Below are 84,537 nucleotides of genomic sequence, written 5' to 3'. Positions count from 1 at the left end.
GCCGTCGGCGCCCGGCTGCTGGGCGACGAGCTCGACAGCGTGCCGGTCGAGGTCAGGCGGACCTAGGGCGGACAACGCCGTGTGACGCACGGTCGGCGCGCGGACCAGGAGCCGCGCCCCGACATTAAAAACATTTCATGCGACGGACAGCCTTGCGCAGGCTGCGCGTGGGCAAGGTGGCGGGGAGCTGTCGTCAGCTCCCCATCGACTTCCACCCACGAGGACTTCCATGAAGACCATCCGCATCGCCGTAGCCCTTGCCCTGGCGCTGGGCGCCACCGTCGCGTTCGCCGCGACTCCGGCCACCACCACGACGGCCAAGCCGGCCGCGACCGCGACCACCAAGGCCGCCACCAAGGTGGCCGCCAAGACCGACGCCCATCCGATGGCGAAGGCCACGGTCAAGGCCAAGACCACCGCCAAGGCCAAGGCCAGCGACAGCAAGAAGCCCGGCGACACCGCCAAGAAGAGCTGATACCGGGTTTCCGGTTTCGGCCTGCCTCAGGCCGCTTGCCCCGTCGGCACCCGCCGGCGGGGTATTCTTTTTCCGGTCGAGGAGCACGCATGCGCATCCTGCTGGTCGAGGACGATCCCCATACCGCGGGCTTCATCGCCAAAGGCCTGCGCGAGGACGGGCATAGCGTCGACCATGCCGGCAATGGCCGCGACGGCCTGTTCCTGGCCACCACCGAAACCTACGACGCGATCGTGCTCGACCGCATGCTGCCGCAGGTCGACGGCATGACCGTATTGCGCACCCTGCGCGGCGCCAGCAACCGCACGCCGGCCTTGCTGCTCACCGCGCTGGGCGAAGTGGAGCATCGGGTGGAAGGCCTGCGCGCGGGCGCCGATGATTACCTGGTCAAACCCTTTGCGTATTCAGAACTCAGCGCGCGCCTGGACAGTCTCGCGCGTCGCGGCACCGGCGGCAGCGGCGAACCGACGCGGCTGCGCGTGGACGACCTGGAACTGGACCTGCTCAAGCGCGAAGCCGCGCGCGACGGCCGCAGCATCGAGCTGCAGCCGCGCGAGTTCCGCCTGCTCGAATACCTGATGCGCCAGGCCGGGCGCGTGGTCACCCGCACGATGCTGCTCGAAGCGGTGTGGGACTACCACTTCGACCCGCAGACCAACGTCATCGACGTGCACATCAGCCGCCTGCGGCAGAAGATCGACCACGGCCACGCCACCGCGCTGCTGCATACCGTGCGCGGCGCCGGCTACCGGCTCGGCGACTGAGCCGCGCCGCGGTGATGAACCTGCTCGCGCGCAACCGGTGGCGCTCGACCAGCGCGCGCCTGGCGCTGGCGGTGACCGGCTCGTTCCTGCTCGCGTTCGTGCTGCTCGGTGCCGGCGTGTACTTTGCCGTCTCCACCCTGCTGACCAACGATGCGCGCGAAGTCCTCCGCGCCGACGTCGGCGGCCTGCTGCAGCTGTACCGCACCGAAGGCCGACAGGCGCTGCGCGGGGAAATCGCCGCCCGCGCCGCCTCGCCCGACGACCCGGACGCGGAATACGCGCTTGTCTCCTCCGACGGCCGCATCCTCGCCGGCACGTTTTCGCGCCTGCCTGCGCAGCTGTCGCGCGCGCCGCGCTGGATCGAGCTGCGCGAGCGCGACCTCGGCGACGGAAGCGTCTCGCGCGTGATCGTCAACGTGCAGCAGCTGCGTGACGGCAGCACGCTCGTCACCGGGTTGCGCACCCGCAGCCAGGATCATTTCCTGACCTTGATGCTGCGCACCGCGCTGGCGGGGCTGCTGGTGGCCGCCACGCTGGGGGCCGTGATCGGCGCGCTCACCGCGCACTGGGTCGCCGGCCGCGTGCGCAGCCTGGACGACACCGCCGCGCAGGTCGGCGCCGGCGCACTGACGCTGCGGGCGCGCCTGGACGGCAGCGACGATGCCTTCGACCGCCTGGCGCGCCGCTTCAACGGCATGCTCGACCGCATCGGCGACCTGCTCGATGGCGTGCGCCATGCCACCGACCACATCGCCCACGACCTGCGCACGCCACTCACGCGCCTGCGCAACCGCCTCGACCGCATGCGCCAGCAGGCCGCGCATGAACATCCCGAGCGCACGCGCGCGCTGGACGCGGCGATCGCCGAAACCGACCAGCTGCTGCAATCCTTCGGCGCGCTGCTGCGGTTGGCGCGGATCGAAGCGCAATCGCCGCCGGATACCGACGCCGTGGTCGACCTGCAGCCGCTGGTCGCCGATGCGATCGAGCTGTACGCGCCGATCGCGGCCGAACGCGCGATCGCGCTGGACGCCGACACCATGCCGGCGCAGGTCCGCGGCGATGCCGACCAGCTGTTCCAGTTGCTGGTGAACCTGCTCGACAACGCGATCAAGTTCAGCCCCGCCGGCGGCAGCGTCGCGATCGCCTTGCACCGGCTGGCAGAGGTGGTCGATTTGGAGGTGGCCGACCACGGCGACGGCATTCCGGAGGCCGAGCGAGAGCGTGTCTTCGACCGTTTCGCGCGGCTGGAGGCGCATCGTGCCTCGCCCGGCACCGGCCTGGGCCTGAGCCTGGCGCGGGCGATCGTGCTGCGCCACGAAGGGCGCATCGCGCTGCTGGACAATGCGCCCGGCCTGCGCGTGCGGATCAGCCTGCGCGCTGCCTGAATCGCGTTCGAGCCCACCGGCACGGTTTGCCACCGGTCCGCGGCGCCGATAGATTGGCCGACTCCGCGCGCCCTCCCGGCCGCAATGGACTCTGCCGAGGCCTCTTCGTGCTGCTGATGATCGACAACTACGACAGCTTCACCTGGAACCTCGTCCAGTACCTGCAGACGCTGGGCGCCGAGGTCGAAGTCGTGCGCAACGACGCGCTGTCGGTGGCGCAGATCGCGGCGCTGGCGCCGGAGCGGATCGTGATTTCGCCCGGCCCCTGCACGCCGAGCGAGGCGGGGGTGTCGGTTGACGTGATCCGCGAGCTCGGTGCGCGCACGCCGATCCTGGGCGTGTGCCTGGGACACCAGAGCCTGGGCCAGGCCTACGGCGGCGACGTGGTCCGGGCGAAGACGATCATGCACGGCAAGACCTCGCGGATCCGCCACCGCGGCCAGGGCGTGTTCGCCGGACTGCCGGATGGTTACGAGGCGACGCGCTACCACTCGTTGGTGGTGTCACAGGACACCCTGCCCGATTGCCTGGAAGTCACCGCCTGGACCGATCACGAGGACGGCTCGATCGACGAGGGCAAGTTCGGTGAAATCATGGGCCTGCGCCATCGCGAGCATCCGGTGCAGGGCGTGCAGTTCCATCCCGAGTCGATCCTGACCGAGCATGGACATGCGTTGTTGAAGAATTTCCTGGAGAAATGACGCGCCGCGCGCACACGGTAGGCGCGGCTCCAGCCGCGAGCTCTTACCGCACCGCGATCGAACCGACGAAGCTCGCGGCTGAGGCCGCGCCTACGAAAGCACACAAGCGAGTCCCCATGCCCATCACACCGCAACAGGCGCTGCAGCGCACGATCGAGCATCGCGAGATCTTCCACGACGAGATGGTCGAGCTGATGCGCATGATCATGCGCGGCGAGGTCTCGCCGACGATGACCGCGGCGATCCTGACCGGCCTGCGGGTCAAGAAGGAAACCGTCGGCGAAATCGCCGGTGCCGCCACCGTCCTGCGCGAGTTCGCGCTGCCGGTCGAGGTGTCGGACGCCGATCGCCGCCACCTGGTCGACATCGTCGGCACCGGTGGCGACGGCGCGAACACCTTCAACATCTCCACCGCAGCGATGTTCGTGGCCGCGGCCGCGGGCGCCCGGGTCGCCAAGCACGGCAACCGTGGGGTGTCGTCGAAGTCGGGCAGCGCCGACGTGCTCGAGGCGCTGGGCGCGGCGATCGAACTCACGCCGGAACAGGTATCGCGTTCGATCGCCGAAACCGGCATCGGCTTCATGTACGCGCGCCTGCATCATCCGGCGATGCAGGTGGTGGCGCCGGTCCGCGGCGAGATGGGCGTGCGCACGCTGTTCAACATCCTTGGGCCGCTCACCAATCCGGCGCGCGCGCCGAACATCCTGATGGGCGTGTTCCATCCCGATCTCGTCGGCATCCAGGTCCGCGTGCTGCAGGAGCTCGGCGCCAGGCGCGCGATGGTCGTCTGGGGGCGCGACGGCATGGACGAGATCTCGCTCGGCGCCGCCACCTGCGTCGGCGAACTTCGCGACGGGGTCGTGCGCGAATACGAAATCCACCCCGAGGATTACGGCATCGCGATGGCGGCCAGCCGCAACCTGCGCGTGGCCGACGCCAATGAATCGCGCGCGATGCTGCTGTCGGCGCTGGACGATACGCCAGGGGTCGCGCGCGACGTGGTGGTGCTCAACGCGGGCGCCGCGTTGTATGTCGCCGGCGTCGTGGAATCGATCGATCGCGGCCTGGTGCTGGCACGCGAGACCATCGCCTCGGGTGCGGCGATCGGCAAGCTGGAGGAGTTCGTCGGGGTGACGAAACTGCTCGCGGGCGAGGGTCCGAGCGTATGAGCGCAGCGGCCATGACGGGGGCGTCCACGCCTGGATGCGCCAGCGATCTGAAACCGCGGCATTACACGGTGATCTTGGCTCACGTCGGGCCCGCCTACGCCCACCCACCGGCGGGACCTGCATGAGCGACATCCTCGACGCGATCCTCGCGCGCAAGCGCGAGGAGGTGACGGCGCGCAGTGTCGCCGTGCCGTTGCCGGAAGTACGCGCGCGCGCGCAGGCCGCCAGTGCGCCGCGTGGCTTCGCCAGCGCGATCGCCGATGCGATGGCCGCGGGCCGGCCCGCGGTGATCGCCGAGATCAAGAAGGCCAGTCCTTCGCGCGGCGTGATCCGCGCCGATTTCGATCCCCCGGCCATCGCGCGCAGCTACGCCGCCGCGGGCGCGACCTGCCTGTCGGTGCTGACCGACGTGGATTTCTTCCAGGGCGGCGATCGTTACCTGCAGCAGGCGCGCGCGGCCTGCGCGCTGCCGGTGCTGCGCAAGGACTTCGTCATCGATGCGTGGCAGGTCTACGAGGCGCGCGCGCTCGGTGCCGACTGCATCCTGCTGATCGTCGCCGCGCTGGACGATGCGCGGCTGGTGGACTTCGGCACGCTGGCGATGGACCTGGGCATGGACGTGCTGGTCGAGGTGCACGACATCGACGAGCTCGAGCGCGCGCTGCAGGTTCCCGCGCGGCTGCTGGGGGTCAACAACCGCAACCTGCGCAGCTTCGAGGTGTCGCTGGACACGACGCTGGCGCTGCGCGAGGCGGTGCCGCGCGACCGCATCGCGGTGGCCGAGAGCGGGATCGCCACGCCGGACGACGTGCGGCGCCTGCGCGACGCCGACGTGCACGCATTCCTGGTCGGGGAGACGTTCATGCGCGAAACCGACCCGGGCGTGGCCTTGCGTCGGTTGTTCTTCGCATGAACGCGGCCATCGCATCGCCGGCGGAGGCTCCGCTGGTGGTGTTCGACTTCGACCACACGCTATACGACGGCGATTCGGGCAGCCACCTGTTCGGCTGGCTGCTGCGACGCAGCGCATGGCGCATGGCGCTGGCGTTGCTGGTCGCGCCGTTGGCGGCGCCGCTGATCGCGTACCTGCCCACGCGGCGGCACGGGATTTCGGTGTTCGTGTGGATCGGCAGCGTCGGACTCGATGTCGCCGCCTTCGATGCCATGATCGATCGTTATGTCGACGCGCACCGCGACGCGATCCGCGCGCGGCTGCTGCCGTCCGCGCTGGCCGTGCTGCAACGCCATCGCGCCGCCGGCGACCGCGTGCTGGTGGCCACCGGCGCGCCGCCGGAACTGGCGCGCGCGATCCTCGCCTTCGTCGCCCACGACGACGTGCCCGTGATCGGCACCCGGATCGCGCCGCGCCTCGGCGGGATCGGGCCGGCGCTGCATTGCCACAGCCACGCCAAGATGCGGATGATCCGGGACGCCGGCTACGGCACGATCGACGTTGCCTATTCCGACAGCAGCGCCGACCTGCCGCTGCTGCAGGCGGCGCGCCATCCGGTGGTGGTGAACCCGAAGCACGGGCGCGTGGCGATGTTTCGCCGCGTCCTGCCGGCGGGGACGCCGATCCTCAACTGGGGCTGCGTCGACCGCGCCGGTGATCGGGTGGCCGACGGGCGCCAGTGAGCCGGTGGCGCCGGGTGAGCTTCGCGAATCCGGCGGAGCCGGTGCGCAGGCGGGGCGTGTCGGCGCGATCGGCCGGCGTTCGGTGAACCCCGAGTGCTGCGTGGCAACCCCGTAGCCCGGGTAAGCGAGCGCACCCGGGGCGCGGGAAGACCCACGCTGCGATGGGCGTGATGCCTAGCAGGCGGCGTCCGCAGGCACCGCCCGGTCAGTCCCCCAGCAGCTTGAAGAAATGTCGCGAGCCGTCGGCGTAGCCGCAGTCGTGGTAGAACGCGTGCGCTTCCCCGCGGCGCGGATTGCTGGTGACTTCGATGCGGGCGACCCGCATCCGACGCGCGATGCCTTCGACTTCCCGCAGCAGCCGCCGGCCGACGCCGCGGCGGCCGCAATCGGGCTTGACCACCAGTGCGGTGATCCGCGCCTGGTCGGCGCCGCGGGTCAGTGAATAGCGCAGGTCCATCGCCGCCAGGCCACAGGCGCGGCCGCCGATTTCGGCCAGCAGCAGGTGGTGGCGCGGGTCGCCGAGGATGACGGCGATGCGTTCGGCGGCTTCGTCGCGGCTGCACGGATAGCCAAGGGCATCGAGCAACAAGGCGACGTCGCTGGCGTCGCCGATCGCGGCCGCGCGGACGCGGATGTCAGGGGCAGGAATGCAGTCGGGCGCCTGCGCGCTCGCCATCAACGGGTGCCGTAGAGGACGACCGTCTTGCCGCGGGCATGGAGGACACCGTCGGCCTGCAATTTCTTCAGCACGCGCCCGGCCATCTCGCGCGAGCAGCCGACCAGGCGTGCCAGCTCCTGGCGCGAGACCCGCAATTGCGTGCCCTGGGGATGGCTCATCGCCTCGGGTTCGCGGGTCAGGTCGTGCAGGGTGCGGATGATGCGGTCGGTAACGTCCAGGAACGCCAGGCGGCCGGCCTTGCGGCTGGTATCGAGCAGGCGCCGCGAGAGCTGCGCCCCGATGGCGTAGACGATCTTGGTCGCGTCGCCCGCGAGGGGTCCTTCGAACAGCTGGTACAGCCGCTCGTAGCTGATCTCGCCCAGCTCGCACGCGACCCGGGTGCGAAGGATGACCTCGCGCTTGTCGGACTCGATGAACAGGCCCATCTCGCCGACGAATTCGCCAGAGCCGAAATAGCCCAGGACGAGCTCACGGTCGTCGTCCTCCTCGGTGATGATGCTGACCGAGCCGCTGACCACGTAATAGAGCGTGCCGGCGGGATCCCCCGGCCGGAAGACATCGGTGCGCGCCGGGTAGCGGCGGCGATGGCAGTAGCCGAGGAAACGATCGAGTGCGGCGGCGTCGGGTGCCAGTGGGCTGGCGGGCCGGCGCTGCACGTGCGCGATCACGGGGACGAAGCTGCGGGGAAGGATGGCTTGCATGTGCCGAAGATAGGCCGTTGTGACGCCGGCCGCAATTGCCGATGCCGCCCGGGAGCCCGGGGCCCGGTGGCGATACGCATGCCCCCTCTCCACGGGCGATGCCGCATAATCCCGCTCTTCGCCCGCCGACTGGACCCATCGCCGTGGTCAAACCGCTGCCGCGCCTGAAACTGCAGGGCTTCAACAACCTGACCAAGGCGTTGTCGTTCAACATCTACGACGTCTGCTACGCCGTCTCCGAGGAGCAGCGCCAGCGCTACATCGATTACATCGACGAGGCCTACAACGCCGACCGGCTGACCCAGATCCTGACCGATGTCGCCGAGATCATCGGCGCCAACATCCTCAACATCGCCCGCCAGGATTACGACCCGCAGGGCGCCTCGGTGACGATCCTGATTTCCGAGCAGCCGGTGATCGACCGCGCCGACGCGCGCGGGGTGATCTCCGACGCGGTGGTCGCGCACATGGACAAGTCGCACATCACCGTGCACACCTATCCGGAAACGCATCCCCAGCACGGCATCGCCACCTTCCGCGCCGACATCGACGTCGCCACCTGCGGGGTGATCTCGCCGCTGAAGGCGTTGAACTACCTGATCGAGACGCTGGAATCGGACATCGTGGTGATGGACTACCGGGTGCGCGGCTTCACCCGCGACATCAAGGGCAAGAAGCACTACATCGACCACAAGATCAATTCGATCCAGGAATTCCTGGCCAAGAACATCCGCTCGCGCTACGAGATGTTCGACGTGAACGTCTACCAGGAGAACATCTTCCACACGAAGATGCACCTGAAGGATTTCGACCTGGACAACTACCTGTTCGAGGAAAAGGCCAAGAACCTCTCGTTCAAGGACCGGATGAAGATCGAGGCGCTGCTCAAGCGCGAGATCGAGGAGCTGTTCCACGGCCGCAATTTGGTCGAATGACCAAGTTGCTGCCCGGAGTTCGCGGCGCAAACTTCGGGCCCCGAGTTTTGCTTCCAATTACCCCCGCTGCCGCGCGCCCCTCTTACCGAAAGGGGCTGGGCTCCATGAGCGCCCGTCAGATCCTGTAGGCAACGGTCTTCATCAACTTCGACGCCGCCGCCATCAACGACGGCACCGGCGGCGGCAAGGCCCGCGCACCGCGTGCCTGCGCCTGGTCCGCGTGCCGCGCCTCGTCGGCCTGCATGGTGGCCAGGATGGCGCGGCTGCGGCCGTCGGCTTCGGGCAGCGCCTGCAGGTGCTCGGCGATGTGGGCTTCGACCTGGCGCTCGGTCTCGACCACGAAACCGAGGTTCCAGCCATCGCCGCGCAGCCCGGCCAAGACGCCGATCGCGTAGCTGCCGGCGTACCACAGGGGGTTGAGCAGGCTGGGCCGGCTGTCCAGTTCGCGCAGGCGGTCCGCGCACCAGGCCAGGTGGTCGGTCTCCTCCTGCGCGGCCGCCAGCAGCTGGTCCCGCGTGCGGACGTCGCGGGCGACCGCCGCCTGGCCGACATAGAGCGCCTGCGCGCAGACCTCACCGACGTGGTTGACCCGCATCAGGCCGGCGGCATGGCGGCGCTCGTCCGCGTCCAGCACCACGTCCGGCCGGTCGACGGCGGGATTGGCGCGTTCGGCGCGGGCGCTGCCCAGGATCGTGCCCAGGGCGTTCTGGGCATCCATCAGAAGGCGGTCGACCAGGGTGAAGTCGCGTCCGGGCATGGCGGGGGTCCGGTGGAGGTGGCGGGATTCTGCACCCGTGGGCGTCGCCGCAGGGCGAGGGCGGCGTCCCCCGCGCTGGCAACCGGTCCTCAGGTTGCGGCTGCGCGCCTGCCCGGCTATCATTCCGCTTCTTTGTCCCCGCCGGTCCATGGCGTGGGCCGTCCGAGTTCCACAACGCGAGGCGAAATTCCCCGGGCCTTCCCGGCGGTATCAGCCCGACAAGGTACCCACCGCAGAGCCCCGCATGAAGACTTTCACTGCCAAGAACGAGACCGTCCAGCGCGACTGGTACGTCGTCGATGCCGAGGGCAAGACCCTGGGCCGCCTCGCCTCCGAGCTCGCCCGCCGCCTGCGCGGCAAGCACAAGCCCGTGTTCACCCCCCACGTCGATACCGGCGACTACCTCGTCGTGATCAACGCCGAGAAGATCGCGGTGACCGGCAACAAGCTGCAGGACAAGATGTACTACCGGTTCACCGGCTACGTCGGCAACCTGAAGTCCGAGAACCTGACCCAGGCGCTGCAGCGCCATCCCGAGCGCGTGCTCGAGATCGCGGTCAAGGGCATGCTGCCGAAGAACCCGCTGGGCCGCGCGATGTACCGCAAGCTCAAGGTCTACGCAGGCCCGAACCATCCGCACGCTTCCCAGCAGCCGCAGCCGCTCGAGATCTGAAGACCATGGCAATCACACAGAATTACGGCACCGGCCGCCGCAAGTCCTCCACTGCCCGCGTGTTCCTGCGCAAGGGCGACGGCAAGATCACCATCAACGAGCGCAGCATCGAAGACTTCTTCGGCCGCGAAACCGCGCGCATGATCGTGCGCCAGCCGCTGGAGCTGACCAAGTCGACCGACAAGTTCGACGTGCTGGTCACGGTCGAGGGCGGTGGCAACACTGGCCAGGCTGGCGCCATCCGCCTGGGCATCGCCCGCGCGCTGGTCGAATACGACGAGTCGCTCAAGGGCGAGCTGCGCAAGGCCGGGTTCATGACCCGCGATGCGCGCGAAGTCGAGCGCAAGAAGGTCGGCCTGCACAAGGCACGCCGCGCCACGCAGTTCTCCAAGCGTTAATCCAGTTGTTCGCCGGCGCCCGGCCGCCGGCGCTACAATCGAGTCCATAGCCCCGTCGCCAAGCGGTAAGGCACCTGACTCTGACTCAGGCATTCGGAGGTTCGAATCCTTCCGGGGCTGCCAATTCGCAACACCGCAGAAGCCCGCCTCGCGCGGGTTTCTGCTTTGCGGGGCGGATGAAGCCGCCGCCGCGCAGGAGCCTGCCATGGTCGCCCGCCTGGATGCGCCGTTGACGCCAGCCTCGGCACTGCTGCCGCGGATGCGCGAGCGCGGTTACGCGGTGCTGGGGCCCGATGCCGTGGCGCAGGCCTGTCGCGTCGACATCGGCGCGCTCGATGCGCTGGTGCCCAGCTGGGACGACCTCGCGCCCGACGCCTATCTCAAGGATGGCGGCAACTACCGCAAGCGCCGGCATGCCTGTTTCGTCCTCGAAGACGGCCGCGTGGCCCAGGCGCCGCATCGGGCGCACTGGCAGTCGCTGGACTACAACGCCCTGCATGGCGGCATGCAGCGCTGGTTCGAGCCGATCAGCGCGCAGGTGGTCGCGCAGCCGGCGTGGTCGCGGTTGTTGCAGGGCCTGGCCACGCAGTTCTCGCAGCTGCGCCCCGAGCGCACCTGGTATGTCGAGGCGCACCAGTTCCGGATCGATACCAGCGACGGCATCGGCCGCCCCACGCCGGAGGGCGCGCATCGCGACGGCGTGGATTTCGTCGCGGTGTTCCTGGTGCGCCGCGAGGGCATCAAGGGCGGCGAGACGCGCGTGTTCGAGGCCGAGGGTCCCAATGGCCAGCGCTTCACCTTGTCGCAGCCATGGTCGCTGCTGCTGCTCGACGACGCCCGCGTGATCCACGAATCCACGCCGATCCAGCCGCTTGCCGACGCCGGACATCGCGACACGCTGGTGCTGACCTATCGCGCCGGCGGTTTCCAGGGCGACGCCTAACGCCGGCGGCGCGGGGCGCACGCGTACAATCCGCGGCCTGTCACTGCACGGGCCATGCGCATGAAACTGGGGTCACTCAAGGAAGGCGGCCGCGATGGCACGCTCATCGTCGTCTCGCGCGACCTCGCGCGCGCGGTGCGCGCCACCGGCATCGCGCCCACGCTGCAGCGCGCGCTGGAAGACTGGTCGAATGTCGCCCCGCGCCTGAATGCCCTGTCCGACGCGCTCAATGGCGGCAGCGCCGACGGCGCCTTCGATGTCGACGTCGCCCAGCTGGCGGCGCCGTTGCCGCGCGCCTATGAGTTCGTCGACGGCAGCGCCTACCTGCCGCACGTGGCCCGCGTGCGTCGCGCCCGCGGCGCCGAGGTGCCGGAGAGCTTCTACACCGATCCCTTGATGTACCAGGCGACCAGCGCCGGCTTCAATGGTCCGCGCGATCCGGTGCGGGTGGTCGACGAGGCCTACGGCATCGACCTGGAAGCCGAGATCGTCGTCGTCACCGACGACGTGCCGATGGCGGTGACGCCGGAACAGGCGGCGGCGCACATCCAGCTGGTCGGCCTGGTCAACGACGTCTCGCTGCGCAACCTGATCCCGGGCGAACTGGCCAAGGGCTTCGGCTTCCTGCAGTCCAAGCCGCGTTCGACCCTGTCGCCGGTGTTCGTCACCCCCGACGAGCTTGGCCACGCCTGGCGCGGCAACAAGCTGCACCTGCCGCTGACCACGCACATCAACGGCGAATGGTTCGGCGCGCCGGAAGCGGGCGTGGACATGCAGTTCGACTTCGCGCAGCTGGTGGCGCACGCGGCGAAGACGCGGCCGCTGTCTGCCGGCACCATCGTCGGTTCCGGCACCATCGCCAACGAGGACACCAGCAAGGGCGCCTCTTGCTTTGCCGAAAAGCGCACGGTGGAAACGCTCGAGCATGGCAAGCCGCTGACGCCGTTCCTGTCCTTCGGCGACCTGGTGCGCATCGAAATGCTCGCCGCCAGCGGGGAAAGCCTGTTCGGGGCGATCGAGCAACGGATCGAGCGCCAGGTCGCGCCGTGATGCCCGGGCCCCGGCCGATGGCACCGGCGCGCGACTTGGCGCGACAGGCGGTCTGTTCCGGCCCGGCGGCAGCGGCTAAGGTGCAGGACACCGGCGCTGAATGCGCGCGCAGGCAGGGGAGCCGAGGGTGGCGGCATCGATGAGCGAGCGGCTTTGCCTGTTTTCCTATTGGCGCTCCAGCGCGGCCTACCGGGTGCGCATCGGGCTCAATCTCAAGGGCCTGTCCTACGAGATCGCGCCGGTGCACCTGCTGCGTGACGGCGGCGAGCAGCACAGCGAGCAGTTCCGCCAGCACAACCCGCAGCAGCTGGTGCCGGTGCTGCAACACGGCCACCGCATGCTGCGGCAGTCGCTGTCGATCCTCGAATACCTGGATGAAATGTGGCCCGAACCGGCGCTGCTGCCGGCCACGGCGCGCGATCGCCAGCGCGTCCGCGCACTGGCGCAGCTGGTGGCTTGCGACATCCACCCGCTGAACAACCTGCGCGTGCTGCAGTATTTCGAGCGCGACTGGGGGGTGCCGCAACCCGAACGCGATGTCTGGGTCCGGCACTGGATGGTCGAAGGCTTCGCGGCGTTCGAGGCGCTGTTGCAGGACCACCCATCCACCGGCGCGTTCTGCGATGGCCACATGCCGACGATCGCCGACTGCTGCCTGATCCCGCAGATATACAACGCGCGCCGGTTTTCCATCGACCTTTCGCCGTACCCGACCCTGTTGCGGATCGAGGAGTCCTGCCAGGCGCTGCCGGCGTTCGACGCCGCGCGGCCGGAGCGGCAGCCCGACGCCCCCGGGGCCTGAGTAGCGCGGTTGCCCGGGCGGTTATCGGGTAGGAGCGGCTTGAGCCGCGAGCTTTGCGGCGATGCCGTTCTGTGAAGATTCGGGCTGGCTCTGCGCGCGTTTGCGAAGGGCTCGCGGCTGGAGCCGGTCCAACGGAAAGCGTCAGTGCGCGCTGGACACGCCGCCGAACACGTCGGCGTAGGGATCGTGCTCGCCGCTGGAGCCTTCGGACAGGCGGAACTTCAACGCCAGCCCGTCGCGCGAGTCGGCCGCGCGCAGGGCTTCCTCGCGTTCGACCCGGCCTTCCTTGTACAGCCGGAACAGGCACTGGTCGAAGCTTTCCATGCCCGATTCCAGCGACTCCTCCATCGCCTGCTTGATCTCGTGGATCTGCCCGCGGCGCAGCAGGTCGCGGATCATCGGGGTGTTGATCAGCACCTCGGACGCCGGGATGCGGCGGCCGTCGACACCGACCACCAGGCGCTGGGAGATCACCGCCTTCAGGTTCAGCGCCAGGTTCATCAGGATGTTCTTGTGCGCCGACTCGTTGAAGAAATTGAGGATGCGCTCGATGGTCTGGTCGGCGTTGTTGGAGTGCAGCGTCGCCAGGCAGATGTGGCCGGTCTCGGCGAAGGCGATCGCCGCCTCCATGGTCTCGGCGTCCAGGATCTCGCCGATCAGGATCACGTCCGGCGCCTCGCGCATGGCGTTCTTCAGCGCATTATGGAAGGCGTGGGTATCGATGCCGACTTCACGCTGGTTGACGATCGACTGCTTGTGCTTGTGCAGGTATTCGATCGGATCCTCGATGGTGAGGATGTGGCCCGACGTGGTGCTGTTGCGGTAGTCGATCATCGACGCCAGCGTGGTCGACTTGCCCGAGCCGGTGGATCCCACCAGCAGCACCAGCCCGCGCGGGGCCATGATGATTTCCTTCAGCACCTGCGGCAGCTGCAGTTCCTCGATCGAGGGGATCACGCTGCGGATCGCACGGATCACCATGCCCACTTCGCCGCGCTGCTTGAAGATGTTGACGCGGAAGCGGCCGGCGTCCTGCAGCGCCAGCGCCATGTTCAGCTCCAGGTCGCGCTCGAACATCGGCACCTGGCCTTCGTCCATCAGCGAATAGGCGATTTTCTTCACCATCCCGGTCGGAAGCCCGGTGCTGCCCAGCGGGTGCAGCTTGCCTTCGACCTTGATGTACACCGGCGCACCGGTGGTGAGGAACATGTCGGAGGCATTCTTCTCCGTCATCAGCTTCAGGAAATAGCCGATATCCATCACACGCTCCCGGAAAATCGCGCCGCCATTGCGGTCGACGCACAAGCTGATGAAAATGACCGCGCGACGCCCCTCCGGCCACACGGCACCCCGATGAATCGAAGCTTCGCACAATTCTTCCGCAGCGGGCATGCGAACGCGCGACGGCTTGCGCGTTCGATGGCCTGCGTCACATGCGCGTCGGTGCTGGGCGCCTGCGCGACCCTGCCGCCGCCCACGGCCGAGCTGGCCCAGGCGCAGCAGGCCGTGAGCCAGGCCAACGATGCCGACGCCGACCAGTATGCCGCCGACGCCATCGCCCAGGCCCGCGCCGAACTGGCGCAGGCGCAGGCGGCCATGGCGCGCGGCCGCGACGCCGACGCCCGCGCGGCGGCCATTGCCGCCAGCGCCGATGGCGAGTTCGCGCTGGCCAGCAGCAATGCGGCAAAAACCCGCGCCAGCTACGCGCAGAAGCGCAATGAACTGGTCGAGCTCGGTCAGCGCCTGCAGATGCAGGACGACCTGCCAGCGGCATCGGCGCTGGATATTCCAGTTTCCGCGCCCCCACCGGCGGTCCCCGGCAAGCTCGTCGATGCCGGCGCTGCGCTGGCCGCACGCCTGCAGAAGCTGGACAGCGATCCGCGCCTGAACACTTTCGCCGCGTACGAGCGCCTGCGCGCGCACCAGGCGCTCGACGCCCTGGCCAGCGCACGCGCCCGCGACCAGGCCGGGCAGGCCCGCCTGGCCGAGCGCCGGGTGGCGATTGCCGAACTCGCCGCCCGCACCCAGGCCACCGGCCAGCAACTCGACCGCCTGGAGCGCGTGCGCAGCGAATGGCTGGTCGAAGCCAGCCGCCAGGAAGCCGAACGGGCTCGCCAGGAGGCCGAACGGCTGCGCGTCCAGGCCCAGGTCCAGGCTGAGGAAGCCCAGCGCCTGCGCGAGCAGGCCGACGCCGATGCGGCCGCGCGCGAACAGGCCGAGGCGGTGGTCGATTCGGTCGGCGCGCAGGCCGCGGCCAAGCTCAAGGCGGCCCGGGAAAAGGAGGCCGCCCTGGCCCGGCAGGAAGCCGCGTTGATGGCCGGCAGCCAGGCCGACAAGGCCAAGACGGCTGCCGGAAAAGCCAACCCCGCGAAGAAGAAAGGCAAGTAAAACAAAGGCTTGTCCGCCAGCGCCGGATGGCCCCCCGGTCCGGGCAGGATACCTCGACGATGTCGCGAAACCGGGCAGGAAGTCCCTTGCCGGCGGCAGGCGGCAGGAGTAGGGTCAAGGTCCAGGCGATGCGAATTCCTGCACCGCCTGGTCACTGGGCCCTGCCGATGACCGACCCGTTCGACCCCTCTCCGGAACACGCCGCCGCAAGCTCCATCCGCGCGCAGGCCTCCCGGGGATGCGCGCCCGCCGGCAGGCTGGCCCAGGTCCGCAACCCCGTGCTCCACCCCAACGCCCCATGGCCGACTCGACGAGTCATCCGCCCGGGGCGTTGCTTCATGTGCTGAAGGAGGATTCCATGTTCGAAGGGCAACCGCAGACGGAAGTCGAGGCATTGATCCAGGGCAATTCCGAGTTCAAGCAGCTCTACCAGCGCCACAAGCAGCTCGACAAGCAGGTGCTGGATGCCGAACTGGGCGTCCTGCCGGTCGACGACCTGAGGCTGACCCAGATGAAACGCGAGAAGCTCGCGGCCAAGGATCGGCTGACCCGCCTGTACGACGTCCTGCACCACTGACGCCCCTTCCCTAGTCGCGGGCGGCGGCGGCCTCCTCGTCGGTCGCCGCCGCCCGCGGTCTGTATGAAAGACACCACGGGACGCAGGTGACCGGGATCGGTCGATCACCTGCGTCCCTTTTTCGTTCCCGCATTCGCGCGCCCGCGGCTGACGTGCCACCACGTTCCAGCCGATAATTCCCGGATCGCCGCCCGCGGCCCACCGGATTTCCCATGCCGATCCATGCCTCCGTGCTCGCCCTGGTCGGCGACACGCCGATCGTCCAGGCCCAGCACCTCGATACCGGCCCCTGCACGCTGTTCCTCAAGCTCGAAAGCCAGAACCCCGGCGGCTCGATCAAGGACCGCATCGGCCTGTCGATGATCGAGGCGGCCGAGAAGCGCGGCGACATCCAGCCCGGCGACACCCTGGTCGAAGGCACCGCCGGCAACACCGGCATCGGACTGGCGCTGGTCGCGCAGCAGAAGGGCTACAAGCTCATCCTCGTCGTCCCCGACAAGATGAGCCGCGAGAAGATCTTCAACCTCAAGGCGATGGGCGCGCAGGTGGTGCTGACGCGCTCGGACGTCGCCAAGGGCCATCCGGACTACTACCAGGACCTGGCCGCGCGCATCGCGCAGGAAACGCCCGGCGCCTACTTCATCAACCAGTTCGGCAACCCCGACAATCCCGCGGCGCACGAATTCGGCACCGGTCCGGAAATCCTGCGGCAGATGGACGGCGACCTGGACGCGATCGTGTTCGGCTGCGGCAGCAGCGGCACCATGACCGGGCTGTCGCGTTGCTTCGCGACGCACTCGCCGAAGACCGAGTTGATCCTCGCCGATCCGGTCGGTTCGATCCTGGCCGAATACATCAACGACGGCACCCTGAGCGAAAAGTCCGCAAGCTGGATGGTCGAAGGCATCGGCGAGGATTTCCTGCCCCCGATCTCGGATTTCTCGCGGGTCAAGCAGGCTTACGCCATCACCGACAAGGAAAGCTTCCTCACCGCGCGCGAACTGCTGGAGAAGGAAGGCATCCTCGGCGGCTCGTCGACCGGAACCCTGCTGGCCGCCGCGCTGAAATACTGCCGCGCGCAGACCACGCCCAAGCGCGTGCTGGTGTTCGTCTGCGACACCGGCAACAAATACCTGTCGAAGATGTACAACGACTACTGGATGCTGGACAACGGCTTCCTCGAACGCGAGCAGCACGGCGACCTGCGCGACCTGATCCTGCGCCCGTTCTCGCAGCGCGACACCGTCGTCGTCGGCCCCAACGACCTGCTGGTGACCGCCTACCAGCGCATGAAGCTGTACGACGTCTCGCAGCTGCCGGTGATGGAAGGCGACGCACTGGTCGGCATCGTCGACGAGTCCGACGTGCTGCTGCATGTCTATGGCGACGAGGCGCGCTTCCGCGACCCGGTGTCCACCGCGATGGTCAGCAAGCTCGACCGGCTGGACGTGAAGTCGCCGATCGAGGCGCTGCTGCCGGTGTTCGATCGCGGCCACGTCGCGATCGTCACCGACGGGGCGCAATTCCTCGGCCTGATCACGCGCATCGACCTGCTGAATTACCTGCGCAGGCGCGTGCAGTAACCGGGCCCGCGGCGCGCCGATGGTAGAATTTCCCTCGTATTTTCAAGGTCCTGAACAGATGAACGACTCCAGCGGCGCCGGCTCGAAGACCCCGCGCCCGGGCCTGGGCACGCTCGCGATCCACGGCGGCCAGTCGGTCGATCCCTCGACCGGCGCGGTGATGGTGCCGATCTACGCCACCAGCACCTACGCCCAGTCCAGCCCCGGCGTGCACCAAGGCTTCGAGTATTCGCGCACCCACAATCCGACCCGCTTTGCCTACGAGCGCTGCGTCGCCGAACTCGAGGGCGGCCGCCGCGGCTTCGCCTTCGCCTCGGGACTGGCGGCCACCGCGACCCTGCTCGAGCTGCTCGACAGCGGCGACCACGTGGTCGCGATGGATGACGTCTACGGCGGCAGCTACCGCCTGTTCGAGCGCGTGCGCCGGCGCAGCGCGGGGCTGGATTTCAGCTTCGTCGACCTGACCGATCCGCAGGCATTCGAAGCCGCGATCAAGCCCAACACGAAGCTGGTCTGGATCGAGACCCCGACCAACCCGACCCTCAAGATCGTCGACATCCGCGCGATCAGCGACATCGCGCGCAAGCGCGGCCTGCGCGTGGTGGTCGACAACACCTTCGCCTCGCCGATCCTGCAGCGCCCGCTCGAACACGGCGCGGACCTGGTCGTGCATTCGGCGACCAAATACCTCAACGGCCACTCGGACATGGTCGGCGGCATGGTGGTGGTCGGCGACAACGCCGAACTGGCCGAGCAGCTTGCGTTCCTGCAGAACTCCGTCGGCGCGGTGCAGGGGCCGTTCGACAGCTTCCTCGCCCTGCGCGGCCTGAAGACGCTGCACCTGCGCATGCGCGCGCATTGCGACAACGCGCAGGCGCTGGCGGGATTCCTGCAAACCCATCCGGCGATCGAGAAGGTGGTGTATCCGGGCCTGGAATCGCATCCGCAACACGCCCTGGCGGCGCGGCAGATGGACGGATTCGGCGGCATCGTCTCGATCTGGATCAAGGGCGGCTTCGAGGGCGCCAGGCGCTTCTGCGAGCGCACCGAGCTGTTCACGCTCGCCGAGTCGCTGGGCGGCGTCGAGAGCCTGGTCAACCACCCGGCGGTGATGACCCACGCCTCGGTGCCGGTCGAGCGCCGCGCGGTGCTCGGCATCGACGACAACCTGGTGCGCCTGAGCGTCGGCGTGGAGTCGTTGCAGGACTTGCGCCAGGACCTGCAGTCGGCGCTGGCCTGATGGCGACCGCAGCGGGGGAAGGCTCCCCGTCCGATGCGGCGGGCGCAGCGGGCAACGGCCGCGGGGGGCGCGTGGTGCGGCCGATCTTCATCATCGGTGCGCCGCGGTCGGGGACATCGATCACCACCTGGGCGCTCGGCCAGCATCCGAACATCCAGTCCATGCCGGAGACCGCGTGGATCGCCAGCCTCGCGGTCGGCAGCGTGCTCTCGCACGCCAAGGGATCCGAGCGCGGGCGCTACTCGCACCTGTCGAACGTCGAATTTCCGCTCGATCGCTTCATGGCCAGGATCGGCGAAGCGGTGGATGCCGTCGTCCATGACGCCTACGCCGACCGGTGCCGACGCGTGTACGGCGAAGCGTCCACGCAGGCTGGCTGGCAGTTGTCGCCCGCGCAGCTGCGCGAACCGATGCACATCCGGCGCCGCGGCGACGATCCGAAGCAACGCTGGATCGATGGCACGCCGATGAACAGTTTTTTCATCGCCGCGCTTGCGAAGCTGTTTCCGCACGCCCGCTTCATCCATAACCTGCGCCGACCCGACGAGGTGGCGACCTCGCTGGAGGGCTTCGACCAGGTCGGTGCCGAGCCGCAATCGCTCAAGCAGGGCCTGGCGACCTGGGTGGCCCATACCGAGAATGCCTGGTATGCCGAGCGCGGGATGGGCCGGGAGCGCGTGTTCCGCCTCGATTTCCACCGCCTCGCGCAGGAACCGGAGGCGCTGTTCCGCGAACTCTGCGGCTTCCTCGACGAGCCCTTCTCGGCCGATTGCCTGTTGCCCCTGCAGCGCAAGGTCAATTCCTCGGAAGTCGACGACAAACGCGCGAAGAACCTCGCCCTGCTCAGGGAGAGCCGGGCTTTCAGCGATGCACAGGCCGTATACGACGCCGTGTCCCAGCGGCCACCCGGCGACGAAACCGAAGCACTCGCCATGCAGGTACTGGAGCAGCGCCTGGCGGATTACTGCCATGGACGTTCGATCGTCTGATCCCACGCGACGGAGACCGGCGTGACCCGCACTGCGATCGTGATCATCGGCATGCACCGTGCCGGCACTTCGGCATTGGCCCGCGTGTGCTCCCTGCGTGGCGCGCGCCTGCCCGAGCACCTGCTGCCGGCCAATGCCGGAAATGCCAGCGGCTACTGGGAGCCCGAGGCTGTGGTGGCGCTCAATACGCGGATCCTGGAGGCGTACGGGCTCACATGGGACGATCCCTGGGCGGCATGGCAGCTTCCGCAAGCGGCGTCCATCGCTGGGCGATTCCAGGACGAAGCGCGTGAACTGGTCGCGCGGGAGTTTGGCGACGCGCCCCTGCTGGTCCTGAAGGATCCCCGCTGCACGTTGCTGCTCGAGTTCTGGGACGGGGCGATGCGGGCAGCGGGAATCAGCCTGCGCCCGGTCGTCATCATGCGCCCCTGGCAGGACGTGGTCGCATCGCTGGCCACCCGTGACGTCACCAGCGCCGCCAGCGCCGGATTGCTGTATGTCGGGCATGCGCTCGCGGCGGCGCGGGCCAGCGCGCGCGGTGCCAGCTTCATCACCTACGCGCAGTTGCTGGCGGATTGGCGTGGGACGACCGACCGTATCGCCGGCGAGCAATCCTTCGCATGGCCAGGCACGGACGCCGGCTCGCAACAGGTCGAGGCATTCCTGCGGTCGCCTGCGCCGCATCGCGCACAGCCCACGTTGCTGGGACCACTGGCGCACTGGGCGGACGAGGTTTGGCAATGGTGCCAGGCCGCGGCCGAAGGGAAGGCGCCTCCGCTGGCGTCATTGGCGGCGGTCAATGATGAATTCGCGGCGGCCGGTGCCATGTTCGCGCCATTGCTGGGCGATCGCGCGCGCCGGCAGCGGGAGACCGAGTCCGAGCGCGACCAGGCGCTGGGCGAACGCAATGCCGCCCTGGAGATCTATTACGACACCGAGGCGCGGCTGGCGCAGACCCAGGCCGACCTCGGCGCGCAGCGCGACCGCGCGCTCGAGCTTTACCAGCAGGCCGATGCCCAGTTGCAACGCACCCAGGACGATTACGTCGCGCGCGACCGCGAGTTGAGCGCGCAGCTGGCGACCGTACTGAACAGCCGCAGTTGGGCATTGACACGGCCGCTGCGGGCGCTGATGCGCTTGTTGCGGCGAGGAGATCCGCTGATCGTCGACGGCATCCTGCGCAACGTCCGCCAGCCGCGCGCCCACGCCGGCCTGCGACGCTTCCTGTCCGCGGAGTTCGGCGAAGCCACCGCGATCGACGTAATCGCGCGCATCGAGCAATTCCACCTGCCGATTCCCGGCCAGCAGCCGGCGGCGATGAAGCAGGTCGATTGCAGCCAGGACGAGGCGGTGGCCTGGGCGCAGGCGATCGCGCTGCGTGCAGGCCAGCGCCCCCGGGCCGATGGCCCCCCCGACGTTTCGATCGTGGTGCCGGTCTACAACCAGGCGCCGTTCACGCTCGCCTGCCTGGACGCGCTGATGGCGCACGCCAGCCGTTACCGCTTCGAGGTGCTTGTCGGCGACGACGGCTCAAGCGATGCGACCGCGGCCGCGCTGTCGGTGCCGATCGCCGGCGTGCGCCACGTCCGCCATGCGCAGAACCTGGGCTTCGTGCGCAACTGCAATGCCACCGCGGCGCACGCGGCAGGTCGCCACGTGTTGTTCCTCAACAACGACACGCTGGTGCTGCCGGGCTGGCTGGACGAGTTGATCGGCACGCTGGACGCCGATCCCGGCATCGGCCTGGTCGGCTCCAAGCTGGTCTACCCCGATGGCCGGATGCAGGAGTGCGGGGCGATCGTCTGGCGCGACGGTTCGGCATGGAATTACGGTCGCCTGGACGACCCGCGACGGCCTGAATTCGGATACCTGCGCGATGTCGACTACATCTCCGGCGCCTCGATCGCGCTGCGCACCGGGTTGTGGACGCAACTTGGCGGCTTCGACGAACTGTTCGTGCCGGCGTATGCCGAGGATGCGGACCTCGCATTCCGCGTCCGTGCGCACGGCCTGCGCACGGTGGTGCAGCCGTTGTCGCAATTGCTGCATTTCGAGGGCGTCACTTCGGGCACGGACCTTGGCGCCGGCGCCAAGGCCTACCAGGTCGACAACCTGCGCAAGCTGCACGCGCGATGGGAAACCACGCTCGCCAGCCACCGCGACAACGCGGTCGAACCGGAGCTGGAAAAGGAGCGCCGCATCGCCCGACGCGCCTTGTTCATCGACCACTGCACGCCGACGCCGGACGAAGACGCCGGCTCGCTGGTCGCCTTCGAGGTGATGCGGGCGTTCCTGTCCAACGGCTACAAGGTCACCTTCATCCCCGAAGACAACTTCGCCCACGTCGGCCGGCATACGCGCGACCTGCAGCGCATGGGCATCGAGGCCATCCACCATCCGGCCTTCGCCAACATGCGGGCGTTCCTGTCCGCGCGCAAAGACCCGTTCGACGTGATCTTCCTGCACCGCTTCGGCGTCGCGGCCAGGCACCTGGATGCATTGCGCCGTGCCTATCCCCGGGCGCGGGTGGTCTTCCTCAATGCCGACCTGCACTACCTGCGCGAGATGCGCCAGGCCGAGCTCGATGCCGACTCCGCCGCAGCAGCGCGCGCGCGGCAGACGCGCGATCGCGAGCTGGCGGTGATCGGCAAGGTCGACGTCGCGCTGGTGCATTCGGACCATGAGCAGGCGCTGCTGCAGCGCGAGCTGCCGGCGTCGCGGATCGTGCTGTTCCCGCTGGTGCACGATCCGGCGGCGCAGGTGGCGCCGCTGTCGGTGCGCGAGGGCGTGTGTTTCGTCGGCGGTTTCCGCCATCCGCCGAATGCCGACGGGATCGCCTGGTTCGTCGCGGCGGTCTGGCCGCTGGTACTTGAACAGGTGCCCGATGCGCGGCTGTACATCGTCGGCAGCCACATGCCTCCGGACGTGCGCGCGCTGGCGCGGACGCGTGGCGTGGAGGCGGTCGGGTTCGTCGACGACCTCGACGGTTTCCTCGATCGCCGCCGCGTCAGCATCGCGCCGCTACGCTACGGCGCGGGTGCGAAGGGCAAGGTCGCCGGCAGCCTCGCGCGCGGCTTGCCGGTGGTATGCACGCCGGTCGCCGCCGAAGGCATGGGGCTGGCGCCGGATCGCGACGTGCTGGTCGGCGACAGCCCACAGGCGCTGGCGCGGCACGTGGTGACCCTGCTCACCGACGATGCGCGCTGGCGGGCGTTGTCCGAGGCAGGCCTGGCCTATGCGCACGAGGTGACCTCGCGTGCCAGCGCCCATCGCCGCATGCGCGAACTGCTCGGCCACGGCCAGCCGGCAGGCGCCCGGGAAACACCGTAGGGCGGGACCCATCGTGAAGTCGAATCCGGCGACGCGCGTGGGAAGGCGCGACCGACGCTAGGCCCGGGTCGCCTTCACCGCTTTTGGAATCGACAGTTGCCCCAGCGGTTCGGGCTGCTGGCGACTGGCGATCTCGAACCGCAATCCCGCGCGCACCCAGTCCGGCGCCTGCCATGCGCCCGCGCGCTCGATGCTGTTGCGCACCAGTTGCCGGGTGCCATCCGGACCTTCGACGAAGAGCTGCAGGTCGTTCGGTGCATCGGCGTAGTTCCACAGCAGGTGCCCGATCGACAACGAGCCAGGCGCCGCCGGCAACCACCACATCCCGCTGCGCGAGTGCACGAGGTTGCGGATCTCCGCCGAAGGTCCCTGTGGCGCGATGCTGGCCTCGTAGGCATCGATGACGTCGACATCGCCGGCCATGCGGATGCGGCCATGCTCCAGCCAGATCGCCTTGTTGGCGATCCGCCGCAACAGGCCGGTGCTGTGCGAGGCAAGCACGATGATCGTCGAGGCATGCAGGAAATCGGTCATGCGCGCGATGATCTTTTCCTGGAACCCGGCGTCGCCGGCCCCGATCCACTCGTCCATCACCAGGATGTCGTTGCTGAACGCGGTGGTCGCGGCGAAGGCCAGCCGCATCGCCATGCCCTGCGAATAGGTCTGCAACGGCATGTCCAGGTACGGCCCGAGGCCGGTGAACTCGGCGATTTCCGGCATCGCCGCTTCGATCTGCGCGCGCGTGCGGCCGGCCATCATCCCCTTGAGCACGAGGTTGCGGTAGCCGGAGGCTTCGTGGCGGAAGCCCAGCGACATGTTGAAGATGCCCGAGACGTGGCCGCTGCTGCGCACGATGCCCTGGGTGGGGTGGTAGATGCCTGCCAGCGCGCGCAGCAGGGTCGACTTGCCGCTGCCGTTGTGTCCGACCAGCGCCAGACGGTCGCCCTTGCCGAGCTCGAAACAGACATCGTCGATCGCGCGCACGAACGACCTGCCGCGGGCGTTGTGGATGGTGCCGCCCAGCGGCGACGCGCCGGGCGCCTGGGCGCGTGCCTGGCCCCTGCGTTGGACCGCGAGCGGGAAGTCGATCGACAGGTGCTCGGCGCTCAGGAACATGCTCAGACCCAGTGCGCGACGTGCTTGCGCGTGGTGGCGTAGACGACGGCACCGATGACCAGCCCGGCGGCGTTGATCGCCAGCACGACCAGCCAGCTTTCGTAGGGAATGCGGTTGTACATCAGCGGCTCGCGCACGATGGCGATGAAGTGCGCGATCGGGTTCAGGTGCGCCAGCAGTGCCAGACGCCCACTGGTCGAAGGCATCCACAGGATCGGCGTGGCGAAGAAAATCAGCCGCATCGAAGTCTGCACCGTGTGGTAGAGGTCGCGATAACGCGCGCACAGCGGCGCGAAGATCGCCCCCAGCCACAGCGAGGACAGGACGTACACCGCCAATGCCGGGATCGCCGTCAGGCTGCCCCAGGTCCAGGGCGTGGTCTTCCATGCCAGCGAGGCGATCATCACTAGCAGGATCAGCGCGAAGGCCACCCAGTTGCGGAACACCGTCTGCAGCAGGAACACCGGATACGGCGTCGAGGTGCCCAGGATCCAGGGTCGCGAATGCATGTACGCGGTACACGCATCCACGACCATGGCATTGACGTAGGACCACAGGCCGAAGCCCAGGGTGACGTAGATCCCGAATTCCGCCGCCGGGACCCTGGTCAGCTGGCCGAACACGAAGACCTTCACCCCGACGAACAGGGCGAAGGAGGTGAAGATCCATGTCAGCCCGAGCGCGGTCCGGCGATAGCGGTCCCGCAGGTCCTCCAACGCAAGGTTGGTCCACAGCGGCAGCAGCCGTAACGACTTCGACCAATCCTGGACGGCGGCGGCGAACTGGGTCATCAACACACGGCGCAAAACAAGGCGCGGGACTGTAACAGGCAGGGGCTATACTCGAAAGTGGCGCAGGGCTCAGGCCTGCCTGGCATGCCGCCGGCGGCGACCGCTGCGGGCCCGCGGCGCGTCCTCCCAGACTTGGAAACCTACCCCGGAGCGGGCGTGGCGACGACGCGCAAGTGGCTGCTGGTCTTCAACTGCACCAACATCGGCCTGGCCAACTGCATGCAGCTGCAGGCCCCGGAACTGGAGGTCGAATCGGTCGATTTCGGCCGCTTCCAGAAGGATTTCGGCGGCTACAAGCGGCGCCTGGCCGATTTCGACCTGATCCTGACCGCACCGCACTTCGTGCGCAACGCCAAGGTGGATTTCGCCAGCGTCGGCCGGGTCAGGACACTGCCGGTGCCGTATTTCGACGCCTACCATCCCGACCTGTGCTACCTCGACGGTTCCGCCGGGGAAGTGGTGAAGGGAGTGATGGGCGACTACCACTCCAAGCTGATCACCGCGGCGTGGAAAAAGGGCATCCCGCGCAGGCAGGTGCGCGGGCTGTTCGATCCGCGTCGCTACGAGGACTTCGGCTATTTCGAGCGCTGGGAGCCTGCCAAGCAGCGGCTGCTGGCGGGATTCGACGATGCCGGCCTGGACACCGGCCGGTATTTCCGCGGCTGGTCGCTGCGGCGGCCGTTCATGCATTCGGTCAACCATCCGGCAATCGATGTCGTCAGCGACATCGCCCGCAGCGTCCTGGATTGCGAAGGCGTACCGACGGTACCGGGCGCGCTGGTACCGCACGACAACCTGATGAACGGACCGATTTTCCCTGTCTACGACGAGATCGCCGAACCCCTGGGCGTGCCGGGCTCCTACCAGTTCAAGCTGCCGACGCAGTACCGCTGCATCGGGCTGCAGGCGTTCATCGATGCCAGCTACGACCTGCTCGAAAGCCGGTCCCGGAAGGAAGTGCAGCCACACAAGATGCATCGCGCGTCGCTCGAGCGCGTGCTCGAGGCGCTATGAGGGCCCCACGATGAGCCGCCCCCGCAATCCGTATGCCGACCTGTCGCCGGCGCACTTCTGGCGCCGCGCTGTCTCCACGGTCGAACGCCACCTGCTCGATCCGGTGGTCGCCGCGCGCTTCACGATCGGGCGCCAGGACAAGGTCGCGACCGCCGGCAGCTGTTTCGCCCAGCACATCGCACGCAAGCTGCAGGCCGCCGGGTTCAATTATTTCATCGCCGAACGGCTCCGGGGCGCCACCCCCGAGCAGGCGCGCGCCCGCGGCTACGGAGTGTTTTCCGCCCGCTTCGGCAATCTCTACACCGTGCGCCAACTGCTGCAGTTGTTCCAGCGCGCCCATGGCGACTGGATGCCGGCCGAGGATCACTGGATCCGGCCGGATGGGCACTACGCCGACCCTTACCGGCCCAACGTCGAGGAGGGCGGCTTCACAACGCTGGACGCGTTGCACGCCGACCGCGCCTCGCACTTGGCGGCCGTGCGGGAAATGTTCGGGCAGGCTAACGTGTTCGTGTTCACGCTGGGCCTGACCGAAGGCTGGCGCTCGCGCCAGGACGGCGCCGTCTTCCCGTTGGCCCCCGGCGTGACCGCGGGCGAATACGATCCGGGCCGGCATGAGTTCGTCAATTTCGACGTCGCCGAAACGGTCGCCGACCTGCGTGCGTTCCTGGGCCTGCTGCGCGCGGTCAATCCACGCGTGCGCGTGCTGCTCACGGTTTCCCCGGTGCCGCTGATCGCGACATTCGAGGATCGCCACGTCCTGACCGCGACGACCTACAGCAAGTCCGTGCTGCGCGTGGCCGCCGAGGGCGTCGTCCGCGAATTCGACTGGGTGGACTACTTTCCGTCGTTCGAGATCATCACCGGCAGCTTCAACGCCGGCATGTACTACCAGCCCGATGCGCGCGAGGTGACCGAGGCCGGCGTCGCCCACGTGATGCGCTGCTTCGCGCGCCACTACCTCGCCGGCAGCCAGCCGGCAGGCGCCGCAACCGGCATGCCCCTGCCGGCCGCGCTCGAGGACGCCGACGCCGGGGAGATCATCTGCGACGAGGAAGCCATCGACCAGATCCGGGAGTAAGCCGCGCGCCCGGGACAGGCCGCCGACCGCGATTCCAGCGTGCCAGCCGATGCGCGCGCACCGTTCGCCGCGCGCGTCGGGCCGCCTGTGGTCGGCGGGCACCCACGCACTTGCGATCAGCAGTGCTTGCCACCGACGACGAGCTTGCCCAGTTCGGTCTTCTTGTCCGCATCGCGCAGCAGCAGCGTCGTGCCCGGGCGTACCCACCGGCCAAGCCTCTGTCCACCAACGGCTCCGCCGCGCGTCACCCGGCGTTCGCCTGCGCGTTGGACCAGGTACAGGACAACGTTCCGGGCGCCGGACGGCTGCACGTTCCAGACCACGAAGAATGGCTTGCGCAACTTGCGACTGGTGCAGACTTCCGGCGTCTCCGACCACAAACCGGTCTTGCCCGAAGCGGCGACCTGTTCCAGTTGCGCGGCTGTCAGCTTGCCTGGACGCCTGGCCGGCGCGGCCGCGGCGTGCGTCTGGTCGGTGGCCGTCGTCGTGCCTGCCCCGGGTGCGGTCGCCGGGCGATTGCAGCCCGCCATCGAAACCACCAGCATTGCGCCGAGAAGCAGGAATCTAGGCATGTCATCGGGGCCAGTCGTGAGCCGCCGATGATAGCATGCGCGCGCCGGCGCCCTGTCGCCACGGTGCCCTACCGGCCATGTCCACTCCGTGACCCTCTTGAAGCACCCCCCTGTACAGGCCGTGGTCGACCTTGCCGCGGCGATCGCGTTGCTGGTGTTCCTGCTCGCCTGGTCGGCCTCCTTCATCAATTCAGATTCGGCGTCGACCATCCTGCTGGCCGACCAGCTCGCGCATGCCGGCCGCCTGGTCTCCCGGGACTGGGCGTATGTCAGCGACAGCCTCGGCTTCGACGGCCGCCTGCAGATCGCGATGCTGGGCGCGCTGGCTTTCGGCCCGACGACCACGACATCGGTGTTCTCGGCGTGCCTGGGCGCGGGTTTCGCATTCGCATCCAGTGCCCTGCTTGCGCGCCTGCTGGGCGCCGACTGGCTGCAGGCCTGCTCCGGCGCGCTGCTGCTGTTGCTGGGGCCGTCGCTGATCTACCTGGACGTCGTTGTCGGCCTTGGCATCTCGGTGCAGATGGGCCTGGTGTGCTGCTACCTGGCGCTGCTGGTGACGTTCGTATTCCGGCGCGGACACGTGGCCACCCTGCTCGGCGCGTTGGCGGTGGCCCTGCTGATGACCGCCTCGTCCCCCAAGAAGGCGCTTGTCTACACCCTGCTGCCGCTGCTGGCTTCCGGGTCGCTGCTGGCATTGGCCGGCTGGGCCGGTTCCGGGTTGGAGCGCGCCCGCCGCAGCCGCCTGCTGCTGGCGATGGGGCTGGCTTGTGCGACGGCGCTGCTGGGGTGGTGGCTGCATATCATGTTGCTGCGGGACGTGTTCGTCGACACGAGTTACGCAACACTCGCATTGGCGTTGACACCCGGGCGAATCGCGACGAATTCCGCCAAGCTGGTCGAGCTGGCGGCGCACTTTGCCGGCTCCCGCCACCTGCTGCTGCCCCAGGCGGCGGTCGCGATCACGACGATGGTGTGGCTGCTGCTGCTGGTGGCCCCCGTGCTGGATGTCCGGCGCAGGCAGTTGTTCTCGCAGGGGCAGGGATTCGTCTACCTCTTCGCGCTGGCTGGATTCGGCGGAATCGTCGTCTACCTGCTGACGTACGAGAACATCAAGCCGTTCTATGGCATCTACTACGCATTGATCCCGTTGTCGCCCCTGCTGCCGGTGGCGGCAACGGTGGCCAGCCGGGCCGAACCCGCGGCGCTGCGCCATGCGGTGCGCGTGGCGCTGATGCTGGGATTGCTGCCGGGCATCGCCAATGTGTGCGCGCTTCCATCGGCGGGACCGTCGGCGTATGCGGGGATGTCCATCAAGCAGCGGACCACGCACCGGGACCAGCTCGCGGCGACCCATTGGTTGCGGCAGCACGGATTCGACCGCGGGTTCGCAACCTATTGGGAAGCCAATACGATCACGCTGCTGTCCGGCGGTGCGATCCAGGTCACACCGATCCGTACGCCCGCAGGCGGGCGGCTGGTCCGTCGGATGGCCTGGCTGGCCGATCGGGACCGCGTCAACTACATGCCGGGCAACGAGCGCTGGTTCATCCTGCTGCCCGTGCGGCAGCATCGGGCTACGCTCCCGCCAAGCTGCCTTCCCGCCGCTTCGGAAGCGATCGTCGCCGGCAATCGCCTCTACACCTATGAGCGGCCGATGCCCGGCTGCCTGCAAAAGCCGGTCCGCTTCCAGCCAATGAAACCACGGAAAAACCGATGACCCCTGCAGTCAACCCGACCCTGGCACGCACGGCCATCGGTTTCGTGCTGGCCGCCGCACTCGTCTGCATCGGCGCAAACGCGCTGCTGTACACCATCAAGGCCGTCAACCCGATGGTCAGCGCGGACGATTGGGTCTTCGTCGACTGGGTCGTGCGCCGGGCGGCGGAAGGACATCTTGCCGTTTCGGACCTGTTCGTGACGCGCAGCCTGTTCGATCACTCCCAGCCGTTGCGGAAATTGATCCTGCTGTTCCACTACCGCTACTTCGACCTGGATTTCGGCATCGCCGCGCTCATCGGGGTCATGGCGTCGTTCTTCAACCTGGCGATGCTATGGCTGCTCGTCCGGCACGGCGGCGATGGGCCGTCACGACCGACGATGCTGGCCAAGGCGGCCTTCGTTGCCCTGGCGGCGGTGTACCTGTCGCTGAATGCCCCCGTGGTCTTCAACTGGTCGCTGCTGACGCTGGGCTACACCAGCCATGCCTTCGTCATCCTGTTCCTGGTCGCGGCATGGTGGGGCTATCGCCATGCGCGTGCGTGGCACCTGGTGGTCCTGTTCGCAGCGGCGATGGCAATGGATATCGTCGCCGATGACGTCGGCCTGATCACCAGCATCGCGGCAATGCTGGCGCTGGTGGTGTTCGGCCTGCGCGACCACCGCCGTGGTGCCGCCTTGAAGGCCTCCATGACGATGCTTGCGGCCTACGGCGTCTATTACCTGGTCCGGGCTTCGATGGCGGTGGGCTACATCAGCCGGGCCGAGCTTCCGGCCTATGCAAGCGGAGCCGGCGGGCCCGAGCCTGGCGTTGCCGAGCGACTGCAGCTGCTGGTGCACCACGCGGGGCAGGTCGTATCGCGGATCGGGATCCCTCTGATCGCGCCGGTCGCCCATCGCGCGCAGCTGCGCTGGATGTTGGGCGACGCCCAATTGGCAGGCGAAATCGCGATCCTGCTTGTCGTACTGGTGCTCCATGGCTGGTTCTGGTGGCGGGCATGGTGCGGTCGGCGCAATGCCATCAGTTTCATGGCCATCGCCCTGATGTGGATGTTCTATGGGCTGGTCGCGGCGACGCTCATCGTCAGGGTCAGCCTTTACGGCCCTGGCTACCTGTGGGTCTCGCGCTATGTATTGATCTACATCTGGAACGTGATGGCATTGCTGCTCATGGCCATCAGTCAGTTGCCCCGGCTCGGGGAAACGACCGCGGATGCGCGGGCGATCCAGCCAGCGGGCCGGATCGTCATGGGCCTGGTGCTCGTGGTGCTCCTGGGGCTGCAGGTCCCGATGAGCCTGCATACCTGGCAGGGAGTCACCTATCGCAGCGTCTATCTACAGCGACGTGCGGCGTGGCTGGATGCATTGGCGCAGCAGAAGCCCAGGAAGGCGACGCACTGTGCGATCGGAAGCGACGACTGTGGCAACTACGTCAGCGTCGCCCGCTTCCTGCGCAGCCATCAACTGAGCGTGTATTCCCGGAAGTTCCGCCTTCGCAACCGGCTTTATCCAAGTCAGGCCATGCTGCCTTCCGGGCCACCCGACGCCAGGGCGCGGCGGGCGCTTTCGAGCACTTCGTCCATGTGAGGCTCCAGGCCCACCCAGAGCGGCATCCGCACGAGCCGGTCGCTGATGTCGTCGGTGACCGACATCGATCCATGCGCGCGACCCAGCCGGATGCCCGCTGGCGAGGAATGGAGCGGGATGTAATGGAAGACGGCGCCAATGCCGCTGTCGCGCAAGGTCTCGATGAAGTGCGTCCGCGCCTGCAATGACGGCAACAGCAGGTAGTACATGTGCGCGTTGTGCTCGCAATCGGCGGGGATGACCGGCCGGCGCAGGAGTCCCTGCCGTTCAAGCGGCTCGGCCCACGCGTGGTAGCGCTCCCAGAGCGCCATGCGCCGCGCGGTGATGGCATCCGCGTCCTCCAGTTGCGCAGCCAGGAAGGCCGCGATGATCTCGCCCGGCAGGTAGGAGGAGCCGATGTCCACCCAGGTGTACTTGTCGACCTGGCCGCGGAAGAACTGGCTGCGGTTGGTGCCTTTCTCGCGGATGATCTCCGCACGCTCGGAAAGGGCGGGATCGTTGACCAGCAGCGCACCGCCTTCGCCGGAGATGACGTTCTTGGTTTCATGGAAGCTCAGCGCACCCAACGCGCCGAAGCTGCCCAGCGGCTTGCCGCGGTAGGTCGAGAAGATCCCTTGCGCCGCATCCTCCACGATCGCCAGGCCATGGCGGCGGGCGATGTCCATGATCGCTTCCATCTCGCACGCGACCCCCGCGTAATGGACCATGCAGATCGCTTTGGTCCGTGGGGTGATCGCCGCCTCGATCAGTGATTCGTCGATGTTCAGCGTATCGGCGCGCACGTCCACGAAAACCGGCACCGCTCCGCGCAGCACGAACCCGTTGGCGGTCGAAACGAAGGTGAACGAGGGCATGATGACTTCGTCGCCGGGCTGCAGGTCCAGCAACAGGGCCGCCATTTCCAGGGCAGCGGTGCACGAATGGGTCAGCAGGGCCTTGCGGCAACCCGTCTTGGCCTGGAGCCATTCGTGGCACTGGCGCGTGAAGCGACCATCACCCGACAGGTGTCCGGCCGCGTGCGCCTGGCTGATCAACCACAGTTCGCGCCCGGTCATGTAGGGCTTGTTGAACGGAATCTTCATTGCGGATGCAATCCTCGACGGGGCACGGCTAGAGTGTGTAGATCAGGCAGCCGAGGGTGATGAGGGCCAGGCCCTGCACCTGTCGGCGGGACACGGGTTCGCCGAAGCGCTTCCATCCCATGAAGGCGACCAGCGCGTAGCTCAGGCTCATGAGCACGTAGACCTTGCCGATGCCGAGTTCGCGTGCGGTGAGGATGGTCACCGGCGGGATGCAGACGAACAGCAGGATCGCGAGCGCAAGGGTGCCGTGGCGTCCGGACAGGTGCCAGGCCTTGAAGGCGATCTGTGCCGTCGCGGTGCACGACAGCACGAGCAGCAGCGATGCATAGGCCACCAGCGTCGTTCCCACGGTCAAGCCGCGCCCTGCCGCGTGGCGACCAGCAGGCAGCTGGCGCCGAAGGTGAGCTCGCGGCCGCGGGACAACGCGCGCACCTCACCGGACAGCAGCCGTTGCAGCAGCGAGCCCATTGGCCGATGTTCCCCGGCAACCTGCGCCCGCCCGCGGGACGGCGCCCGGCGCAGCCCCAGGCGTTCGGGCAGGCAACGCAGGAGCAGCATCGGAAGTGGCAGCGGCCGGAAGTAATAGCTGCATAGCTCGACCGTGTAATCGCAACGTTCGAACAGTCCACGCAGCTCTCCGGTGGTGTACCGCCGGAAATGGCCCGCCCGGTCGTCGGCGCTCGACCACAGCCATCGATGCGCTGGAACCGTCACGTACATCCGCCCTCCATCGGCAAGCATCGCGCGCATTGCGCGCAAGGCGCCGGCATCGTCCTGGATGTGTTCGAGCACGTCGAACAGGCCAATGGCGCCAAGGCTGCCCTTGGCGACGTCCAGGTCGACCACCGATGCCTGTACCAGTTCGTCGATCTCACGCTCGCGGGCATGGGCGATACCCGCGGTCCCGGGCTCGATCAGCAGTACGCGGTAGCCCAGGCTACGGACCATCGCCGCCACGAACCCGTTGCCTCCGCCGATGTCGGCAAACGGCAGCGTGCGATCGGGGGGCAGGTGGGCAATGGCGGCGGCAATGCACTGGTTGCGGTGCGCGAACCAGAACGAATTGCCTTCGACGTCGTGGACGGTCTCGTGCCCGGCGTCCGGGTAGGACACCGCCGAACTGGAGATCGCGCGCCAGATGCCGTCCCCGTCGCGTTCGACGTTGGTGATGATTTGCGGCAGCGGTCGTTGCATTTCAGTCGATGATTGGCGGGTCGGGCGCGTCGGCGGGGTGGGGTCTGGCAGTCACCATCAGCACCACGCCCGCCATGACCACGGTGGCTCCCGCGACCTGCATGGCCCCGATCGCTTCGCCCATCGTCCAGGCCAGCAGCACCACGGCGGGGAAGAAAATCGCCGACAAGGGGTACGCCAGGCTGATCGGATAACGCTTGTAGATGCCGCTCCAGATGAAGAATCGCGCGAACCCCAGTGCAAGCACGATGAGCAGCAGGCCCGCGCCGAGCAGCGGTGGCGGTGGCGGCGTTGCGGCCGCAAGCTTGACCAGCCAGGCGTTCACCAGTTGCAGTCCCACGCTCAGTGCCACCAGGGCAAGCAGGATCGCCAGCCTGGCGCGCGGGGTGCGCATCGATGCGCCCGCGCCTTCGCCAACGCGTTCAACCATGGGATTCGAACACCGGGAACTGCTCCGGCGCCGAGCTCTCCACCAGCAGGCGCCCGATGTATTCGCCGACGATGCCCAGCGACAGCAGGATCGCGCCGCCGACCAGGGTGATGAGCACCGCGAGCGACGTCCAGCCCTTGACCGCGGTGCCGTGCAGCAGCGCGCCGGAGACGAGGTAAACCGCGAACACCGCGCTGGCGATGCTCGTCACCAGCCCCAGCGCGGACGTCAGGCGCAGCGGGACGCTGGAATGGTTGATCAGGAGGTAGGACGTGAGCTTGAGCAGCTTGCGCAAAGTGTAGTGGCTGGCGCCGTGCCGGCGCGCATCGTGCGCGACGTCGACGTTGGCGATGCGCTCGGCCGGGATCAGGCCGAAGAACAGCGCCGGCAGGTAGGTCTGCACGCCGCGATAGCTGCCCAGCACCGTCGCCGCGCGCCGGGTCATCGCACGGTAGCTCGACAGCGACAGGTCGCGTGGCTTTCCAAGCACCACGCCCACCAGGCGCTGCACGAACGCGCTGGAGAAATTCCGCCACGCGCTGTGCTTCTTCTCGTCGCGGATGCGGCCGATGACCAGGTCGAAGCCTTCGTCCAGCCTGGCGAGGAAGGCCGGGATTTCTTCCGGCGGGTTCTGCAGGTCGTCGTCGAGGGTGATGACGACATCGCCGCGCGCGGCCTTGATCCCGCACAGGGTGGCATGGTGCTGGCCCATGTTGCGGCCGAAGCGGATCAGCCGCACGCGCGGATCGCAGGCACGCAGCGCCAGCATGTGGCCGAAGGTGCCGTCTCCGCTGGCATCGTCGACCAGGATCAGTTCCCACTCGCTGGCCACGCCCGACAGGGCCGCGGCCACGCGCGCATGCAGCGCCGGCAGGATCGGGCCGCTGCGGAAGACGGGCACGACAACGCTGAGCATTAGGCCCATGCGCACTCGCGGGGATTCGGGCGCAGGTCGAGGGCGGCAGGCGAGGGCGGGTTGGAGCCGGAAGTCACGGGGCGGGCTCGGTTCGGGTCCGGTTCTTGGGGGCAGCGTCGATACAGCGGATCGCCGCCACGCGGCCCCGCCGCAAGCGCGGGCCGAGGCGGCGGGCCATGGTAGCCGAATTGGCGCGCGGCTTGTCCCGCCGGAACGTGTCGCGGCGCGGCCGCTGCGCGCCCGCGTGGCGGCCGTCGCCCGGAAGGCGGCATGTATACTTCGGCCCCCGCGCCACCCCTTCATCCACGGGTCCGCACGGCGGATCGCGGTGCGCGCCCGCACGCCCACGTTACGCAGTGGGCCGAGAGGTCCCGATGCCCCGCACGCTCTCCAACCTGCCTGAGTTGCTCGCTGCGCACGGCGCGGCCCTGGGCGTCGTTGAAGTGCGCGAGGCCGGGTTGCTGGGCCGCGTGCGGCAGACCGGATTCGCATGGACGCGGCAGCCCGGCGTGGCCAGCCTGGCGGCCAACCGCGCCTGGTTCGCTGTCGCGCGCGACAACCCCGACGTCGTGGCGATCATCGCCCCCGCGGCGGTCGCCGCGCGTGAGTCCGCGCCGGGCAAGGCGGTCATCGTCTGCGATCCCGCCGACGCGCTATACCACTTCCTCCACGCCCGCCAGTCGCTCGACGGGCAGGCAGGCGAGCCGGACATCGACGCCAGCGCGATGGTCGATGCCTCGGCCGTCCTCCGCGGCACGGTCCGCATCGAGGCCGGCGCGCGGATCGGACCGCGCGTGGTCCTCGACGGCCCGCTGCTCGTCGGTCGCGATGCGCGCATCGACGCCGGCGCGGTGGTCGGTTGCGACGGCCTGTACGTCAAGCAGGTGCTCGGCGAGCGGCTGCACATGCCGCACCTGGGCGGCGTCGAGATCGGCGCCGGTGCCCACGTGCATGCCGGCGCGGTGGTGGTGCGCTCGGCGGTGCGTGGCGAATCCACCCGCATCGGCGCCGGCGCCCACGTTGGGGTGCTGAGCAACATCGGCCACGACGTCGACGTGGGCGCGGCGGCCACCATCTCCAGCAACTGCGTGGTCGCCGGCCGCGCGCGCATCGGTGCGCGGGCCTGGATCGGCGCCTCGGCGAGCATCTCCAACATGGTGCGGATCGGCGACGACGCCCAGGTGCGCATCGGGGCGGTCGTCATCCAGGACGTGGCCGACGGCGCCGAGGTCTCCGGCAACTTCGCACTGCCGCACGCGCGCAACATGAAACGCCACCTCAGGGACAGCCGCCATGACGCCTGACCGCCAGCTGTGCTTCAAGGGCGCGCGCCAGTACCTGCATAGCACCACGCTGTTCGACGACCTGCTCGCCGTGCGCGGCGAGGCTGCCGGACCGATCGACTTCCGCTTCGAGCACAAGACCGCGCACCAGGTGCGCTACCTCGAGGGCGACGCGCCCGATACCGGCGGCGACGCGGTACAGGTCGCGAGCTGGCGTGATGCACGCGGCCAGGTCCGCGTCGTCGAGCGTGAAGCGCTGATTGACTGCCGCACCGGCTACGACGAGGACGGGTTGGCACGTTCGTTCGCCTGCGACGGCAACGTCATGGCCATCCCCGCCGAGGTCGGCGAACATTCCGCAATCGAAGCGATCGTCGCCGGGTTCAAGGCGCTGCTGCTGCGCACGGTGGCCGGGCCGGGCGCCAAGCTGGCCTTCGTGCGCATCCGCCTGGCCGCCGCCCCGCGCTTGCCGCTTCAGGTGCGCTACAACCGCCGCATCGGCGAGTTCTACCAAGGAGACCTGGTCAGCGCCGATGGCATCATCGGCCAGATCTTCTTCGGCGAGTGGCGATGATCGGGATCAAGGCCATCGGCAGTTTCGTCGCGCCCCAGCGCGTGTCCAACCAGGCACGGCGCGAGGCGGCGGGGAAGGACGAGGCGTTCATCCGCGACAAGATCGGCTTCGAGTCGCTGGCCCGGCGCGCGCCAGGTCAGGAAACCTCGGACATGTGCGTGTCCGCGTTCGAGGCCTTGGCGGCGACGCCGGGTTTCGACCCGGCGCGGGTCGACTGCCTGGTCGTGTGCACGCAGAACCCCGATGCACACGGCCTGCCGCATACCGCAGCCGTGGTGCACGGCAAGCTCAAGCTCGGCCATGGCGTGGCCTGCTTCGACATCTCGCTGGGCTGCTCGGGTTATGTCTACGGCCTGGCCGTGGTGAGCGCGTTCATGGCCGCCAACGGCCTGCGCAACGGCCTGCTGTTTACCGCCGACCCCTATTCCAAGATCCTCGATCCGCTGGACTGGGATACCGAATTGCTGTTCGGTGACGCCGCCACCGTCACATGGCTGGGCGAGGATCCCGTCTATGCATGCCGGCCCGGCATGTTCGGCAGCGACGGTTCACTGGGGCATTCGATCCGCGTCGCCGAGCCCGGCGGTCGCCTGGCGATGCTCGGCAGCAACGTCTTCAAGTTCAGCATGACCGCGGTTCCGGCGCAGATCGAGGCCTACCTGGCGCGTGAAAGGATCGAACCGGCCGACATCGACGAATACCTGCTGCACCAGGGCAGCCGCTTCATCGTCGACAATCTGTCGCGCAGGCTCGGGCTGCCGGAGGGCAAGGCGCCATTCGAAGCCGCGCAGACCGGGAACACCGTGTCCTCGTCGCTGCCGCTGCTGCTGGAAAAGCGATTGGCGCGGCCGCCGGCGCGGCTGCTGCTCAGCGGTTTCGGCGTCGGCCTGTCCTGGGCGACCATGGTGATCGAAGCGCAACACCCCAAGGCAAGTACCTTCCAGGCAAGGAATCCGCAATGATCGACAAGAACACGTTCCGCGACGCCGTCGTCGAAGGTATCCGCCGGGTCAAGACCACCGGCACGGTGACGATCGCCGACGACGAGACTTTCACCCATGCCGGCCTGGATTCGCTGGACGCGATGAACCTGGTGCTGGAGGTCGAGGCCATCACCGGGCTGAATTTCGGCGAGTTCGACCTGTCCGACGCCAACACCATCAACGAGTTCTACCGCAAGGCCGAGCAGCTCGGCGGCGGCGCGTAGGACATGCAGGGAGCAGCTTCGATGAACCAGTCAACGCCTGCCGCGCCTGGGCGGTCGAAAATCTTCGCCGATGCGCGCATCGCGCTCGATGGTGTGGTCAACGACCACCAGACCCTCGCCGTCGGCGGCTTCGGCCTGTGCGGCATCCCCGAGGCCCTGATCGCCGCGCTGCGCGATAGCGGCGCCAACGGGCTGACGGTCATTTCCAACAATGCCGGCGTCGACGGCTTCGGCCTCGGCCTGCTGCTGGGCACGCGCCAGATCCGCAAGATGATTTCGTCCTACGTGGGCGAGAACAAGGAATTCGAGCGCCAGTTCCTGGCCGGCGAGCTGGAGCTGGAGTTCAACCCGCAGGGCACACTCGCCGAGCGCCTGCGCGCAGGCGGCGCCGGCATCCCGGCCTTCTACACCGCGACCGGTTACGGCACGGTCGTCGCCGAAGGCAAGGAGACGCGCGAATTCAACGGCCGCATGTACGTGATGGAAACCGCGCTGGTGGCCGACGTCTCGCTGGTCAAGGCGTGGAAGGCCGACGCCGCCGGCAACCTGGTGTTCCGCAAGACCGCGCGCAATTTCAATCCGGCTTGCGCCATGGCGGGCAAGCTGTGCATCGCCGAGGTGGAGGAAATCGTCGACGTCGGCGCGATCGATCCCGACCACGTGCACCTGCCCGGTATCTACGTCGACCGCATCGTGCTCAATGCGACGCCGGAAAAACGCATCGAGCAGCGCACCATCGCCCAGGGAGCGCACTGACATGGCCTGGACCCGCGACGAGATGGCGCAGCGCGCCGCACGCGAACTCACCGATGGTGCCTACGTCAACCTGGGCATCGGCCTGCCGACGCTGGTCGCCAACTACATTCCGCAGGGCGTGGACGTGTGGCTGCAATCCGAAAACGGTCTGCTCGGCATCGGCCCGTTCCCGACCGAGGACGAGATCGATGCCGACCTGATCAACGCCGGCAAGCAGACCGTCACCGCGCGCCCGGGCGCGAGTTATTTCGGCAGCCACGACTCGTTCGCGATGATCCGCGGCGGCCATGTCGACCTGGCGATCCTGGGAGCGATGGAAGTCACCGACAAGGGTGACCTGGCCAACTGGATGGTGCCGGGCAAGATGGTCAAGGGCATGGGCGGCGCGATGGACCTGGTCGCCGGCGTGCAGCGGGTGGTGGTGCTGATGGAACACACCACCAAGAACGGCGCGCCGAAGATCCTGCCCGAATGCACGTTGCCGCTGACCGGCGTGGGCGTGGTCGACCGGATCATCACCGACCTGGCGGTGTTCGACATCGCCGACGAGGGCCTGCGGCTGGTGGAAATGGCGCCCGGAGTCGATGCCGATATGCTGCGCACCCGGACCGGCGTCACGTTCCGCTAGCGGATGAATGCGACGCCATTCCCGGTTCGGGGCATCCGTCGTCCTGAACGGGGCCGGTTCACCGCCGGTTGGATGCACGCTCCAGATCATCCGTGCACTCTTTTAATGCCGCCGGCGCGTCCGGCCTGCAGGGGAAGTCGCCATGCTGTTCCAACACAACCCGTTGTCGTTTCCGTCCACGCGGTGCCTCCAGTTCGGTGCGCTCGCGCTGGCCGTCCTCTTCGCCGCCGGGTGCACCAAGGCGCCTGCAGGCCAGGCGAGCGCAGCGACGGCTTCGGCCGGCGCGGCGGAGAAGGCGCCCGGCGTCGCTGCCAAACCGGCATCGCGCCCGGCGTCGCGCCTGGCCGCCAGCCATGAGTTCGCCACCCTGCCTGATCGCGGCACGCTGCTCGATTACCACGTGCGCGATGTCGTCCACGATGGCGCCTACACCTGGTATCCCGCCGGGCTGAGCGAGAGCCACGCCCTCAATGCGATGGCCAAAGGCCACCTGCGGCTCACCACGCCGGCGGGCAAGCCGCTGGACATCCAGTATGACCGCCATGTGGAGCACGCGTCAGGCGATTGGACCTGGATCGGCCATATCGCGGGCCATCCGGACCAGCAGACCATCCTGACATTCGGCGCGCATGCCGCATTCGGCACCATCGGGCAGCCTGGTGGGTTGCCGCTGCGCCTGACCGTGCGCAATGGCGGCAGCTGGGTGGTGGAAACCGATCCGGCCAAGATCGCCCTGATCGACAACGCCGCCACCCGGCCGCAGCGGCCCGACTTCAAGCGGCCGCCGAAATCCACCGGCGCCGGCATCCAGGCCGCGGGCGCGAAGGCGATCGCATCCGCCGCGGGCACCAGTGCGGCCACCACCGCGTCCACCACGACCGTGGACCTGCTGATCGGCTATACGCCCGGCTTCGCCACCGCCAACAACGGCAACTCCGGCGCGGTGACGCGACTGAACCACCTCGTCGATGTCGCCAACGCCGCCTACGTCAACAGCGACGTGGCCGCCAAGGTGCGCCTGGTCGGGACGATGGCGGTGTCCTACACCGACACCACCGACAATGGCGATGCACTGGAAAAGCTTTCCGGCTATGACGCCGACACCAATTCCAACATCACACCCGACCCGGCATTCAACGCGCTGCGCGCCGCACGCGAAACCTACGGTGCCGACCTGGTGTCGCTGGTGCGCAAGTACGACGACCCCACCAACGGTGGCTGCGGCATCGCCTGGTTGATCGGCGGTAGCCAGAGCGGCGTGGCGACCAGCGATTCGCCGTTCGGCTACTCGGTGGTCAGCGACGGCACCGATGCCGGCTCCGATGGCAAGACGTACTACTGCCTGGACGAGACGCTGGCCCACGAGATGGGCCACAACATGGGCGCCGCCCACGACGTGGAGACCGCAAAGGGCGACGACGGCACGCTGAACTCGGACGACTACGGCGCCTATCCGTATTCGTTCGGCTACAAGACCACGTCGACCAACGGCAATTTCTACACGATCATGGCCTATGGCGACACCGGCCAGACGATCTACAGGATCTTTTCCGATCCCCGCAGCACCTTCTGTGGCGGCAAGGCGTGCGGTACGACGACCCAGGCCGACAACGCCCGCACGCTGACGCAGACGATCCCCGTGATCGCCAGCTTCCGCACTGCCGTATCCGCCGAGCCGGCACCGGACACCGACCGCTACCTGCTGCGCCGCGCCAATCCCAACGGCGACCGCTACGGCGACCTGCTGCTGTTCAACCACGCCACGAACCGGCTCGAGAACTGGTTCATGAACGGAACCAAGCGCCTGGCATACAACTCGCTGGGCCTCAGCGGCGCCCTGTCGCTGGTCGATACCGGCGACTTCAATGCCGATCGCCGGGTGGACCTGCTCTTCGTGGACAACGCCAAGCACCGCCTGGTGATGGGCCTGAGCACCGGCGCGCGCTACGCCTTCACGACCCTGGCCTATACGTACGGGTCGCGACAGGTGCCGATCGGCTTGGCGGACGTCAACGGAAACGGAACCGCCGACATCCTGATGCGCGACACCAGCACCGGGCGGGTGACCACGTGGTACATGTCGGGGACCAAGCGCACGGCCTACAACGCGCATGATTTTTCGATCGGCTACAACTTCGTCGGGGCGGCGGACTTCAATGGCGACCGCCGGCAGGACCTGCTATGGACCGACGAGAACGGCGGCCTGCTGCTCAGCCTGAGCACCGGGACGTCGTTCAACAGCGAGCAGCTGGCGCAGCGGTATTCGACCAGCTACCGTGTCGCGGGCGTCGAGGAGATCAACGGCAATGGCAAGGCCGACATCATCTTCACCAGGAAGGACAACAAGGTGGTGGCGATCTGGTACATGGATGGGTTCACGCGCACGGCGTCCAATGCACATACCACCGACCCGGCCTACCGGCTGGTGGGCAAGGGCGACTTGGATGGCAATCGCAAGGGCGACCTGATCTTCTCCAACCCGTCCACGCGCAAGATCAAGGTCATGTTCAGCAGCGGGACCGCCGTCACTTCCGCGGTGCTCGGCTACGTGCCCAAGTCCGGGTATCGGCTGATGGACGTGCAGTAAGGCGCGCCTGGCGCGGCCGGCCCCGGGGGCTGGCCGCGATCGATTACTCGTCCTTCTGCTTGAACGGGCAGCGCGACGATTCCAGCGTCCGGCGTGCCAGCTCCACGCCCTTGTCGTCGCGCAGCACGAAGGTCAATCCATCGCTGCCCCAGCGGCCGGTCTTGCGTTGCCCGGCCGGCTTGCCGCGGGTCCACAGATGCTCGTTGGCGCCCGGGCGGTTGATGAAGACCTTGACTATCCGTGTCGGGTGGCGGCCGGCGTCCCAGCGCACGAGGATCGGTTCGCCATGGCCGGCTGCACAGCCGGGCACGATGGCCGGATCCAGGTCGAGCTTCGCGCGCGAGCAGCTCGCCAGTGCGATGCCGGCGCATCCCAGCAGCAGTGCGAGGATGCCACTGGTGGCTGGTGTCCTGCGCAAATGGTTCATTTCGCCCCCTGGCGGTGCTGTGCGTGGGCGCCGATGTTGGCGAAGCTGCCATTGATGCGAGCCACCGCGGCGGCATCGAGGCCGCGGTAAAGTGCAGGCGGCAAGGTCCTGGTCTCAGGCGACATGCGCTGGGAAAGCGAACGTGTAAGTTCGAAATAGCGATCGTCGTCCACGCCCGCCAGGTGCAGCAGCATGCCTGGCAGCATCCACGCTTCGGCATGCGGGATCGTGGTCGCCTCGGGGCGGTCGGTGCGCAGCATCACCCACGGCACGTATTGCTTCGGTCCCGGGCGGCCGTCGTGGAAGCCCATGGTGTCGAACACGTCGCGCAGGCCCGGCAGGTGGTCGCCGAAGAACAGCAGCACCGTCGGCCGCTTGCGCGCCTGCAGCGCTTGCAGCAGGCGCTCGAACTGCGCGTCCGCGCGATGCGCGTGGTAGAGGTAGTTGCGCAGTTGCAGCGCCTGTTCGGCATTGAGCTTGGGTGGTACCTGCACGGCGTCGCGCGCGGCCCGGTCGGTGGTTTTCACGTCGTTGTAGGGGCCATGCGTCTCGATGCTCAATGCCAGGACCATCGTCGGCTTCCTGGCCTGCCGCAACTGGTCCAGGACGACATCGGTCATCACCGCATCCGAGATCCAGCGCCCGTTGTGGGCGGCATTGCGCGGAAACTGCTTCCGGGTGATGAAGCGGTCGAAGCCAATCGCCTGGTAGGCGTTCTGCCGGTTCCAGAAACTGCCCGAGTTGCCATGCACGGCGATCGCGGCGTAGCCGTGCCGCTTGAGCGCGCTTACCAGGCTGGGGATGCGATCGCGCACCAGCGTCACGTACGGGAACGTCGCGTTGGGAAAGGCATCCATCGGCATGCCCGTCAGCACTTCGAATTCGGTGCGGATGGTGCCGCCGCCGAAGGTCGGCACCTTCATGTAGCCACCGTGGCCGGCTGCGATCTGCGCGCGCACGTTGGGCACCGTGGGCGGCAGGTTCTCCATCCCGTTCATGATCGTCGGATCGAACAGCGATTCGCTGAGGACCACAACGACGTCGGGCTGGACGGCGTCGCTGGAGACCGGCGTGACCTGCACCGGCACCTGCTGCAGCAACTGCTTCACCGCGGTCGCATCGACCCGCTGGAAGGTGCGCATGTTCTTGTTGTGGGTGTAGACGAGGTTGGACATCAACCCGCCGTGCAGGATCGCCGGCCATGCCTCGAAACGCGAAGGCCGCATGGAGACGCGCTGGTACCAGCTGCTCCACGGCGGCAGCGACGCGACCATGGTGTAGACCAGCACGATGGCCACGCCGCCAAGCAGCAGTTGCGCGGTGCGCAGGGCGCGGAAGGCAGGCTTCTCCGCGCGCCACAGCAGCACGCCAAGTGCGACGGCCAGCAGCGCGCCGAGGCCGGCCAGCCATGGATGCTGGATGTACTGCCCGAGCAGTTCGAACGAGGATCGATCGATGCTGGTGATGAAGTACAGGTCCTGCAGGCCGACCGGATCGTTGAGCACCGCCATCTTGAGCGTGGAGGCGTGGTAGACCAGAGCCTGCAGGATCGCGACCAGCAGGAAGGAGCACCCGGGCCTGCGCGTCAACGCCGTCAGCAGGCAGGCGAAGACGATTCCGGGCAGCGCGTTGCCGAGCACGAACCAGCCGAAATACGCCTCGCGCGCGACGCCCAGCATGCGCCGGTCCAGCCACCAGGCCAGCGCGGCGAACAGCAGGCTGTACAGGGCCATCAACACGATCCAGCCCCAGGAGCGGCGGCTGCGGGCGGGTGCGGCGTCTTGCATTGGGGAGGGCACGGCGGTCATGGCCTGGAAGTTGGATGGTTGGCGCGGCGGCGACACGGGAACGGCCTCGGATCCGGCGCACAGGGCCGGAGCCGATGGCCCGGCCGACGGCCCGCGTCCTCGACCTCAGAGGGCCTGCTGCAGTTCCGGCAACAGCTTGAAAAGATCGCCGACCAGGCCGATGTCGGCGACCTCGAAGATCGGGCTCTCCGGATCCTTGTTGATCGCGACGATGGTGCCGGCGTCCTTGATCCCGGTCAGGTGCTGGATCGCGCCGCTGATGCCTACGGCGATGTAGAGGTCGGGCGCGATGATCTTGCCGGTCTGGCCGACCTGCAGTTCGCTGGACACATAACCGGCATCCACGGCGGCGCGCGAGGCGCCAACGGCGGCGCCAAGCTTGTCGGCCAGGTCATAGATGATCTTGAAGTTCTCCGCCGAGCCGACGCCGCGGCCACCGGACACCACCCGTCGCGCGCCCTGCAGGTCCGGGCGATCGGAATTGCCGGCGGCCAGGCCGATGTACCGGGTGTGGGTCGGCAGCGTGGCATCGACCTGCGCCGGTTCCACCGCGGCCGTGCCGCCGCCGGAAGCTTCGGGCCACGATGCGGTGCGGATGGTGGCCACCACGATGCGATCGGCCGGTGCCTGCACGGTCACGATCGCATTGCCGGCGTAGATTGGTCGCTTGAAGACGTGGCTGGATTCAACCGCCATCACGTCGGACACCTGCGCCACGCCGAGCAGCGCGGCCACGCAGGGCATGAGGTCCTTGCCGAAGGTTGTGCTGGGACCAAACACGTGGGTGTAGCCGGCGCCCAGTTGCGCGACCTGCGGAGCCTGCACCTGCGCGATCGCCTGCGCGTCGGCGACGTTGGCCACCGCCAGCACCCGCGTGACCCCGGCGATCTGCGCCGCCTGTGCGGCGACGGCGGCCGGATCGGCGGCGAGCACGGCGACATCGATCGCCTCGGGTTGCAGCGCCTGCGCGGCGGACACGCAGCGTGCGGTCGCGGCGTTGAGCTTGCCATCGAGGTGTTCGGCGACGATGAGTACCTTGGACATGACGATCCTTGCAACGTGGGGCGGGGTTCAACCCGCCGTCTGGAATCTGGAAGTGGCGACGCAGCGCACGCGCCTTCCCGGCAGTCGGCGGTGCGGGGCGGGTTCAACCCACCTGCATCGCCAGGCCGGGCGGAGCCGCGCTACACCAGCCCTTTCTGTCTCAACGCGGCGACGAGCTCGGCCACGTCCTTCACCATCACGCCCTTGCCGCGCCTGGTCGGCGGCGCGTAGTGCGTCGTCTGCAGTTGGTCGCCGTCCTCGACGCCGAGGTCGGCGAAGGCGATCGCCTCCAGCGGCTTGCTCTTGGCCTTCATGATGTCCGGCAGCTTGATGAACCGCGGCTCGTTCAGGCGCAGGTCGGTGGTGACGACCGCGGGCAGGTCGACTTCCAGCGTCTCCAGCCCGGCGTCGACCTCGCGCGTGACCGTGGCCTTGCCGGCGGCGATCTCCAGCTTCGACGCGAACGTCGCCTGCGGCCGGCCCCACAAGGTCGCCAGCATCTGCCCGGTCTGGTTGCAGTCGTCGTCGATCGCCTGCTTGCCGAGGATGACCAGGTCCGGCTGTTCGCGCTCGACCAGCTTGAGCAGCGCGCGCGCCGCGGTCAGTGGTTGTACCGCACGATCGGCGATCACGTGGATCGCGCGGTTGGCACCCATGGCCAGTCCGTTGCGCAGGTGCGCCTGGGCATCGGCCGGCGCGATGGTGGCGACGACGACCTCGGTCGCGATGCCCTTGTCGCGCAGGCGGAGTGCCTCTTCCAGCGCGATCTCGTCGAACGGGTTGGGCGACAGCTTGACGCCGTCGGTGACCACGCCCGAGCCATCGGGCTTGACCTGGATGCGGACGTTGTAGTCCACGACGCGCTTGTAGCCGACGAGGATCTTCATCGTCCGGGCTCCTGGAATGGCGGGGGCGGCAGGGCAGGACGCCGGTGCCGGAGAGAGCGAACCGGGGATTTTAGCGGGCCAACGGCGCCGGCGCGAGTCGGCCGGGGCGTGGATGGCGACACAGGAGGAAGCGGCGCCGAGGCCGATTCGTCCGGATTGCCGCGGTATCGCCGCGCTGCGCGGGGCATCGACGGCAGCGGCGGGCTAAAATGCGCGGCCTCCACGCCTTGCCGCCCGATGCCCGACGCCGCCCTCCTGTCCCACCTCGACCGCCTGGAAGCCGAAAGCATCCACATCCTGCGCGAGGTCGCGGCGGAATTCCGCAATCCGGTGATGATGTATTCGGTGGGCAAGGACAGCTCGGTGCTGCTGCACCTGCTGCTCAAGGCGTTTTATCCCTCGCGCCCGCCGATCCCGCTGCTGCACGTCGACACGACGTGGAAGTTCCGCGAGATGATCGCCTTCCGCGACCGGCGCGCGGCAGAGACCGGGGTCGAGCTGCGCACCTGGACCAATCCCGACGGCATCGCCCAAGGCATCGGCCCGATCAGCCACGGCGCCACCGTGCACACCGACGTGATGAAGACGCAGGCGCTGAAGCAGGCGCTGGACAAGTGGGGCTTCGATGCCGCGATCGGCGGCGCGCGCCGCGACGAGGAAAAATCCCGCGCCAAGGAGCGCATCTTCTCCTTCCGCAGCGCCCAGCACCGCTGGGACCCGAAGAACCAGCGCCCGGAGCTGTGGGATGTCTACAACACCCGGATCCACAAGGGCGAATCGGTGCGCGTGTTCCCGATCTCCAACTGGACCGAGCTCGACGTGTGGTTGTACATCTTCCGCGAGAAGATCCCGGTGCCGTCGCTCTATCTTGCGGCCGAGCGCCCGGTGGTCGAGCGCGACGGCGCGCTGATCATGGTCGACGACGGACGCCTGCCGCTGCATGACGGCGAGCAGCCGGTGATGAAGAAGATCCGCTTCCGCACCCTGGGCTGCTATCCGCTCACCGGCGCGATCGAATCCGAGGCCGACACGCTGGAGAAGATCATCGCCGAGATGCTGGTGGCGACGACCTCCGAGCGCCAGGGCCGCGTGATCGACCAGGACCCCTCGGCGTCGATGGAAAAGAAGAAGCAGGAGGGCTACTTCTGATGGAAGCGATCCTTCCCGCGAGCGACGCCGCCACCGCGGTCGCCGCCTACCTGCAGCAGCACGAGACCAAGGGCCTGCTGCGCTTCATTACCTGCGGCAGCGTCGACGACGGCAAGAGCACGCTGATCGGGCGCCTGCTGCACGACACGCGATTGCTGTTCGACGACCAGCTGGCCACGCTGGAGGCCGACAGCCGCCGCCACGGCACCCAGGGCCAGGACATCGATTTCGCGCTGCTGGTCGATGGCCTGGCCGCCGAGCGCGAGCAGGGCATCACCATCGATGTCGCCTACCGCTTCTTCAGCACCGAGAAGCGCAAGTTCATCGTCGCCGATTGCCCGGGACACGAGCAGTACACCCGCAACATGGCCACCGGCGCGTCCACCGCCGACCTGGCGGTGGTGCTGGTCGACGCGCGCAAGGGCCTGCTGACGCAGACCCGCCGCCACAGCTACATCGTGTCGCTGCTGGGCATCCGCCATGTGCTGCTGGCGGTGAACAAGATGGACCTGGTCGATTACGACGAAGGCGTCTTCGAGGCGATCGTCGACGGCTACCGCGAACTGGCCGCGCAGCTGGGCATCGAACACGTCACCTGCCTGCCGTTGTCCGCACTCAGGGGCGACAACATGCTGCAGCGTTCGGACGCAATGCCGTGGTATCGCGGACCGACGCTGCTCGAGCACCTGGAAACCGTCGATGTCTCGCGCAAGTCCAGCGAGCTTGGCCTGCGCATGCCGGTGCAATGGGTGTGCCGCCCCGATTCGAGCTTCCGCGGCTTTGCCGGCACGATCGTCGCCGGCGAGGTGCAAGCCGGCGACGAGATCGTGGCGCTGCCGTCCGGCCGGCGTTCGACCGTGGCGCGGATCGTCACCGCCGATGGCGATCTGGCGCGCGCGCGCGCGGGGCAGGCCGTCACGCTGACGCTCGGCGACGAACTCGACATCAGTCGCGGCGACGTCATCGCCGCCGCGCACAACCCGCCGCAGGTCGCCGACCAGTTTGCCGTGCACCTGCTGTGGCTGGGCGAGCATGCCTTGCTGCCGGGGCGGCCGTACTGGCTCAAGATCGGCGCGCGCACCGTCGGCGCGACCGTGACCGAAATCAAGCACAAGGTCGACGTCAACACCCAGGAACACCTGGCCGCCAAGCACCTGGAGCTCAACGAGGTCGCGTACTGCAACCTGCACCTGGACCAGGCGGTGGCGTTCGAGCCCTACGCCGACAATCGTGAACTGGGCGCGTTCATCCTCATCGACCGCCAGAGCTATGCCACCGTGGCCGCCGGCACGCTCGATTTCGCACTGCGCCGCGCCGGCAACATCCACTGGCAGCACGTCGACGTCGACAAGGCCGCGCGCGCGCGGATCAAGCACCAGCAGCCGCGCTGCCTGTGGTTCACCGGCCTGTCGGGGTCGGGCAAGTCGACCATCGCCAACCTGGTGGAGAAACGCCTGCTCGCCATGGGCCAGCACACCTACCTGCTCGACGGCGACAACGTGCGCCACGGCTTGAACAAGGATCTGGGCTTCACCGACGAGGATCGCGTGGAAAACATCCGTCGCGTGGCGGAAGTCGCGCGGCTGATGGTCGACGCCGGCCTGATCGTGCTGGTGAGTTTCATCTCGCCCTTCATCGCCGAACGTCGGATGGCGCGCGAGTTGTTCGGCGACGGCGAGTTCGTCGAGATCTTCGTCGACGCGCCACTGGAAGTCGCCGAGCAACGCGATGTGAAGGGGCTGTATGCGAAGGCGCGCGCCGGCGAGATCGCCAACTTCACCGGCATCGATTCGCCCTACGAACGCCCGGCGCATGCGGAGATCGTACTGGAAAGCGCAGCCGAGGCGACCGAAGAACTCGCCGCACGGGTGCTGCGCTATATGTCTAGGCATTGAATCCTTGACGCGGAATTGACACGAAGAAACATGTCGTGAATTGCGCGTGAGCCATCCGAAAGCCGCCAGGCGATCCCGGTCAGTCTTGCCATCGATGAGCCGGTGCAACGCTTGCAAAGAGCAGGCGCACGCATTCACACATCGATGACCCCTGCTGAATTATCACGAGCGCCCCGTCAGCTGAATTCGGTGTCCTGACATGCGCATCGCTCTTTTATGTGGAGCCCTTGCCGGCCTTCTGGCCGGTTGCCCTTCGAATTCCCAACAGGCGTCGACCACGCCGACTGCACAGGCAGCGTCTGCAACGCCCTCCTTCACCGATGCGCCTGCCCCGCACGCGTCATCGATTGCATCGATGGCCGATCATGGAAGCCTGCTCGCGTATTCACCGCACGCAACGCTGAACAGCGGGGCGACCACGTGGCACGCAGTCGACCTGAGTGAAGCCCATGCATTGCGCTCGGTCGCCGAGGGCGGGATGGTCCTCGATGCACCGGACGGCCATCCGATCCGGTTGCGTTACGAGCGTCAAATCGAACACGCCGACGGCAACTGGACGTGGATCGGCCAGCCCGAAGGCAGCCGAGGTGGACAGGAGGCGATCCTCACGTTCGGTGACAAGGCGGTATTCGGGTCGATTCCCAATGACAAAGGCCTGCCATTCGAGATCACCTCGAAGGGCGGTCGGACATGGCTGGTTGAAACCGACGTACGCAAGCTGGCTGGCTCGCCCACAACGGCCGTGGCTGGAGGCCCGGATGTCCTGAATGCGCCAGACCGGGCGTCGGGGACGTCGCCGACAGCCATGGGTTCCGCGCTGGTGTCGGCCTTGGCGGCGTCGGTCCCCAGCAGGCAGGCATCGGCGACCCAGACCTCGGACGGAGCCACTGTCGATCTGGTCCTCGGGTATTCCAGCGGGTTGAAGACCCGTCTCGGCGGATTTTCCCAGGTTAAGACCCGGTTGAACTTCCTGGTCGATGTCGCGAACCAGGCCTTTTCGAACAGCCATGTCGGCGGTCGGCTGCGCCTGGTGCGCACGGTCCAGGTCAACTATGCCGACACGACGACCAACCGCAGTGCGCTGTTCGACCTGTCGGGGCTGCAGTGCTCGACGGTTGCCAGCGGCCAGTTGCACTTGCCCGACGGCGATGTCAGCTGCAACGCGTCGTCGGTACCGGCCGGGCTCGCCCCGTTGATTGCCGCGCGCAACCAGTTCGGCGCCGACCTCGTGTCGTTGGTGCGCGATTACAAGACGGAAAACCAAACGTGCGGCGTAGCCTGGCTGATTGGTGGCGGGCAACAGCCGATCACCGCCAGCAGTGCCGCGTATGGGCTGTCGGTGATCAGCGACTCCGCCGGTGGCATCTGCCGGACGGAAACACTGGCGCATGAAATCGGTCATAACCTGGGGCTTGCCCATGACCGGACGGCGGCGGCCGGTGACGATGACACCAATACCGACAACGATCCCCTGGATCCAGGTGAGTATGGCCGGTACGGCTATTCCTTCGGCTACAGCACGGGCGCTGGCGGCGGAAACTTCTACACGATCATGGCGATTCCGACAGTGGGACAGACGGCATATCGCGTGTTTTCCAACCCGCGCCTCACCTCGTGTGGCGGCTTGGCCTGCGGCGAGACCAACGTGGCCGACAATGCCCAGACCCTGATCAGGACGATGCCGGCGGTCGCGGCCTTCCGCGCGGCAAAGACCCAGGTCATGGGTGTTGACAACCGCGGCGACTTCAATGGCGACGGCAAGTCGGACATCCTGTGGCGCAACACGGTCACCGGCGCCAACTCCATCTGGTTGTCGGGCAACTCTGCAACGACCTTGTACATCCATTCGGCGGGCACCGCATGGGTCGTCGGCGGAGTGGGGGACTTCAATGGCGATGGCCGCTCCGACGTCCTGTGGCGCAATGCCAACACCGGCAGTAATTCCATCTGGCTATCGGGCAATTATCGGACCGCGCAGGCGACGAGTGCCCGCGAAACCGCCTGGGAGGTGGCTGGCATCGCCGACTTCAACGGCGACGGCAAGTCGGACATCCTGTGGCGCAACGCCGAGAGTGGCTCCAACGTCATCTGGAAGTCCGGACGCTCCGGCAGCGCGCAGGCTGTCCATGCCGTCGCTGGCCGAGCCTGGATCGTGGTTGGCGTGGGCGACTTCAACGGTGATCACAAGGCCGACATCCTGTGGCGGAACGTCATCAGCGGATCCAACGCCATCTGGCGCTCCGCCAACTATTCGACCCAGCAGGCGATCAATGCGGCCACAGACTTGAACTGGGTGATCGCGGGCGTCGCCGACTTCAATGGCGACGGTCGTGCCGATGTGTTCTGGCGCAATGTGAACTCGGGAGCCAATTCCGTCTGGTTGAGTGCCTTCCGGTCCAACTACATGCCCGTGCACTCGGCCAGCACCACCTACAACGTGGCGGGCTTTGGCGACTTCAACGGCGACCACAAGGCCGATGTGCTGTGGCGCAACGCAAGCAGCGGAGCCAACATCATCTGGAGGTCGGCGAACATCAGTACGGCACAGTCGGTTTCAACCGTATCGAACCTGCAATGGGTTCCCGCGGGCTGAGCGGCGACGGCATGGAACAAGAGAGCCGCCTTGGGCGGCTCTCTTTTTTGTCATGGGATCAACGTTGCTTGCGCCGCAGCAGGTAGCGCCCTTCCACCGGCGGGAGCACGCCGCCTTGCAGTAGCGCCTTGTCCAGCAGCTTCACCAGGTCGAACAGCGCGCGTGTGTTGGCGTCGGCCAGGTATCCGCGCCGGGTTCCCATCGGCACGACCCGGTCCATGATCGTCGTGTGCTCGTGGCATTCCACGATGTCGAAGCGCTGCTTGAGCATGGCGCTGATTTCCCCCGAACGGATGGCTTCGAACGGCGAGACCAGCTTGCCGGGAACCGGCCGCCCGACCTGCTTGAGGACCTTGTTGCCGACCCGGTTCGTGCGCAATGGTTCTGGAAGTGCGGCGAGGACGGCATTGATCCACTCCAGGCGCTCGTCGCTGAACTGGAACTGGGTTTCGCCGATGTAGTCGTGCACGTAGAACACGCCCTCCGGCGACAGCACCCGTTCGATTTCATCCAGGACGTGCTCCAGCTCGAGCACGTGGTGGAGGATGGTCTGGCAGACGACGAGATCAAAGCGCTCGTCACCCAGGGCAATGGCGTTGAGGTCCTGGCAGACGTAGCGGATCGGAAGTCCATCCTTCTCGGCGAACTGGCGCGCTTCCTCGATCGCCTGCGGGGCGACATCGACGCCGACGAATCGTTCGCAGATGCGCCGCTCCAGCAGGGCACGTTCACCGCGACCGGAACCGCAGCCCAGCGAGAGGCCCGAGCGTGGCTTGAGGCCGGCCCGCTGCAACATCACCAACAGGCCGACGGTGTCCCGGTTGAGCCCGAGTTCCGCCGCTGCCGCCTGGTCGTCGTCGCGGATGGCGAGGAATGCCGGGTCCGAGAACATCCGCCCCCAAACCGACCCCTCCTTGCGTGATGCCTCGCGATAGGCTTCCGCCGAGGAACGCAGCGTCCGGATGATGTCGTCTGCGCTGGCTGCCGTATCGGCCATGGGTTTTGCTCCTGCCGGTCGAGCCGGCGTCACAGGTTCTGGTAATTCGGACCCGACCCGCCTTCCGGCGTCACCCAGGTGATGATTTCGTACGGATCCTTGATGTCGCAGGTCTTGCAGTGCACGCAGTTGGCGGCGTTGATCTGCAGGCGCTTGCCGGTGTCCGGATCACCGGTCACCACGTCGACGATCTCGTAGACGTTGGCCGGGCAGAAGCGCGTGCACGGATTGCCGTATTCGACCGTGCATCGCTCGATGCAGATGTTGGTGTCGTGCACCACCAGGTGCACCGGCTGGTCCTCGTCGTGCTCGGTGGCGGCGAAGTACACGCCCTGCAGGCGGTCGCGCGGCGGCAGCGTGCGCTGGACGTAGCCGCGCGCACGGTCGTCGGCGCGCCGGGCATCCGCGTCCAGTTTGTCCAGCGAGCACCAGTCGGGCTTGACCTTGAGCGTCCACGGCGAACGTCCGCCGGTGACCGTTTCCCACGCCGCGTTCAACAACCCGAACCACAGGCCGCGCTTGAAGCCGGGCTTGATGTTGCGCACCTGGCGCAGCTCGGCGACCGCCGGCGAGGCACGCAGCTTCGCATCGAACCCGCGCGGGTCCAGCGACTGCGCCAGGTGCTCGGCGGCGAGCATGCCGCTGCGGATCGCCTGGTGGGTGCCCTTGATCTTGGGCACGTTGAGCAGGCCGGCGCCGTCGCCGATCAGCAGCGCGCCGGGCATCTCGACCTTGGGCAGCGACTGCCAGCCGCCGGTGACGATCGCGCGCGCGCCGGCCGAGACGATGCTGCCGCCCTCGAGCAGCGGCGCGACCGTGGGGTGGTTCTTCCATTGCTGGAAGGCTTCCCAGGGCTTGTAGTCCGGGTCGCGGTAATCCAGTCCGCTGACGTAGCCCAGCGCGACGCGGTCGCCATCCAGGTGGTAGAGGAAGCTGCCGCCATAGATGTCGTTGCTCGCCGGCCAGCCGAGCGTGTGCACGATCTTCCCCGGCGTGGCGCGGCCGGCGGGCAGTTGCCACAGCTCCTTGATGCCGATCGAGTAGGCCTGCGGATCGCTGTCGGCATCGAGCCGGAAGCGCTTGACCAGCTGCTTGGTCAGGCTGCCGCGCGCGCCTTCGGCGAGCACCGAGACCTTGGCCCGGATGTCGATCCCGGCGGTGTAGCCGGGCTTGTGCGAGCCGTCCTTCGCCACGCCCATGTCGCCGATGCGCACGCCGGCGACGCGGCCGTCGGGGTCATGCAGGGCCTCGGCCGCGGCGAAGCCGGGATAGATTTCCACGCCCAGCGCTTCGGCCTGCGGCGCCAGCCACGCGCACAGCGCGCCGAGGCTGACGATGAAGTTGCCGCGGTTGTGCATGCCCGGCGGCACCGGCAGCTTGCGTGCGCCGGTTTTCGACAGCAGCCAGAATTCGTCTTCGGCGGCGGGCACGCAGATCGGTGGCGGGTTGTCGCGCCAGCCGGGCAACAGCGCGTCCAGCGGGCCGGGTTCGATCACCGCGCCGGACAGGATGTGCGCGCCGACGGTGGCGCCCTTCTCGATCACGCACACGCTCAGCTCGGGGTTGCACTGCTTGAGCCTGATCGCGAACGACAGCCCGGCCGGGCCGGCGCCGACGGTGACGACGTCGTACTCCATCACGTCGCGCTCGACTTCGCTCATGCCGCTTCTCCGCTCGCTTCGTTGCCGGGCTGCGATTCTCGGGGTTTGCAGCGGATGCGGCAAATCGGCAGCATCCGGCGATGGCGCTCGTCCCGCTCGCATTGCCCGCCGCCGCGGTGGCGCTGGATCCGGCCTGGCTGGAACCGCCCGCCGCGGATGCGCTGCTGGCGGCGCTGCTGGACGACGTGGAATGGGAGGTGCACCGCATCCGCTTGTTCGGCCGCGCCGTGGATTCCCCGCGGCGCAGCTGCTGGATTGGCGATCCGCATGCGAGCTACGCCTATTCGGGCACCCGCTTCACGCCGCACGAATGGCCGGGGGCGATGCTGCCGGTCCGCGCGCGCCTGCAGGACGAACTGGGGATCGATTTCAACAGCGTGCTCGCCAACCTCTATCGCGATGGCCGCGACCGCATGGGTTGGCACCGCGACAACGAGCGCGAACTGGGCTCGCGACCGGTGATCGCGTCGCTGAGCCTGGGGGCGCGGCGGCGCTTCGTCTTCAGGCGGCGCGACGAGCCGGCCCGGAAGCACGCCATCGTCCTTGGCCACGGCAGCCTGTTGCTGATGGCCGGCGATACCCAGGCCGCTTACCAGCACGCCTTGCCGGCAACGGCGAAACCGGTAGGGCCGCGCATCAACCTCACCTTCCGGCGCATCGGACCGGAGGCGCGTGGCTGAAGCGACATCGCCGATCGCGCGGGCGATCTTGTCCGGCGCCGGGGTGATCCAGACAGCCGCCGATCGCGTGGCGCGAACGCGAACGGCGGCGTCGGTCAAAGCCCGCCGGGGGAGCGGCCGCGAAGGGCAATCGCGGCTAGGGCCTGGCGGGGGTGGAATGGGCTTGCTGGCCGCTCAACAGCGTCCAGCCGGCGACATCGTGAGCAATCGTCGTGAGCGCCGTATCGAACGCCCGTGCCACCGACGCGGTGTCGGTCGCCGTGGCTGGAACCGCCTGCAGGAACGTGCGGGAGGCGATGATCGCCTGGTCGGGCGAGCGCAGCAGCTTGGCGTTGACTTCGATCGTGGCCGCGGGCACGGCGTGGCCGGCATAGTCGGCGTCGTAGCGGCGTAGTTCCATCAGCAGCGTGTAGTCGGCGGCCAGGCCGCTGCCCTTGCGCGCGACGGCAGCGATCTTGTTGGAGTCCTCCAGTGCGCGCAGCACCGCGGTCTGCACCTGGTTGCTCGGCGAGGTCGCCCAGCTCGCACCCTTGTAGACCTCCAGCTGGCCGGGCGTGGGGCGCACCGCGATGCGCTGGCTGTCGAGCATGCGCGCGGCGTCGGGACTGGCGATTTCCAGCTGCCAGTCCACGGCCGGCCACGCCGGATCCGGAGCCACGCGCGGATCGGGCGCGTAGATCGTCGCCGGCGTCCGCTGGCCGCCCAGCAGCGAACAGCCGCCAAGCAGCGGCAGTGCGATGAGCGCGATGAGCGCGACGCCAGTGCGCCGGTGCGCGCGCGGGCCGAAGTTCGATTCCCGCCGCATGCCTGTCGATGGCGCCGTCATTTGGGTTCGAACTCCTTGGGTGCGTCACGGCCGAGGATGTACCGCGCGGGGCTGCCTTCGAGGCGGTCGCTGATCCGGCGCAGGTCGCGCACCAGCGCGCGCAGCTCGCTCAATGTCGGCCCGAGCTGGCCGAGGCCGTCGTTGGCGAAGCTGCGGATCGCCGTGCGATTCTCGCCCAGGATGCCGTTGGCGTTGCCGGCGGCGGCATCGAGTTTCGTCAGGGTGTCGTCGAGCTTGCCCACCAGGCCCGGCAGCTTGTCGACCAGCTCGCGGTTGACGCCATCGACGGCGTGGTTGGTGGACGCCAGGGTTTTTTCCAGCTGCTCGCTGGAGCGCCGCGCACTGACGATCAGCGCCCGCAGGTCCTGCCGCTGCGCGGCGACCGAACCGGTGAGCGCGTCGATGTTCTGCAGCGTGCTGGCGATGTGCTTGACGTTCTCTTCGCTGAGCACCTCGTCCATGCGCGCGACCAGGCGGTTGGCGGTGTCGGCGATGTTCTGCAACGCCGAGGCTTCGGTCTTGATCACAGGTACGTCGCGATGGTCGACCGCGGTCAGCCACGGCGCCTTCGGGCTGCCGCCGGTGAGCTGGATGAAGGGACTGCCGGTCAGGCCGGTGATCGACATCTTGGCCTTGGTGTCGACCTTCACCGGGGTGTCGGCCTGCAGCTTCAATCGTGCCAGCACCTGGCGCGGATCATTGGGCGCCAGCCGCAGCGATTCGACGGTGCCTACGGAAATGCCGTTGTACTGCACCGAGCTGCCTTCGGTCAGGCCGGTGACCGGCTCGTTGAACACCACGGCATATTCGGTCCAGCTGCGCTCGGACGAATACTTCGCCGCCCACAGGCCGAACAGCAGCAGCAACACCGCGGTGAGGATGGTGAAGGCGCCGATCAGGACGTAGTTGGCCTTGGTTTCCATCAGCGGCTCGGGGTCCGGGTGTGGGAATGCCGGGCGCGCGCGCATGGAATTGCGCGGGTGGCAGGCAAGCGACGGCGGACCTGGCGGGACGAAGCGTGCATCTCAGCGGATCTCCACTCGCGATTCCCGCGTTGCGGTCGCCTGCGCCGCACGTCCGCGCGGGCCGTTGAAATAATCCTGCACCCAGGGGTGATCCAGGTGCTCGAGTTGCGCGACAGGTGCCACCGCGACCACCTTCCGGTCCGCGAGCACCGCCACGCGGTCGCAGATAGCGTACAGGGTGTCCAGATCGTGGGTGATGAGAAACACCGTCAGGCCCAGCGCCTGTTGCAGGGTACGGATCAGGTTGTCGAAGGCAGCCGCGCCGATCGGGTCCAGCCCCGCGGTCGGCTCGTCGAGGAACAGCAGCGGCGGATCCAGCGCCAGCGCACGCGCCAGTCCCGCCCGCTTGCGCATGCCGCCGGACAGTTGCGAGGGCAGCTTGTTGAGCGCATCGGCCGGAAGTCCCGCCAGTTTGACCTTCAGCAGCGCCAGTTCGTAAAGCAGCGAGTCGGGCAGGTCGCGGCAATGCTCCTTCAGCGGCACTTGCACGTTCTCCCCGACGGTGAGCGAGGAGAACAACGCGCCGTCCTGGAACAGCACGCCGGTGTTGCGTTCGATCTGCAGGCGGTCCGCGGGATCGTCCGAGCGCGCATCGACGCCCAGCACTTCGATCCGGCCTTCGTCGGGCGTGCGCAACCCCAGGATCGAACGCATCAGCACCGACTTGCCGGTGCCCGAGCCGCCGACCACGCCGAGGATTTCACCCGGAAGCACGTCCAGGTCGACGCCGTCGTGCACGACCTGCTCGCCGAACCGGTTGACCAGTCCGCGCACGCGGATGATCGGTTCGACGTCGCCTGGAATCGCCGCGTCGGTCGCCACGTCACCAGCCCATGTGCATGAACCAGATCGCCGCGATCGCGTCGAGCACGATCACCAGCGAAATGGTCTGCACGACGCTGGACGTCGTGCGTTCGCCCACCGACTGCGCGGTCCCCTGCACCTGCAGGCCCTCCAGGCAGCCGATCAGGCCGATGATCAGCGCGAAGACCGGCGCCTTCGACATGCCCACCAGGAAATGCCGCAGGTGCATCGTCGACTGCAGCCGCGCCAGGTAGGCCTGCGGCGGGATGTCCAGGCTGAAGGCGCCGACCGACATGCCGCCGAGCAGGCCGGCGACCATCGCGATGAAGGTCAGCAGCGGCAGCATCACCACCAGCGCGATGACGCGCGGATGCACCAGCAGGTCGATCGGATCCAGGCCGAGGGTGCGGATCGCATCGACTTCCTCGCGGCTGACCATCGCGCCGATCTGCGCGGTGAATGCGCTCGCGGTGCGCCCGGCGAGCACGATCGCGGTGAGCAGCACGCCGAACTCGCGCAGGAAGGCGATGCTCACCAGTTCCACCACGTAGATCGTCGCGCCGAAGTCGGCCAGGATGCTGGCGCCGAGGAACGCGATCACCGCGCCGACCAGATACGCGAGCAGCGCGATCAGCGGCACCGCGTCCAGCCCGACCTGTTCCATGTGGTACACGGTGGCGGTAAGCCGGAAGCGCCGCGGCTCGCGGATGGTGCGCAGCGCCTTGGCGATGTTCTCGCCCAGGAAGCTGACCAGCGCGACGATCTCCTTGCCGTTGTCGGCCACCGCGAAACCCAGCCGGCCGAGCGCGGCGGCGAATCCGTATTCGCGCTTGCGCCTGGGCCGCTCGTCGGCGACATCCTCGATCGCGGCGACCAGCGCATGGTGGTCGGTGCGGAATTCGAAGGCATCGAAATCCAGCCCGTTGCGGCGCGCGAAGCGCAGCAACTGGAGGACGCCGGCGGAGTCCAGGCGTTCGACCGCGCGGGCGTCGATCGCCGCCGCCTGCGCCGGCGCCGCCTGCAACACCTGGCTGATCGTGTTGGCGTGATGCAGCGTCCAGGCGCCGCGCAATCGCAGGCGCGCGCCCTGGCCGTCCGGAGTGCGGTCGGACCCGGGATCGGTGGACTGCGCGCGTGCGGGCGCGGAGCCGGGAGATTGGATCAGCTCGATGCTGGGTGCGGCGCTGGCAACGCCCATCAATGCATTCCGGTGCCGGATGGCGGCGTTTCGAGGATACAGACTCGGCCCGAAGGCGTCCCGCGGCGCGGCTGCAGGGCGATGCCGCGCATGCGATCCTGCGGCGATGCCCAGCATGAACGCGATCGCCGAAACGAAGTCCGCCGAGCAGCGCGATTACGCCCGGCGGCTGGCGTTCGTGGTCGAGCTGGCCGAACGCCTGCACATCTACGGCACCACCGCGCAGCGCCTGGAGGGCGCGCTGGACGCCGTCGCCAGCAGCCTGAAGCTGGATTGCGAGCCGTGGTCGAATCCGACCGGGCTGATCCTCACCTTCAGCGATCCGGCGCGGCCGCCGGGCGAGAGCGATACCACCCGCGTGATCCGGCTGCCGCCGGGCGACACCGACCTGGCGCGGCTGTGCGAAGTGGACCGCATCGCCGAGGAGGTGATGGCCGGGCGGCTGGACCTGGTCGCCGGGCATGCGGCGCTGCGCCGGATCGACCAGCCGCGCGGCTGGCGCTGGCAGGCGATGCAACTGCTGGGCCTGGGCCTGGCGGCAGGCGCGGTTGGCGGACTGCTGCGGCTGCCGTGGCTGGATATCGGGGTGGCGACGGTGACCGGGTTGCTGATCGGGTCGATCGAATTCGTCGCCCGCCGCCGGCCGCAGGTGCGCGAAGCCGGCGAGGCCCTGGCTGGGCTGCTGGCCGGTGCCGTGGCGATCCTGGTCGCCGCGTTCGTGGCGCCGCTCAACCTCAATACGGTGATCATCGCCTCGCTGATCGTGCTGCTGCCCGGGATGAGCCTGACCAATGCGGTCAACGAGCTGACCAGCCAGCACCTCGTCTCGGGCACCGCGCGCTTCGCCGGCGCACTGACCACGGTGATGAAGCTCGCCGTCGGCACCGCCATCGCCCTGGCGCTGGCGCGGCTGCTGGGCATCGAACCGCAGGTGCGCGCGCTGCGGCCGCAACCGGACTGGGTGGAATGGGCGTCGCTGGCGCTGGCGGCCTATGCCTTCGCCGTGCTGCTGCGCGCGATGCGGCGCGATTATCCGCTGGTGATGCTGGCGGCGATCGCCGGCTACCTCGTCTCGCGCCTGGCGGGGCAGGCCTGGGGCAGCCCCGCCGGGATCTTCCTTTCGGCCCTGCTGATGACCGCCGCGGGCAACGGGTATGCGCGCTGGATCAAGCGCCCGGGCGCGCTGGTGCGGGTGCCGGGGATCCTGATGCTGGTCCCCGGCAGCGCCAGCCTGCGCGGGGTGATGGACCTGGTCCAGCAGCAGGACGTCGCCGTCGGACAAAGCGGCGCGCTGACGGTGATGAACATCCTGCTGGCGCTGATCGCCGGCCTGCTGTTCGGCAACCTGCTGTTGCCCACGCGGCGCAACCTCTAGCCCGACACCCCCCGTAGCCCGGGTAAGCGCAGCGCACCCGGGATGACAGTGCGATTCGCGACCCCGCCGGAACGACCCCGGGTGCGCTTGCGCTTACCCGGGCTACGGCTCCTACGGATTCCGCTCGCGCCGGGCACCCGCCCTTGAAACCCCCGCCCGCCACCCCATCTCGGGCGCAGTCCCGTTGCACGGGCATTCCTGTTGCCGGGTTTTGGCACTCGCTCCTGTCGAGTGCTAGAATTGCCGGCCGTTTCCTAACCCAATCAACCACTTAAGAGGTTGTCGAATGAACATCAAGCCGCTTTACGACCGCGTCGTCATCAAGCGCATGGAAGAAGAAAAGATGTCCGCCGGCGGCATCGTCATCCCCGACTCCGCCACCGAGAAGCCGATCAAGGGCGAAGTGGTCGCGGTCGGCGAGGGCAAGGCGCTGGACAACGGCTCGCTGCGCGCGCCCAAGGTCAAGGCCGGTGACAAGGTCCTGTTCGGCAAGTACAGCGGCACCGAAGTGAAGCTCGACGGCACCGACTACCTGGTGGTGAAGGAAGACGACATCTTCGCCGTGCTCGGCTGATCGATCTCGCTTCCCGTCCCAACCCCATTCCTGAAATCCGACAGAGGTAAACGCAATGGCTGCCAAGGAAATCCGTTTCGGTGAGGACGCGCGCGCGAAGATGGTGCGCGGCGTGAACATTCTCGCCAATGCCGTCAAGGCAACGCTCGGCCCGAAGGGCCGCAATGTCGTGCTCGAGAAGAGCTACGGCGCCCCGACGATCACCAAGGACGGCGTGTCCGTCGCCAAGGAGATCGAGCTGGCCGACAAGTTCGAGAACATGGGCGCGCAGATGGTGAAGGAAGTCGCGTCCAAGACTTCCGACAACGCCGGTGACGGCACCACCACCGCGACCGTGCTGGCGCAGGCGCTGATCCGCGAAGGCATGAAGGCGGTCGCCGCCGGCATGAACCCGATGGACCTCAAGCGCGGCATCGACAAGGCCGTGACCGCCGCCGTCGCCGAGCTGAAGAACATCTCCAAGCCCACCGCCGACGACAACGCGATCGCGCAGGTCGGCACGATCTCGGCGAACTCCGACGAGTCGATCGGCAACATCATCGCCGACGCGATGAAGAAGGTCGGCAAGGAAGGCGTCATCACCGTCGAGGAAGGCTCGGGCCTGGACAACGAACTCGACGTCGTCGAGGGCATGCAGTTCGACCGCGGCTACCTCTCGCCGTACTTCATCAACAACCAGCAGTCGATGTCGGCCGAGCTGGATGATCCGTTCATCCTGCTGCACGACAAGAAGATCTCCAACGTGCGCGACCTGCTGCCGGTGCTGGAAGGCGTCGCCAAGTCGGGCAAGCCGCTGCTGATCGTCGCCGAGGAAGTCGAAGGCGAAGCCCTCGCCACGCTCGTCGTCAACACCATCCGCGGCATCGTCAAGGTGTGCGCGGTCAAGGCGCCGGGCTTTGGCGATCGTCGCAAGGCGATGCTGGAAGACATGGCGGTCCTCACCGGCGGCACCGTGATTTCCGAGGAAGTCGGCCTGTCGCTGGAGAAGGCCACGATCAAGGATCTCGGCCGCGCCAAGAAGATCCAGGTCACCAAGGAAAACACCACGATCATCGACGGCGCCGGCGAAACGTCGGGCATCGAAGGCCGCATCAAGCAGATCAAGGCGCAGATCGAAGAGACCTCTTCGGACTACGACCGCGAGAAGCTGCAGGAGCGCGTCGCCAAGCTCGCCGGTGGCGTGGCCGTGATCAAGGTCGGTGCCTCGACCGAGATCGAGATGAAGGAAAAGAAGGCGCGCGTCGAAGACGCCCTGCACGCAACCCGCGCGGCGGTGGAAGAAGGCGTGGTCCCGGGCGGCGGCGTTGCCCTGATCCGCGCGCTGACCGCGGTCGGCAAGATCAAGGGTGTCAACGAAGACCAGAACCACGGCATCCAGATCGCCCTGCGCGCGATGGAAGCGCCGCTGCGCGAAATCGTCACCAATGCCGGCGAGGAGCCGTCGGTCGTGCTCAACAAGGTCAAGGACGGTAGCGGCAATTTCGGCTACAACGCGCAGACCGGCGAGTACGGCGACATGGTCGCGATGGGCATCCTGGACCCCACCAAGGTCACGCGCACCGCGCTGCAGAATGCGGCGTCGATCGCCGGCCTGATGATCACCACCGAAGCGATGGTGGGCGAGCTGCCGAAGAAGGAAGAGCCGGCCATGGGTGGCGGCGGCGGTGGCATGGGCGGCATGGGCGGCATGGATTTCTGAGTCCACGCCTTCAACTGGTTGCACATCGAAAGCCCCGCTCGCGCGGGGCTTTCTCTTTTGGGCTGGCAAGGCAGCGGCCGGCGTCCGTCCTGGATCGCCGTGGCCGCCTCATGTCCCGTGACGCTCCGGGGGATCGCCGCGAGCGCGTATTCAGCATGGTGAATTAGCGCGGTCCACTGCGGCGGCAGGCGAAGCGGCGGTCCCCGACGCCCTGTCCTGGCCGCAGCGGACCGGAAGGGGCGTTCCCATACTCCGCGGCGCCATCGCCGCGCGCGGGAGATTCCAGCCATGGTCCGACTACAGCTCGATCCGAGATCGCGTGTCCATGTCCTCGTCGGGAGCCTGGCGCTGCTCGCGCCCACGGCGCCCGTCGCCGCCGCCGACACCTTCATCGACTACGGCAGCGACAAGCACCTCTTCAGCCAGAGCAGGGAAAACGAGCCGTTCGTCGCCGTCGACCCGGCGCATCCGAACATCCTCGCCGCTGGCGTGAACGACAACCCGGACGGCGAGGCCTGCAATGCCGGTGACCCGACAACCTGCCCCTACACGGATGGGGTCGGCGGGGCCGGGATCTCGTTCTCGACCGACGCAGGGACCACCTGGACCGCACCGACGTACAGCGGCATCTCGGCGCGGGACTGCCTCGGGCCGGAAGAGTGCGTCCCCGACCCGAGCGGACCGATCAGCACGCTGCCCTGGTACGACGCGCACGGGATGGTCTCCATCGGCGACCCCGTGCTGGCGTTCGGACCGAAGCCGGACGCGCAGGGCCACTTCTCCTGGAACAACGGCTCGCGGCTGTATTACGCCGCCATCGCGCTGTCCTTGCCGGGCGACCCGGGCTTCAAGGGCGTGAGTGCGATCACCGTATCGCGGACGGATGACGTCGGCGGCGCGATGGCCGGGGCCAAGTCGGCCTGGATGGCCCCGGTGATCGTGTCCAAGCAGAACGCCGCCGTCATCAACGACAAGAACCAGCTGTGGGTCGACAACGCCGCGTCGAGCCCCTTCTTCGGCAACGTCTATGAATGCAACGTCGGTTTCCGCGGCAACTTCAATGGCGGCTCCGTCCCCGAGCCGGTGCTGTTCGCCCGGTCGACCGATGGCGGCAGCACCTGGTCGACCCGGCAGCTTTCGGCCGCGACCAACAACCCCCAGACCGGCGGCCGCCAGGCCTGCAGCATCCGCACCACCAGCGACGGCGTCGTCGTCCTCATCTGGAGCGGGCGCAGCGACACCGTCACCACCAAGGGCAGCGTCATCTACCAGGCGCGGTCGTGGGACGGCGGCGTTCGTTTCGAGAAGCCGCGCGCGATCGCCACGACGACCGCGATCGGCCAGGTCGATCCCCTGCAAGGCACCTTCTCGATCGACGGCGTCGCCGGCGCGCGAACCTGGAATGCCCCCACGATCGACATCGCCAACGGCGCTCCGAGCGGCACCGGAGCGACGAACCGCGTCGTCGTGGCCTGGTCCGATGACCGCAACGGCACGAACCGCGAACAGGGCTGGCTGATCGCGTCGTCCAACAAGGGCGCGACCTACGGCTTGCCGCAGGCCTTCGGGCGCGCCGGAGACCGGGTCAACCAGCCGGCCGTCGCGATCTCGCCCGACGGTGCCAACGTCTACGTGGTCTACAACGCCTACCTCGATCCATGGCGCGACACGCTGGCTGGCGCGCGGCGAATGCTCGGCGTCGTCCGACAGGCCTCGTGGGGCATCCTCGAGACCTGGACCACGCTCCACACCGGCACGATCGCCGATGCACGGGGGTCGACGGCCCAAACCGAGCCTACCGAGTTCCTCGGCGACTACAACACCGCCTGGGCAACCAACGATGGCGTCTTCGCCGCCTGGAACGACGTGCGCGACACGTCCCTCTGCCCGGTGGTCAACGCCTACCGCCAGGCGACCTTGGACGGAACGCCGACGGCGCAGCCGGCGCTGCAGAACGACTGTCCGGACACTTTCGGCGCGAGCAGCATCTACGGGGGCTGGTTCAGGCCGTAGCCGGCGGGCGGGTCGCCCTGGCCCCGCGCAAGCGGGCCTTTGCTGCGCCAGTGGCGATGATGGATCGTCGTGGCGGCTGCGTGCGATCGGGCGATGGCGCCGCGTCACGGGGCCCGGGAATCCGGATCGCCTCGCACCATCGGCGATGCCGATCCGGCACGGCGGTGCGTCGGGGTTGCGTGCAGCGGCCTCGTCCACGATGCCCCGGGTCTGGCAATCGCGCCTGCGAAGGCGAGGCGGCGCGCGCTTCGTGGCGCCGCGCCCGCGTCGGATTGGTCCGCCAGTCACGGGCGCCATGCAGCCGTCCGCTACCATGTCGCGATGCGTCGAATCGTGTTCCACCGGATGCTGTCGCGACTGGCGCTGGCCGCCGCGCTGCTGCTCACCACGCTGCCCACGCTCGGGCGGTTGGCGCTGCCGGCGCATCCGCATCTCCACTCACCGCAGCCCGTGGCCATGGCCATGGCCCATCGGCATGCGCCGCCGGCATCGACGACCGGCACGCCCGTGCCCATGCCGCCGCCGCACGCGCACGGGCTGGACTGCGTCTACTGCGCGCTGCTGGTGGAGGCCGTGCCGACGGCATGCCTGGCGCTGGCGGTCGTTGCCGTAACTCCGGTCCGACCGGTACCCGCGGCCCTGGCCACCCCGCCGCCCGCCCGTGCAACCACCCCCGGTCTCGGCGCGCGCGGGCCACCGGCGGTGGCCTGAACCGGCAAGCACAGGCGCATCCGCCGCGCTTTCGACATCACGGGCTGTCTGTTTCCGCCACGGCGCGGAGGATGGATGGGCCCCTTCTGGAATTGCCCACATGCGACGACTTCTGAGCGGCGCCGTCTTCGGCGTCATTTTCCTGCCTTCGGCCGCCCAGGCCTGCTCCAGCTGCGGCTGCACGCTCAGCTCGGACTGGGACAGCCAGGGCTTCGCCACCGAATCGGGTTTCCGCATCGACCTGCGCCATGACTTCATCGACCAGTCGCAGCTGCGCAGTGGCACCGACGCCGTGGACCGCGATTCGATCACCCTGCCGCAGTCGCGCGAGATCGAGGACGACACGATCAACCGCTACACGACGCTCGGATTGGACTACAGCCCCAATGCCGACTGGGGCATCAACCTGCAACTGCCGTATGCCAACCGATCGCATACGACATACCCGCAGGGCGAGGCCACGCCGTCGTCGTCGCATTCGAGCAGCATCGGCGACGTGCGCGTGCTGGCGCGCTACCAGGGATTCACCGCGCAGCACGACGCCGGCATCCAGTTCGGCCTGAAGTTGCCGACCGGAAGCCACGACGTGCGCTTCGCCAGCGGCAGCGAGGCCGGCGAACGGCTCGATCGCGGCCTGCAGCCGGGCTCGGGCACCACCGACCTGCTGCTGGGCGGGTATCGGTTCGGCACGATCAACCAGGATTTCGACTGGTTCGGCCAGGGACAACTGCAGGTCGCGCTGGATTCGCGCGACGATTACCGCACCGGCGCGTCGATCAACCTCAACGCGGGAGTGCGCTACATGGCCCATCCGCGGGTGACGCCGCAATTGCAGCTCAACCTGCGCGCGCAACGGCGCGACAGCGGCGCGCAGGCCGATGTCGAAAACAGCGGCGGCACGCTGCTCGACCTCAGTCCCGGCATCAGCGTCGAGGTCAGCCGTCGCCTGCATGCCTACGGGTTCGTGCAGGTGCCGCTGTACCAGCGCGTCAACGGCTTCCAGCTGGCGCCGCACTGGACCGCGTCATTGGGGCTGCACTACGCGTTCTGAGTCGCCGACCGCGTGCATGTGGCTGGTGGATTCAAGTCGTGGCCCCGGGTGCGCTGCGCTTACGCGGGCTACGGCCACTGGGATGTAGACGCCCGCCCGTAGGAGCGGCTTCAGTCGCGAGCTTTTCGGCACCGCATGGTGTCGCGCGCCCGGGCCGATGCATCTTCCACGAACGGTCGCCCTTCGAGCCGTGCCGCACTCAGTGCGCGGCCGTCCCCGGCGAAGGCGTCGCCGCCGTAGGCGCGCCCGCCTGCAACCACGGCAGCACATCGCGTTCCAGTACCGCCGCGTCGATGGTCGGCGCGGCCTTGAAACCGTCGCGCCGCAACACGCCGTCGCGATCGACCACGAACGTCAACGGCACCCGCCACAGGCGCCCGTAGCCCGCGAACCTGGTCGCGTCCGCCATCGCCGCCGGATAACTGAAGTCGCGCATCACCGCGCGCACCTTGTCGATGTCATCCGGATCGTCGGCACTGATCGCAAGCACGACCAGGCCGTCGCCCGCATGCGCGGTGTAGAACGCCTGCAACGCCGGCATCTCCGCCCGGCACGGCCCGCACCACGTGGCCCAGACGTTGACCACGACCACCTTTCCGCGCGCATCGGCCAGCGAGAAATGGCGGCCGTCGAGCAGCGTGGCCTCGATCGCCGGCGCCGGCTGGCCGACCGCCAGGCCGCGCGCAGCGGCAGCGCCTGGCAGCGCGCAGGACAGCAGCAACAGCGCAAATGCCAACAGTCGCATGGCAGGCCTCGCGGAACGGACGCTCGATGATAGCGGGGCGACCGTCGGGCACCGTCAATTTGGCGCGCTCGCGGGCCGCTCGCTATCCTGCGTGTTCATCCAGGAGACGAGCGCCCATGGGCAGCGACACCAGCGACGTGCTGATCATCGGCGGCGGCCACAACGGCCTGGTCTGCGCGGCCTACCTGGCAGGCGCCGGGCTCAAGGTGCGCGTGCTCGAGCGTCGCGGCATCGTCGGCGGCGCAGCGGTCACCGAGGAATTCGTCCCGGGCTTCCGCAATTCCACCGCCAGCTACACCGTCAGCCTGCTCAACCCCAAAGTCATCGCCGACCTGCGCCTGCACCAGCATGGATTGCGCGTGGTCGAACGGCCCTACGCCAACTTCCTGCCGCTGCCCGACGGCCGTTGCTTCCGCCTGGGCGGGCCCGACACCCAGTCCGAAGTGGCGAAGTGGTCCACGCGCGACGCCGCGCGCCTGCCGGAGTATTACGCGATGCTCGATCGCGTGGTCGCGGTCCTGCGCGAGTTGATGGTGCGCACGCCGCCGAACGTGAGCGAGGGGTTCGTGCTCGCCGACTGGATCGGCGCGCTCGGCGTCGGCAAGCAGCTCAAGCACCTGGACATGCGCGGCCGGCGCGACCTGCTCGACCTGTTCACCAAGTCCGCGGGCGAACTGCTCGATGCGTGGTTCGAATCCGAACCGCTCAAGGCGGCGCTCGGCTGGGACTCGGTGGTCGGCAATTTCGCCAGTCCCTATACGCCGGGGTCGGCGTACGTGCTGCTGCACCACGTCTTCGGCGAGGTCAACGGCAAGTCCGGTGTCTGGGGCCATGCGATCGGCGGCATGGGCGCGATCACGCAGGCAATCGCCGCCGAATGCGCCGCGCGCGGGGTGGTCGTCGACACCGGCGCGGCGGTGGAGCGGGTGCTGGTCGAGCACGGCGCAGGCAAGGCCGGCAAGGCGGTCGGCGTGCGCCTGGCCGATGGCCGCGAGTTGCGGGCGAAAACCATCGTCTCCAACGTCAATCCCAAGCTGCTCTACCAGCGCCTGGTCGCACGCGGCGACCTCGAGGCCGATGTCGCGCAGCGCATGGATCGCTATCGCTGCGGCTCGGGCACCTTCCGGATGAACGTGGCGCTGTCGGAGTTGCCCGACTTCGCCGCCGCGCCCGGCACCCGGCTGCAGCCGCACCACCAGTCGGGGATCCTGGTCGGGCCGTCGCTGCAGTATTTCGAGCAGGCCTATTTCGATGCGAAGTCAAAGCAGTACAACGGCGGCTGGTCGCGCGCGCCGATCGTCGAGCTGGTGATTTCCTCGACGTTGGACGACACGCTGGTCGACAGCCGCCTCGCACCGGCCGGGCAGCACGTGGCGAGCCTGTTCTGCCAGCACGTGCATCCGGACGTCGACGGCGGCTGGGACGCGCATCGCGATACCGTGGCGCGGCTGATGATCGACACCGTCGATGCCTACGCGCCGAACTTCCGCCGCAGCGTGATCGGTTACAAGGCGCTGTCGCCGCTGGACCTGGAACGCGAATACGGCCTCGTGGGCGGCGACATCTTCCACGGCTCGCTCGGCCTGGACCAGCTGTTCAGCGCGCGCCCGCTGCTGGGCCAGGGCAACTATCGCGGCGCACTGCAGCAGTTGTACCTGTGCGGCGCGGGCACGCACCCCGGAGGGGGTGTCACTGGCTTGCCGGGCCGCAATGCCGCGCGCGAGATCCTGCGCGACCTGGGGCGCAAGCCGCGTCCCGACTGAGAACCAGCGGCGGCCTTTTATGAATCGATCAGGGCCGTGCTGCGGTGCAGCGTGCATCGGGAATAACGTTTCCTTCACGATGGAATCGCACCCGACGTGGGGGAGGGAGCAGAAGCCCGTCATCGGTCCGCCGATGCGGGCTTTTTTAATGCCTGGATGAATGGGGGCGACGGCGGCCTCCGCCCATGCTGGCTCTTCGATCTGGTGATCGCACCGGGTCGGTATTCGGCCAGCGGTGGATCGTCCTGCAGCTTTGCCGCGGGCACGAGCATGGCGGCCCCGCACGTGGCCGGCTCGCCGCGCTGATTGTCTGCAAGCATGGCGGGCACATCGCCCCGTCCGAAGTCGAGCGGATCCTGCGCGCCAGCGCGGATGACCTCGGCAAGCCGGGCAACGATGCGATGTATGGCGGCGGTCGGGTCAACGCCGCGCGCGCCGTGGCGCTCTGAGCCAGGCGCAATGCAATCGACGGCCGCCTTCGGGCGGCCGTTTTTTTGGTGCGCGCGGCGCCGTGCCAGAATCCGGCGATGAGCCCTGCGCGCGAACCGGTGGTTGAAGACGTCGTCGCTGCCGTCGTCGAACGCGCCTTGGCGCGACTGCGCGCATTGCCGGCGAGCGCGGGCGCTGTGCTCGACGATCCCGCGGCCGTCGCCTGCGTCGGTTCCATCGCGCTGGCCAGTGACTTCGCGATCGAAACCCTGCTGCGCCAGCCGGCGTTGCTGCCGACGTTGTTGCATGACAGCCACGCGGAGATCGCGCCGCCCGTGCTGGCCGCCGACAACCGCGAGCACTGGGGCGTGTTGCTGCGGCGCCATCGGCTCGCATCCTCGACCCGGCTGGTCTGGCGCGACGTGCTGGGCCTGGACGATGTCGATGCCACGCTTGCCGGCAGCACGGTGCTGGCCGAACGCTGCCTGCAGCTGGCGCTGGCCGCGCTCGAAGTCGACTTCGCGCAGCGCTTCGGGCAGGTGCGCGATGCCGATGGGCAGCCGCAACGGCTGGTGGTGTTCGGCCTGGGCAAGCTCGGCGGGGGCGAGCTGAATTTCTCCTCGGATGTCGACCTGGTCTATGCGTACGAAGCCGACGGGAGTTCCGATGGCGCGCGTGTGCTGGCGGCGGAGGACTATTTCGCGCGGCTCGGTCAGCAACTGGCGAAACTGCTGGACGAAGTCACGGCCGAAGGCTTCAGCCATCGCGTCGACCTGCGGTTGCGGCCGTTCGGCAATGCCGGGCGCATCGCGCTGTCGTTCGCCTCGATGGAGCAGTACTTCCAGCGCGAAGGCCGCGACTGGGAGCGGTACGCGTGGCAGAAGGCGCGGCCGGTCGCGGGCGACATCGCGGCGGGCGAGCGCTTCCTCGCCAGCCTGCGCCCCTTCGTCTACCGGCGTTACCTCGACTACGGCGCGCTCGATGGCCTGCGCGAGATGAAGGCGGCGATCGCGGCGGAAGTCGCGCGCAAGGAACTGGCCGACGACATCAAGCGCGGCCCCGGTGGCATCCGCGAAATCGAATTCCTGGTGCAGGCGCTGCAGCTGATCCGCGGCGGGCGCGAGCCGGAGCTGCGCGAGCGGCGACTGTTGCCAGCGTTGCAGGCGCTGGTGGTGGCCGGGCATGTCGAAGCCGGCACGGCGGACGCGCTGCGCACGGCCTACCGCTTCCTGCGCCGGCTCGAAAACCGCCTGCAGATGCTGCATGACGCGCAGACCCACGCGCTGCCGGCCAACATCGATGACAGGGCGCGCATCGCCGCCTCGCTGGGCTTCGACGGCTGGAATGCATTGCGCGACGCACTCGACGCGCAGCGGGCGCGGGTGTCGTCGGAATTCGAAGCGTTGCTGGCGCCGCGCGGGCGTCGCGTGCAGGCCGGCGCGCTTTCGGCCTACTGGCGCGCGCTGCCCGAAGCGGTGGACACGCGCGCCGAAGGACCGCCCGTCGCGCTGGTGGAGGCTGGCTTCGCCGATGCCGTTACCGCCGATGCGAGCCTGCGCGATTTCGCCCGCGCACCGGCCTTGCGTGCCTTGTCCGACGCGGCGCGCTCGCGACTGGATCGGGTGTTGCCGGCGCTGCTCGAAGCCGCCTCGGCATCGCCGCGGCCCGATGCCGTCCTGCGACGGCTGTTGCCGCTGCTGCACAACATCCTGCGCCGTGCGAGCTACCTGGCCCTGCTCGACGAGCAGCCGGCGGCGCTGCAGCGCCTGGTCGACGTGGTCGCGCGCAGCGCACTGCTCGGCGAGCGGCTGGCGACGTATCCGCTGCTGCTGGACGAGTTGCTCGACGTGCGCGTGGCCGGACCGCTGCCGACGCGGGCGGACATGGTTGCCGCCTGCGCGCTTGCGCTGGGCATCGACGACACCGAAGCCGCGTTGCAGGCCCTGGGCGAAACCCGGCAGGCGCTGAGCTTCCGGATCGCGCTGGCGACGCTCGATGCGCGCCAGCCGGCGGGGGACAGTGCGCGGCAACTGGCGTGGCTGGCCGACGCGGTGCTGGCGGTGGTGCTGGCGCTGGCGCAGCGCGAAGTCGCGTCCGCGCACGGCCGCATCGCCGGCGCGCGCTTCGCGATCCTCGGCTACGGCAGCCTCGGCGGCGAGGAGCTGGGATTCGGTTCGGACCTGGATGTCGTCTTCCTGTACGACGCGGTGGCCGAGGCGCAGTCCGACGGCACGCGCGCGCTGGATGCCTCGCGCTGGTTCGCGCGCCTGGCGCAGAAGATCGTCTCGCTGCTGGGCGCGGTCACGGGCGCCGGCCGGCTGTACGACGTCGACGTGCGCCTGCGTCCGGATGGCGCCAAGGGCCTGCTGGTGTCGTCACTGGCCGGTTATGCCGAGTACCAGCGTGAGCGGGCCTGGACCTGGGAACACCAGGCGATGGTGCGCGCGCGCTGCGTCGCCGGCGACCCCGCGCTGTGCGATGCGTTCGAGCAGGTCCGCCGCGACACCCTCGGGCGGGCGCGCGACGCCGCGACCCTGCGCGCCGACGTGGTGGCGATGCGCCGCAGGATGCGCACCGAACTCGATCGCAGCGGCCCGGCCGGCTTCGATCTCAAGCAGGGCGAAGGCGGACTGGTCGATCTAGAGTTCCTGCTGCAGTACCTGGTCCTGCGCGATGCGCAGGCATCGCCGGCCTTGCTGGAGCCGCGCGCGACGCCGGCGCTGCTGTCGGCGCTGGGCGATCGGCTGGGGAACAGGGAGGCGCTGTACGACGCGCATGCCGTGCTGCTCGATGCCGGACTGCGCTGCACGCTGGACCGGCGGCCGCGGATCGCACCGGAAACCGCTCCGGTGGCCCGTGCGCGTGCCGCGATCCGCGCCGCCTGCGCCGAAGCCGGCCTCGCCTTCGATTGAGTTGCCGGCGCCGCGCGCGCCATTGCGCGCGAGCTAGGCGCGGCGGGCGTCGTCGCTGTCCAGGCGCGCGCGCACTTCGGCGGCGATGCGCGCCGTCTCGCGCAGGGGCTGCACATCGAAGGGCGCCAGCATGCCGTCGAGCGCGCGTATCCGGCCCGAAGCGAGCAGCGCCTGCAGGAACGACGCCAGCCGCCCGTGCGCGCGCGCGGGTTCGAACACATGCACCGGCGCCTGCGTGGCGCAGGCTTCGGAAATCATGTTGACCGAATCCGGCGAGCAGACGATGCGGTCGGCCCAGGCCAGCAGGCCGGGATAGGGATTGGGGCCATCCTGCGCACCGAGCCACGACATGCCGGCGGCATCGACGGGTCGGGCACGCACGGCGGCGAGGACGTCGGCGGGCGTGCGCCGCGACACCGTCAGCAGCAGGCTGCCACCTTCGCGCGCGCGCACCGCATCCACCGTATCGGCGAGGGCTTCGAAGTCGGTGCGATCGAAGCGCACGTGCCGGCTGGAGCCACCGAGCAGCACCACCGTGCGTGGTCGCGGCAAGGCCGCGAACGCGGCGAACGCGACGCGCGCCTGCGCCAGCCAGGCGTCATCGACCGGATGCAGGCTGCCGAGTGTCGACAGCACGTTGCTGCCGCGCAAGCGATCGTGTTGTGGCGCAACCACCACGTCCCAGTGCGCCGGATCGATGCGTGGATCCAGGATCTGCACCGCGCGCGCACCGTGGCTTCGCAACAGGCGGGTCGCCAATGCCGCCTGGCGACCGCAACCCACGACCAGCGCGGGCGGTGATGCCAGCGCAGCGTGGAAGCCGATTCCGAAGGCGTGCCGGCTGCCGGGCAGGCAACGTGGAGCGAACGCGCGCCATGGCCAGCGCGGGTGCAACTGCAACGTGGCGCCGGCCTCGCCGCCGAGTGCCTGCGCCAGCGCCTGCGCCTGGCGCAGGTTGCCGGCGCGATCGTCGCTGACCGCCCACGCCTGCACGCCGGAGCCTGGGCTTGCCGGCATGGCGTCGCTGGCGGCTTGTTCCATGCGTGCAGCCATGCTGTTGCGCGGGCGCTGACGTAGGTTCGACGCGCGACACTCTACACTGCGCACCTCGCGCCGGCGTGGCGCGCCCCTGCTGCAAGGATGTCCGATGCCCGATTCCGCCTTCCGGCCGCCGTTGCCCGACGTCGCGCTGGACCAGCTCTATCGCCAGGCGCGTACCTACAATGCGTTTTCCGGCGACGTGAGCGACGCGCTGTTGCACCAGCTCTACGACCTGGTGAAGTTCGGGCCGACGACCGCGAATACCTGTCCGGCGCGCTTCGTCTTCCTGCGCTCGCGCGAGGCCAAGGCCCGGCTCGAGCCGGCACTGGATGCCGGCAACCACGACAAGACCATGGCCGCACCGGTCACGGTCATCGTCGCCTACGACCTGGCCTTCTATGAGAAGACGCCGGTGTTGTTCCCGCATACGGATGCCAAGTCGTGGTTCGACGGCAAGTCCGACGCGGAACTGACCACGATCGCGCTGCGCAACGGCAGCCTGCAGGGCGCCTACCTGCTGCTCGCGGCGCGGGCGCTGGGGCTGGACTGCGGCCCGATGTCGGGCTTCGACAATGCGAAGGTCGATGCCGAATTCTTCGCCGGCACGCGCATCCGCTCCAACTTCCTGGTCAACCTGGGGCATGGGGATCCTGCGAGCATCTTCCCGCGCTCGCCGCGGCTGGGCTTCGACGAAGCCTGCCGCATCGAGTGAGCGCGGCCCCGGCCTGCACGCCCGAATGAGCCTCCGACCGACAGCGAGTCCGACATGATCGTGGATCGTCCCTCCAGCGCCCGCGGCGCCGCACGACTGGGCTGGCTCGACAGCCGGCACGCGTTTTCCTTCGGCCATTTCCACGATCCGCAGTGGATGGGTTTCGGACCGCTGCGCGTGATCAACGAGGACCGCGTCGCGCCCGGTGCGGGCTTTCCGCCGCACCACCACGCCAACATGGAGATCCTCAGCTACGTGCTGTCGGGCAGCCTGGCGCACCGCGACAGTGCTTCGGGGGAAGCGGGGCTGCTCAAGCCCGGCGAGTTGCAGTGGATGAGCGCCGGGCACGGGATCGACCACAGCGAATACAACGCGTCGGACAGCGAGCCGGTGCACTTCCTGCAGATCTGGATCCAGCCCGATCGCGTCAACGCGCCGCCGGCGTACGCGCAACGCGCCTTCGATCCGGACGCGCGCCGCGGCCGTTGGGCGACCCTCGCATCCCCGGACGGCCGCGACGGCAGCATCGCGATCCGGCAGCAGGCGTTTTTGCAGGGAACGCTGCTGGCCGCGGGCGCGGCGGTGGACGTGCCGCTGGATCCCGCGCGTCGTTACTGGTTGCAGGTGGCGCAGGGCGCGGTGGAACTGGATGGACGCGGGCTCGCGGCGGGCGATGCCGTGGGGCTGGCCGGGGAAGCCGGGGTGCGCCGGCTCGTGGGGTCCGGTGGGGTGGACGCGGACGTGCTGTTGTTCGATTTGCCGGCGTAGGTTCCCTGCTCCTGCTTGATGGGTCGTCCAAGCACGCACGAGCCAAGGCGAGCGGGGCGAGCACGCACCAAGGCGACCGCGCACCATCGCGCGCGGCAGGAGCCGCGCTGGGGAAGGATGCCTAGCGGATCAGGAAATCCTCGAGCGTCTTGCCCGACTTCAGCTCGGCGGCCAGCCAGCGCGGGGCCTGGCCGCGGCCGGCCCAGGTTTCCGCCGGGTTGGCCGGGTTGCGGTATTTCGGCGCGACCTTGCCGGTCGGCTTGCCCTTGCCCTTGCGGGCTTTCGACGCGGGCTTGGCCTCGCCCGTGGAAGCCGGCGCCTTGCCGCCGAACAGCTCGTCGATGCGATAGCCCTCGGCCTTCGCCAACTGGGTCAGCTTGCGGCGCACCAGCGCGATCGGCTTGCGCTTGGCCAGGGTCGTCTTGCGCTTTTTCGCCTGGTTGATCAGCTGGTCGAGTTCGCGGACGGACAGCGTGTTGACGTCGATGGGCATTGGACACTCCGGGAAAAGACCACGCCACGATGTGGCAAGCCGGACATGCTATGCGCGCGAACCGCGTGCGTAAACCGCTCGACTTGGAGCGCGCCGCTTTGCGCCTTCGCAACGCCGGGGCGTGCGGGCGACGCGCTGCGATCGAACTGTTCGATCCAGCCGCGTCCAGCGCGCCGCTTACGCCTGCGCAATGCCGAAGCGCGCGAGCAGCGCGCCGCGATCGAGCTGCTCGGAGTCGGCAGCGCCGCGCGCGCGGTATTCGAACGTGCCCGCCGCCAGTCCGCGCTCGGACACCACGATGCGATGTGGAATGCCGATCAGCTCGATGTCGGCGAACATCGCCCCGGCACGCAGGCCGCGATCGTCGAGCGCGGTATCGATGCCGGCCGCGGACAGCTCGCGATAGAGCGCATCGGCGGCGTCGCTGACGGCCGGGTCGGATTTCGGATTGATGACGCACACGGCGACCTGCCACGGCGCCATCGCCTCGGGCCAGAGGATGCCGGCGTCGTCGTGGTTCTGCTCGATCGCGGCGGCGACGATGCGCGACACGCCGATGCCGTAGCAGCCCATCAGCGGCATCACCGCCTTGCCGCCGGCATCGAGCACCGTGCAGCCCATGGCTTCGGAATATTTGCGCCCGAGCGCGAAAACGTGCCCGACCTCGATCCCGCGCGCGATGCCCAGCGTGCCGCGACCGTCGGGCGACAGGTCGCCTTCGACGACGTTGCGGATGTCGGCCACCCGCGCGGGCTCGGGCAGGTCGCGGCCCCAGTTGACGCCCGCCAGGTGATAGCCGGCTTCGTTGGCGCCGACGACGAAGTCCGCCATCGCCGCGACGCTGCGATCGGCGATGACATGGATGGCCTTGCGCGGCGCGACCGGGCCCAGGAAGCCAGGCTCGCTGCCCAGGTGCTCGAGGATTTCCGCTTCGGTCGCCAGCCGGTATTCGGCCAGGCCCGGCAGCTTGGCCAGCTTGATCTCGTTGATGAGGTGGTCGCCGCGCACCAGCGCCAGCACGAAGCGCTCGACGGGCTTGCCTTCGACCGCTTCCCGGGACATCAGCGCCACCGACTTCACCGTGCGCTGCAGCGGCAGGCCGAGCAGTGCGGCAACGTCCTCGCAGGTCTTCTGCGTCGGCGTGTCGACCTTGCGCATCGCTTCGGCGGCGGCAGGACGCGCGCCGGGCGCCAAGGCTTCGGCCAGCTCGACGTTGGCCGCGTAGTCGGAGGCGTCGCTTCCGCTGGCATCCATCGCGTACGCGATCGCATCTTCGCCCGAGTCGGCCAGGACGTGGAACTCGTGCGACGCGCTGCCGCCGATCGCGCCGGTGTCAGCGAACACCGCTCGGAACTTCAGGCCCAGGCGGGTGAAGATGCGCGCGTAGGTGTCGTACATGTTGCGGTATTCGGCCTGCAGCGACGCTTCGTCCAGATGGAAGGAGTAGGCATCCTTCATCACGAACTCGCGCGCGCGCATCACGCCGAAACGCGGCCGGATCTCGTCGCGGAACTTGGTCTGGATCTGGTAGAAATTCACCGGCAGCTGCTTGTAGCTGGCCAGCTCGTTGCGCGCGAAATCGGTGATCACTTCCTCCGCTGTCGGCGCGTAGCAGTACTGCGCCTCCTTGCGGTCGCGGATCTTCAGCAGCTGCGGGCCGAACTTCTCCCAGCGCCCGGTTTCCTCCCACAGCTCGCGCGGCTGGATGGTCGGCATCAGCAGTTCGATCGCACCGCTTCGGTTCATTTCATCGCGCACCACGTGTTCGACCTTGCGCAGCACGCGCAGGCCCAGCGGCGACCAGGTGTAGAGGCCGGCGGCGAGCTTGCGCAGCATGCCGGCCTTGAGCATCAGCTGGTGGCTGACGATCTCGGCATCGGCGGGGGTTTCCTTGCTGGTGCGAAGGTGGAACTGCGACAGGCGCATCGGGATTCGGGATGACGAAGGGGAAATCCCATTCTGCCATGCGCGGCCGGAGCGCCGGGCGCGGGCGCATGGCCCGACGCGGGCGGGGACGGCAGCGGGAACCGGAGCAACGTGGCGCCTGGCGGCGCCTAGTCGCGGTCGCCGTGGACCTCGATCCCGGACGGCGCACGGGCATCGATGCGTTCGTATTTGCGACCTTTGGGTGGCTGGTCGCTCACATGCAGGACGCCGCTGGCATCACGCCAGCGGTAGAGGCTGGGGATGGCGTCGCGCGCGGTGGCGGCCGCGGCCTGTTCGGCGCGTCGTTGCCGCGCTTGGACCACGTCCGCAGGCTCGCGCGACAACCACCAGGCCAGGCCGGCACCGAGCAGAGCGCCGGCGACGATGGCCCAGCGTGCGTTCAAGGCGCGGGGGTGGCCGTCGCCTCGCCACACCAGCGCGTGATGTCCGATTCGGCCAGCTGTTTCTGCTGTGCCATCTGCTCGGCATTGAACGTGCTGTCGGGCTTGCCGTCACCGTCGTTGTCGGGCCCCACGGCGCCGCCGGCCTGCAGGCGATCGCGATTGGACTTGGCCAGGGTGCAGTTGGCACTGGCGATGGTCGGCTTCGGCGGGGTCGCGGCGGGCGTGGCGGCCTGCGCCGGCGCCGGCGTGCCCTCAGGCACCACCACGCTGCGCGACTGGAACTGGCCCTTGGGCGGCGGGGAATCGGTGTAATGGGTGACGCCCTTGGCGTCCTTCCACTGATACAGGTCTGTGGCGCCGGACATCGTGGCGGCAGCGAGCAGCGCGACGAACAGGAGGGTGGGGATCGTTCGGCTGGCCATGGCGGTTTTCCGCGGGACGGGCAGCGATTCCAGCACCGTGCCGACGGCGGTGCAAGCCCGCTAGACTGGCGCGATGGACAAGCGTGACGACGACCCCGCTGGCGGCCCCGGTCAGCAAACCCCGCGCCCGCGCCCGCGCAGCCGCGGCATCTACCTGTTGCCGAACCTGTTCACCACCGGCGGGCTGTTCGCCGGCTTCTTCGCGATCATCGCCGCCTCGCAGGGGCGCTTCGATGCGGCCTGCGTGGCCATTTTCATCGCCGCGGTGCTCGATGGCCTCGACGGCCGGGTGGCGCGGCTGACCAATACCCAGAGCGAGTTCGGCGTGCAGTACGACTCGCTGGCCGACCTGGTCAGCTTCGGCATGGCGCCGGCGCTGGTGATGTACTACTGGGCGCTGTCGTCTCTCAAGCTCGATGGCATGACCGCCGGCAGGATCGGCTGGCTGACCGCCTTCCTGTACGCCGCGTGCGCGGCGCTGCGGCTGGCGCGCTTCAACAGCCAGGTCGCGCAGGTCGACAAGCGCTGGTTCATCGGCCTGGCCAGTCCGGCGGCCGCGGGCCTGATGGCGAGTTTCGTGTGGACCTGCAACGGGCTGCATTACACCGGGGTGCAGCTGCGCCATCTCGCCATCGTGGTGACCGTGGTCGCCGCGCTGCTGATGGTCAGCCGCATCCGCTACAGCAGCTTCAAGGGCGCCGGCGGCGCGCGCGGCGACCGGGTGCCGTTCTTCGTGATCGTGGTCGTGCTGGCGGTGCTGATCGCGCTGGTGATCGATCCGCCGAAGATGCTGCTCGCGGCCGCCGCGTTGTACGCGCTGTCCGGGCCCGTGCTGTGGCTGCGCCGGCGCCACGGCGGCAACTGAGTCGACCGCGATGTGGGATGACGTCCAGCGCGAGATCCTCGCCGCCCTCGGCCATGCGCCGATGGTGCTGGCGCCGCCGGAGCTGCCCGACGATCCGCTGCTGCACGCGCTGCTGCGCGCGGCCGGTTGCGACGCGCAGGCGCCCTCGGTCGCCGACGTGCTGCGGGCGCTGCCGCCGACCGCGACCGTGCGCGGCAATCCCGGCGGCAAGCGTGCGCTGTGGCCGCGGCTGAGGAGCCTCAGGAGGCGGGCGTGATCGCGCCGGGTGCCGGGCGTTCCCGCATGCGCGGCCGGGCATGAGCGCGCGCGCGTCCGAGGCCGGCGCCACGCTGGCCGGCCTGCGCCCGATGCGCGACGAGGATCTGGACGCGGTGCTGGCGATCGAGCTGCGCGCGTATCCGTTTCCGTGGACGCGCGGGATCTTCCAGGATTGCCTGCGCGCCGATTATCCGGCGTGGGTGTTGCAGCGCGACGGCGCGATCATCGGCTACGGCATGCTCAGCATCGCCGCCGACGAGGCCCACGTGCTCAATGTCTGCACCGCGCCGGAGCAGCAGGGCCAGGGCCACGGGCGGCGCCTGCTGCGGGCGCTGCTGCGGCTGGCGCAAGGACGCGGCGCGCAGCGGGTGTTCCTCGAGGTGCGGCCGTCCAACACCGTCGCGATCGCGCTGTACCACGATGAAGGTTTCAACGAGATCGGCCGCCGCCCACGCTATTACCCGGCCCGCGGCGGCCGCGAGGATGCGATCGTAATGGCGAAGGAGTTGTTCGCCGACTAGGGCGCGCAGGCGATCGCCGGTAGGGGCGGCTTCAGCCGCGAGCGCTCTCCCGCTGTCCAGGACGGTTGCAGGAGCTCCCGGCTGAAGCCGCTCCTACGCAATGCGTTGCGAAAAGCGTCCGATCAACGGCGCATCAGAGCTTCTGGCGCTGCGCCTGCAAGGCCTGGTGCTGCGCGGTCCAGTCGGCCAGCCGCTGCCGCTCCTGCTCGACCACCGCCGCCGGCACCTTGTCGCTGAATTTCGCCAGCTTGGCTTCGCTCTTCCCGCGCTCGCCGGCGACGCGCGCGAGTTCCTTGTCCAGCCGTGCGCGCTCGGCGTCGAGGTCGACCAGCCCTTCCAGCGGCACCAGCAGCTTCAGTGCGCCCACCACCGCGGTGGCGGCGGGCGGCGCGCTGTCGGCGGCGTCGAGCCATTCGATCCGATCGAGCTTGTTGAGGAAGCGCAGCTCGGACGCGAAGCGGACGACGCGTGCGCGATCGCTGGCATCACCATCGGCAAGCAGCAAGGTCACCAGCTTCGCCGGAGGCACGTTGAGCTCGCTGCGCACGCGGCGCAGCGCGGTGACCATCGCCTTGAGCCATTCGATGCCGGCCTCGGCGTCCGCATCGGCGGCCGGCAGCTCCGCCGCCTGCGGATACGCCTGCAGCATGATCGTGTCGCCACCGATGCCGAGCTTGGGCGCGACCGACTGCCACAGCTCCTCGGTGACGAACGGGATCAGCGGATGCAGCAGTGCCAGCAGCCGCTCGAGCACGTACAGCAACGTATGCCTGGTGCTGTCGGCCGCGGCACGGCCTTCGGCGGAGGCGAGGTCGCCGTTGAGCGCCGGCTTGGCGAGCTCGACGAACCAGTCGCAGAAGCTGTTCCAGGCGAATTCGTACAGCGCCTGCGCCAGCAGGTCGAAGCGGTAGCTGGCGAAGTGCTGCTCGGCCTCGCTGGCGGTTTTCGCCAGCTGCGCGAGGATCCAGCGCTCGGCGTCGGTCTTCGGCTGCGGCGCCACTGCACCGTTGCCGTCGGGCGCTGTGTCCGGCAGGGCTGCCGTGGAGTCCAACCTGCTGCGCACCCTCATCCACCCCTGCGGGGCACCTTCTCCCGGAGGGAGAAGGGAGAAGGACTCGGTGTTCATCAGCACGAAACGGGTCGCGTTCCACAGCTTGTTGCAGAAGTTCTTGTAGCCCTCGGCGCGCTGCAGGTCGAACTTGATGTCGCGGCCGTGGCCGGCGAGCGCGGCCATGGTGAAGCGCAGCGCGTCGGCGCCGAAGGCGGGAATGCCGTCCGGGAATTCACGACGCGTGGCCTTCTCGATCTTCTCCGCCATCTTCGGCTGCATCAGCCCCGAGGTGCGCTTGGCCAGCAGCGCGTCGAGCGTGATGCCGTCGATGATGTCGATCGGATCCAGGATGTTGCCCTTGGACTTGGACATCTTCTGTCCGTCCTTGTCGCGCACCAGGCCGGTGATGTAGACGTCGTGGAAGGGCACCTGCCCGGTGAAGTGGTCGGTCATCATGATCATCCGGGCGACCCAGAAGAAAATGATGTCGAAGCCGGTGACCAGCACCGACGATGGCAGGAAGCGATCGAAGCCGCGGTCGCGCATGCGCCCGGCATCCGGCCAGCCCAGCGTGCTGAACGGCCACAGCGCCGACGAGAACCAGGTCTCGAGCACGTCGTTGTCCTGCGACAACGTCACATCCCCGCCGAGTGCGTTGGCGGCGCGGACCTCGGCTTCGTTGCGACCGACGTAGACGCGGCCCTGCGCGTCGTACCACGCCGGGATCCGATGCCCCCACCACAGCTGGCGGGAAATGCACCAGTCCTGGATGTTTTCCATCCAGTGGCGATAGGTGTTGATCCAGTTGCCGGGGACCAGCTGGATGGCATTGCTTTCGACCAGCTGCAACCCGCGCGCGCCGAGCGTGTCCATCTTCACGAACCACTGGTCGGTGAGATAGGGCTCGATCACCTGCCCGGTGCGATCGCCGCGCGGCACCTGCAGCTTGTGCGGCCTGGTGTCGACCAGCAGCCCGGCTTCATCGAGGTCCGCGAGCACGAGCTTGCGAGCTTCATAGCGGTCGATGCCCCGATAGCGCTCGGGCACGGTGGAGTTCGTGGCGGCATCGGGCGTGAAGATGTTGATCAGCGGCAAGCCATGCCGCTGCCCGACCGCATAGTCGTTGAAGTCGTGCGCGGGCGTGACCTTGACCACGCCGGTGCCGAATTCGCGATCGACGTAGGCATCGGCGATCACCGGGATCTGGCGGCCGGTGAGCGGCAGCGTGACCGACCGTCCGATCAGGTGCGCGTAGCGCTCGTCGTCCGGATGCACCATCACCGCGGTGTCGCCGAGCATGGTTTCCGGGCGCGTGGTGGCGACCACCAGCGAGCCGCTGCCGTCGCTGAGCGGATAGGCGATCGACCACAGGAAGCCGTCTTCCTCCTCGTTGACGACTTCCAGGTCCGAGATCGCGGTCTTGAGCACCGGATCCCAGTTGACCAGCCGTTGCCCGCGATAGACCAGGCCCTGCTCGTGCAGGCGCACGAAGGCCTCGACAACGGCGTCCGCCGCCATCGGGTCCATGGTGAACACGCTGCGCGACCAGTCGCCCGACGTACCCAGGCGGCGCATCTGCCGCTCGATGGTGTGGCCGGACTGCCCGCGCCACTGCCAGACCTTCTCGATGAAGCGTTCGCGGCCGAGCGAGTCGCGCGTCTCGTCCTTGCCTTCGAGCTTGAGGTTGCGCGAGACCACCATCTCGGTGGCGATGCCGGCGTGGTCGGTGCCCATCTGCCACAGCGTGTCGAAGCCGCGCATGCGGTGGTAGCGGACCAGCGCGTCCTGCAGCGTGTGCTGGAAGGCGTGGCCCATGTGCAGGGTGCCGGTCACGTTGGGCGGCGGCAGCAGGATCGCGTAGGGCTTGCCCTGGCCGCTGGGCTTGAACACGCCGCTGGCCTCCCATTGCGCATACAGGCGCGCTTCGAACTGGGTGGGGTCGTAGCCGGGGGCGAGGGTGGTCATGGGGTTGCTTCGATTGGTTTCTATCCCCTCTCCCGCTTGCGGAGAGGGTTTGGGGTGGGGGCGCTCTTCGCGCGTTGGCGAACTGGCGCAAGCGCCCTCATCCGCCCTTCGGGCACCTTCTCCCGCGCGCGGGAGAAGGGAATCACATGTCGTGCTTGAGCACCTGCAACCCGCGCGCCTTGTACTGCTTCCAGCGCTCGCGCAGCGGTTCGCGCGCGTCGTCGTCGGCGGGCACGACTTCCAGCACGCGCTCGAAGCCGCCTTCGACCGCCGCGTCGCGCAGGTTGATCACCAGCGCGCGCATCGGCGCATCGATGTCGGGCGTGGCGATCAATACGGGCGTCAGTTCGTCTTCCTCGTCGCCGGCGACCTGGTGCGGGATATAGGCGTCATCGCCCATGTCCCACAGCAGCTCATCCAGCGCCTCGGCCTGTTCGGCATCGCGCGCCAGCACCAGCGTCCACAGGTTGGCGTCGTAGGCCTTCTTTGCCAACTCGCACACCAGCCGCAGCGGCTCCTCGCGGAAGCGCGGCTTGGCGATCAGGTAGAAGTCGGCGCGCATGGGAGAGCCGAAAGGGGGTCAGAGTGAAGTTTCGCGACCTGGCGTCACGACTTCAGCGAGAGATCCCGGCGCGAAATTCACTCTGACCCCTTTTCCGCGCGATCCATCAGCCACTGCGACAGCATCCCCACCGGGCGCCCGGTCGCCATTCCCATCTTGCCATCGCCATTGGCGACGCCGGCGATGTCCAGGTGCGCCCAGCGCTGGCCTTCGGTGAATCGCGAGAGGAAGCAGCCGGCGGTGATCGCGCCCGCCCAGCGGCCGCCGATGTTGTAGACGTCGGCAAACTGCGAATCGAGCATCGACTGGTATTCGTCCCACAGCGGCAGGCGCCAGGCGCGGTCGAAGGTGTCTTCGCCGGCGGCGAGCAGTTCGTCCGACAGGTCGTCGTGCTTGCTCATGAGCCCGGCGGCGTACTTGCCCAGCGCGACCACGCAGGCGCCGGTGAGGGTGGCCACGTCGAGCAGCGCCTGCGGTTCGAAGCGTTGCGCGTAGGTCAGCGCATCGCACAGGATCAGCCGGCCCTCGGCGTCGGTGTTGCCGACCTCGATGGTCTTGCCGGACATGCTGGTGAGCACGTCGGAGGGGCGGTAGCTGTTGCCGTCGGGCATGTTCTCCACCGCCGGCACGATCGACACCAGGTTGATCGGCAGCTTCAGCCCGACCGCGGAGACGAACGTGCCCAGCACGGTCGCCGCGCCGCACATGTCGTACTTCATCTCCTCCACGCCGCCCTGCGTCTTGAGGTTGATGCCGCCGGTGTCGAAGGTGATGCCCTTGCCGACCAGCACGTAGGGCTTGGCGTCGCCGCCGTTGCTGTACTTCAGGACGATGAGCCTGGGTGGATTGGCCGAACCCTGCGACACCGCCAGCAGCGAGCCCATGCCCAGCGCCTGCATCTGCTCGCGGTCGAGCACCTCGCAGGCGACGTTGTCGAAGCGGCCGGCCAGCTCCTGCGCCTGCTGCGCCAGGTACGCCGGGTTGCAGATGTTGGGCGGCAGGTTGCCGAGCTCACGGGTGAAGGCGACGCCGGCGGCGATCGCCTGGCCCTGCGCGAGCGCGGTCGCCGCGCCGGCGCCGTTGGCCTGGATCGCAAGCGTCGACAGCCCGGTCTCGGCGCGCTTCTTGTTCTTCGCGCCCAGCGTCGCGGTGTAGCGGTAGCAGGCGTGCGCGGCGGCGATCGCGGCCTGGCGGACGTTCCAGTCGCCGTCGCGTCCGGCCACGGTGAGCTCGGACAGCGTGAACAGCGCCGAGGCCACCGGGCCGGTGCGCAGCGCGCGCGCCGCATCGCCGACGGCCTTGAGGTATTGCGGCACGCCGAACTTGCCAGCGTCACCCAGCCCGATCACCAGCACCCGCGGCGCCTTCACGCCCGGCAGGTCATGCACGGTCAGCACGCTGCCGGTCTTGCCGCTGATGTCCCCGCGCGCCACCAGCGCCGCCAGGCGGCCACCACTGGCCGCGTCGAGCGCCTGCGCCGCCGGGCCCAGGGTCGTGCGGGCGCCGCCGGATGCCGCACCGCTGGCACATCGGAAGAGCGTACGTCCGGACCCCGGTCGGCGGTGTACCGCG

79 protein-coding genes and 1 tRNA gene are annotated in these 84,537 nt (G+C 68.5%); 49 read left to right on the top strand and 31 right to left on the bottom strand.

Annotated elements, in window-relative coordinates; genetic code table 11:
- Window positions 1-229: 229 nt before the first annotated feature.
- The 7 genes from G7B67_RS06740 to G7B67_RS06710 all read left to right on the top strand — a co-directional run bounded on the left by G7B67_RS06740 (window position 230) and on the right by G7B67_RS06710 (window position 6,132).
- Window positions 230-475: an acid-shock protein gene (locus G7B67_RS06740; protein WP_166209852.1), complete on the top strand. Its 246-nt coding sequence runs from the start codon at window positions 230-232 to the stop codon at window positions 473-475.
- 89 nt (window positions 476-564) lie between these two features.
- On the top strand, window positions 565-1,239 hold the full coding sequence (locus G7B67_RS06735) for a response regulator transcription factor (protein ID WP_166209849.1): 675 nt from the start codon (window positions 565-567) through the stop codon (window positions 1,237-1,239).
- Between the two features lie 14 nt (window positions 1,240-1,253).
- Window positions 1,254-2,627 carry a sensor histidine kinase gene (locus G7B67_RS06730; RefSeq protein ID WP_166209846.1) on the top strand — a complete coding sequence of 458 codons (1,374 nt, stop codon included), beginning with the start codon at window positions 1,254-1,256 and terminating at the stop codon, window positions 2,625-2,627.
- Between the two features lie 107 nt (window positions 2,628-2,734).
- Window positions 2,735-3,328, top strand: a complete 594-nt coding sequence (locus G7B67_RS06725) for an anthranilate synthase component II (RefSeq protein WP_166209843.1) — start codon at window positions 2,735-2,737, stop codon at window positions 3,326-3,328.
- A gap of 116 nt (window positions 3,329-3,444) precedes the next feature.
- Entirely contained in the window at window positions 3,445-4,497 is a 1,053-nt protein-coding gene (gene trpD / locus G7B67_RS06720) for an anthranilate phosphoribosyltransferase (RefSeq protein WP_166209840.1), read from the top strand.
- A gap of 121 nt (window positions 4,498-4,618) precedes the next feature.
- Window positions 4,619-5,410 carry an indole-3-glycerol phosphate synthase TrpC gene (gene trpC / locus G7B67_RS06715; protein ID WP_166209837.1) on the top strand — a complete coding sequence of 264 codons (792 nt, stop codon included), beginning with the start codon at window positions 4,619-4,621 and terminating at the stop codon, window positions 5,408-5,410.
- A complete protein-coding gene (locus G7B67_RS06710; RefSeq protein ID WP_166209834.1) occupies window positions 5,407-6,132 on the top strand; it encodes a haloacid dehalogenase-like hydrolase in 726 nt (241 codons plus the stop codon). Before trpC ends, G7B67_RS06710 begins: the two co-directional genes overlap by 4 nt.
- Window positions 6,133-6,337: 205 nt before the next feature.
- Here G7B67_RS06710 and G7B67_RS06705 read toward each other — a convergent pair whose 3' ends face one another.
- Window positions 6,338-6,808, bottom strand: coding sequence for a GNAT family N-acetyltransferase (locus G7B67_RS06705; RefSeq protein WP_166209831.1), 471 nt, complete (start codon window positions 6,806-6,808; stop codon window positions 6,338-6,340).
- Window positions 6,808-7,512, bottom strand: a complete 705-nt coding sequence (crp, locus tag G7B67_RS06700; RefSeq protein ID WP_166209828.1) for a cAMP-activated global transcriptional regulator CRP — start codon at window positions 7,510-7,512, stop codon at window positions 6,808-6,810. The genes G7B67_RS06705 and crp overlap by 1 nt, the downstream gene beginning before the upstream one ends.
- Before the next feature lie 143 nt (window positions 7,513-7,655).
- On the opposite strand from crp, the gene speD reads away from it, so the two are divergent.
- Window positions 7,656-8,447 carry an adenosylmethionine decarboxylase gene (gene speD, locus G7B67_RS06695; protein WP_166209825.1) on the top strand — a complete coding sequence of 264 codons (792 nt, stop codon included), beginning with the start codon at window positions 7,656-7,658 and terminating at the stop codon, window positions 8,445-8,447.
- A gap of 115 nt (window positions 8,448-8,562) precedes the next feature.
- On the opposite strand, the gene coq7 is transcribed toward speD, so the two are convergent.
- On the bottom strand, window positions 8,563-9,204 hold the full coding sequence (gene coq7, locus G7B67_RS06690) for a 2-polyprenyl-3-methyl-6-methoxy-1,4-benzoquinone monooxygenase (RefSeq protein ID WP_166209822.1): 642 nt from the start codon (window positions 9,202-9,204) through the stop codon (window positions 8,563-8,565).
- A 244-nt stretch (window positions 9,205-9,448) separates the two neighbouring features.
- Here coq7 and rplM point away from each other — a divergent pair, with 244 nt between their 5' ends.
- The 6 genes from rplM to maiA all read left to right on the top strand — a co-directional run bounded on the left by rplM (window position 9,449) and on the right by maiA (window position 13,070).
- Complete coding sequence (rplM, locus tag G7B67_RS06685) at window positions 9,449-9,877, top strand: 50S ribosomal protein L13 (protein WP_166209819.1); 429 nt, start codon at window positions 9,449-9,451, stop codon at window positions 9,875-9,877.
- 5 nt (window positions 9,878-9,882) lie between these two features.
- Window positions 9,883-10,275, top strand: coding sequence for a 30S ribosomal protein S9 (rpsI, locus tag G7B67_RS06680; RefSeq protein WP_166209817.1), 393 nt, complete (start codon window positions 9,883-9,885; stop codon window positions 10,273-10,275).
- Window positions 10,276-10,323: 48 nt separating this feature from the next.
- Window positions 10,324-10,398 (top strand) — tRNA-Gln (locus tag G7B67_RS06675).
- Between the two features lie 82 nt (window positions 10,399-10,480).
- Complete coding sequence (locus tag G7B67_RS06670) at window positions 10,481-11,218, top strand: 2OG-Fe dioxygenase family protein (RefSeq protein ID WP_207780883.1); 738 nt, start codon at window positions 10,481-10,483, stop codon at window positions 11,216-11,218.
- Window positions 11,219-11,278: 60 nt separating this feature from the next.
- Window positions 11,279-12,268: a fumarylacetoacetate hydrolase family protein gene (locus G7B67_RS06665; RefSeq protein WP_166209814.1), complete on the top strand. Its 990-nt coding sequence runs from the start codon at window positions 11,279-11,281 to the stop codon at window positions 12,266-12,268.
- A gap of 139 nt (window positions 12,269-12,407) precedes the next feature.
- Window positions 12,408-13,070, top strand: a complete 663-nt coding sequence (gene maiA, locus G7B67_RS06660) for a maleylacetoacetate isomerase (protein WP_166209811.1) — start codon at window positions 12,408-12,410, stop codon at window positions 13,068-13,070.
- A 141-nt stretch (window positions 13,071-13,211) separates the two neighbouring features.
- Here maiA and G7B67_RS06655 read toward each other — a convergent pair whose 3' ends face one another.
- Window positions 13,212-14,330 carry a PilT/PilU family type 4a pilus ATPase gene (locus G7B67_RS06655; RefSeq protein WP_166209808.1) on the bottom strand — a complete coding sequence of 373 codons (1,119 nt, stop codon included), beginning with the start codon at window positions 14,328-14,330 and terminating at the stop codon, window positions 13,212-13,214.
- A 93-nt stretch (window positions 14,331-14,423) separates the two neighbouring features.
- Here G7B67_RS06655 and G7B67_RS06650 point away from each other — a divergent pair, with 93 nt between their 5' ends.
- From G7B67_RS06650 to G7B67_RS06625, 6 genes are all read left to right on the top strand, one after another.
- Window positions 14,424-15,458, top strand: a complete 1,035-nt coding sequence (locus tag G7B67_RS06650) for a DUF4398 domain-containing protein (protein ID WP_166209805.1) — start codon at window positions 14,424-14,426, stop codon at window positions 15,456-15,458.
- A 358-nt stretch (window positions 15,459-15,816) separates the two neighbouring features.
- Window positions 15,817-16,035, top strand: a complete 219-nt coding sequence (locus tag G7B67_RS06645; RefSeq protein WP_166209802.1) for an HP1242/YdcH family protein — start codon at window positions 15,817-15,819, stop codon at window positions 16,033-16,035.
- 212 nt (window positions 16,036-16,247) lie between these two features.
- On the top strand, window positions 16,248-17,618 hold the full coding sequence (locus tag G7B67_RS06640) for a pyridoxal-phosphate dependent enzyme (RefSeq protein ID WP_166209799.1): 1,371 nt from the start codon (window positions 16,248-16,250) through the stop codon (window positions 17,616-17,618).
- A 58-nt stretch (window positions 17,619-17,676) separates the two neighbouring features.
- Window positions 17,677-18,858: a cystathionine gamma-synthase gene (locus G7B67_RS06635; RefSeq protein ID WP_166209796.1), complete on the top strand. Its 1,182-nt coding sequence runs from the start codon at window positions 17,677-17,679 to the stop codon at window positions 18,856-18,858.
- A complete protein-coding gene (locus G7B67_RS06630; RefSeq protein WP_166209793.1) occupies window positions 18,858-19,847 on the top strand; it encodes a sulfotransferase family protein in 990 nt (329 codons plus the stop codon). Before G7B67_RS06635 ends, G7B67_RS06630 begins: the two co-directional genes overlap by 1 nt.
- 21 nt (window positions 19,848-19,868) lie before the next feature.
- Entirely contained in the window at window positions 19,869-23,177 is a 3,309-nt protein-coding gene (locus G7B67_RS06625; RefSeq protein ID WP_166209790.1) for a glycosyltransferase, read from the top strand.
- Between the two features lie 57 nt (window positions 23,178-23,234).
- On the opposite strand, the gene G7B67_RS06620 is transcribed toward G7B67_RS06625, so the two are convergent.
- Window positions 23,235-24,293 carry an ABC transporter ATP-binding protein gene (locus G7B67_RS06620; protein ID WP_166209787.1) on the bottom strand — a complete coding sequence of 353 codons (1,059 nt, stop codon included), beginning with the start codon at window positions 24,291-24,293 and terminating at the stop codon, window positions 23,235-23,237.
- Between the two features lie 2 nt (window positions 24,294-24,295).
- Window positions 24,296-25,084 carry an ABC transporter permease gene (locus G7B67_RS06615; protein ID WP_166209784.1) on the bottom strand — a complete coding sequence of 263 codons (789 nt, stop codon included), beginning with the start codon at window positions 25,082-25,084 and terminating at the stop codon, window positions 24,296-24,298.
- Between the two features lie 156 nt (window positions 25,085-25,240).
- Between G7B67_RS06615 and G7B67_RS06610 the strand changes: the two genes are divergently transcribed.
- Together G7B67_RS06610 and G7B67_RS06605 are read left to right on the top strand one after the other, a co-directional pair.
- Window positions 25,241-26,098, top strand: coding sequence for a WcbI family polysaccharide biosynthesis putative acetyltransferase (locus G7B67_RS06610; RefSeq protein ID WP_166209781.1), 858 nt, complete (start codon window positions 25,241-25,243; stop codon window positions 26,096-26,098).
- A 10-nt stretch (window positions 26,099-26,108) separates the two neighbouring features.
- Window positions 26,109-27,179 (top strand): GSCFA domain-containing protein, encoded by a 1,071-nt coding sequence (locus G7B67_RS06605; RefSeq protein ID WP_166209778.1) that lies wholly within the window; start codon window positions 26,109-26,111, stop codon window positions 27,177-27,179.
- A gap of 116 nt (window positions 27,180-27,295) precedes the next feature.
- On the opposite strand, the gene G7B67_RS06600 is transcribed toward G7B67_RS06605, so the two are convergent.
- Window positions 27,296-27,751 carry a hypothetical protein gene (locus tag G7B67_RS06600; RefSeq protein ID WP_166209775.1) on the bottom strand — a complete coding sequence of 152 codons (456 nt, stop codon included), beginning with the start codon at window positions 27,749-27,751 and terminating at the stop codon, window positions 27,296-27,298.
- A gap of 88 nt (window positions 27,752-27,839) precedes the next feature.
- Between G7B67_RS06600 and G7B67_RS06595 the strand changes: the two genes are divergently transcribed.
- Complete coding sequence (locus G7B67_RS06595; RefSeq protein WP_166209772.1) at window positions 27,840-29,468, top strand: hypothetical protein; 1,629 nt, start codon at window positions 27,840-27,842, stop codon at window positions 29,466-29,468.
- The gene (locus G7B67_RS06590; RefSeq protein ID WP_166209769.1) at window positions 29,465-31,054 is read left to right on the top strand and encodes a hypothetical protein; all 1,590 of its coding nucleotides are present in this window, start codon (window positions 29,465-29,467) and stop codon (window positions 31,052-31,054) included. The genes G7B67_RS06595 and G7B67_RS06590 overlap by 4 nt, the downstream gene beginning before the upstream one ends.
- Here the strand turns inward: G7B67_RS06590 and rffA are convergent.
- From rffA to G7B67_RS06565, 5 genes are read right to left on the bottom strand one after another with little or no spacing between them, the layout of a single operon-like run.
- Window positions 30,982-32,136: a dTDP-4-amino-4,6-dideoxygalactose transaminase gene (rffA, locus tag G7B67_RS06585; protein WP_166209766.1), complete on the bottom strand. Its 1,155-nt coding sequence runs from the start codon at window positions 32,134-32,136 to the stop codon at window positions 30,982-30,984. The genes G7B67_RS06590 and rffA overlap by 73 nt on opposite strands.
- A gap of 28 nt (window positions 32,137-32,164) precedes the next feature.
- Window positions 32,165-32,491 (bottom strand): EamA family transporter, encoded by a 327-nt coding sequence (locus G7B67_RS06580; RefSeq protein ID WP_166209763.1) that lies wholly within the window; start codon window positions 32,489-32,491, stop codon window positions 32,165-32,167.
- A complete protein-coding gene (locus G7B67_RS06575) occupies window positions 32,488-33,330 on the bottom strand; it encodes a class I SAM-dependent methyltransferase (RefSeq protein WP_166209760.1) in 843 nt (280 codons plus the stop codon). Before G7B67_RS06575 ends, G7B67_RS06580 begins: the two co-directional genes overlap by 4 nt.
- A 1-nt stretch (window position 33,331) precedes the next feature.
- The gene (locus G7B67_RS06570) at window positions 33,332-33,760 is read right to left on the bottom strand and encodes a hypothetical protein (RefSeq protein WP_166209757.1); all 429 of its coding nucleotides are present in this window, start codon (window positions 33,758-33,760) and stop codon (window positions 33,332-33,334) included.
- Window positions 33,753-34,685, bottom strand: coding sequence for a glycosyltransferase family 2 protein (locus G7B67_RS06565; protein ID WP_166209754.1), 933 nt, complete (start codon window positions 34,683-34,685; stop codon window positions 33,753-33,755). The genes G7B67_RS06570 and G7B67_RS06565 overlap by 8 nt, the downstream gene beginning before the upstream one ends.
- Before the next feature lie 365 nt (window positions 34,686-35,050).
- On the opposite strand from G7B67_RS06565, the gene G7B67_RS06560 reads away from it, so the two are divergent.
- The 7 genes from G7B67_RS06560 (at window position 35,051) to G7B67_RS06530 (ending at window position 41,711) form a co-directional block, all read left to right on the top strand.
- Window positions 35,051-35,980, top strand: coding sequence for an LbetaH domain-containing protein (locus G7B67_RS06560; protein WP_166209751.1), 930 nt, complete (start codon window positions 35,051-35,053; stop codon window positions 35,978-35,980).
- The gene (locus G7B67_RS06555; protein WP_166209748.1) at window positions 35,970-36,533 is read left to right on the top strand and encodes a hypothetical protein; all 564 of its coding nucleotides are present in this window, start codon (window positions 35,970-35,972) and stop codon (window positions 36,531-36,533) included. The genes G7B67_RS06560 and G7B67_RS06555 overlap by 11 nt, the downstream gene beginning before the upstream one ends.
- Window positions 36,530-37,495 carry a ketoacyl-ACP synthase III gene (locus G7B67_RS06550; RefSeq protein WP_166209745.1) on the top strand — a complete coding sequence of 322 codons (966 nt, stop codon included), beginning with the start codon at window positions 36,530-36,532 and terminating at the stop codon, window positions 37,493-37,495. Before G7B67_RS06555 ends, G7B67_RS06550 begins: the two co-directional genes overlap by 4 nt.
- Window positions 37,492-37,740: an acyl carrier protein gene (locus G7B67_RS06545; RefSeq protein ID WP_166209741.1), complete on the top strand. Its 249-nt coding sequence runs from the start codon at window positions 37,492-37,494 to the stop codon at window positions 37,738-37,740. Before G7B67_RS06550 ends, G7B67_RS06545 begins: the two co-directional genes overlap by 4 nt.
- A 21-nt stretch (window positions 37,741-37,761) precedes the next feature.
- On the top strand, window positions 37,762-38,496 hold the full coding sequence (locus G7B67_RS06540) for a CoA transferase subunit A (protein ID WP_166209738.1): 735 nt from the start codon (window positions 37,762-37,764) through the stop codon (window positions 38,494-38,496).
- Between the two features lies 1 nt (window position 38,497).
- On the top strand, window positions 38,498-39,124 hold the full coding sequence (locus tag G7B67_RS06535) for a CoA transferase subunit B (protein ID WP_166209735.1): 627 nt from the start codon (window positions 38,498-38,500) through the stop codon (window positions 39,122-39,124).
- A gap of 142 nt (window positions 39,125-39,266) precedes the next feature.
- Window positions 39,267-41,711, top strand: a complete 2,445-nt coding sequence (locus G7B67_RS06530; protein WP_166209732.1) for a reprolysin-like metallopeptidase — start codon at window positions 39,267-39,269, stop codon at window positions 41,709-41,711.
- A 43-nt stretch (window positions 41,712-41,754) separates the two neighbouring features.
- Here the strand turns inward: G7B67_RS06530 and G7B67_RS06525 are convergent, their stop codons facing one another.
- The 4 genes from G7B67_RS06525 to G7B67_RS06510 all read right to left on the bottom strand — a co-directional run bounded on the left by G7B67_RS06525 (window position 41,755) and on the right by G7B67_RS06510 (window position 45,877).
- Entirely contained in the window at window positions 41,755-42,138 is a 384-nt protein-coding gene (locus G7B67_RS06525) for a hypothetical protein (protein WP_166209729.1), read from the bottom strand.
- Entirely contained in the window at window positions 42,135-43,871 is a 1,737-nt protein-coding gene (locus tag G7B67_RS06520; protein ID WP_166209726.1) for an LTA synthase family protein, read from the bottom strand. Before G7B67_RS06520 ends, G7B67_RS06525 begins: the two co-directional genes overlap by 4 nt.
- Window positions 43,872-44,051: 180 nt before the next feature.
- Window positions 44,052-44,990: an electron transfer flavoprotein subunit alpha/FixB family protein gene (locus G7B67_RS06515; protein WP_166209723.1), complete on the bottom strand. Its 939-nt coding sequence runs from the start codon at window positions 44,988-44,990 to the stop codon at window positions 44,052-44,054.
- 140 nt (window positions 44,991-45,130) lie between these two features.
- Window positions 45,131-45,877, bottom strand: a complete 747-nt coding sequence (locus tag G7B67_RS06510; RefSeq protein ID WP_166209720.1) for an electron transfer flavoprotein subunit beta/FixA family protein — start codon at window positions 45,875-45,877, stop codon at window positions 45,131-45,133.
- A 237-nt stretch (window positions 45,878-46,114) separates the two neighbouring features.
- On the opposite strand from G7B67_RS06510, the gene cysD reads away from it, so the two are divergent.
- The 3 genes from cysD to G7B67_RS06495 all read left to right on the top strand — a co-directional run bounded on the left by cysD (window position 46,115) and on the right by G7B67_RS06495 (window position 51,514).
- On the top strand, window positions 46,115-47,026 hold the full coding sequence (gene cysD / locus G7B67_RS06505) for a sulfate adenylyltransferase subunit CysD (protein ID WP_166209717.1): 912 nt from the start codon (window positions 46,115-46,117) through the stop codon (window positions 47,024-47,026).
- Complete coding sequence (gene cysN, locus G7B67_RS06500) at window positions 47,026-48,921, top strand: sulfate adenylyltransferase subunit CysN (protein ID WP_166209714.1); 1,896 nt, start codon at window positions 47,026-47,028, stop codon at window positions 48,919-48,921. Before cysD ends, cysN begins: the two co-directional genes overlap by 1 nt.
- Window positions 48,922-49,276: 355 nt before the next feature.
- Window positions 49,277-51,514 carry a reprolysin-like metallopeptidase gene (locus G7B67_RS06495; protein WP_166209711.1) on the top strand — a complete coding sequence of 746 codons (2,238 nt, stop codon included), beginning with the start codon at window positions 49,277-49,279 and terminating at the stop codon, window positions 51,512-51,514.
- A gap of 58 nt (window positions 51,515-51,572) precedes the next feature.
- On the opposite strand, the gene G7B67_RS06490 is transcribed toward G7B67_RS06495, so the two are convergent.
- Window positions 51,573-52,511 carry a class I SAM-dependent methyltransferase gene (locus tag G7B67_RS06490; protein ID WP_166209708.1) on the bottom strand — a complete coding sequence of 313 codons (939 nt, stop codon included), beginning with the start codon at window positions 52,509-52,511 and terminating at the stop codon, window positions 51,573-51,575.
- A 29-nt stretch (window positions 52,512-52,540) separates the two neighbouring features.
- Window positions 52,541-54,172, bottom strand: a complete 1,632-nt coding sequence (locus G7B67_RS06485; protein WP_166209705.1) for an electron transfer flavoprotein-ubiquinone oxidoreductase — start codon at window positions 54,170-54,172, stop codon at window positions 52,541-52,543.
- An 80-nt stretch (window positions 54,173-54,252) separates the two neighbouring features.
- Between G7B67_RS06485 and G7B67_RS06480 the strand changes: the two genes are divergently transcribed.
- Window positions 54,253-54,852 carry an alpha-ketoglutarate-dependent dioxygenase AlkB family protein gene (locus G7B67_RS06480; protein ID WP_166209702.1) on the top strand — a complete coding sequence of 200 codons (600 nt, stop codon included), beginning with the start codon at window positions 54,253-54,255 and terminating at the stop codon, window positions 54,850-54,852.
- A 136-nt stretch (window positions 54,853-54,988) separates the two neighbouring features.
- Here G7B67_RS06480 and G7B67_RS06475 read toward each other — a convergent pair whose 3' ends face one another.
- The 4 genes from G7B67_RS06475 to G7B67_RS06460 form a co-directional block, all read right to left on the bottom strand.
- Window positions 54,989-55,678, bottom strand: coding sequence for an ABC-type transport auxiliary lipoprotein family protein (locus G7B67_RS06475; RefSeq protein ID WP_243412276.1), 690 nt, complete (start codon window positions 55,676-55,678; stop codon window positions 54,989-54,991).
- Complete coding sequence (locus G7B67_RS06470) at window positions 55,675-56,601, bottom strand: MlaD family protein (RefSeq protein ID WP_166209699.1); 927 nt, start codon at window positions 56,599-56,601, stop codon at window positions 55,675-55,677. The genes G7B67_RS06475 and G7B67_RS06470 overlap by 4 nt, the downstream gene beginning before the upstream one ends.
- 102 nt (window positions 56,602-56,703) lie before the next feature.
- Complete coding sequence (locus G7B67_RS06465) at window positions 56,704-57,525, bottom strand: ABC transporter ATP-binding protein (RefSeq protein WP_166209696.1); 822 nt, start codon at window positions 57,523-57,525, stop codon at window positions 56,704-56,706.
- A 1-nt stretch (window position 57,526) separates the two neighbouring features.
- Window positions 57,527-58,705 (bottom strand): MlaE family ABC transporter permease, encoded by a 1,179-nt coding sequence (locus G7B67_RS06460; RefSeq protein WP_166209693.1) that lies wholly within the window; start codon window positions 58,703-58,705, stop codon window positions 57,527-57,529.
- Between the two features lie 115 nt (window positions 58,706-58,820).
- On the opposite strand from G7B67_RS06460, the gene G7B67_RS06455 reads away from it, so the two are divergent.
- From G7B67_RS06455 to G7B67_RS06430, 6 genes are all read left to right on the top strand, one after another.
- Window positions 58,821-60,080, top strand: coding sequence for a threonine/serine exporter family protein (locus G7B67_RS06455; RefSeq protein WP_243412275.1), 1,260 nt, complete (start codon window positions 58,821-58,823; stop codon window positions 60,078-60,080).
- A 286-nt stretch (window positions 60,081-60,366) separates the two neighbouring features.
- Window positions 60,367-60,654: a co-chaperone GroES gene (gene groES, locus G7B67_RS06450; protein WP_166209688.1), complete on the top strand. Its 288-nt coding sequence runs from the start codon at window positions 60,367-60,369 to the stop codon at window positions 60,652-60,654.
- 55 nt (window positions 60,655-60,709) lie between these two features.
- Window positions 60,710-62,353, top strand: coding sequence for a chaperonin GroEL (groL, locus tag G7B67_RS06445; RefSeq protein WP_166209686.1), 1,644 nt, complete (start codon window positions 60,710-60,712; stop codon window positions 62,351-62,353).
- A gap of 288 nt (window positions 62,354-62,641) precedes the next feature.
- A complete protein-coding gene (locus tag G7B67_RS06440) occupies window positions 62,642-64,366 on the top strand; it encodes a sialidase family protein (protein ID WP_166209684.1) in 1,725 nt (574 codons plus the stop codon).
- 321 nt (window positions 64,367-64,687) lie between these two features.
- Window positions 64,688-65,077: a DUF2946 family protein gene (locus tag G7B67_RS06435; RefSeq protein ID WP_166209682.1), complete on the top strand. Its 390-nt coding sequence runs from the start codon at window positions 64,688-64,690 to the stop codon at window positions 65,075-65,077.
- 100 nt (window positions 65,078-65,177) lie between these two features.
- On the top strand, window positions 65,178-66,128 hold the full coding sequence (locus tag G7B67_RS06430) for a hypothetical protein (protein WP_166209680.1): 951 nt from the start codon (window positions 65,178-65,180) through the stop codon (window positions 66,126-66,128).
- Window positions 66,129-66,327: 199 nt separating this feature from the next.
- Here the strand turns inward: G7B67_RS06430 and G7B67_RS06425 are convergent, their stop codons facing one another.
- A complete protein-coding gene (locus G7B67_RS06425; RefSeq protein ID WP_166209678.1) occupies window positions 66,328-66,873 on the bottom strand; it encodes a TlpA family protein disulfide reductase in 546 nt (181 codons plus the stop codon).
- Between the two features lie 116 nt (window positions 66,874-66,989).
- Here G7B67_RS06425 and G7B67_RS06420 point away from each other — a divergent pair, with 116 nt between their 5' ends.
- The 3 genes from G7B67_RS06420 (at window position 66,990) to glnE (ending at window position 71,977) form a co-directional block, all read left to right on the top strand.
- Window positions 66,990-68,636, top strand: a complete 1,647-nt coding sequence (locus tag G7B67_RS06420; protein ID WP_166209676.1) for a phytoene desaturase family protein — start codon at window positions 66,990-66,992, stop codon at window positions 68,634-68,636.
- 185 nt (window positions 68,637-68,821) lie between these two features.
- A complete protein-coding gene (locus G7B67_RS06415) occupies window positions 68,822-69,085 on the top strand; it encodes a hypothetical protein (RefSeq protein ID WP_166209674.1) in 264 nt (87 codons plus the stop codon).
- Window positions 69,086-69,163: 78 nt separating this feature from the next.
- The gene (gene glnE / locus G7B67_RS06410) at window positions 69,164-71,977 is read left to right on the top strand and encodes a bifunctional [glutamate--ammonia ligase]-adenylyl-L-tyrosine phosphorylase/[glutamate--ammonia-ligase] adenylyltransferase (RefSeq protein WP_166209672.1); all 2,814 of its coding nucleotides are present in this window, start codon (window positions 69,164-69,166) and stop codon (window positions 71,975-71,977) included.
- Window positions 71,978-72,010: 33 nt separating this feature from the next.
- On the opposite strand, the gene G7B67_RS06405 is transcribed toward glnE, so the two are convergent.
- Window positions 72,011-73,018 (bottom strand): mitochondrial fission ELM1 family protein, encoded by a 1,008-nt coding sequence (locus G7B67_RS06405; RefSeq protein WP_243412274.1) that lies wholly within the window; start codon window positions 73,016-73,018, stop codon window positions 72,011-72,013.
- 106 nt (window positions 73,019-73,124) lie between these two features.
- On the opposite strand from G7B67_RS06405, the gene G7B67_RS06400 reads away from it, so the two are divergent.
- Window positions 73,125-73,730 carry a malonic semialdehyde reductase gene (locus tag G7B67_RS06400; protein ID WP_166209670.1) on the top strand — a complete coding sequence of 202 codons (606 nt, stop codon included), beginning with the start codon at window positions 73,125-73,127 and terminating at the stop codon, window positions 73,728-73,730.
- Window positions 73,731-73,784: 54 nt separating this feature from the next.
- On the top strand, window positions 73,785-74,498 hold the full coding sequence (locus tag G7B67_RS06395; protein WP_166209668.1) for a pirin family protein: 714 nt from the start codon (window positions 73,785-73,787) through the stop codon (window positions 74,496-74,498).
- A gap of 121 nt (window positions 74,499-74,619) precedes the next feature.
- On the opposite strand, the gene G7B67_RS06390 is transcribed toward G7B67_RS06395, so the two are convergent.
- The 4 genes from G7B67_RS06390 to G7B67_RS06375 all read right to left on the bottom strand — a co-directional run bounded on the left by G7B67_RS06390 (window position 74,620) and on the right by G7B67_RS06375 (window position 77,743).
- Window positions 74,620-74,991 (bottom strand): H-NS histone family protein, encoded by a 372-nt coding sequence (locus tag G7B67_RS06390; RefSeq protein WP_166209667.1) that lies wholly within the window; start codon window positions 74,989-74,991, stop codon window positions 74,620-74,622.
- 177 nt (window positions 74,992-75,168) lie between these two features.
- Window positions 75,169-76,917 carry a proline--tRNA ligase gene (locus tag G7B67_RS06385; RefSeq protein WP_166209665.1) on the bottom strand — a complete coding sequence of 583 codons (1,749 nt, stop codon included), beginning with the start codon at window positions 76,915-76,917 and terminating at the stop codon, window positions 75,169-75,171.
- 128 nt (window positions 76,918-77,045) lie between these two features.
- Window positions 77,046-77,321 (bottom strand): DUF4124 domain-containing protein, encoded by a 276-nt coding sequence (locus G7B67_RS06380; protein WP_166209663.1) that lies wholly within the window; start codon window positions 77,319-77,321, stop codon window positions 77,046-77,048.
- Window positions 77,318-77,743 (bottom strand): DUF4124 domain-containing protein, encoded by a 426-nt coding sequence (locus G7B67_RS06375; RefSeq protein WP_166209661.1) that lies wholly within the window; start codon window positions 77,741-77,743, stop codon window positions 77,318-77,320. The genes G7B67_RS06380 and G7B67_RS06375 overlap by 4 nt, the downstream gene beginning before the upstream one ends.
- A 73-nt stretch (window positions 77,744-77,816) precedes the next feature.
- Between G7B67_RS06375 and pssA the strand changes: the two genes are divergently transcribed.
- The 3 genes from pssA to rimI are packed head-to-tail and all read left to right on the top strand — an operon-like array spanning window position 77,817 to window position 79,387.
- Entirely contained in the window at window positions 77,817-78,608 is a 792-nt protein-coding gene (gene pssA / locus G7B67_RS06370; protein ID WP_166209659.1) for a CDP-diacylglycerol--serine O-phosphatidyltransferase, read from the top strand.
- Window positions 78,609-78,618: 10 nt separating this feature from the next.
- Entirely contained in the window at window positions 78,619-78,864 is a 246-nt protein-coding gene (locus tag G7B67_RS06365; RefSeq protein ID WP_166209657.1) for a hypothetical protein, read from the top strand.
- 40 nt (window positions 78,865-78,904) lie between these two features.
- Window positions 78,905-79,387: a ribosomal protein S18-alanine N-acetyltransferase gene (gene rimI, locus G7B67_RS06360; RefSeq protein ID WP_166209655.1), complete on the top strand. Its 483-nt coding sequence runs from the start codon at window positions 78,905-78,907 to the stop codon at window positions 79,385-79,387.
- Between the two features lie 133 nt (window positions 79,388-79,520).
- Here rimI and G7B67_RS06355 read toward each other — a convergent pair whose 3' ends face one another.
- The 3 genes from G7B67_RS06355 to G7B67_RS06345 form a co-directional block, all read right to left on the bottom strand.
- A complete protein-coding gene (locus G7B67_RS06355; RefSeq protein ID WP_166209653.1) occupies window positions 79,521-82,403 on the bottom strand; it encodes a valine--tRNA ligase in 2,883 nt (960 codons plus the stop codon).
- A gap of 142 nt (window positions 82,404-82,545) precedes the next feature.
- Window positions 82,546-82,965, bottom strand: a complete 420-nt coding sequence (locus tag G7B67_RS06350) for a DNA polymerase III subunit chi (RefSeq protein ID WP_166209651.1) — start codon at window positions 82,963-82,965, stop codon at window positions 82,546-82,548.
- 77 nt (window positions 82,966-83,042) lie between these two features.
- A partial coding sequence (locus G7B67_RS06345) for a leucyl aminopeptidase (protein WP_166209648.1) occupies window positions 83,043-84,537 on the bottom strand: 1,495 nt, incomplete at its 5' end.

The sequence above is a fragment of the Cognatiluteimonas telluris genome (genome assembly GCF_011320095.1).
Classification (GTDB): domain Bacteria; phylum Pseudomonadota; class Gammaproteobacteria; order Xanthomonadales; family Xanthomonadaceae; genus Cognatiluteimonas; species Cognatiluteimonas telluris.
Note: the sequence above shows the minus strand (reverse complement) of the source record. Positions and strands in the feature narration are given on the sequence as shown.

What these genes read in the sequence shown, in the direction of transcription:
- G7B67_RS06740 (WP_166209852.1), top strand. Translation starts at nt 230, where the DNA reads ATGAAGACCATCCGCATCGCCGTAGCCCTTGCCCTGGCGCTGGGCGCC.
- G7B67_RS06735 (WP_166209849.1), top strand. Translation starts at nt 565, where the DNA reads ATGCGCATCCTGCTGGTCGAGGACGATCCCCATACCGCGGGCTTCATC.
- G7B67_RS06730 (WP_166209846.1), top strand. Translation starts at nt 1,254, where the DNA reads ATGAACCTGCTCGCGCGCAACCGGTGGCGCTCGACCAGCGCGCGCCTG.
- trpD (WP_166209840.1), top strand. Translation starts at nt 3,445, where the DNA reads ATGCCCATCACACCGCAACAGGCGCTGCAGCGCACGATCGAGCATCGC.
- trpC (WP_166209837.1), top strand. Translation starts at nt 4,619, where the DNA reads ATGAGCGACATCCTCGACGCGATCCTCGCGCGCAAGCGCGAGGAGGTG.
- G7B67_RS06710 (WP_166209834.1), top strand. Translation starts at nt 5,407, where the DNA reads ATGAACGCGGCCATCGCATCGCCGGCGGAGGCTCCGCTGGTGGTGTTC.
- G7B67_RS06705 (WP_166209831.1), bottom strand. Translation starts at nt 6,808, where the DNA reads ATGGCGAGCGCGCAGGCGCCCGACTGCATTCCTGCCCCTGACATCCGC.
- crp (WP_166209828.1), bottom strand. Translation starts at nt 7,512, where the DNA reads ATGCAAGCCATCCTTCCCCGCAGCTTCGTCCCCGTGATCGCGCACGTG.
- coq7 (WP_166209822.1), bottom strand. Translation starts at nt 9,204, where the DNA reads ATGCCCGGACGCGACTTCACCCTGGTCGACCGCCTTCTGATGGATGCC.
- rplM (WP_166209819.1), top strand. Translation starts at nt 9,449, where the DNA reads ATGAAGACTTTCACTGCCAAGAACGAGACCGTCCAGCGCGACTGGTAC.
- rpsI (WP_166209817.1), top strand. Translation starts at nt 9,883, where the DNA reads ATGGCAATCACACAGAATTACGGCACCGGCCGCCGCAAGTCCTCCACT.
- G7B67_RS06670 (WP_207780883.1), top strand. Translation starts at nt 10,481, where the DNA reads ATGGTCGCCCGCCTGGATGCGCCGTTGACGCCAGCCTCGGCACTGCTG.
- G7B67_RS06665 (WP_166209814.1), top strand. Translation starts at nt 11,279, where the DNA reads ATGAAACTGGGGTCACTCAAGGAAGGCGGCCGCGATGGCACGCTCATC.
- maiA (WP_166209811.1), top strand. Translation starts at nt 12,408, where the DNA reads ATGAGCGAGCGGCTTTGCCTGTTTTCCTATTGGCGCTCCAGCGCGGCC.
- G7B67_RS06655 (WP_166209808.1), bottom strand. Translation starts at nt 14,330, where the DNA reads ATGGATATCGGCTATTTCCTGAAGCTGATGACGGAGAAGAATGCCTCC.
- G7B67_RS06650 (WP_166209805.1), top strand. Translation starts at nt 14,424, where the DNA reads ATGAATCGAAGCTTCGCACAATTCTTCCGCAGCGGGCATGCGAACGCG.
- G7B67_RS06645 (WP_166209802.1), top strand. Translation starts at nt 15,817, where the DNA reads ATGTTCGAAGGGCAACCGCAGACGGAAGTCGAGGCATTGATCCAGGGC.
- G7B67_RS06640 (WP_166209799.1), top strand. Translation starts at nt 16,248, where the DNA reads ATGCCGATCCATGCCTCCGTGCTCGCCCTGGTCGGCGACACGCCGATC.
- G7B67_RS06635 (WP_166209796.1), top strand. Translation starts at nt 17,677, where the DNA reads ATGAACGACTCCAGCGGCGCCGGCTCGAAGACCCCGCGCCCGGGCCTG.
- G7B67_RS06630 (WP_166209793.1), top strand. Translation starts at nt 18,858, where the DNA reads ATGGCGACCGCAGCGGGGGAAGGCTCCCCGTCCGATGCGGCGGGCGCA.
- G7B67_RS06620 (WP_166209787.1), bottom strand. Translation starts at nt 24,293, where the DNA reads ATGTTCCTGAGCGCCGAGCACCTGTCGATCGACTTCCCGCTCGCGGTC.
- G7B67_RS06615 (WP_166209784.1), bottom strand. Translation starts at nt 25,084, where the DNA reads ATGACCCAGTTCGCCGCCGCCGTCCAGGATTGGTCGAAGTCGTTACGG.
- G7B67_RS06605 (WP_166209778.1), top strand. Translation starts at nt 26,109, where the DNA reads ATGAGCCGCCCCCGCAATCCGTATGCCGACCTGTCGCCGGCGCACTTC.
- G7B67_RS06600 (WP_166209775.1), bottom strand. Translation starts at nt 27,751, where the DNA reads ATGCCTAGATTCCTGCTTCTCGGCGCAATGCTGGTGGTTTCGATGGCG.
- G7B67_RS06590 (WP_166209769.1), top strand. Translation starts at nt 29,465, where the DNA reads ATGACCCCTGCAGTCAACCCGACCCTGGCACGCACGGCCATCGGTTTC.
- rffA (WP_166209766.1), bottom strand. Translation starts at nt 32,136, where the DNA reads ATGAAGATTCCGTTCAACAAGCCCTACATGACCGGGCGCGAACTGTGG.
- G7B67_RS06575 (WP_166209760.1), bottom strand. Translation starts at nt 33,330, where the DNA reads ATGCAACGACCGCTGCCGCAAATCATCACCAACGTCGAACGCGACGGG.
- G7B67_RS06570 (WP_166209757.1), bottom strand. Translation starts at nt 33,760, where the DNA reads ATGGTTGAACGCGTTGGCGAAGGCGCGGGCGCATCGATGCGCACCCCG.
- G7B67_RS06565 (WP_166209754.1), bottom strand. Translation starts at nt 34,685, where the DNA reads ATGGGCCTAATGCTCAGCGTTGTCGTGCCCGTCTTCCGCAGCGGCCCG.
- G7B67_RS06560 (WP_166209751.1), top strand. Translation starts at nt 35,051, where the DNA reads ATGCCCCGCACGCTCTCCAACCTGCCTGAGTTGCTCGCTGCGCACGGC.
- G7B67_RS06555 (WP_166209748.1), top strand. Translation starts at nt 35,970, where the DNA reads ATGACGCCTGACCGCCAGCTGTGCTTCAAGGGCGCGCGCCAGTACCTG.
- G7B67_RS06550 (WP_166209745.1), top strand. Translation starts at nt 36,530, where the DNA reads ATGATCGGGATCAAGGCCATCGGCAGTTTCGTCGCGCCCCAGCGCGTG.
- G7B67_RS06545 (WP_166209741.1), top strand. Translation starts at nt 37,492, where the DNA reads ATGATCGACAAGAACACGTTCCGCGACGCCGTCGTCGAAGGTATCCGC.
- G7B67_RS06540 (WP_166209738.1), top strand. Translation starts at nt 37,762, where the DNA reads ATGAACCAGTCAACGCCTGCCGCGCCTGGGCGGTCGAAAATCTTCGCC.
- G7B67_RS06535 (WP_166209735.1), top strand. Translation starts at nt 38,498, where the DNA reads ATGGCCTGGACCCGCGACGAGATGGCGCAGCGCGCCGCACGCGAACTC.
- G7B67_RS06530 (WP_166209732.1), top strand. Translation starts at nt 39,267, where the DNA reads ATGCTGTTCCAACACAACCCGTTGTCGTTTCCGTCCACGCGGTGCCTC.
- G7B67_RS06525 (WP_166209729.1), bottom strand. Translation starts at nt 42,138, where the DNA reads ATGAACCATTTGCGCAGGACACCAGCCACCAGTGGCATCCTCGCACTG.
- G7B67_RS06520 (WP_166209726.1), bottom strand. Translation starts at nt 43,871, where the DNA reads ATGGCCCTGTACAGCCTGCTGTTCGCCGCGCTGGCCTGGTGGCTGGAC.
- G7B67_RS06515 (WP_166209723.1), bottom strand. Translation starts at nt 44,990, where the DNA reads ATGTCCAAGGTACTCATCGTCGCCGAACACCTCGATGGCAAGCTCAAC.
- G7B67_RS06510 (WP_166209720.1), bottom strand. Translation starts at nt 45,877, where the DNA reads ATGAAGATCCTCGTCGGCTACAAGCGCGTCGTGGACTACAACGTCCGC.
- cysD (WP_166209717.1), top strand. Translation starts at nt 46,115, where the DNA reads ATGCCCGACGCCGCCCTCCTGTCCCACCTCGACCGCCTGGAAGCCGAA.
- cysN (WP_166209714.1), top strand. Translation starts at nt 47,026, where the DNA reads ATGGAAGCGATCCTTCCCGCGAGCGACGCCGCCACCGCGGTCGCCGCC.
- G7B67_RS06495 (WP_166209711.1), top strand. Translation starts at nt 49,277, where the DNA reads ATGGCCGATCATGGAAGCCTGCTCGCGTATTCACCGCACGCAACGCTG.
- G7B67_RS06490 (WP_166209708.1), bottom strand. Translation starts at nt 52,511, where the DNA reads ATGGCCGATACGGCAGCCAGCGCAGACGACATCATCCGGACGCTGCGT.
- G7B67_RS06485 (WP_166209705.1), bottom strand. Translation starts at nt 54,172, where the DNA reads ATGAGCGAAGTCGAGCGCGACGTGATGGAGTACGACGTCGTCACCGTC.
- G7B67_RS06480 (WP_166209702.1), top strand. Translation starts at nt 54,253, where the DNA reads ATGGCGCTCGTCCCGCTCGCATTGCCCGCCGCCGCGGTGGCGCTGGAT.
- G7B67_RS06475 (WP_243412276.1), bottom strand. Translation starts at nt 55,678, where the DNA reads ATGACGGCGCCATCGACAGGCATGCGGCGGGAATCGAACTTCGGCCCG.
- G7B67_RS06470 (WP_166209699.1), bottom strand. Translation starts at nt 56,601, where the DNA reads ATGGAAACCAAGGCCAACTACGTCCTGATCGGCGCCTTCACCATCCTC.
- G7B67_RS06460 (WP_166209693.1), bottom strand. Translation starts at nt 58,705, where the DNA reads ATGGGCGTTGCCAGCGCCGCACCCAGCATCGAGCTGATCCAATCTCCC.
- G7B67_RS06455 (WP_243412275.1), top strand. Translation starts at nt 58,821, where the DNA reads ATGAACGCGATCGCCGAAACGAAGTCCGCCGAGCAGCGCGATTACGCC.
- groES (WP_166209688.1), top strand. Translation starts at nt 60,367, where the DNA reads ATGAACATCAAGCCGCTTTACGACCGCGTCGTCATCAAGCGCATGGAA.
- groL (WP_166209686.1), top strand. Translation starts at nt 60,710, where the DNA reads ATGGCTGCCAAGGAAATCCGTTTCGGTGAGGACGCGCGCGCGAAGATG.
- G7B67_RS06440 (WP_166209684.1), top strand. Translation starts at nt 62,642, where the DNA reads ATGGTCCGACTACAGCTCGATCCGAGATCGCGTGTCCATGTCCTCGTC.
- G7B67_RS06435 (WP_166209682.1), top strand. Translation starts at nt 64,688, where the DNA reads ATGCGTCGAATCGTGTTCCACCGGATGCTGTCGCGACTGGCGCTGGCC.
- G7B67_RS06430 (WP_166209680.1), top strand. Translation starts at nt 65,178, where the DNA reads ATGCGACGACTTCTGAGCGGCGCCGTCTTCGGCGTCATTTTCCTGCCT.
- G7B67_RS06425 (WP_166209678.1), bottom strand. Translation starts at nt 66,873, where the DNA reads ATGCGACTGTTGGCATTTGCGCTGTTGCTGCTGTCCTGCGCGCTGCCA.
- G7B67_RS06420 (WP_166209676.1), top strand. Translation starts at nt 66,990, where the DNA reads ATGGGCAGCGACACCAGCGACGTGCTGATCATCGGCGGCGGCCACAAC.
- G7B67_RS06415 (WP_166209674.1), top strand. Translation starts at nt 68,822, where the DNA reads ATGCTGGCTCTTCGATCTGGTGATCGCACCGGGTCGGTATTCGGCCAG.
- glnE (WP_166209672.1), top strand. Translation starts at nt 69,164, where the DNA reads ATGAGCCCTGCGCGCGAACCGGTGGTTGAAGACGTCGTCGCTGCCGTC.
- G7B67_RS06405 (WP_243412274.1), bottom strand. Translation starts at nt 73,018, where the DNA reads ATGGAACAAGCCGCCAGCGACGCCATGCCGGCAAGCCCAGGCTCCGGC.
- G7B67_RS06400 (WP_166209670.1), top strand. Translation starts at nt 73,125, where the DNA reads ATGCCCGATTCCGCCTTCCGGCCGCCGTTGCCCGACGTCGCGCTGGAC.
- G7B67_RS06395 (WP_166209668.1), top strand. Translation starts at nt 73,785, where the DNA reads ATGATCGTGGATCGTCCCTCCAGCGCCCGCGGCGCCGCACGACTGGGC.
- G7B67_RS06390 (WP_166209667.1), bottom strand. Translation starts at nt 74,991, where the DNA reads ATGCCCATCGACGTCAACACGCTGTCCGTCCGCGAACTCGACCAGCTG.
- G7B67_RS06385 (WP_166209665.1), bottom strand. Translation starts at nt 76,917, where the DNA reads ATGCGCCTGTCGCAGTTCCACCTTCGCACCAGCAAGGAAACCCCCGCC.
- G7B67_RS06375 (WP_166209661.1), bottom strand. Translation starts at nt 77,743, where the DNA reads ATGGCCAGCCGAACGATCCCCACCCTCCTGTTCGTCGCGCTGCTCGCT.
- pssA (WP_166209659.1), top strand. Translation starts at nt 77,817, where the DNA reads ATGGACAAGCGTGACGACGACCCCGCTGGCGGCCCCGGTCAGCAAACC.
- G7B67_RS06365 (WP_166209657.1), top strand. Translation starts at nt 78,619, where the DNA reads ATGTGGGATGACGTCCAGCGCGAGATCCTCGCCGCCCTCGGCCATGCG.
- rimI (WP_166209655.1), top strand. Translation starts at nt 78,905, where the DNA reads ATGAGCGCGCGCGCGTCCGAGGCCGGCGCCACGCTGGCCGGCCTGCGC.
- G7B67_RS06355 (WP_166209653.1), bottom strand. Translation starts at nt 82,403, where the DNA reads ATGACCACCCTCGCCCCCGGCTACGACCCCACCCAGTTCGAAGCGCGC.
- G7B67_RS06350 (WP_166209651.1), bottom strand. Translation starts at nt 82,965, where the DNA reads ATGCGCGCCGACTTCTACCTGATCGCCAAGCCGCGCTTCCGCGAGGAG.